Below are 115343 nucleotides of genomic sequence, written 5' to 3' on the forward strand. Positions count from 1 at the left end.
GTCGGCACGGAGATCTTCATTCTGCCGCTGAACTTCGTGATGGAGTCGCTGCAACCGCGCCGCGACGACATTCGCGCGGTGACCGGTGAAGGGCAGGTCGTGCTGGTGCGCGGCGAGTATCTGCCGCTCGTGGAGCTGTACCGCGCGTTCGACGTGCCGGAGGCGCGTGGGGATCCCACGCAGGGCATCATCGTGATCCTGCAAGCTGAAGGCCGCCGCTTTGCGTTGCTCGTCGACGAGCTGGTGGGCCAGCAGCAGGTCGTGGTGAAGAACCTCGAAACCAATTACCGCCGTATTCACGGTATTTCTGCCGCCACCATCATGGGTGACGGCAGTGTGGCCCTGATCGTGGACGTGGCGGCGCTTCAGCGCGGCCAGCGCTCGGCATCGGCCACCATCTTCAACTGAAGTCGGAGAGTCGTCAGATGGAAAAGCTTTCGCAAGAGCATGCCATGTCGCGCCAGGGCGGCGCCATGCAGACCGAGGGCGACGGCCAGGAATTTCTGGTCTTCACGCTCGGTGAAGAGGAATACGGCATCGACATCCTGAAGGTGCAGGAAATTCGCGGCTACGACGCCGTCACGCGCATCGCCAACGCCCCCGACTTCATCAAGGGCGTGATCAACCTGCGCGGCATCATCGTGCCGATCGTGGACATGCGTATCAAGTTCCGCCTCGGCCGTGTCGAGTACGACACCCAGACCGTCGTGATCATTCTGAACGTGGCCGGCCGTGTGGTCGGCATGGTCGTTGACGGTGTGTCCGACGTACTCACGCTCGCGCGCGGCGAAATCAAGCCGGCACCGGAGTTCGGCGCACAACTGGCGACCGAGTACATCACGGGGCTGGGCACGGTCGAAGGCCGCATGCTGATCCTGATGGACATCGAGAAGCTCATGACCAGCGACGACATGGCGCTGATCGAGCGTCTGGCGAGCTAAGGTCGGCTAAGGCGCAGCACCACGGCGCGGCGTCCGGAGATGCCGTGCCGACAGCAGCAAAGTGATCGAAACAGACGGAAGCAGACGGGCAGAGACACCCGCAGCGTTACCCACAGACATAACCCACTCACCCGAAGACTACGGAGACCGAGCACGTGCGCGATAACCAGCCCGTCACCCAGAACGAATTCGTCATCGGCGAGCATCAGTACCTGATCTCGCGAACGGATCTGAAGGGGCGGATCACGTATGCCAATCCCGCCTTCGTGGAGGTGAGTGGCTATTCGCGTGACGAACTGCTGGGCGCGCCGCACAACATCGTGCGCCATCCCGACATGCCGCCCGAAGCGTTCGGCGACCTGTGGGACACGATCAATCGCGGCGATACGTGGACCGGCCTCGTGAAGAACCGCCGTAAGAACGGCGACTTCTACTGGGTGTTGGCAACCGTCACCCCGACGCTCGAAAACGACGCCGTGGTGGGTTACACCTCGGTGCGCGTGCGCCCGGCGGCCGGTGCGACCGATCAGGCTGAAACCATTTACGCGCGCTTTCGCAATGGTCAGGCCGGCAATCTGCGCATTCGCGGTGGCCGGGTCGAACGGGGTGGCATCGCTGCACTCGTGCGCAAGATTCGCATCGACACGCTGCGCGCGCGCCTGACCGGCATCATCGTGCTCGGCGCGCTGCTGCTCGCCATCGTGGGCGGACTGGGCCTGTGGGGCATGTCGAGCAGCAACGCCAAGCTGCTTCAGGTGTACCAGAACGGCATGGTGCCGGTCGGCACACTGGGCGCCATCGGCCAGAAACTCGACCGCGACGTATTGCTCGTGGCGGAAGCCATCGGCAGCCCGAATCTCGACGCGATGAAGCGCGCGGGCGACGAGATTACCGCCAGCCTCGACGACATCAATCGCGAGTGGGCGAACTACATGAAGTCGGTCGACCCGGCCACGCAGGCACAGGCCGAACGCTTCAACGTGATTCGCCAGCGCTTCACCACCGATGGCCTGCAAAAGACCGTCGAAATGCTTAAGGTCGGCTCGGCGGAAGGCGCGCAACAGACGTACCTCGAGAAAGTGAAACCCGCGTACGGTCCGATGCGCGACGAGCTCAACGTGCTCACGCGACTGGAACTCACGCAGGCGACCGACCTGTATCAACAGGGCCAGCGCGAGCACACCATCGTGCGCGCGCTCACGGCGGTGGCGGTGATCGGCGGCATCATCGTGCTGTTCGTACTCGGCAGCATTCTGCGCCGTGCGATCAACCATCCGCTGCGCGTGGCGCTGTCGATGTCCAAGCAGATTGCAGCGGGTGACCTGACCGGCAAGGCCGAAGGCACCGGGCGCGACGAAGTCGGCCAACTGCTGTTCGGCCTGACGGTCATGAAGAACAGCCTGCTGTCGATCGTCTCCGACGTGCGCGAGGGTATCGAGTCGATCAACGTGGCGTCGCGTGAAATCGCGGCGGGCAACACGGATCTGTCGGCACGCACCGAACAGCAGGCCGCGTCGCTGGAACAGACGGCGTCGTCGATGGAGCAGCTCACGGCCACGGTCAAGCAGAACGCGGACAACGCCAAGCAGGCGAGCGCGTTGGCCGTCAACGCGTCGGAAATTGCAGCACGAGGTGGTCAGGTGGTCGGCAACGTGGTCGACACCATGCAGGGCATCTCGTCGAGTTCGCACAAGATCGTCGACATCATCAGCGTCATCGAAGGCATTGCCTTCCAGACCAACATCCTCGCGCTGAACGCCGCCGTGGAAGCCGCGCGTGCGGGCGAACAAGGCCGCGGTTTCGCCGTGGTCGCGGGCGAAGTCCGCACGCTGGCGCAGCGCAGCGCGTCGGCCGCGAAGGAAATCAAGGTGCTCATCGAAGACTCGGTGGGCCGCGTCGAAAACGGTTCGGCACTGGTGTCGCAGGCCGGCAAGACGATGGATGAAATCGTGCAGGCCGTGCAGCGCGTGACCGACATCATGGGCGAGATTTCGGCGGCCTCCGCCGAACAGTCGGGTGGTATCGAACAGGTCAACCGCGCCGTGTCCCAGATGGACGAGGTCACGCAACAGAACGCGGCATTGGTCGAAGAAGCGGCCGCTGCGGCGGGCTCGCTGGAAGAACAGGCGCACCGCCTGCGCGACGCCGTCTCGGTGTTCCGTGTCGGCGATGCGTTCAAGGCAGGCGATGCGCGCAGTGCGGCACTCGCGCGCGCTGCCAGCGCCCAGACCGTTCGTCACTCGACGGCAGCGAGCACAGCGCAACCCGTTGCTAGCGCAGCCAAGACAGCATCGGCCGCGAGTGCAACGAAAGCCTCGGCAACTGCCGCGGGTGCAGCCACCGCGCGCGCGAGCGCCGGTGCCGCTGCGGCGCGCACGGTAACGCGCCGTCCGCAAACCGCCGCTGCTGCCGCTGCCGCCGCTGCCGCCGGTTCGGCAGCGATGGCCACGAATGCACAGGAAGATGCGCAGGTCTTGCAACTGGCGGCGCGTCGCGGCAAAGCGGCACCCGGCAGCGCGCCTGCCGGTGGCGCGAGCGACTCGGGCGACTGGGAAGAGTTTTGAACGTTTCGGTGATTGGGATGGGTACGCCGGCGTGAGCCGGTATTCACGGGGTAGAGGTCGTTATGTTTAAAAATGTCACCATCCGGGCACGGCTGACGCTGGCGCTTGGACTCTTCATGGTGCTGCTGGTCGTCGGCGCCGCGGTGGGGCTCTTGTCGCTGCGACAGAGCAACGCGTCGTTGCAGGATATGTACACGAACGACATGGCGTCGTCGCGTGCCCTGGCACAGACCACGCTCTCCACGCTCTCCGCACGTGTGACCCTGGCGCGCATCGAGTTCATCGCCGATCCGAGTGAAATCAAGACGGCCATCGACGGGGTGCGCAACAACCTCAAGAAGGCCGACGATGCGTGGGCCACTTACGCCGCCCTGCCGATGAGCGATGGCGAGAAGCCGCTGGCCGACGCTGCCGTCGCCACCCGCAGCAAGGTCGTGAACGAAGGCATTCTGCCGGCGCTCAAGGCGATCGAATCGGGCGACATTCCCGACTTCCACGCCAAGACCGTGATGGATGTGCCGCGCCTGTTCGGCGATTACACCAAGGCGATGACGACGCTGGCCGACCTCCAGGTCAAGAACGCGCAAGATCGCTACGACGTGGCGCAGACCCGCTACACGCTGGTGATGTGGATGGTCGGCATCGGCCTGCTCGTGGGTCTGGTGGTCGGTCTGATCACGCAGATCACGCTCACGCGCGCCATCGTCGGCCCGATCGACGACGCCATCAAGCACTTCGAGAAAATCGCCGGCGGTGACCTCACGCAGCGCATCGACGTGTGGAACGACACCGAGACCGGCCGCCTGTTCAAGGGCGTGAAGCACATGCAGGACAGCCTCGTGCGTACCGTTGCCGAAGTGCGCTCGGGCACCGAGTCGATCACGTCCGCTGCGCAACAGATCGCCGCAGGCAACACCGATCTGTCGGCCCGTACGGAACAGCAGGCCGCCTCGCTGGAAGAAACCGCCTCGTCGATGGAGCAGCTCACCGCCACGGTCAAACAGAACGCCGACAACGCTCGTCAGGCGAGCCAGCTCGCAGTGAATGCGTCGGATATCGCGGCACGCGGCGGTGACGTCGTGGGCAAGGTGGTCGGCACGATGCAGGGCATCTCGACGAGCTCCAGCAAGATCGTCGACATTATCAGCGTGATCGACGGTATCGCCTTCCAGACCAATATTCTGGCCCTGAACGCCGCTGTGGAAGCTGCGCGCGCGGGCGAGCAGGGTCGTGGCTTTGCGGTGGTTGCAGGCGAAGTGCGCACGCTGGCACAGCGCAGCGCCGCAGCTGCGAAGGAAATCAAGGAACTGATCGAAGACTCGGCCCACAAGGTCGAGGACGGTTCGGCGCTCGTCGAGCAGGCCGGTCAGACGATGGAAGAGATCGTGCAGGCGGTCAAGCGCGTGACCGACATCATGGGCGAGATTTCGGCCGCGTCGGCCGAGCAGTCGGGCGGCATCGAGCAGGTCAATCGTGCCGTGACGCAGATGGACGAAGTCACGCAGCAGAATGCGGCACTCGTCGAAGAAGCCGCCGCCGCCGCCGGGTCGCTCGAAGAGCAGGCCAACCGCCTCAAGTCGGTCGTCTCGGTGTTCCGTCTGGACGCCAGTCAGGCCGCAGGTGCCCAAGCCGGTCACGCCGCGCATGCTGCACCGGCACTGGCGGCAGCGCCCGCACCGCGCGCCGTTGCTCGCCCGCCGGTCAGAAAGACCGCCGCGCCGGCCCCGGCAGCAGCCCCGAAGGCGGCAGCACCCAAGGCCGCTCCGGCAGCCGCACCGCTGCGCCGTCCAGCCCCCGCCGCTGCTGCCCCGGCAGCCCGCACCGGCACGGATGACGCCAACGGCGATTGGGAAACGTTCTGATCGTCTTGAAGCGCGCGCTATCACGCGATAGCGCGCCCTTCCGGCAACACAGTACAGGCAACACCCGCAGCACCAGCATTACGTGCAGTACAGGCAACACCAGCAGTAACTACAGGAACGGTGCACATGCCGGTCCGGAGTGGCAGCTTACAGCTCCGGGCGGTACGTGTCGGCAAGTGGCAACAATGGGTAAGACAAAAGCCGCCGTGCGTGCGGGACACGATGTCCGCGCGACGGTGAGCCGGTGGTGGAGGGTCACATCATGATGCAGTTGAGTCTCAAGGCAAAACTCTGGTCCGCGCTCGCGCTGATGTGGCTGGGTCTTTTATTGCTCGGCGGTTGGGCGTCGTGGCATGAACGCGGCACGATGCTGGCCGAGCGGCGAGACGCCGTGCAGGACATCGTGACCACCGCCGACGGCATCGTGCGCGATTACGCCGCACAGGCCGCTGCGGGCAAGATGCCTGAGGCCGAGGCCAAACAGCAGGCAATGGCACGTCTGAAGTCGATGCGCTACGGCGACGGCGGCAGCGGCTATGTGGTCATCTTCGACACCAAGCCGACCGTGCTCATGCACCCGACGCTCGCCGATCTGGTGAACAAGGACGTCTCCACCTACAAGGATTCGAACGGCAAGCTGCTTTATGTCGAAATGGCCCGCGTGGCCAAAGACAAGGGCGCAGGCTTCGTCGACTATTACGGGCGAGTGGCCGGTAGCGACAAGCGCATGGCCAAGCTCTCGTTCGTGAAGTACTTCGCGCCGTGGGACTGGGGCTTCATGAGCGGTGTGTACGTGCAGGACGTCGACGATGCGTTCCTCGCGACGCTGCTGCGCTACGGCATCGTGCTGTTGCTCATCGGCGGCATCGTCACGGCGGCCATGGTCGCGATCATCCGCAATGTGCAGCGCAGCCTTGGCGGCGAGCCCGAATATGCGGCAGAAATCGCGCAACGCATTGCAGCAGGCGATCTGCAAAGCCACGTGAATGTGGCCGCCGGCGACAACTCCAGCCTGCTGTTCGCGATGCAGCGCATGCAACACACGCTGGCCGACACCATCGGACAGATTCGACAAGGTACCGAGTCGATCACGACGGCCGCGCAGCAGATTGCGGCGGGCAATACCGATCTGTCGGCGCGTACAGAACAACAAGCCGCTTCGCTGGAAGAAACCGCGTCGTCGATGGAGCAGCTCACGGCAACCGTCCGGCAGAACGCCGACAACGCGCGTCAGGCCAGCCAGCTCGCGGTGACCGCGTCGGAGATCGCCTCGCGTGGCGGACAGGTGGCCGGGCAGGTCGGCACGACGATGGATGGCATTTCCGCCAGCTCCAGCAAGATTGTGGACATCATCAGCGTGATCGACGGCATTGCCTTCCAGACCAACATTCTCGCCCTGAACGCCGCCGTGGAAGCCGCACGTGCGGGCGAACAAGGCCGTGGCTTCGCGGTGGTGGCGGGCGAAGTGCGCACGCTGGCGCAGCGCAGCGCGTCGGCCGCGAAGGAAATCAAGGCACTGATCGAAGAGTCGTCGCGCCGGGTGCAGGACGGCACCTCGCAGGTTGCACAAGCGGGCCAGACGATGGAAGAGATCGTGCAGGCGGTCAAGCGTGTGACCGACATCATGGGCGAAATTTCGGCGGCGTCGGCCGAGCAGTCGAACGGCATCGAACAGGTCAATCGTGCCGTGACCCAGATGGACGAAGTCACGCAACAGAATGCGGCACTCGTGGAAGAGGCGGCTGCGGCCGCCGGGGCACTGGAATCGCAGGCGCACGAACTGCGTGCGGCGGTTTCGGTGTTCCAGACGAGCGGGGCGGGCAGCGCAAGTATTCATGCGATGAGCGCCACGCGTCGCGAGAGCCCGCCGCAACCGTTCGCTCGCGCGGCATAAGGCGAGCCACTGACGCCGGTGAAACTCAATGACTGACTCGCGCATTACCTCGCATACGACGCGTCGCGGCGCCCCCGGCAACGAGGGTGGCGACGGCAGCCGCAGCACGGAGTTTGCCCGTGCCAGCGGGGCTGCGCTCGCGGGCGAGCGCGACTTCGCGTTCTCGCTGGCCGACTTCGGCCGCATTCGCAATCTGATTTATCAGCGTGCGGGCATCGCACTGGCCGAACACAAGCGGGAGATGGTCTATAGCCGCATCGCACGGCGGCTGCGCGCGCTCGGCATGACGAGCTTCACCGAATACCTCGACATGCTCGAAGCCGACACCGGTGACAGCGAGTGGGAGTCGTTCACCAACGCGCTCACCACCAACCTGACGTCGTTCTTCCGCGAATCGCATCACTTCCCGCTGCTCGCCGATTTCATCCGTAACCGCGCCAAGCCGATCTCGATCTGGTGCTGTGCGGCCTCGACCGGCGAAGAACCGTATTCGATTGCGATGACGCTGGTCGATACGCTGGGCTCGCGGCCCAACGCCAGCGTGATTGCGACCGACGTCGACACGCAGGTGCTCGCACGCGCCTCGGCGGCGGTCTACAACGGCGAGCAAACCGGCAAGCTCTCGCAAGAGCAACTGCGCCGCCACTTTCTGCGTGGCACGGGTGCGAACGCCGGCAAGATCAAGGTGCGCCCCGAATTGCAGCAACTGGTCACGTTTGCGCCGCTCAACCTGCTCGCCCCGTCGTGGCAGCTTGGCGGGCCGTTCGACGTGATCTTCTGCCGCAACGTGATGATCTATTTCGACAAGGCGACGCAGGCGCGCATTCTCGAGCGCTTCGTGCCGTTGCTCAAACCGGACGGACTGCTCTTTGCCGGGCACTCCGAGAACTTCACGTATGTGAGCCGGGCGTTCCGTCTGCGCGGGCAGACGGTGTACGAACTGGCCGGCACCGGAGCAAGGGGAGCCTGACATGGCGCAGCCGCTGGCCGAAGCCCTCGCGACCAATCATTACTTCGACAGCGCGTTCAACACGCGCGCCGTCAAACTGCTGCCGTCCGAATACTTCGTCACGACCGAAGACATCATGCTCGTGACGGTGCTGGGCTCGTGTGTGGCCGCGTGTGTGCGCGACAACGTCACGGGCATCGGCGGCATGAATCACTTCATGCTGCCCGATGACGGCGAGAGCGACCGCGACCGGTTGCTCTCGGCATCGATGCGCTACGGCGCATATGCCATGGAAATGCTCATCAACGAGCTGATCAAGCTCGGGGCACGCCGTGAGCGGCTCGAAGCCAAGGTGTTTGGCGGCGGCGCCGTGCTGGCGGGCATGACCACATTGAACATCGGGGATCGCAACGCGAACTTTGTGTTGCGCTATCTCGAGACCGAGCAGATTCGCGTGACTGCGCAGGATCTGCTCGGACCGCATCCGCGCAAGGTGTGCTTTCTGCCGCGCACCGGCCGGGTGATGGTCAAGAAGTTGGGCGATCGCGGAGACCCGGCGATTGCACAGCGCGAACAGGCGTATGCGCAGCGACTGCGCACACGCGAAGTACGGGGCTCCGTAGAACTCTTTGCGCCACCGGCCAGAACCGCCAAGCCTCGGCCGGGGCCTGACAACCGAAAAATGGAGGAGGCTTGAGCGAACCTATCAAAGTCCTGTGCGTGGACGATTCCGCACTCGTGCGCAGCCTGATGACCGAGATCATCAATGCGCAACCGGACATGACGGTGGTGGCGACCGCACCCGACCCGCTGGTCGCGCGCGATCTCATCAAACAACACAACCCTGACGTGCTCACGCTCGACGTCGAAATGCCGCGCATGGATGGTCTGGACTTCCTCGAGAAGCTCATGCGTCTGCGGCCGATGCCGGTGTTGATGGTGTCGTCGCTGACCGAGCGCGGCTCGGAAGTCACGCTGCGCGCGCTGGAACTGGGCGCGGTCGACTTCGTGACCAAGCCGCGTCTGGGCATTCGCGACGGCATGCTCGAGTACGGCGAGATGATTGCCGACAAGATTCGCGCCGCCGCGCGCGCTCGTGTGCGCAGTGCACCGCCCAAGAGCGCAACGCCGGCACCGATCGAAGCGGCGCCGCTGTTGCGCAACCCGCTGGTGTCGACTGAAAAGTTGATCATCATCGGCGCGTCGACGGGCGGGACCGAAGCGATTCGCGAGGTGCTCGTGCCGATGCCGCCCGATGCGCCCGCGATTCTGATTACGCAACATATGCCGGCCGGCTTTACCAAGTCGTTCGCGCAGCGCCTGAACGGGCTTTGCCGTATCACGGTGAAGGAAGCCGAGCATGGTGAGCGCGTGCTGCCGGGCCATGCGTATATTGCGCCGGGTGGCGACACCCACTTGCAGCTCTCGCGCAGCGGTGCCAACTATGTGGCCTTGCTCGACCCGGCACCGCCGGTGAATCGACATCGGCCGTCGGTCGATGTATTGTTTCGCTCCGCAGCGGTCCACGCCGGGCGCAATGCGATCGGGGTGATCCTCACGGGGATGGGCCGCGACGGTGCGGCCGGACTGGTGGAGATGCGCCGGGCAGGCGCGCACACGTTTGCGCAGGACGAAGCGAGCTGCATCGTGTTCGGCATGCCGCGCGAAGCCATTGCGATGGGCGGGGCCGAAGAGGTCGTGCCCCTGTCGGAGATGGCGCGCAAAGTGCTGCATCAGGTCGCGAAATTTGGCGAACGCACGCAACGAGTATAGTAGGGCGCTTTTCGTTTTCGCAGTATGCTTCGCATGTTTTGCGAGTACCCAGGGCACTGGAGTGCTGCGGCGAAGGCCCCATGAAATGGCGCCGGGCCCCTCGGGGGCACCGGCCGAATTGGAGTGATGATGGTAGACAAGAACTTGAAGTTTCTGGTCGTCGACGATTTCCCGACGATGCGCCGGATTGTGCGAAACCTGCTCAAGGAGCTGGGTTTCTCGAACGTCGACGAAGCCGAAGACGGCGCGGCGGCGCTGGCCAAGCTGCGCGGCGGCAGTTTCGAATTCGTGGTCTCGGACTGGAACATGCCGAACATGGACGGCCTGACGATGCTCCAGCAGATTCGCGCCGACCCGAACCTCTCGAAGCTGCCGGTGCTGATGGTGACTGCCGAAGCCAAGAAGGAAAACATCATCGCTGCCGCGCAGGCGGGGGCGAGCGGGTATGTGGTCAAGCCGTTCACGGCCGCAACCCTGGATGAAAAGCTGGGCAAGATCTTCGAGAAAATGGAAAAGACGGGGGCCTGAGCGTGACCCACGACGCGAGCACTGAATGGCCGGTCGAGCCCAACGGGGCCGCGCCGGCAGGAGACCCGGCCGAGCGCATGCTCATGCGCATCGGGCAATTGACGCGCATGCTGCGCGACAACCTGCGCGAACTCGGCCTGGATAAACAACTCGAGCAAGCCGCCGAGGCCATTCCCGACGCGCGCGACCGGCTGAACTACGTCGCGACGATGACGGAACAGGCCGCCGTGCGCGCGCTCACCGCGATTGAGCTGGCCAAGCCCATTCAGGAGCGGCTGGAAGTCGACGCCAACGCGCTCGACGCGCGCTGGGAGAAGTGGTTCGACCAGCCGCTCGAACTCGAAGACGCGCGCAAGCTGGTCACCGAGACGCGCGGCTACCTGCGCCGGGTGCCCGAAGACACCCGCGCGACCAATGCCCATCTGATGGAAATCATGATGGCGCAGGACTTTCAGGATCTGACCGGTCAGGTCATCAAGAAGATCATGGAAGTCGTGCAGGAGATCGAGAAGCACCTGTTCCAGACGCTGCTCGAGAACATGCCGCCCGAGAAGCGCAAGGAAGCGGAAGACTCCCTGCTCAACGGTCCGCAGGTCAAAAAAGAAGGTCGCACGGACATCGTGTCCGATCAAGAGCAGGTCGATGACCTGCTTGCCAGCCTCGGGTTCTGAAATACCGCCCATTCCCGCCTCTATTCCCCCCTTTGTGTCTTGACGGTTACGGACATAATCGGTCGGGATAGGGTGGGTCTGTCCGCCCGACGTGGATAGGGCATGGCTGAGGAAAGCGATCTCGAAAAATCGGAACCCGCGTCTCCCCGGCGTCTTGAAAAGGCGCGCGAGGAGGGGCAGGTTGCGCGTTCGCGCGAGCTATCCACCTTTGCCCTGCTGGCTGCCGGTGTCGCGGGCATGTGGATGACCGCCGACCGGATCTCCCAAGGCTTCGCCCAGTTGATGCGTCACGGCATGCAATTCGAGCCGGGCACTGCGCTCGACACCCACCGCATGCTTGCCAACGCCGCCCACTCGGGGGCCGACGCCCTCATGGTCATTGCCCCGCTGCTCGGCCTGCTGGTGCTGGCGGCGATCACCGCGCCCATGGCGCTGGGCGGCTGGCTCTTCTCCACCAAATCGCTTGCACCCAACTTCGGCCGGCTGAACCCGGCGAAGGGTTTGGGGCGCATGTTCTCCACGCAGGGTCTGGTCGAGCTGATCAAGGCCATCGCCAAGACCGTGCTCGTGGGCTCCGTCGCTTACTGGGCGATCGCCCGCGACCGCGACGCCGTGATGGGCCTGATGACCCAGTCGCCGCGTGTGGCCCTGCCGCACGTGGGCGAGATGATCGTGGTGTGCTGTGCGTTCATCGTAATGTCGCTGCTGCTGGTGGCGGCCATCGATATTCCGTTCCAGCTCTGGCAGCACTACAAGAAGCTGCGCATGACCAAAGAGGAAGTGCGCCAGGAGAACAAGGAAAACGAAGGCGATCCGCACGTCAAGGCGCATATCCGCCAGTTGCAGCGCCAGGCGGCGCGCCGGCGCATGATGCAGGACGTGCCCAAGGCCGACGTGATCGTCACCAACCCGACGCACTTTGCCGTCGCGCTCGAATACAAGGACAACATGCGCGCCCCGCGTGTGCTGGCCAAGGGCACCGATCTGGTGGCCAAACGTATCCGCGAAATGGGCGAAGAGCACCGCATCCCGATTCTCGAAGCCCCGCCGCTGGCCCGTGCGCTGCACAAGCACGTGGAAATCGGTCATGAAATTCCGGCCACGCTCTACACGGCCGTGGCCGAAGTGCTTGCGTGGGTCTTCCAGCTTCGCCGCTGGCGTAACGAAGGGGGCGCCGAGCCGCGTACCCCGTCGGATCTGCCGGTCCCGGCTGAACTCGACGCGCTGCCGCGCGCCGGAGCGTAACGAATGAACCTCAACCCCCGCGCGAACCAGTTTCTGCGCTCGTCCCAAACGTTGCTCGGCGGCAACCTGAAGTCACTCGCCGCGCCGGTGCTGATCGTCATGATTCTGGGCATGATGATCCTCCCGTTGCCGCCGTTCATCCTGGATCTGCTCTTTACGTTCAACATCGCGCTCGCCGTGATGGTGCTGCTGGTTAGCATGTACACGCAAAAGCCGCTCGACTTCGCGGCGTTCCCGAGCGTGCTGCTGTTCTCCACGCTGCTGCGCCTGTCGCTGAACGTGGCGTCCACCCGGGTGGTGCTGCTCGAAGGTCACACCGGCCCGGATGCGGCCGGCAAGGTGATCGAGGCGTTCGGCCACTTCCTCGTCGGTGGCAACTACGCCGTCGGTATCGTGGTGTTCATCATCCTCGTGGTCATCAACTTCATGGTGATCACCAAGGGTGCCGGGCGTATCGCCGAAGTGGGCGCGCGTTTTACCCTGGACGCCATGCCGGGTAAGCAGATGGCCATCGACGCCGACCTGAACGCCGGCCTGATCGGGGAAGACGAAGCGCGCAAGCGCCGCACGGTGATCGCGCAGGAAGCCGACTTCTACGGCTCGATGGACGGTGCATCGAAGTTCGTGCGCGGCGATGCGGTGGCGGGCCTGATGATCATGGTCATCAACATCGTCGGCGGTTTGATCGTCGGCGTAGCCCAGCACGGTCTGGACATCGGCACGGCGGCCAAGAACTACACGTTGCTCACGATCGGTGACGGCCTGGTCGCGCAGATTCCGGCGCTGGTGATCTCGACGGCGGCCGGTGTGGTCGTCTCGCGCGTGGCGACCGACGAAGACATTGGTCAGCAGGTCGTCTCGCAGCTGTTCAACAACCCCCGCGTGCTGGGCATTACGGCCGCCATCCTCGGGTTGATGGGCCTGATTCCGGGCATGCCGCACTTTGCCTTCCTGGTGCTGGCCTTCGGGCTGGGTGCACTGGCTCGCTGGCAGCATCAGCGCACCGAGCGCGCCAAGCAGGAGTCGACGCGTCCCGCGCCGGTCGCGACGTCGGCACCCAGCGAAGTGGCCGAAGCCTCGTGGGACGACGTGGCGCTGGTCGACCCGCTGGGGCTGGAAGTCGGTTACCGCCTGATTCCGCTGGTGGACCGCAATCAGGATGGCGAGCTGCTCAAGCGCATCAAGGGCATTCGCAAGAAATTTGCGCAGGAAATCGGCTTCCTCGCGCCGGTGGTGCACATTCGCGACAATCTGGAACTGCGCCCGAACCAGTACCGCATCACGCTCAAGGGCGTGATCATCGGCGAAGGCGAGGCATATCCGGGCCAGTTGCTCGCGATCGATCCGGGTCAGGTGAGCGCACCGCTGCAAGGCACACCCACGCGCGATCCGGCGTTCGGCCTGCCGGCCATGTGGATCGACGTGGGCCAGCGCGATCAGGCGCAGGCGTACGGTTACACGGTGGTCGATGCCGGTACGGTCGTGGCCACTCACCTGAACCACCTGATCAACGGGCATGCGCACGAATTGCTCGGCCGTCAGGAAGTGCAGCAGCTCATCGAGCGCATCGGCAAGGACGCGCCGAAGCTCATCGAAGACCTCGTGCCCAAGACCGTCGCGCTCACCACGCTGCAAAAGGTGCTGCAAAACCTGCTCGAAGAGCAGGTGCCGATTCGCGATATGCGCACCATCATCGATGCGATTTCCGAACATGGCGCGCGCGTGCAAGACCCGCACGAACTCACGGCGCTGGTGCGCCTGTCGCTGGGCCGGGCGATCACGCAGAGCGTGTTCCCGGGCAACGGCGATCTCGAAGTGGTTGGCCTCGACGCCAATCTCGAACGCATTCTGACGCAGGCGTTGTCCGCTGGCGGGGGTACCGGTCTGGAGCCGGGCCTCGCCGACACGCTGTTGCGCGAAACACAGGCAGCCGTGGCGCGTCAGGAGCGTCAGGGGCTGCCGGCCGTCTTGCTGGTTCAACATCCGCTGCGTTCGCTGCTCTCGCGCTTCTTGCGCCGCAGCTTGCCGCAGCTCAAGGTTCTGTCGTATGCGGAAGTGCCTGATACGCGCAACGTGAAAATGACGGCACTCATCGGAGGTCAAGCGTGAAGATTCGTAAATTCTTTGCGGGCACGTGCCGCGACGCACTGCGCCAGATTCGCGAGGAAATCGGACCCGACGCGGTCGTGTTGTCCAACCGCTCGGTCGCCAACGGCGTGGAAATCGTCGCGCTGGCGGAAGAGGATCTGGACGCACTCGCCGGCGGCGATATGCCGACGCACCGACCGCGTCCGCGTCCGGCCCAACCCATACAACCCGCGGCGGCTGCGCCGGCCGCAGTTGCCGGACCAACCGCTTCGGCACACGATGCGGCGGCGGCCAGCGCGTTTGCGCAGAGCATGATGGGTGAGCTTCAGTCCATGCGCGGCCTGCTCGAAGAGCAGGTGGCGGGGCTGGTGTGGAACGACAAACAGCGCCGTTCGCCGGCACAGGGCGAGATTCTGCGCACGCTGCTGGCCGCCGGGTTCTCGGCGCAATTGGGCCGTGCGTTGCTGGAACACCTGCCCGAAGGCAGCGACCGCGATGCCGGGCTCGACTGGGTGAAGAACGCGCTCAAGCGCAACTTGCCCGTCATGCCCAATGAAGACGAACTGATGGAGCGCGGCGGCGTGTATGCGCTCATGGGGCCGACCGGTGTGGGCAAGACCACGACGACGGCCAAGCTGGCGGCACGTTGCGTGATGCGCCACGGTGCCGAGAAGCTCGCGCTGCTCACGACCGACAGCTATCGTATCGGCGGTCACGAGCAACTGCGCATCTACGGCAAGATTCTCGGTGTGACGGTGCACGCGGTGAAAGATGCGACGGATCTGCGTCTGGCGCTGACCGAATTGCGCAACAAGCATATGGTGCTGATCGACACGGTCGGCATGAGCCAGCGCGACCGCACCGTGCCCGAGCAAGTGGCGATGTTGTGCGGGGCCGAGACGCCGGTGCAGCGCCTGTTGCTGCTCAATGCGACGAGCCATGGCGACACCCTCAATGAAGTGGTGCATGCCTACCGGAGCGCGAGTGCGGAAGGTGGCAGCGACCTGGCCGGGTGTATTCTGACGAAGCTCGACGAAACCACCAATCTCGGGTCGGTACTCGACACGGTGATTCGTCATCGTTTGCCGGTGCATTACGTGTCGACGGGGCAGCGCGTGCCGGAGAACCTGCACGTGGCAGACCGTCAGTTCCTGATCGACACGGCGTTGTCGGCACCGGTGACCGGGTCGCCGTTCGTGCCGGCCGAGGAAGATCTGATGGCGGTTGTGCGCGGGGTCGATCCTAACTACAGCGGGCTGTTCGCGCCCGCCCAACCTTCAGGCGAGGCGTGCTTTGGTTAAACTCGTACTCGATCAAGCGGAAGGGCTGCGCCGGTTGGTGGCGCGCCATACCACGCGCGTTGTCGCGGTGGTGGGAAGTGCGCCTGAAGCCGGTCAGACGAGTGTTGCCCTCAATCTGGCCAGTGCGCTGGCCCATCATGGTCAGGATGTCGTGCTGGCGGACGAAAGCGGCCATGCCGCGCCCGCCATGGGGTTGCCGCTGCGCGGCGACATTCATGACGTGCTGGCGGGGCGGGTCTCGCCCGACGCCGTTCGGGTGAGTACGCGCGACAATTTTGTCCTGGTGCCGGTGGCGCACCGTCATCCCGAGCGCATCGACCCGGTGCGGGCCATGCCGTTGCTCACTGTGGGCGAGCCGGACGTGGTCGTCATCGACTGCACGCATGCAGGCGCGTTGCTGAGTCCGTTGGCGGCACATGCGCATGACGTGCTGGTGGTGCTGGGGTGTGAGCCGGCGTCGATCACGGGGGCGTACTCGTGGATCAAGCAGGCACATTTCGAATATGCGTTGGCGCAGTTCCGGGTGTTGGTGAACCGCGCCGAGGATGTGGAAGCGCGAGTGGTGTGCCGCAATCTGGCCACGACCGCGAGCCGGTATCTGGCGGTGTCGCTGGAGCTGGCGGGTCATGTGCCGTCGGACCGGCAGGTGCTGCGCGCGCGACAACTGACGCGCACGGTGGTCGATGCGTTCCCGATGGCACCGGCGGCGGTGGCGTATCGTCAGTTGGCGGCACAGGTGATGCATTGGCCGTTGGCGGCACGCGAGACAGTGGCCGCGGGCATGGCTGACATGGGCGAGATGGCGCATGGCGCGGGCGTATTGCCTGCGGCCACCGCCTGAGCGCCACGGCACGCGTCGAGAGGAAGCGGAGGGAAACATGTATACCGCGCGCGGGAAGGTCGACACGAACGACACGCTGACCCAATACGCGCCGTTGGTGCGCCGACTGGCGCTGCAATTGATGGCCAAGCTGCCGGCGAGTGTGGAGCTGGAAGACCTGATTCAGGCCGGCATGCTGGGGCTGCTCGATGCAGCGAACCGGTATCAGGAAACGCAGGGTGCGCAGTTCGAGACGTACGCGAGTCAGCGCATTCGCGGCGCGATGCTTGACGAGTTGCGCGAGCTGGACTGGGCGTCACGCGGCATTCGCAAGACGGCGCGTCAGATCGAGAAGGCGGTGCAGCGGCTGGAGCAACGGCTGGGTCGCGGCCCGTCGGAGAGCGAGATTGCGGGCGAGCTGTCGATCGGACTGACTGAGTATCAGCAGATGTTGCAGGACGTGCACGGCTGCCAGCTGATCTACTACGAAGACTTCGAATCGGCGGATGAAGAGCCGTTCATCGACCGGATTTGTGCAGACCCGGGCGCGGACCCGCTCAAGATGCTGCTTGATGAAGGGTTGCGTCACGGCGTGGTGGATGCGATCGACCGGCTGCCGGACCGCGAGAAGTTGCTGATGAGCCTGTACTACGAGCAGGGGCTGAACCTGCGCGAGATCGGTGCGGTACTCGAAGTCAGCGAATCGCGTGTGTGCCAGTTGCACAGCCAGGCGATTTCACGGTTGCGCGCGACGCTGCGCGACAAGGCGTGGACATCGGCGGGTTAAACGGTAACGTCATTAGCAGAACAGAAAAGCCCTCAGGCGCTCGCGCGTCTGAGGGCTTTTTGCAATCCGTAGAGACTGATCGCACCCCAGAAGATCTCGATCAGCAGGGACGCCGGATTCGGGTTGTAGACGAGGGACACCGTAATCAAAGCCGAGCCGCTGAGATTGATCGCTGGAAAGCGCCAATCGCCGGATGACAGCCGGTCTGTCTGATTCAGGAAGTAGGCAAGCACCACGAATGCGGCACCGAGGATGCCGATGAAATCGGGCAAAGACAAATGCATGGTCAGGCGGCGGGTTAGTGCGGTGGACCGCAAACAGGCGATACGGGGCAGGGAGGTGGCTTCGTGGACGGTATCGTGCGGAGAAACGTCCGCGCCACGGTCTTGAAGACGCCGAAAGCTTCGCCGAAGGATGGCCGATCGTTACCGTAGATCAATGGGACGAGTTTCGTCCCGTATTCGTCTATCGTCTGTTGATCGTCGCCAATCGCTTCCAATGCTTCGCCTAAGCATTCCGCCGGATTCGCGCAGAATTCGGCGTGCAGGGTAAATTCGTCTTGGTCAAAAGCAACGAGATCATTGAAGTGCCTGATCGCCAGATCGACCGCCGCTCCATCCGCTTTGACGATGCACCAAGTGTCGTAAATGTGCCGCACCAATGCGTCGTCCCAGTCCCCCCGCTTGCCAGCACGATGCTCGGCGAAACGACGGAGAAATGAAAGTACCTTTTCCGCCAGCGTTTCTTCGACAGCCACGCAGGTCATCGTGAACTCCGCCGTGTCTTTGCCAGCCGATTGGTGCGCTAGGTACCCCAGTGATCGTTCCGACGTGGCGAAGCAAGGTGTTCGCGTTGTGAATTCAAGCTTCAGGTGTGGGCGCAGGGTGGTGTTGGCGGCGTACTGTTGCCGATATAGCCAGCCACTTGCGAAGTACCTATTCGCGTTCCGTGCAATGGCTTCTTTCGGCACCTCTACGAACCCCAGTCCCTTCATGCAATCGACGACCTGTTGCTTTAGGGCCGAAAGTCGCTTTTTCAGTTGGTGTTGCGAAAGCCCGTGGTCCGGTGCAAGTGCGACCTTCAGGTCGATGTCTTCGGACATTCGACTAATTAAGCGATGGGCTTTCGAGAGGCTCGTGCCGCCGCAGAACACCAACCGTATGTTTTTGTGACTTAGTGATGCCAACGCCTGAAGCGTGTCGCTCACGTGAATGTCTTTTTCTAAGATTGCAGCAGAGAGGCCGCCGAGGTCGGCTTCCGCGACCAGCGCATCGATAAGTTCAAGTTGCTCTCTGGAAATTGTTCTCATACTGAATGAATTGCTGCCCGAACCCAAGTTTGCGGGCAATGCGGCGGTTTCCAGTATTAATGACAACCTTTGCGGGCAACTGTGTGGAGCGACCGGCGTTATAGGCTGCGACTAGTCTGCTGGGGTACGTTCTGACACCAAGTCTCTTGAGCACTTGCGGCGCCAGGACTTCGACTGGACGTACGGGGATCGGCCTGCCGGACAGGACGCTAGGTTTTGCTTTCGCATACACCCCAACCCCCAGCTTGACGATGATCCCGTCGTCGACAAGTTCTCGTAACGCGCGGCTGAGCTGTGCCTCACTCCCAAGGTCTGCGAAGTCGGCACGCAGAAAGACTTCCGCTCTACGCTTGCGGAGCGAGGATATCAGTCTGTCTTTCATGCTCATGGCGCTCTCCTTTCGTTACACACAAAGTCTCGTAAGTCATTGATAGATAAAATTAAATCAATCTGATCACGATCATTTTCGGAGTGTAGCACAGGGAGGTATTCGCAAATGAACGACGGCCCGGCACTGGCGATACGGCATGCGCTCACACGCTAGGACTGGGCGAGATCGTAAGCCGCTAAGGGGCGCACGTGTAGGAAGTCACGGATTTTTCGGACAATTCGCGCTTGAGGCACTGCGGCTGGACGCGACGCCTGACGGCGCGCTGAGGGGGATACGCGAGGTCGTGGCCGAAGTGTTGGCCGAGATGCTGACGAGTGGTGAGGCGATTACGCCGTCACACTCCCGCCGCTAGAGCGCGGCGTGGTGCGGCCATCGGGGCCGTAGAGGGGGGCGTTCTGTTCCGGGCCGTACAGCACGTTCAGCGCCTGCTGCGTGTACGTCAGGCGGGTGCGGATGAGTACGCCGTTGGTCTCGTTGGCGCGCTTGGCTTCGGCCGCTGCGCTCAACAATGCCTGCCACGCGGCGCCCAGACGCGGTTCGCTGGCGGCAGCCGCCGTCGCACCGGCTTCATCCGGCGAGTAACCCAGCACCTGAAGCTGCGCATCGCGCTCGCGACCAAGCGTCGCGAGGTCGGTGACCGCGCGCGTCTTGCGCTCGGTCAGCTCAGGCAGCGCGTCGAGCGTGCCACTGACCAAAGCCTGCTGTTCTTCGCCAAGCAACGCCGAAAACGCGTTGATCGCGTTCATCTCGGTCGTGAGGGCAGTCAGCAGGGCTTCGGTGTTCATGAGTTCGATTGCGTGGAGAGCAGATCGCGTGCGGTCGAAATGAGCCCGTCCGCAATCTTGCTGGGATCGATGGTAAGACGCCCTTCCGCAATCGCTTGCTTGATCTCGGACACCTTGGCGACGTCGATGTCGGCCGAACCCGTTTGGGCCAGGGCCGCCTGCAACGCACGCATCTCCGACGACAACGCGCTCGTGCTGACGCTCGCTTCATTACCGGCCGCAGGCGTAGCCGCGCCGTCAGCGCTCGCAGCGCCGGTGTTCGTCCGATCGGTCGTCGTCCCCTTCGTCGGGCCGACGCCGGGCAACGGATTGGCGGGTGGTTCGATTTTCATGTGCTTTCCCCAGAAACCTGCCTGTGTAACGGCATTATCCGCTGTAACTTTAGGCAAGTAACATACTGTTACCAGTTCAAGTGCCCGGGTGAAGTCAGCAAATTCTTGGTAAGAGTGAATACTTACTTATAGTGCAACTTCGACTTCAATGTTGCCCTGCTTGTTGCTTTTCACGGTGCCGCTGATGACCTGGCCGGCGCGCGTACGCACCTGCACCGGGTCACCTGCACTGGCCCGCGACAGCACCTGACCCTCGGTGCTCACCTCAAAACCAGAGCCTCGCGTGACCACGCGCACGGTCTGGCCTTGCTGCACGGCGATGGCGCTGCGCAACAGGTCTGAACGAATCGGCAGACCCGACGTAATACGGTTCACGGCCACGGTGCCCACGATCTGCCCGGCATCGGTCGCCACGGTACGCGGCAACAGCGTGAGGTCGCCCTGGCGCGGCGACAGATCGTTCGGGCCGATGGTCTCGCCCGGGTTGATCTGGCGCGCGGCCACAAAATAGGTCGCGTTGATGCTCACGCGGGCTTGCAGGTACAGCGTCCACGGACGCTCGCCCGCGCAACGCACGCCCACCGTCGTCGAGCCCCACAGGCGCGCGCCCGGCGGCAGGAACGGCTCAAGCGCGCCGCACGCCGGCATGCGGTCCGACACCGCATCACCCACCGTGATCGTCACGCGTCCGGGTAAGCCGGTCGTCTGTTCGCGCAGAAACCGCTCGGCAGTCTGCCGCACGGCTTCCGTGTTCTGGAATTGGGAATTGTTCTGGGGGGCTTGCGCGGCTTGCTGCGCCGGGGCACTTGCCACGCCGCCGTTCGCACCGCCATTGGCATAGCCGTTGTTGGCGTTCACCGCCGCCGCCGGGGCAACCGAGCGCGGATTGTTCGGCACGTTGGTCGCTACGCCACCCGCTGCGGCATTGTTGCCGGGGATGACAATGGCGCCGGGGCCGAGGGTATCGCCGAGATTCTGGGCGTTGGGATCGGTGGCGATGCCTTGCGCGGGATTGGCTGCATGCGCGACACCTGCAACGCCTGCGAGGCCAAATCCACCCGCCAGTGCCAGCACTGACGCCAGCAGGCCGGAGCGCAGTACGGCCGTGCGCCGGCCATGCCGCAGCGCTTGTCGCGCGCGGGAGGCCAAGGCGGAACTGCCGCCGAACTTGCCAGCCATGCTCTCTCTCCTTGCGGCGCGGCCCGCTGTTGCGTCAGCCGCACGCTCAACCATCCGGGACGTCGCGTCCCTCTTCAGAAGCCGACGACACCGGGCAGCGCTCCTGTGCCTGGGGGGCGAGCTCCGCCCGATGCCGTCAGGAAGCCATTCTAGAGACGTCCGGCATCGCGCTATGGGTCGAAATGGCGGTCAATACCCTTGCTATTCCTCCGATTGAACCGAGGGGGTGAGGCATACGATGCGAAGCATGCCAAAAGGTCCGTACTTTTTTCGGACCCGGCAGGGCATCCCGTCTGTACACGCCGATGAGCCAGTGCTCAGCGGCGATACCGCAGACGCCGGTGGACACCGATAGCGGCGTCCCGGCAGCGGGGGCCATCTTCTTCAGCAGTACCGGGCATCAAGGCAAGCATCGAGCGAGGCGAGATCATGGACAAACTGGACGCGGCAATGCGGTTCAACCAGCAGGCGTTAGCCATGCGCGCCTATCGTCAGGAAGTCATTTCCTCGAACATCGCCAATGCCGATACCCCGGGCTACAAAGCGCGTGACGTCGACTTCAACAACGCGTTGAGTCAGGCGGTCGAGCGCGGCGCCCAGCAGCAACTCGCCACCGAGTCGAGCGTGTCGCTCACGCGCACCTCCTCGCGCCATATCGCTGCGCGCGCCACGACGCCGGCCCCGGCCATGGGCGGCCCCGAATTGCTTTACCGCGTGCCGTATCAGCAAAGCATCGACGGCAACACCGTCGAACTCGACGCCGAGCGGGTGAACTTCGCCGATAACGCTGTGCATTACCAAACGGGCCTCACGGTCCTCTCCGGCCAGATCAAGACGATGCTGGCGGCCATCACGAGTCAAGGGTAAGCGCCATGCCACTCATGAGCATTTTCGATGTCGCCGGGTCGGCCATGACGGCCCAGTCGCAGCGCATGAACGTCACCGCCAGCAACCTGGCCAACGCCGAGAGCGTGACCGGGCCGGACGGGCAGCCGTACCGCGCCAAGCAGGTCGTGTTTCAGGTCAACCCGGTGACGGGCAGCGAAGTGGGCGGTGTGAAGGTGGCCGGCGTGGTCGAAGACTCGTCGCCGCTCAAGACCGTCTACGACCCGAAGAACCCGGCGGCCAACGCGCAGGGCTACGTGACGATGCCCAACGTCAACCCGGTGGAGGAGATGGTCAACATGATCTCCGCCTCCCGCTCCTATCAGGCCAACGTCGAGGCGCTCAACACCGCCAAGACGCTGATGCTCAAAACCCTCACGGTCGGCCAATAAGCAGCCGCGCGGAGACCAGAAGATGGCAAGTATCAATACGTCGAACGCAGCGAATTTCTCACAGACTTTCCTCGATTCGGTCAACGGCACCGCCAATAGCAGCAGCTCGAGCTCCAAGTCGTCGGCCGGCAGCGCGGACGATTTGCAGAACAGCTTCCTGAAGTTGCTCGTCGCACAGATGAACAATCAGGATCCGCTCAACCCGATGGACAACTCGCAGGTGACCTCGCAGCTCGCGCAGATCAGCACGGTCTCGGGCATCACCCAGTTGAACACGACGCTGTCGTCGGTGACCTCGCAGCTCAATTCGACGCAGAGCCTGCAAGCCGCCGCGCTGGTCGGCAAGGGCGTGCTGATCCCGGGCACCAACATCGGCGTGGGCAGCACCACGGCGACCGACGGCACGGTGACCAAGACGGCCACGCCGTTCGGCTTCGAGCTGCCGAGCGACTCCGACACCGTCACGATCCAGATCAAGGACAGCACCGGCAAGGTGGTGCGTACCGTCAACGCGGGGGCGCTCGACGCGGGCGTGCAGGCGCTCACGTGGGATGCCAAGGACGACGCGGGCAACGCCGTGGCGGATGGCAAGTACACGCTGGCGGTCACCGCAACCTCCAACGGCAAGGCCGTGACGCCGACGCTGCTGTCGTACGCGCAGGTGCAAAGCGTGGTGGCCAGCACCACCGGCGCGCCGCTGCTCAACGTCGGCACGGGCTCGAACATCAAGCTCTCGGACGTGCGCGAGATCTTGTAAGCCGCGTGTGACACCGAATACGTATCAAGCGACATAACAAGCGAAGTCAGTCTTTAACCGTTTTATCGCGACCGATAGCGTCGTCAACCGAATTTCAGGAGTATCACCATGGCCTTTTCGACCGGACTGAGCGGCCTGAACGCCGCCTCCAAGGATCTGGACGTCATCGGCAACAACGTTGCCAACGCGGCGACCGTCGGCTTCAAGCAAGGTCAGGCGCAATTCGCCGACATCTACGCCAGCTCGCTGTTCGGCGCCGGCAACAACACGGTCGGGATCGGCACGCGTGTGTCGAACATCTCGCAGCAGTTCACGCAGGGCGACATCACCGTGACGAACCGTCAGCTCGATCTGGCGATCTCCGGCAATGGTTTCTTCCGCGTGTCGAACGGCGGCACCATCGCCTACACGCGTAACGGTCAGTTCTCGCTCGACAAGAACGGCTACATCGTCGACGCCAACGGTGACCAGCTGACCGGCTATCTGGCCGGCCCGAACGGCATCATCAACAGCGTCTCGCCGGTCGCACTGCAAATCCCGACGGGCGATCTGGCCCCGACGGCCACGAGCACGATCACTGGTCAGTTCAACCTCGACTCGCGCAGCGCCGTGAACACCACGACGTTCTCGATCACCGATCCGAACTCGTACACCAACGGTACGTCGCTCAAGGTCTACGACTCGCTGGGCAATTCCCACGACGTGAACCTGTACTTCAAGAAGTCGGCCGTCGACCCGGTGACGAACAACGCCACGTGGCAGGTCTACGCGTCGGTCGATGGCACGACGCAAATCGGCACCGGCCCGGTCGCTACGCTCACGTTCAACTCGGCCGGCAGTCTTACGGGACAAACCGACTCGACGGGCACTGCCGTCACCGGCCCGATCACGCTGCCGACGATTGCGTACGGCAACGGCGCATCGGCGGGCAACATCAAGATGAGCCTGACGGGCACGACGCAGTACGGCAACACGTACACGCCGAACACGCTCACGCAGAACGGCTACACGTCGGGCCGCCTGACGGGCTTCACGTTCAACGCGGACGGCACGATCGTCGGTACGTACTCGAACACGCAGTCGATGGTGCTCGGCCAGGTGGCCCTCGCCAACTTCAACAACGTGCAGGGTCTGATCCCGATGGGCAACAACCTCTGGCAAGAGTCGGCCGCCTCGGGTATCCCCATCGTCGGCGTGCCGGGCGGTACGAACATGGGCAAGCTGCAAGCCGGTGCCGTCGAAGCCTCGAACGTCGATCTGACCGCCGAACTGGTCCACATGATCACCGCGCAGCGCAACTATCAGGCCAACGCGCAGACGATCAAGACGGAAGACCAGTTGATGCAAACGATGGTCAACCTGTAAGCGGAGCGGCGCGCATGCGTAACTTGCACGAGGGACGTCGATGGATCGTCTGATCTATGTCGCCATGACTGGCGCGAAGCAGGCGATGGAGCAGCAATCGACCACCGCCAACAATCTGGCCAACGTCTCGACGCCGGGCTTTCGGGCCCAGCTCGCGTCGTTCCGTCAGGTGCCGGTACGCGCCGAAAACGGCGCGGCCGGCACGCGTACCTTCGTCACGACCTCGACGCCGGGCACCGACTTCACGCCCGGCGCGATGCAGCAAACGGGGCGCGCGCTCGACGTCGCCATTCAGGGTCAAGGCTGGCTGGCCGTGCGCGATGCGCAGGGCCGCGAAGCCTACACCCGTGGCGGCAACCTCGAAATGACGGCCGACGGCCAGATCACGCTGCACGGTCTGCCGGTCATGACCGACGCCGGACCGGCCTCCGTGCCGCCGGGCGCGGCCGTGACCATCGGCACCGACGGCACGATTTCGGCGCTGGGGCAGGGCGATCCGCCCAACTCGATCGCCGTGATGGGGCAGTTGAAGCTGGTCAATCCGCCGGAAGGCAATCTGGTGCGCGGCGACGACGGCTTGTTCCGTACGGGCAACAACGCACCGGTACAAGTCGACCCGAATGTCGTCGTGGTCGCAGGCTCGATCGAGAACAGCAACGTCAACCCGGTCAGTAGTCTGGTCAACATGATTTCGCAGTCGCGTGCGTTTGAAATGCAGATGAAGATGCTGCAAACGGCCGATACCAACGAGCAGTCCGCCAACCAGTTGCTGAATTTCAGCTAACGGGCCGACGGCGCGCCACACCCGGCGCGCCACGACCGTACACGGGGAGAAACACCAAATGATCCGTTCGCTCTACATCGCTGCTACCGGCATGAACGCCCAGCAGACGAACATGGACGTGATTTCGAACAACCTCGCCAACACCAGCACGAACGGCTTCAAGAAAGGCCGTGCGGTGTTCGAGGACCTGCTGTACCAGACCATTCGCCAGCCCGGCGCCCAGTCGTCGCAGCAAACGCTGCTGCCGTCGGGCCTGCAACTGGGTACCGGTGTGCGTCCGGCCGCGACCGAGCGCATCTTCACGCAGGGCAACCTGACGTCCACCAGCAACGCGAAGGACGTGGCCATCAACGGCGACGGCTTCTTCCAGGTGCTGATGCCGGACGGCACGACCGCCTACTCGCGCGACGGCTCGTTTCAGGTCGACAACAACGGCCAGTTGGTGACGGCGTCGGGTTACCCGATTCAGCCGGCGATCACGATTCCCGCCAACGCCCTGTCGCTGACCATTGCGCGCGACGGTACGGTGTCGGTGACGCAGCCGGGCAGCACGGCCAACGTGCAAATCGGTACGTTCCAGCTCGCGACGTTCATCAACAACGCCGGTCTCCAAAGCCTGGGCGAGAACCTGTACGCCGAGACGGCCGCTTCGGGCGCACCGAACGTGGCACAGCCGGGCACCAACGGCGCGGGCGTGCTCAACCAGAACTACGTTGAAACGTCGAACGTGAACGTGGTGGAAGAACTGGTGAACATGATTCAGGCGCAGCGTGCCTACGAAATCAACTCGAAGGCCGTGACGGCCTCCGATCAGATGCTCCAGCGTCTGACGCAGATGTAAGTGGCGCTTGCCGCTATCGTTGCCGCCAGACTAGTGTTCAGGAAAGCCGAGATGTCAGTTCAGTCAGCCAAATCGACCGATTCAGTTACTCAATGTGCCGCAAGCCCGGTGCGGTATCTCGCGCTGATGGCAGCCGTCGCATTGAGCGGTCTGGCCGGCTGCGCCTACGTACCGCAGGAACCGGTGGTGCAGGGCCCGACCACCACGCGCCCGCCGCCCCCGCCGATGGGCGCCGATCCGGAAGGGTCGATCTATCGCCCGATCTACTCGAACCGGCCGCTGTTCGAAGACCGCCGTCCGCGTAACGTCGGCGACATTCTGACCATCACGATCAACGAGAACACGGCCGCCAGCAAGAATTCGGCTGCCAACACCAGCCGCGCCGGCAGCGGCTCGCTCGCGCTCAATCAGATGCCGGGCGTCGTGGGCGGGGTGTTCAACAACCAGAGTCTGGATGCCAATGGCGCGAACAAGTTCGACGCCAAGGGCGCGGCCAACGCCAACAACGTGTTCTCGGGGCAGATCACCGTGACCGTGATGGAAGTGCTCGGCAACGGCAACCTGACGGTGGCCGGCGAGAAGCAGATCGCGATCAATCAGGGCACGGAGTACATCAAGTTTTCGGGCGTCGTCAGCCCGCAGACGATTTCGGGCGCGAATACCGTGCCTTCGACGCAGGTGGCCGATGCGCGCATCGAATACCGTGGCAAGGGCTACATCAACGAAGCCGAAACCATGGGCTGGCTGCAACGCTTCTTCCTTAACGTTTCGCCGTTCTGATGTCGATCATGCCGTCCCTGCCGCGCCGCGCGCACGCTTCCCGCCAGTCTGGCCAACACGCTGGCCCGCGTGCTCACGCTCACCCGATGGCGAAGGCGCTCGCTAAGGTGCTCGTTAAGGCGCTCGTCGTCGCGGGTGCCGCCGGCTTCGCGATGCTCGCGCCCGGTGCCGCCCATGCGGAGCGCCTGAAGGAACTGGCCTCGATTCAGGGCGTGCGCGACAACCAGCTGATCGGCTACGGCCTCGTGGCCGGCCTCGACAACTCGGGCGATCAGACCACGCAGACACCGTTTACCGTGCAGAGCATGACGAACATGCTCTCGCAGCTCGGTATTACCGTAGCGCCCGGTACCAACATGCAGTTGAAGAACGTGGCGGCGGTGATGGTGACCGCCACGCTGCCGGCGTTCACGCGCCCGGGCCAGCCGATCGACGTCGTTGTCTCGTCGATGGGTAACGCCAAGAGCCTGCGCGGCGGCACGCTGCTCATGACCCCGCTCAAGGGGCCGGACGGGCAGGTCTACGCGCTCGCGCAGGGCAACCTGCTGGTGGGCGGCGCTGGCGCGTCGGCCAACGGGTCGAGTGTGACGGTCAACCAGCTCGCGTCGGGCCGGATTCCGAACGGCGCGATCGTCGAGCGCAGTGTCCCGACCGCCATGGGCGGTCAGCCGGGCACGATCCAGATGGAATTGAACGCCACCGACTTCTCCACCGCCCAGCGGGTGGTCGACGCGGTGAACCGCCGCTTTGGCTACAGCACGGCGCAGGCGCTCGATGGCCGGGTGATTCTGCTGCGCACGCCGACCGATCCGTCGGCGCGGGTGCAGTTCCTCGCCCAGTTGGAAAGCATTGAAGTGAAGCCGGACAACTCGGCAGCGCGCGTGATCATCAACGCCCGCACCGGTTCGGTCGTGATGAACCAGAACGTGACGATCCAGCAGTGCGCCGTGGCTCACGGCAACCTGTCGGTGGTGATCGACACGCAAAACAATGTCAGCCAGCCGGCGCCGTTCTCGGGCGGGCAGACGGTGGTGGCCCCGAATTCGCAAATCTCCGTGCAACAGGAGAACAACGCGCTCAAGCTGGTCAAGGCGGGCGCGAACCTCGCCGACGTGGTCAAGGCGCTGAACTCGCTCGGCGCAAGCCCGGCGGACCTGATGTCGATTTTGCAGGCCATGAAGGCCTCGGGCGCGCTGCGCGCCGACCTGGAGATCATCTGATATGGCGGACGGCAACCGAGTCGCTGGCAAGAACCTGCCCGACCTGACGCAGCGTGCGACCTACGACATGCAGGGCCTCACCGCCCTGCGCGCCGCCGCACATCAGCAGACGCCGCAGGCCACCCAGCAGGCGGCCAAGCAGTTCGAAGCCGTCTTCACGCAGATGATGATGAAGAGCATGCGCGACGCCACGATGTCCGGCGGCCTGCTCGGCAGCGATCAGGAAAAGATGTTCAACGGCATGCTCGACGACCAGCTTGCCCAGCAACTCGCCTCGCACAAGGGCATGGGTCTGGCCGACCTGATGCTCAAGCAGCTCGCCCAGACGGGTACCACGCTGCCGCCCGCCGCCATGGGCCGCCAGCAGTCGTTGCAGGGCCGTGCCTACAACTCGGCCGACGCCATCGGCGTGGCCGACGGGGCACCGGCGGTCGCGGGCGAATTTGTCGACCGTATGGCCTCGGCCGCACAGAGCGCCAGCGCGCAAAGCGGTATCCCGGCACGGTTCATGCTGAGTCAGGCGGCGCTGGAGTCCGGCTGGGGCAAGCGCGAGATCCGTCGCAGCGACGGCAGCACCAGCCACAACGTGTTCGGCATCAAGGCGGGTAAGAACTGGACCGGGCCGACGGTGGAAGTCGCCACCACGGAATACGTGGGCGGCCAGCCGCGCAAGGTCATGGCCAAGTTCCGCGCGTACGGCTCGTATGACGAGGCGTTTGCCGACTACGCCAAGCTGATCTCGAACAACCCGCGCTACGCGCAGGTCGTGGCCAGCGCCAACGACGCGGCAAGCTTCGCCAACAACCTGCAACGCGCCGGTTACGCGACCGACCCGCAGTACGCCAACAAGCTGATGAAGATCATGAAGCACTTCGCCTGAGGCGAAGTGGCTGCTCAATCTGCCTAAATTTTAGGCAAAACCGGCCGGGCCTCAATATTGCCGCCAGGCTGCCGTAAACACATCGGTAACGGTGCGCGAACGGGCTTTCCCGTGGGACGCGCCTCCAACTCAAGCCGCGAGATCATGAGCCTAATCAATATTGGCATGAGCGGGCTGAACGCCGCCCAGTTCGCCCTCAACACCACCGGCAACAACATCTCCAACTCGGGGACGGCCGGCTACAACCGACAAATCGTCAGCTACACCCAGGCGGACAGCCAGTTCGCGGGCGTGGGCTATATCGGTTCGGGCGTGCTGGTGAGCGACGTGTCGCGGGTGTATGACCAGTTTCTGGCAGGTCAGGCCAATCAGGCGCAGACCCAGTACAGCCAGCTCAACACTTACTACCAGCAGATCTCGCAGATCAACAACGCGCTGGGTAGCTCGACGACCGGCCTGTCGGCCTCGATGTCCTCGTTCTTCACGAACTTGCAGACCATCGTGACCGCGCCGAACAACTCGGCCACGCGCGCCACGGTCATCTCGTCGGCCCAGACGCTCACGAGCATGTTCCAGTCGCTCTCGGGGGCGCTCTCGTCGCTGCGTACGGCCGTGAACGGCAATCTCACCCAGTCGACCGAACAGATCAACACCTACGCCAAGCAGATCGCCACGTTGAACGACGCGATTCTGCAAGCGCAGGGCAATGGCGGTGGCGTCACCCCGAACGACCTGCTCGACCAGCGCGATCAGGCGGTAGCCAGCCTGAACGCCATCGTTCAGACGAACGTCGTGAAGAATTCCGACGGCTCGTATAACGTGTTCGTGGGCAACGGCCAGTCGCTCGTGATGGGCAACTCGGCGTACCAGATGACCACGGTGCCGTCGACGAGCGATCCGTCGCAGTTGACCGTCGCCTACGTGTCGCCCAACGGCACCAAGATCCCCATTCCGGAATCGTCGATCACCGGCGGCTCGCTGGCCGGTCTGCTGTCGTTCCGTAGCGGCGCACTCACGCAGGCGCAGAACTCGCTGGGCCAGATCGCGCTGTCGCTGGCCGGTACGTTCAACGCACAGAACCAACTCGGTCTGGACCTGTACGGCCAGATGGGCGGCAACTTCTTCACGGTGCCGAGCCCGACGATCATTGCGAACACCAGCAATTCCGGTTCGGCGACGCTCAACGCGTCGATCACCGATGCCTCGAAGATCACGGCCAGCGATTACTCCGTGACCTACGACGGCACCAACTACACCATGACGCGCCTGACCGATGGCGCCAAGTGGACGGCAGGTGCGCCGGCAACGCCGGGTGCGCCCTTGAATTTCCAAGACAGCAGCGGCGCCGCGTTTGGCGACGGCTTCAAGGTCACGGTGGGCAACATGGCCGCCGGCGATAGCTTCACGATCCAACCGACCCGCAACGCCGCGCAGAACATCGGCGTCGCGATCACCGACCCGGGCAAGATTGCACTGGCCGCACCGGTCATCGCTTCGGCGGGCAGCAGCAACGGCGGTTCGCTCAAGGTCGATCAGGGCACGGTTGACGCCAGTTACTTGTCGAACGTGCTGACGGGGCCGGTGAACTTCACGTTCAGCAAGAACGCGACGACTGGTGCGATCACGCTCGTCGCGCCGGCGCCGATGACGGTGACCGTCAATGGGGTGACGACGTCTTACGCCGCGGGCGACACCGTGCCGTACGACGCCACCAACGGCGCCAAGATCACGACGGGCGGTGTGACCGTGAACGTGAGCGGCACCCCGGCCGACGGCGACAAGTTCAGCATTGCGCCGAACACCTCGGGCGCGGTGACGGACAACCGTAACGGTCTGGCACTGTCGGCACTGCAAAACGACAAGACCAAGGTGGGCGGCTCGCAGAGCTACACGTCGGCGTATGCCAATCTCGTGTCGTATGTCGGTTCGACCACGAACACCTACAAGGCGACCAGCGCCGCGCAGCAAACGCTGCTGCAACAGGCCCAAGGGGCCCAGCAATCGAATTCCGGCGTGAACCTCGACGAAGAGGCAGCCAACCTGATCAAGTATCAACAGCTTTATCAGGCCAACTCCAAGGTCATTCAGACAGCGTCGTCGTTGTTCGACACGATCCTGCAAATGGTCAACTAAGGGCAGGAGACAGCGCCATGCGAATCAGCACCAACATGATTTACGATCAGGGCCTGCGCGCAATGAGCCAGAACACCTCTGATCTGCTCAATACGCAACAGCAGCTCTCGTCGGGCCTGCGCGTGACCACGCCCAGCGATGACCCGGTGGCATCCGCTCAAGCCGTGGCCGTGTCGCAGAACAACGACATGAACTCGCAGTACTCGGCGAACCGCGCATCGGCGACGACGCAGTTGCAACTCGAAGACTCGACCTTCGGCAGCATCATCAACACGCTGCAACACGTGATGTCGCAAGTGGTGACGGCCGGTAACCCGTCGCTCAACGACAGCGACCGCAACACGATCGCCACCGACCTGCAATCGAGCTTCCAGCAATTGCTCTCGCTCGCGAACACGACCGATGCCAACGGTCAGTACCTGTTCTCGGGCTATCAGGGCAACTCGGCGGCGTATGTCACGTCGGCCACGGGAGCGTCGTACGCAGGTGACGCCGGTGTGCGCTACGTGCAGGTCAGCCCGAATCGTCAAATCGCGATCAACGACATCGGTTCGAGCATTTTCCAGAGCATCCAGCCGGGCACGGCGGGTGCGCTGATCACGGGCAACAGCAGCAATCAGGGCTCGGCCACGTACAAGCCGGTTTCGACGACCGACGTGACCAACCCGGGTGCGACCCACCAGTATCAGATCAGCTTCGCCGTCGACAGCACGACCACGCCGCCGACGACGACGTACACCGTCAAGGATCAGACCGACACGACGGTGCCTGACGTGACGGGGGCGTACACCGCCGGCCAGCCGATCACGTTCGGCGGCAAGTCGGTGACCTTCAACGGCGCACCCGCCAATGGCGACAACTATCAGGTGCAACCGGCGAACAAGGGCAGCACCAACGTGTTCGACAACCTGCAAGCGCTGATCAACACGCTCAAGACGCCGCTCAGCAGCGCGGGTCAGGCGGGGCAGTCGAACCTGTCGAACGCGCTGACCACGTTCAGCGAAATGTTCAGCAACACGTACGACAACGTCACGACGGTGCGCACGACGGTGGGCTCGCGCATGAACGAGCTGTCGTCGCTGAACAATATCGGCGACAGCAATTCGCTGAACTATCAGTCGCAACTGGCCGACCTGCTGCAAGTCGACTGGAATTCGTCGGCAACCAAGTTTGCGCAGTTGCAGGCCGCATTGCAGGCGTCGCAGCAAAGCTTCCTCCAGACGCAGAAGCTCTCGCTGTTCAGCTTGCTGTAAGCGACACACGCCGCGTGGACGGCGCCACTGCGCCACCACGCTGCGGCAGGACAACACGGGCCGCCGGCATTGCCGCGCGGCCCGTTTGCTTTTCAGGGGAAGGGGGCAGGCCGTTCAGGCCTTGGGGACGAACGCTGCGGTGGCGCGGATCATCATGTCCACGCCGATCGAGGTGAAGTGGTCCATCACCGGCGCGATGCGCGGCATCATCAGTTCGAGCACGAAGAGGCCAACGGCCAGCGTGAGCGGAAAACCCACGGCGAAGATGTTGAGCTGCGGCGCTGCGCGGTTAAGAATGCCGAGCGCCAGATTGCAGATCAGCAGGGCCGCCACCAGCGGCAATGAGAGCATCAGTGCCAGCGTAAAGAGCTGCCCGCCCAACGAGGCGAGATACTGCCAGCCGCCTGCCGAGATCGGTGTGCCCGAGATCGGCAATACCGCAAAGCTCTGGACGAGCGTGGCGTACATCACCAGATGACCGTTGGTGGCGAGAAACACCAGCATGGCCACCACGTTGAGGAACATGCCGAGCACGGCAGTGCTGCCGTCGCTGTTCGGGGTGAGCAGCGTGGCGAACGACAGACCCATCTGCAAGCCCACGAAGTCGCCCGCCATGCTGATCGCCGAGAACACGATCTGCATGCACCAGCCGAGCGCGGCGCCGATCATGAGCTGCTGCGTCAGAATCCATAGCCCTTCCCACGAGAACGGCGACACGGCCGGCATGGGGCCGAGCATCGGTGCCAGCGCGAGGGCGACGATGCCCGCGAGACCGATCTTGACCGTCGACGGCACCGCCGAGTCGCCGAAGAGCGGCGCGCTCATCGTGAGCGCCAGCAAGCGGACGAACGGAAACAAGAACGCCGCAATGACGCCCGAGAGCTGGTCGTAGGTGAAGCTGATCAAGGGACGAGGGAGAGGGCGGCGTGCCGTGGCATGACTCGGCCTGCCTTAGCTGACGAGGCCGGGAATGCCGGTGAGCAACTGCTTCATGTAGTCGACCATGAGGTTGAGCATCCACGGTCCGGCCACGACCAGCGTGATGAACACGGCCAGCAGCTTCGGAATGAACGACAGCGTCATTTCATTGATCTGCGTGGCGGCCTGAAACAAGCTCACGAGCAAACCCGAGACCAGCGCCACCAGCAGCAGCGGCCCGGCCAGCAGCAACGTGACCTGCATGGCCTGATGGGCCAGCGCCATAACGGTTTCCGGCGTCATTCGGCGTGCCTCCCCGCTACATGTTGAAGCTCTGGGCCAACGAGCCCAGCAGCAGTTGCCAGCCATCGACCACCACGAACAGCATCAGCTTGAACGGCAGCGACACGGTGGAGGGCGAGACCATCATCATCCCCATGGCCATCAGCACGCTCGCGACCACCAGATCGATGATCAGGAACGGGATGAAGATGGTGAAGCCGATCTGGAAGGCCGTTTTCAACTCGCTCGTAGCAAAGGCCGGCACGAGAATGCGCATCGGCACGTCTTCCGGGCCGTTCATCGGCGGGGTCTTGGCCAGCTTGGCGAAGAGCGCGAGATCGGCTTCGCGGGTCTGCTTGAGCATGAACGCGTGGAACGGCTTGGCACCGGTGTCGATGGCCTGCTCGAAGCTGATCTTGTTGGCCGCGAACGGCTGATAGGCGTCGGTGTACGCCTTGTCGAAGACCGGCGACATCACGAAGAAGGTCAGGAACAGCGCCAGTCCGATGAGAATCTGGTTCGGCGGCGAAGTGGTCACGCCGATGGCGTGACGCAGCAGCGAGAGCACGATGATGATGCGCGTGAAGGCGGTCATCATCAGCAACATCGCGGGCAGGAAGCCCAGCGACGTGAGCAGCAACATCGTCTGCACGGACAGCGAGTACGTCTGTCCGCCGCCCGGGGCGGGCGTGGTAGTGAGCGCCGGCAGGGTGGCCTGTGCCATGGCCGTGCCCGGCAGGGCGACGGCGCAGAGCAATGCCAGTCCGAGCGCCAAGCCCAGTTTCCACTCGGCGGGCAGCCAGGCACGAGACATCAGGAATCCTTTTTCATCGATTCGCGCAGCTTTTGCGCAAAGGCTTGCGCGGCGCGGTTGGCCTGCGCACCCGGATGCGGGCCGCTCGGCGTGGCAGGCAGATCGGCGACGCGCTGGGCGTCGATGGTGTGCAAGGCGCGGACTTGTCCCGGCGCAACGCCCAGGACGACCCAGTCACCGGCCACTTCCACCACGACCACGCGTTCGCGCTGACCCACGGCGGCGCTGCCGACAATGCGCACGTTACCGCCGCCCAAGGGGCGTTGCAGACCGAATCGCTTCGCGAGCCACGCCAGCCCGAAGAGCAGCGCGAGCACGAACACGAGGCCCAGCCCGGTCTGCACGATGCCGGCACCGCCCAGACTCGGCACGGCCGCCGCTTGCGAAGCGGTGCCTTGCGCGCGCGCGGCGTTCGCCATGAGCAGCGTCGAGGCAGTGAAGGCAGTGAAGAGACTGAATGGGATACGGAACAGACCGGCGAGACGTGCCGGGAGGGTGGCGGCAATATCGGCGGCGATGCCGGTAGGGCGTGCGCCCGGCAGCCACGCTCGCGGCTTCGCGAGCGCTGCTGCTTGTGCCATGGCGCGCCTCACGGGCAGGCCGTGGACTTTCGTTGCAATCATCGGTTGAGCTTACGGATGCGTTCGGATGGCGTGATGATATCAGTCAGGCGAATGCCGAACTTGTCGTTCACGACCACCACTTCGCCTTGTGCGATGAGGCAGCCGTTGACCAGCACATCCATCGGCTCACCGGCCATGCCGTCGAGTTCCACCACCGAGCCTTGTGCGAGTTGCAGCAAGTTCTTGATGGCGATCTTCGTGCGGCCCAGCTCCACGGTCATCTGCACCGGGATGTCGAGAATCAGATCGATGTCGTTATGCGTGGCGCCTGCCGGGTTGCCGGCGGTCGCAGCGAGCGGCTGGAACACGGGCGCGGCTGCCGGCGCTGCGGCGGCGGGTGCCGGCTCGGCCGCGGTCTGCTCCGCCATGGCACTGGCCCACTCGTCCGCCATGGCCTGGGCGTCGTCACCGGGCGTTTGAGGGGTATCGCTCATCACTCGTTGTCCTTCGTGTAATCGCTATGCGAATGGTTGATCATCTGGTTCACGCGCAAAGCGTATTGACCGTTGAAGACGCCGTAATTGCAATGCATGACCGGCACGCCGTCGACCTTGGCTTCGAGCAGCTCGGGCACGTCGAGCGGAATCACGTCGCCCACGCGCATGTTGAGCAACTGCGAGAGCGTCATGTCGATCTGCGAGAGGTTGGTCACGATTTCCACATCGGCGGCCTGCACCTGCTGCGAGAGCAGCCGCACCCAGCGCTTGTCGACTTCGAGCGTCTCGCCTTGCAGCGGGCTCGAGAGCTGGTCGCGCAGGGGCTCGATCATCGAGTAGGGCATGCAGATGTGGAATTCGCCGCCGACCGAGCCGAACTCGATGTCGAACGTGGTGGTGACCACCACTTCGTTGGGCGTGGCGACGTTGGCGAACTGCGTGTGCATTTCGGCGCGCACGTATTCGAATTCGACCGGATGCACCGGCTTCCACGACGCGCCGTAGTTCTCGAACACCAGATCGAGCAGGCGCGCGATGATGCGCTGTTCGGTCTGCGTGAAGTCACGCCCTTCGACGCGGGTATGGAACCGGCCGTCGCCGCCGAACAGGTTATCCACCACGAGGAACACGAGGTTCGGGTCGAACACGAACAGTGCCGTGCCGCGCAGCGGTTTGATGTGGACCAGATTCAGGTTGGTCGGGACGGGCAGGTTACGAATGAACTCGCTGTACTTCTGCACGCGCACCGGGCTGACCGAGATTTCGGCGCTGCGGCGCATGAAGTTGAACAGCGCGATGCGGAACAGGCGCGAGAAGCGGTCGTTGATGATCTCGAGCGTGGGCATGCGCCCGCGCACGATGCGCTCTTGCGTCGCGATGTTGTATGGGCGGATGCCGGAATGATCTTCCGACTCCGACCGGTCATCCTGTTCGCCGGTGACACCCTTCAGAAGGGCATCGACTTCTTCCTGCGACAGGAACTCCTCATGCGCCATGAATCACTCACTGAATTACAAACGCGGTGAACAGCACTTCGCCCACAGCCTGTTGTGGCATGTTGGCCGCAAACGGTTGCGCGACCAGCGTGCGGATTTCGCTCGCCAGACGGCGCTTGCCGTCGATCGTGGCCAGGTCCTGCGGCTGCTTGGACGACAGCAGCAACAACACGCGGCTACGCACTTCGGGCATGTGCTGCGTGATGCGGGCCTGCGTCTCGGCGTCTGCCACCTTGAGCGAGAGACCGATATGCAGGTAACGCTCGCCGTCCTCGCCCGACAGGTTCACCGTGAACGGGTCCATACCTACGAACACGGGCGGCGGGGGCGGCGGCGGCGCTTTGGCCGTCTCGTTGTGTCCGGTTAGCAGATACACCGCAGTCGCCGCGCCGGCGGCGGCCATCAATGCCACCGCGACGATCAACAGGATCCATTTGCGCATACCTCCCCCCGAGGGAGCGGCCGCTTGCGTGGGTGCGGGATTTGCCATGTATTCGCCTGCTATTGGGTAATGATTGTCGGCCAACCCGCCACCGGGTGATCGGCCGAAAAGAAGGGACAATCGCGTCTAACTCGCGTCTTTGTCTTAACGGCAGAAAAACCCGTGTGCTTTAGGGCCTGTTCCCTCTAATTCCAGGTTCGTGAACGTGTTCTACCGGCTGGCTGGCAAGGCGCCCGCAGCGCCGCTTGGCGATCCCAAGCAAGTTGCGGGCAACGCCGCCAGACGGCCGGTAGGGCACGTTCCCTCCGGGTTGCCCACCCAAAGGGGCGATCGCTACGTCATGATCCTCGCGAATATTCCCGATATTCGCTTCGGCTCATTTCTTGCGCTCGCCCCTTTGGCCGGGCAACACGAGCCTGGAATTAGAGGGAACAGGCCCTACGTCGATGCGGCGTCGCGTCGCGCAATGACTGCACTGCGAACACACCGCAAACCCTTATGCTGCGCGGGCCGAAGCCCGAATTGGGGGGCTCGGCTAATGCGGCGAATATCAGGCGAATGTATCTACCAAACCATTGGAGACGCGCACCGGCACGCTCACAGTCGTAGCGGCGAGCGAAGCGTCATCTCCCTGACCGAAGCCGGGCAGGCCTCGTCCATTCCCGTTCCCGCTGCCATTGCCGCCACCGTTGCCGTTGGCACCCTGTTGGGCAAAGGCTTGCTGCTGGGAGCTGTCGGCGCTCACGGAGGCATTCCCCAACGCGATGCCGTTGTTCGCGAGACTTTCGCGCAGTTGCGGCAGGGCGGCTTGCACCGCGTCGCGCACAGCGGCGTGTTGCGAGACGAACATGGCCTGCGCCGAGTCGTTGGCCACGTTCAGCACGACGTGCAGCGGGCCGAGATCGGGCGGGTTCAGGCTCAGTTGCGCCGTTTGGGCGTGTGCCGACGACAGCCACACGACTTGCTGCGAGAGCTGGTTGTTCCAGTCTTGCGTGCCCACGCGTGCGTTCAGCGCCAGCGTGGCCGGCAGACCGGCTTGTGCCTGCAACTGCGGCTGGGCATCGACGGCTGATGTCGTCGCCTGCGCGGCTTGCGCTGCGGCTTGGTTGGCGACCGTGGCTGCCTGTGCGGCAGCGTCGCGCCCGCCTTGCGAGGCGGCCATCGCATCCACCAGACGCTGCGTCTGCGCGTCAGCGCTGACGACCGGCGTCGCAGGGGCCTTGGCTTCGGTCGCGGCGGGTTGTGCGTTGGTCTGCGTGGCCGTGGCGTTCTTGGCGAGGGCGTCGAGCGACAGGCCGCCGGTCTTGGCGGGGGTCGCTGCGGTGCTGGCGGCAGTGGTCGTGCCTGCCGGGACAGCCGGCGCTTTCGTATCGGCCGTGGTGCTTGCCGTGTCTGCGGTACCGACCGGCGGCTGGCCAGTCAGTTGCGCAGCGCCGGTGGCTTGCAGCGCGCCGTTCACGGCGGCGGCAATAGCGGCGCCGGTGCCCGGCTTGCCGTCCGTCGCGCCATCCGTTGCCAACGCGGCAGCGGCCGCGGCGGGCGGCGGCGGGGTCAGCGGCGTACCGTTCATGGCGGCCAGTGCGACAGCCAGCGCGGCGGCAGCGGCCGGATCGACCGGCGCGGCGGTGCTGGCCTGCGCTTCGTCGTCGCCGTCTTTGTCGTCGTCTGCCGATTTGGACGGTTGTGCAGGTTTTTTCGTTGCCGCTGTTTGGCCGGTCTGCCCAGCCTGCGCCGTCGCGTTGTTCGAGTTGTCGCTCGACTTGGTCGAATTGTTCGACGACTGCGTCTGCTGCGTTTGTGACTGCGACTGCGACGCGTTGTTGGTGTTGTTGTTGCTCACCGGCGTCGGCACGGTCTGACGCGTTTGTTGCTGCGAGAGCACAGCCGAGAACGGCAGCACGCCGCTATCGGTGCTGGAACCGGTGCTGGATGCGCCAGCGCGGCTCGCGGCATTCGCGGCCTGCGAGGCATCGGGCAGGAAGCTCAGAATCGACATGGTGACTCCTATGTCCTTCAGATCGGTGATTCGGCACGGCGGCGCAGGCTGCGCGCGGCGTACTCGTCGTTTTCTTTCTGCTCGCGGCGTGCCACCCGCAAGGTCGTGCGGGCCTGTTCGCGCGAGGCGAGCGTGCCGAAGGAATTCAGGCGGCGCTGCTGGGCCTGCCATTCACGGCGGGCCGCTGCGAGACGCTCTTCGGCTTGTTCGAGCAGCATGGCTTGCTGGCCGATAGCCGTGTCGAGCGTATCGATGAATTGCTGGAAGTTGCGCCAGTCGCAACCGGCCATGCCCTGAATCGTGGCCGTCTGCATGCGCGTGCGGTACTCGTGGCGGTACTGACGCAAGGCTTCAAGCTGGCGTTCGACGTCTGCGCGCTGGGTCTGACGCTCGCCCAGCAGGCGTGCGGCTTCGTCGACGTCCTTCTGAGCCAGTTCGATCAGGAGTTTCAGGGGCAGGGTGGAGTTCATGGCCACACCTCCGATTAACGGAACAGGCCGTGCATCATCTGCACGGCATCCGGATAGCCGGCCCGCTCGCGCATTCCTTGTTGCAGGAAGCCTTCGAGACGGGGATATAGCTCGATCGCCTGATCGAGCATCGGGTCGCTACCCGGTGCGTACGCGCCCACATTGATCAGGTCGCGGTTGCGCTGGTAGCGAGACAGCATCTGCTTGAAGCGGCGCACGGTATCGAACTGCGCGTCGTCGATGAGCGACGCCATCGCGCGGCTGATGGACTGTTCGATATCGATGGCCGGGTAGTGCCCTGACTCTGCCAACTGACGCGAGAGCACGATGTGCCCGTCGAGAATGGCGCGAGCCGAGTCGGCAATCGGGTCCTGCTGGTCGTCGCCTTCGGTCAGCACGGTGTAGAACGCCGTGATCGAGCCGCCGCCGTCCGGGCCATTGCCTGCACGCTCGACGAGCGCCGGCAGCTTGGCAAACACCGAGGGCGGATAGCCCTTCGTGGCAGGCGGTTCACCGATGGCGAGTGCGATTTCGCGCTGGGCCATGGCGTAGCGGGTCAGCGAATCCATGATCAGCAGCACGTCTTTGCCCTGATCGCGGAAGTGTTCGGCCAGCGTGGTCGCGTACGCGGCGCCTTGCAGGCGCAGCAGCGGCGACACGTCGGCCGGCGCGGCCACCACGACCGAGCGGGCCAGACCGTCCGGGCCGAGAATGTTCTCGATGAAGTCTTTCACTTCGCGGCCACGCTCGCCGATCAGGCCCACGACGATGACTTCGGCCTGCGTGAAGCGCGCCATCATGCCGAGCAACACACTCTTGCCCACACCCGACCCGGCGAAGAGGCCCATGCGCTGACCGCGTCCGACGGTCAGCAGCGCGTTGATCGCGCGCACGCCGACGTCGAGCACCGATTCGATCGGGGCGCGCCCGAGCGGGTTGATCGGCACCGAGGCGAGCGAAGCACTGTCGGTCAGGCCGAGCGGGCCGATGTCGTCGAGCGGGCGGCCGGCGGCGTCGACCACGCGGCCGAGCAGGGCATCGCCCACCGGCAGGCGTTTGCCGTTGTGACGCTGGCTGGGCAACGGGCCGTCGGCGGCCGGTTCCATCGGGAACACGCGCGCGCCGGGCAGCAACCCGGTGACTTCGGTTTGCGGCATCAAAAACAGACGGTCGCCGCCAAAGCCGACGACTTCCGCTTCGGCGGTCGCCGGTTCGCGCGATGCATCGTGAACGGGCAACTCGATCAGGCAGCCGGCACCGACCGGCAGGCGCAGGCCGACAGCTTCGAGCACCAGACCGGCAGCGCGGGTCAAACGGCCGCAGCGGCGCGTCGGTTCGATGGCATGCACGTGCGCGATGCGCTCGCGCAGCGTGTTCTGCCAGCGGCGAAGATGGGCGTCGCGCGCAATTTCACGGGCACCGAGGGCGTGCGACGTGCTGGCACCGGCGGCCGGAGCGCCGTGGGTGTCTGCGTGCGCGTCGGCGTCATCCGAATCGCTCGAATCGTGCGAGTCGGTGGTGTGGAGCGTGTCCGGGGCTTCGTCGTGATCGTCGGGCTGCAACGCACCGGCTTGCACGTGCGTGTCGATCTCATCCCACAGCCGCACGCTGGGCGACGTGCCGTCGTTGGCCGGCGTGGTTGCCGGGCCAGCGGTGGCAGACGTGGCGGGCGCGTCGCCATGCGCGTTTTCGGTGCTGGGCAGCACCGGCGCATGGGCGGCGAGTGGGGTGAGTTCGGCGTTCACCATGGCAAATCCTTGCCCAGTGCAGCCATGACGCGCTCCCAGCGGGTAGCGACGGTGGCATCGACTTCGCCGCTCGCCGCTTCGGCCTTGCAGCCGCCACGCTCGATGGCCGGGTCGGCGCGCACGGTCCAGCCGGCCGCTTGCAACTCGGCGCCGACATGGGCTTCGACGAGTGCAACGTCTTCCGGATTGAGCAGCAGGCGCGGCGAGCCCGTCAGCGGATCGTTGGCGAGCAGGTCGCGCACGATCGGCAGCAGGGTCTCGGGGCGAATGGTGAGCGTCTGACGCAGTGCCTGACGTGCGATGTCGAGCGCGAGGCCGAGCAGCGGTTCGGCCAGTTCGCGGTCAATCGCATTCACGGCATCCCCCAGCGCGTGGGCAATATCGCCGAGTTGTGCGGCGCGGGCCTGCACTTCGGCCTGACCGGCGGCTTGTCCGGCGGCATAACCTTCGGCGTGTCCGGCGGCGTGACCTTGTGCGTGCCCTTCGGCGCGCGCTTCTTCACGCCACGCGGCGATTTGTTCGACCAGTGCGGGGTCGTCGAGCGGGCTCGGCGGCTTGGGTTGCGGCGGGGCCGGGGGCGGCGGCGGGTCGAACGACGCCATCTCCCAGCGTTGCCAGGCGGAGAGGCGTTCTTTCGGGATGATGGTCGACATGCGCGCGGGCCCCGTCCGGTTACACGTAAGCGTCGTCGCCGCGGCCGCCAATCATGATGGCGCCCTGATCGGCCAGGCGCCGCACCACTTGCAGCACCTTCTTTTGTTCGGATTCGACTTCCGAGACGCGGACCGGGCCACGCGACTCCAGGTCTTCGCGCAACAGTTCGGCCGCGCGGGCCGACATGTTCTTGAAGAACTTCTCGCGCAGCTCGACCGGCGCACCCTTGAGCGCGATGATGAGCGACTCCGACTCGATTTCCTTGAGCAACACCTGAATGCTGCGGTCTTCCACGTCGAGCAGGTTCTCGAACACGAACATCTCTTCGACGATCTTCGCCGCGAGGTCCGAGTCGTAGTTGCGCACGGCTTCGATGACCGACTCTTCGTGCACGCCGCCCAGATAGTTGAGAATTTCTGCGGCCGTGCGAATACCGCCCATCGGGCTGCGCTTGATGTTCTCGCTGCCCGAAAGCAATTTGGTGAGCACGTCGTTGAGTTCGCGCAGCGCCGCAGGCTGAATGCCGTCGAGCGTGGCAATACGCAGCACCACGTCGTTACGCAGGCGTTCGGTGAAGAGCGCGAGCACTTCCGAGGCCTGATCGCGGTCGAGGTGGACCAGAATCGTGGCGATGATCTGCGGGTGCTCGTGGCGGATCAGTTCGGCGACTGCCGTCGAGTCCATCCACTTCAGGCCTTCGATGCCGCTGGTGTCGCCACCTTGCAGAATGCGCTCGATCAGGCCGGCGGCCTTGTCGTTGCCGAGTGCCTTGTTGAGCACCGAGCGGATGTATTCGGACGAGTCGAGCGAGAGGGCCGAATGTTGTTCGGCTTCGAGCACGAAGTCTTGCAGCACGTCGGCGATCTGGTCGCGCGTGACTTGTCGCAGCGAGGCCATGGCCGCGCCGAGCTTCTGCACTTCCCGGGGCGCGAGGTACTTGAAAACCTCCGCGGCCTCGTCTTCACCCAGCGACATCAACAGGATGGCGCTGCGTTGGAGTCCCTCAGCTGCGCTCATCGCCGCCCACCCATGATTTCACTACCGTTGCCACGATCTTCGGATCCTGTCGCGCGACCTGACGCGCGTACTGCAAGTTGCGCTCGTAGGCGCTGAGTTCGCCCTTGGCGCCGGACGCACCGTCTTCGCCGTCTTCACCCGCGCCACCGCTGCCGCCACCGGCGGCGCCGCCAGCGACGCCTGCCATCGTCGGCTCGGCCGGCGGGGGCGGTGCCAGATGCTTGCGGATGGCCGGGCGCACCACACCAAACCACAAATACAGACCGACCAGCGTGATCAGTGCCCACTTGCCGGCTTGCTTGGCCAGTTCGATGTTCTGACGCTGACGCCACCACGGCAGGTTGGCTTCCGGATCTTCTTCCACCGTGAACGGGCTGTTGACGATGTTCAGCGTGTCGCCGCGCTGGCCCGAGAAGCCGATGGCTTCCTTCGACAGATTCTGAATCTGGTCGAGCTGGGCCTGCGTGAGCGCGACCATGGCCGGCTTGCCCTTGGCGTCTGCGCCCGGACGGTAATTCACGACGATGGCGGCCGACAGGCGCTTCAGGCTGCCCGTGGCTTGCTGGACGTGGCGAATCGTGCGGTCGATTTCGTAATTGACCGTGGCGTCCTTGCGGTCGCTGCGCGGGCCTTGCGGACCCTGCGCGCCGCTGGCGCCGCCCGGCGCGTTGGCACCTTGCTGCACGAACTGGTTCTGCTGCTGCGTGATCGGGGCAGTGGCCTGACCCGGCGGCTGGTTCGACAGGGCGCCCGGGACGCCGCCTGCCGGGTTGGCGCCGACCTGCGTGGCTTCGCTGCTTTGCTGGCTGCGCACGGCCTGTTCGCCCGAATTCGGCTTGTAGTTCTCGGAGGTTTGTTCGACCTGATTGAAGTCGATATCCGCCGTGACCTGCGCGTGCACGTTACCGGCACCGACGATCGGGTTCAGGATCGACTCGATGCGGCGGGCGTACGACTGTTCCAGTTCGCGCACGTACTTGAGCTGGCTCGCGTCCAGACCGAGGGCGTTGCCGCTCTGGGCCGACAGCAGGTTGCCGTTCTGGTCGAGGATGGTGACGTTCTTGACCGGTAGTTCCGGCACGCTGGAGGACACCATGTGGACGATGGCGCTGACCTGACCGTCGTCGAGCACGCGGCCCGGGTAGAGCGTGACGAGCACCGAGGCGCTCGGCTTTTGCTGTTCGCGCACGAACACCGAGGGCTTGGGAATGGCCAGATGCACGCGCGCGGCCTGCACGGCGGAGAGCGATTCGACCGAACGGGCGAGTTCGCCTTCGAGGGCGCGCTGGTAATTGACCTGTTCGGCGAACTGGCTGATACCGAACTTCTGGTTGTCCATCAGTTCAAAACCGACCAGACCGCCCTTGGGCAGGCCTTGCGAGGCGAGACGCAGGCGCACGTCATGTACCTGCTCGGACGGCACGAGAATGGCACCGCCGCCTTCGGCGAACTTGTACGGCACGTTCATCTGTTGCAGCGACGTGATGATGGCACCGCCATCGCGATCGCTCAGATTGCTGTAGAGGACCTTGTAGTCCGGCGCACGGCTCCACAGGAAGACGGCGATCAGCAGCGCGATGAGGGCAGCACCGCCGACGAGCAGCGGCAGGCGCTCGCGCGAGCGCAACTGCGTGAGCAGAGGCGGTTTGGCGGCGACGTCGGCCGTCTGGGTGGCGGCGTTCATGCGCGGCCCCACGCCAGTAGCGTCAACAATACGTTCATCGCGGTGGAAGTGCTCACTAACATGCGACAGAATTCTCCGGGTACGCGTGGCACCGTGAGTGCGATAAGGAATGGAAAGGTCCGCTTCCGAGTACGCACGACGCCGATGGTCCTGATTATTCGACGGCGAATATGGAATCGTTTTGAGGATTAGGCGGGTGTTTTGCCGCTAATTAGGGTATTGGGGGCTTGCCACAGGGTGGTAAGCTCCGACGTGACTGATAAAAGGCTGACCGGTGGGGACTGCGCGATGGCGCGGGCGGCTGGCGCCTGTTAAGGACAAAAAATCATGGCCATTCCGGGGATCGAATCGGTATTGCAGAAGCTGGGCAGCGTAGCGTCGCAAGCGGCGGGCTCGGTGCTGGGCACGTCCAATGCTGGCGCGGGTGCCGCGTCGGCGACGGGTGGTTTTGCCTCGGAGCTGGAAGCGTCGCTCAAGCGCGTGTCGGCATCGCAGACCGGCGCGGAGACGCAGGCCAAGGCATTTGAGATGGGCGAGCCGGGCGTGGGGCTGAACGACGTGATGGTCGACCTGCAAAAAGCCAACATCGGTTTCCAGATGAGCCTGCAAGTGCGCAACAAACTCGTTTCGGCCTACACAACCGTGATGAACATGCAGGTGTGAGGTAGCGTGCGTAAGTTTGCGTGCCGGGTGGTTATCCGGCCGGTCGCGCTAGCGCGGACCTTATGAAAAGCCCCGTCGATGACGGGGCTTTTTTGTTGGGCGACGAGGGTCAACGTCCGTGGCGGGCGTTGTGCAATAGGCGGGCGATCTCAACGCGCGGGAGGTCAGACCGATATTGATAGACGGTGTGAAACGGCGTACGGCGAATGACCAGCTCGCGTGTTCCCGGGGCTTCACCGGGGCGGCCGATGGCCGGAAATCGGTGAAGCACGGAAACCTGTTTGGAAATCTCCTTTGATTGACTCTGGGCCGCCCGGGCGTTGCGCAAAAGCAGATAGTGCAATGCGTCGAGCCTTTCTCTGATGGCGCGACGCGTCCAGAAGATGGGAATCATTGCTCGTCATCCCTCGCCGCTATTTTCGCCATCAGTTCCGAAATCAGACGATCAGCAGCATCGTTTGACGCTTCATGAGATACCCATGCCGTTGTCGGGTCGTTCGCTTCGCGTAGTGCCTGAATGGCTGCCGCGCGGAGCCAGTCCGCGTAGTCGTGCGGCTCGCGGGCGCCTTCGTCGATAACCACGGAATATTCGGCAACGCCAAGCGCCAGAAGGTGGTCGGCCGCATCGTTCAGACAGTTGAAGGTTGCCGCGAGACCGGTGTCCGGTCGCGCCAGCAATTTCAACGCCATCCCGTCGATCACTTCGATCCGCCAGACGTTGCCGTTCCATGCGGCAAAGATGCCGCCATCGGTTCGCGCGATGTGCTCGAGAAACGCAGCGTGTGAGATCGTCGTTATGGGCGCTGACGGCATGTGAGGTGGGCGTGCCCGCACGGCGGCACGGCAGATAAATGGTGAATGAGTCTGGAGCATCGGGTTCGGGGCGTTGATAAGTAACGAATCGGGGCAGGTATATGCCGTGGCTATTCGGCGGCTGCACATAGCCGCAAATCCGGCATGACCCGTTTCAGGAATTCATGGAAACGGGGCACCGTGAAGGCCGCGTCGCCTTGGGGGGCGCTGTAGAGCATGCCTTTGCTGATGAGATCGTTACGCACGGGTTCGAGGGTCTCGACAGGCTTGCCCATCTCGGCGGCGACCACGTCTGAATAGTGTGGGCCTGCGCCAAGCTCGGCCATCGCGCGCAGATAGCGCCTTTCCGGCAAGGTCAGACGGTCAAAGCGGAAAAGGAAGAAGTTGTTATCCAACGCGTCAATGGTGGCCGGCGCCGCATTGCGAACATCGTCCACCGTAATCGGACTTGCTGACGCAGCGCTCCAGGCATGCCTTCCCCACTGTTGCAGGAAATATGGATAAGCGCCGGCATGCTCGACAATGGCGTCGAGCGCATCGGGCGTGAGGGTGACACCCTCCTGCGCCGCCGGTGTGGTGATCGCTTTACGAGCATCCACGTCGGAGAGTGGTCCGATAGTCGTGCATTCGAACATGCGCTCTGCATAGGATTTGGCATCACCGATTTGCCTGCGCAATTGCGGCAAGCCTGCCCCAATCAAAATCACCGGCAATTGCAACTGCGCACATCGATGCAATGCGTAAAGCATCGCCGCCATTTCCCGCTTCGGCATGCATTGCAGTTCATCGATAAAGATGGCGAGCACCGTCTTCGCCGAACGGGCGGCGTGGCCTGCCTCGACAAGCAAAGCGCGTAAGTCCGTTTCCAGATCGCCGCTATCCGCCAAACCGGGTTCGGGGGAGTAGTCCAACCCCACTTCGATGTCGTGATAGATCAACTTGAGTCCGGAAACGAAACCGGCCAGCGCACGCAGCCCGCGAATCACGGCATCTTTTGCCGACTGGATACGGTTCATCCGCAACAACGCCAGTCGAAGGGCTTTCGCCAGCGATGCGGGCAGCGATCGGAATTCGGGGGCTTCAAGGTGCACCGTGATGGCGCCTTGTTGTTCGGCGTCATGCACCAGACGCTCAAGTAGCACGGTCTTGCCGACGCCGCGCAGGCCGATCAGCAACTGACCGTTGGCATGACGTCCCAGCAGCAGGCGTGCAATGCAGTTGTGCAGGTTTTCGCGTACGTCGTCGCGCCCGGAAAGCGTCGGCGGCGGGGTGCCTGCACCGGGATTGAAAGGGTTGTGTGTGATTTGCATGGGGCGTGCCTTGTCAGCGAGTCATGTCGGTCATGTCGAAAAGGGCGAGCATCTTGGCCGCTAAGACAAAACACTCGAAGGACATGCTAGTGACGCGAGGCAGGCCGTGCCCGTGGGGCGGCGCTCTCAATCAGTGACGGCACGGCGCAAAGCCGCATGAACGCTCACTTGACGAGTGATCGTCTTGAACACGCGAAGGGAAAAATTCGGAAGGTTCACGGTGCACGCCGACAGGCAACGCGCACCGTGCCATGCGACTCAGGCGTCGTTGCCCGTCGCCGTCTGCGATGCAGGGGGTGTGGACGCCGCTGCATCGGCTTGCGGCCCCAAGATGCCCGGCGGCAACTGCGGCGGCTTGCCGCCCCGGCCCGCTTCCAGTTTGTAGAGCCACGCGAGCAATTCCGCCACGGCCTGATACAACTGCGCGGGGATGCGCTGATCGAGATCGACCTGCATGAGCAGACTGACCAGCTCCGGCGATTCATGCACGTACAGACCATGCTCGCGCGCCGTGCGCACGATGGTCTCCGCAAGCAGACCGTAGCCCTTGGCCACCACACGTGGTGCGGTGTCCTTCGCGCCATAAGCGAGGGCGACGGCGGTGCGGCGTTCCGGTGGCAACGTCATGCTGTGCCTCCGCTCGTGGTGGCGTCCCCGGCCGATGCGATCGGCACCGGCAGTTCGGCAGCGCTCTGATCCGCATTACCGCTGACATCGGCGGCATTCCCCGCCGTGCTCACACCCGCTGCCTGTGTCGCGGCTTGCGCTTCCAGCGCGCCGAACGACAACTGACTGGCGATGAGTCCGACGGCGGCCAGCCGCTGCCGCAGATCTTCGCCTTCACCTGCCAACGTCGTGGCCGAGTCTGACGAATCGGCGAGTACCCGCGCCTGCAATTGCTGCCCCGACAGTCCAAGCGTGACATCGACCGTACCCAGCGACGGCAGCGTCAGACGTAGATGCGTGTGCCACGTCGACGGCGCGGGGGCGTCTCCCGGGGCTTGTTGAGCGGCACGCTCTTCGACCTGCCATTCCATCGGCGCGCCCGGCCATGCCATGCCGTTCCACTGAAATTGCGGATTGACCAGCATGTCGAGCTGCTGGCGCACGAGCGTCACGCTTTCGGCCGGTGTATTCGCTACCGCCGCAATCGCGCCCGCGGCGCCGTGCGGCTGGGCATTCGCCGTTGACGGATCGGTGCCTCCCACGAGGAGTGCGTCCGCTTCCCGGCCGGTCGGCAACACGCTGCTCGTCGTGTGCGCCACGCTGGCCGCATGGGCCAGCGCGGTCGCCGTGTTCGGCAAATTGGCACTGGTATGCAAACCACCGTCACCGCCATCCGCCTGATTGGCCACGCCCGGTTGCGCAGGCGCCGCCGCTGCCGTCGATGCCGAGGGTAAGGACGGCAATGAACCGACGCCCAACGCCGGCCATCCGGTGGCGAGGGCTGCCTCACCGCCCGCCGGACCGAGCAAACGCGTGAGGGGACCGGGGCCCGGCAGCGTCGCGTCGGCGCCCGCAGCGCGCAATTGCGCCGCGAGGTTGGCCGACGCGGGCCAGCGCAACTGCGGCTCGGCCTGCAACTGTTCGAACGAGCGGCTGCCCGAGGCCCACTGCGAAAGATGCGATTCGTAAAAGAGGCCGCTTGCCGACAGCGCTTCCTTGAGCGCTGCGGCGACCAACGGTGCCAGCGCCGGTGCGCCCGTACCGGGGGCCGCCGGCCAGACAGGGGTGCCGGCCTGTACCGGGCCGGGTGACTCAGGGGCGAGTCGCAGAATGGTGTCGATCGTGCGTGCCGCCGCCGAGAGCGTGGCTTGCTGCACGGGCGTGGGCACGCGCCCTGCGGTTTGCGCAGGCGCATTGCCGATGCCGGTGGCACCTTGAGAGGTTTGGGTGGTGAGGTTCGCCGGTGCGGATGTCGCGTCGCCGGCCGGCGGGGCACCGGCGACGGCGCCGGGCGCTGCCGACGACGAGACGCCCTGCCCGAAGCCGAGCAGCGAATCGAGCCGCCGCGCGAGGGTGGCGGCGACTACCGAGTCGAGACCGGCCATGCCGTACTCCGTATTTCGTGTTGCGTGTTACGAGATGACAGGCGAAAGACACCGCGCTGCTGCGCGGGCCTCAGGCGCCCAGATTCAAGCCGTAGACTTCGTGCAGGGCACGTTGACGGCGCGTGCTGTTGATCATGGCGTCGAGATGCGCAAGACGCGGCACCGCAAGGTCGCGAATGGCGGCATCGTCCGCGAGAATCCGGCGAATGATCGCATGCTTGCGCGCACGCTCATCTTCGCTGAGCGGCAGCGCGGCGTCGAGCTGCTTGATCGCGTCGACCTGGGCGCGATACTGCGTCTCGAGATCGATCAGGGCATCCCAGTCGCCTTCACGGGCAACGCCGAGCATGCGCTCGGTGAGGCCGGCAATGCTTTCGTAGCAGTTCAACAAGGTTGTGGCTTCATTCATAGCGCACTCCGGTGCCCGCCTGTGCGGCGGGGGCACCCGTGCCGGCGGCCGGCGCGATTTCTCGCCAGGCCGATGCAATCGTGTCGAGCAGGGTGTCGACTTCTCGTACCTTGGCGACGTCGTTCTCGAGATTTGCCTCCAGCAGACGCCGCCCCATGTAGTCGTACAGATCGCCAAGGTTACGCGACAGTTCCCCGCCGACTTCCATATCCAGACCGTCGCGAAGACCGCCGATGATACCGATGGCCTTCGAGAGCGCCTGTCCCCGCTCGGGGATGCGGCCGTCTTCAAAATGCACGCGTGCTTTGGTGAGGGCCGCTTTGGCACCATCGAACAGCATCATGATGAGCTGGTGCGGACTCGCGGCAATGACGCCCGTCTCGAGTCCGACCTTGCGATACGCGTTGGCGGCGTTTTGACCGTACATGACTTTCTCCGGAGCGCGGACGTGATTGCGCGTACCGTGCGCTTACTTCGAGGACGACGAAGAGGACGAACCACCGAGCACCTGCTTGAGGTAGTCGCTGGTGTTTTGCAGCTTGGCCATCGTCGCATCCAGTGCCGTGAACTGGGCGAGATAGCGGTTCTGCATCTGCGTCATCTGGTCCTGCCAGTCGCTTTCCTGTTGCTGCACCTGCTTGATGCTGGCGTTCAGGTTCGACTGGGCCGTGCTGATCGCACCCTTCGCGCTCAGGAAGTTGCTGACCTGATTCGACAGCAGCGACGCATAGCCTTGCGAGAAGTTGATCGTGCCGCGATTGCCGAGATTGGTGCCGGTGACCTGAATCTTGAGGCCATCGGTCTGCGACCCGGCCGCGCCGGTCAAAAACTGACCGCTGCCCGTGGCGATCACGCCGCCGATCGAGCCGCCGACGTCCACGCCGTCGACGCTGGGCGACACGCCCGTGCCGAACAGCGCGGTCATGGCATTGCCCGACGTGACGCGCACGTTCGAGGCGGAGCCATAACGGTTCGACGTAATCGAGAGAACGCCGTTGGTTTGCTTGACGGTCACCGACGAGCCATTGGTGACGAACTGCGAGTTCCCGTTGATGGCCGCTTGCAACGCCGATGCCATCTTATCCGGCGTGTAGATGCCGTTCGGGATGGTGATCGACGTGCTCTTACCGTCGACCTGCACCGTCAACGTGTTGTTGGTGCCGTCGATGATGGTGTTCGCGCCCAGCGTGGCGTTCGACGTGAGCGTGCCCTGGGTCGCCAGGCGCGTAATCACCACGTCGTACTGACCCGGCTGCGTATTGCTGGTCGAGCCTTGGTAGCTGATCAGGCTGTCGGTGGTCGTGCCGTTGGTCGCCAGCAGCGAGGCAAGCTGAGCGAACCCGCCCGAAGCGATGGCCTTTTGCAGCTTGGTCGAGTCGACCGCGAGCTGACCCGAGGTATCGGTGGCGCTGCCGGTGCCGTCGCCAGCCTGGAACGTCACGCCGATATCGGCCAGCGATGTCAGCACCGACCCCGAGACCCCCGGCAGCTTGCCGTTCAGGATCTGCTGGATCTGCGTGGTGATCATCTGCGTGGTCGTATCGCCGATCAGCGGACCGTTGTTGTTCGAGGTGCTGCCCGGCGTGGCGCTCGACTTGTCGAAATACGTCAGCTTGCCGATGGCCGATTGCAGCGTGTTGTACGCCGTGACGAAATCGTTGACCGACTTGCTGACGCCATCGCTGTTGTTGCTCACGCTGACCGTGGTCGAGCCGGTCTTGAGCAGCGTCATCGACAGACCCTGTACGGCGCTCTTCACGGTATTGGTCGGGCTCGACACCGCCAGACCATTGATGGTCAGGTTGGCGTTCTGGCCTGCTGCGGTCTGCGTCAGGTTCTGCGTGCCGGTCGGGTCGTACGCCAGCATGTTCGTGAGCGTGCTGTCGCCGCCTGCTGCGACGTCGACTTTCATGCTCATCGTCTGACCGGTCTGCGTCGAAGTCAGCACCAACCGGTTCGGCGTGGCGCTGCCGTCGTTCACGATCGTGGCCGTCACACCGCCGTTGGCGGCGTTGATGGCGTCGCGAATGCCTTGCAGCGAGTTGTTCGTGTTGGTGATCGTGACGCTAAACGGCGCTTGCTGCGCGTTCGGCGAGAAGCTGGCGCCGGCGTACGTGCCGTTGGTGAGCGTGCCGCCCGAAATCGTGCCGAAGCTGAAGGTCAGCTTGGTGGACGTGCCGCTGCCGATCGAGGCGGCGGGGTCCGACACGCCCGACGTCGTCAAGCTCTGCGCTTGCGCCAATTGGGTCGTGTTGATCGTGTAGCTGCCCGCTTTCGCCGTGGTATCTGCCGACGCAGTCAGGAACGTCGCGTCGCCCGGCGTAGCCGTCATTTGCAAGAACGACGATGCCGAGGACAGCGCCGACAGCGACGTTTGGAACGAACTAAGTGCCGATTGCAGGCTGCCGAGTGCCGATACCTTGGTCTGGTAGCTGGCCTCTTGCGACTTGAGCAAGTTGAGCTTTTGCGTGGCCGGCTGCATCAGACTGGTGACGAGCGCGTTGACGTCCAGCCCGGAGCCAATGCCCGGTGACGAAATAGAGCCCGTTGTAGAACTGCCGGTAGTCGCCATAAATTGCTCACTCTTTAAATTAGTTGCTCAACGCGCAAAACGCCGGCGCAAAAAATTACAGCCTTTGTAATGCTTGCGGCGACGCCCCCCGTGAAGGTGGCGCCGCCGGCGGCCCGGCCGAGTTGCCGCCGGGCGTTACACCATGCCAAACAGGCGCTTACTGGAGAAGCTTCAGCACTTGTTGCGGCAGTTGGTTTGCCTGAGCCAGCATCGAGATGCCTGCTTGTTGCAGAATCTGCGACTTGGTCAGGTTAGCCGTTTCAGCAGCGTAGTCGGTGTCTTGCACGCCCGAACGCGCCGAGGTCAGGTTTTGCGTCGTGGTCGACAGGCTCGAAATCGTCGACTGGAAGCGGTTTTGAATTGCGCCCAGGGTCGATTGCAGCGTGTCAACGGTGCCGATGGCCGAGTCGATTTGCGACAGCATCAGCGTGGCGCTGTTGACCGTCTTCACGTCGGCTTGTGCCAGGCTACCGCTCGTAGCGTACGTCGTGGCAGTCGTCGGCAGGCCCAGCTTGGTCAGCGTTGCCGCCGTACCGCCGCTGATCTGGAACGACGAACCCGAGCTCAGGTGCATCTTGCCGGCGGTGTCGACATACGCGTTCACGCCGCTGTTCGACGAGTTGATCGCGTTGGCCAGGTCGGTGGCGCTGTTCATCTTGCCGGTGATGTTGGTTGCCTTACCGTTCACGGTCAGGACCAGATCGCCGGTAGCCAGCGTTTGCGAGAACGTCGAAGCGACGGCGGTCGACGTGCTCGTCGTACCGGCGGCGCCAGCGGCCACAGCCAGACCCAGCGTGGTGGCGTCAGCGCCAGCAATCGTCAGCGTTTGCGTCGGATCGGTGTTGGTGACCGCGATTTCGCCAGCCGAGTTGACCGAAGCGACGTTGCCCGTGAAACCGGCGCTTTGTGCAGCCGTGTTGATGGCCGTTGCCAGGTCTGCCGAGCTGTTGTACGTACCGGCCTTGACGTTCACTGCCGTGCCTGCGCCCAGTTGGACGGTCATGGCAGCAACGGTGAAGCTCAGCGGGTTCGTGGCCGAGGTCGTTTGTGCGACCGAGCCGATGCTGGAGATGGTCATGCTTTGTTGCAGGTTGACCGAGATGGTCTGGCCTGCGTTGGCACCGACTTGGAAGTTCGCCGTGCCCATCGAGCCGTCGAGCACGTTCAGGCCGTTGAACGACGTTTGCGTTGCCAGGCGGTTCACTTCAGCCAGACGCTGTTGAACTTCTTGGTCCAGTGCAGCGCGGTCCGAAGCCGAGTTCGTCGAGTTCGTCGACTGAACGGCCAGCGTACGGATGCGTTGCAGGTTGTCCGTGATCGACGACAGGGCGCCCGCAGCGGTTTGCACCAGCGAGATACCGTCGTTGGCGTTGCGCTGAGCTTGCTGCGTGCCGTTGATCTGGGCCGACATACGGTCCGTGATCGCGAGGCCGGCGGCATCGTCAGCAGCGCTGTTGATGCGCATGCCCGACGACAGACGGGTGATCGAGGTCTGCAGGCCCGATTGCGACGTATTCAGGTTACGTTGAGCAACCAGCGAGAAGATATTGGTATTGATGACAGATGACATTTAGCCACTCCTTTCCCAAAATTTTTGGCTCCGGCGTAAGTGCCGTAACTTTGGCCTTACAGCCATTCGCCGAAAGCCGCCGTTGTAGGGGATATCGGACGGCCTTTGGGAAAATTTAGGGTGGTTTTGCAAAATGCTCTGCCGCCCCCCATCGACTGGCATCGTCGATGTCGGAAAAACGCTAGTAAGCCAGTCTACGAAATTCCTCCACGATTGATCCGGCAAGGAAAGGGGCAAAGTGCCGCCAATTCAAGTCCGGTAAGGCTCGGAGAGGTAACGGCCTGCGCTGCACACTGTGGCGCTCAGGTCGACATTGCCGGGCGCCGCGAGACCGGGCACCGCGCGCAAAATATTTTTTGCAGGGATGAAAAAATATTGCCGCCCGAGGGGCGGCAATAGGGGTGTTACGGTTTGCGCTTACTAACTTAGACGCAAGTTAGACGCAAGGTCAGGCGCACATCGGCCCCATCTCGGCACTGACCAGCCCGTGTTGCATCACGTAATACGTGAGCTCGGCGTTGTTGTTCAGCCGCATCTTCTCGAGCAGGCGCGTGCGGTACACGCTCACGGTCTTCACCGAGAGCGAGAGTGCGTTGGCGATGTCGGTCAGGCGCTTGCCCGAGCCGATCATGCACAGCGTCTGGTATTCACGATCGGACAGACGTTCGTGCGGCGGCTGGTCGGCGTCCGGTCCGAGATAGTCGGCCAGCGTCTCGGCCACCATCGGGCTCACGTACTTGCGTCCCGCCGCGACCTGACGCACGGCCGACACCAACTGCTGGGCGTTCGATCGTTTGCTCAAATAACCGGCAGCACCGGCTTTGAGTGCGCGCAAGGCAAACTGGCCTTCGCCGTACATGCTGAAGATCATCACCGGCAGGCGCGGGTGTTTGCGTCGCAGGGTCTTGAGAATCTCTAGACCGTTCGTGTCGGGTAGCGAAATATCGAGCAGGACGATGTCCCACTGCGCGGCTTCTGTCATCTCCAGCGCTTCCGCGCCGCAATCGGCTTCGCCGATAACGGCGATGCTCCCGCTATCGGAGAGCAACTGCCGGACGCCCTGGCGCACGATGGCGTGGTCGTCGACGATGAGCACTCTAAGCGTCATGATGCGTATCCGTGAAGGGCAAGCGATTCCGGGGCTTTGAGACCGGCAGCGAGCGCCGCTGTCGGGACCGACAGGATCTGGTGCCAGGGAAGACGTGCGCTCACGAGCGTCCCCGATCCTTGAACACTGCCAATACGTAGCGTGCCGCCGAGCGCCGTACAGCGCTCGCGCATACCAACCAGTCCGAAATGTCCGTGCTTGCGACGCGCGCCGCGGGCTACGCCGCAACCGTCGTCGGAAATCGTAAGTTTGAGTGAACGGTGGCTGCTGTCGAGCGCCACGACCACACGCGTAGCGCGTGCGTGCCGGGCGACGTTAGTCAGCGCTTCCTGCGCAATGCGGTACAGCGCGAGCATTGCATCGGGGGTGAGGTTTGTCACACGCTCGCGCGTGATGTCGTCGCAACGCCAGATGCACGTGAGGCCGCTTTGCTCGCCAAAGCCGCGCAGCCAGACGCGCAGTGCCGGCACGAGGCCCGCATCGAGCGCCGGTGGACGGTGGCGGCCGACGAGTTCGTCGGCGGCATCTTGTGCCGCGTTGGCGGCGTTCTGAATCTGGGTGCAGAGGGATTGCCATTCGGCGGCATCGGCCGGCGCTCGCGCCGACAGGCGCGCCACAACCAGTTGCAATGCCGTGAGCTGGGCGCCCAGCCCGTCGTGCATCTCTTGTGCGATACGCGTGCGCTCGGCTTCGCGTGCGGCGTCGATCTTTCGGGCTACCGACTGTGCGAGCGGACGTGCCACGGCGGCGCGCGCAGGGCGCAAGGCCGGCTCGGGCGCCTCGTGCGGCAACACCACGCCACTTGCGGCGGGCAGGTCCGATACCGGCGTCACGGCACGCGAGTGCAACGCATCGTCAAGCGACACGCGACGTCTCGCAGCCTGTGCGGCAGGATCGACGAGATACGGCATGGAGATAAATCCCTGAGAGAAAAAGTCTCGTGCCACAACCCACGCGGCGAGACCCACATTCAATTTAACAAACTTTACATTTCGTCACAATTACACGCGGCGGGCACCCGCATGGTTGACAGCGAAGTGTAACTAATTGATTTGGATCAAGAAGTTTCCACTTGCTTGAGGAGGATTCTACGATGGCCCCAAATATATCAGGGTTTGTCCTAGCGCATCCAGTCGAGCGTATGTTTCAAACGACATTTCCGATCTAAACAATTGTAACGCCTTAATTTTTATCGCGACTTCATACGGATGTTATTTTCTTTCAGTCGTCCGCCCGGGTTTACGTGTGCACTTTCGGTGCCGGTCTCTTTGCCGTGTTCCCTATCGGGCGTTGCTTTCGGCCTCCGAACTGAGCGGTAGCGACACGGTCACGATCAGGCCGCGCCCGTCCTCGCCCGGCGAGAGCGTGACGGTGCCGTGACTGGCGGCAACGATTTCCTTGACGATGGCGAGCCCCAGGCCGGTGCCCGGCTGGCCCGGCGGCGCGTTGCGGTAGAAGCGCTCGAACACGCGCTGACGCGCTTCGGCGTGAATGCCGGGGCCGTCGTCGATCACTCGCAGGTGCGCGACGTGGTCCGCGCTGTCGATGGCCACGGTGACGCGTCCGCCCTCGTGGATGTAGCGGATCGCATTGTCGACAAGATTCATGACCATCGCATGAAAGAGGCCGCCGTTGCCGGCCACCCACACGTGGGTATGGGCCGATTCGAATCCCAGATCAATGTTGCGCCGCTGCGCCAGCGCGACCAGCTCTTCAAGCACGCCCGCCGCCACCGCCACGAGATCGACCCGCGAGCGCGAGAACGCCGGGGTGTCGGCGGCTTCCGCCTGCGACAGCAACAACAGCTTGTTGGTCAGGTCGGCCAGCCCCCGGCTGCTGGTCTGCATGGCGGTGAGCACGTCCGCCAGCGCGGCCCGGTCGTCGAGCTGGGCGGCGAACTGCAACTGGGTGTCGAGCAGGGTGAGCGGCGTGCGCAACTGATGTGCGGCGTCGGCCACGAAGCGCCGTTGCTGCTGCGCCTGCGCGGAGAGCCGCTGGATGCACAAATTAATGGCATCGACGATCGGGCGCAGCTCGGTCTGCAATTGACCGGCGCGAATCGGCACCAGCTCTTGCGGCGAGCGTCCGGCCACTTCGTCTTTCAGCCGGATGAGCGGATGCAGCTCGACCGTCAGCCCGATCAGCACCAGCAGGGCGGCGAGCGCGGCCATGGCGATCTGCCGGTGCAGCGAGGGCTCCCACAACTCGGCGAGCATCCGGTCGTGCGCGTACATCGTCTCGGCGACCACCACCGCGACGCGGTGCGGCGTGCCCGAGTCGTACATCGTGCGCACGAAACTGATCACGCGCAGCGGCTCGCCGTTGTAAGTCACGTTGGCATAGGCCGGCACCGTGGCCGGGAACAGCGCCGGGTGCGGAAAGTCGGGCGGTCCGGCAAGCAACTGGCCGCGCTCGGTGATGACCTGATAGAACACGCGATCGTGCGCCGGCGATGCGAACAACTCCAGCGCCGACGGCGGCACGCTCGCCCGCAGCGCACCGTCCACCCAAGCGATTTGCCCGGCGATGACCTGCGCCGAGGTGAGCAGCGCGCGGTCCTGCACGAGTTCGGCCGTGTCGTGGGCGCTGCGATAGGCCAGCCACGCGCTCGCGCCGATGTAGAGCGAGAGCGGCAGCATCAGCCACATCAGCAGTCTGACGCGCAGGCTAAGCATCTTTTTCGCGCAACAGGTAGCCGAGTCCGCGCAGGGTCATGATGGCCGCGCGGCTCGCTTCGAGCTTCTTGCGCAGACGATGGATATAGATCTCGATAGCATCGGCGCTCGGCTCGTCGTCCAGACCGAAGACGCCATCGACGAGCGCGCTCTTGGCGACGGTCTTGCCTTGCTTGCGCATCAGAATCTCGAGCACGGCGTGTTCGCGCGACGGCAGTGCGAGCGGCGTGCCCGCAATGGTGAACTGCCGTGTGCCCGTGTGATAGCCCAGATCGGCACACACGAAGTCGGCGCTTTGCTCGGGGGCGTGGCGTCGGGCCAGCGCCTTCACCCGGGCAATCAGCTCGCGCACTTCGAAGGGCTTGACGAGATAGTCGTCGGCGCCCGCGCCAAGACAATCGACCTTTTCGTCGACCGAGCCGCTCGCGGTCAGGATGATGACCGGCACGTTGTTGCGCCGCTCGCGCAGCCGGCGCAGCACGTGTTTGCCGCCGAGCTTCGGGAGCATGAGGTCGAGCAGCACCACGTCGTAGGTTTCGGTTTGCAACAGGCGGTCGGCCGCATCGCCGTCGCGTGCAGCGTCGACGGTGAAGTTGTCGTCGCGCAGCATGCGGGCGAGCCAGTGGGCGAGGGTGTCGTTGTCTTCGATCAGCAAGAGTTTCATGACGGCTAAGGCGAAATGCCTGCGGGAGCGCCCCGGAGTGTGCCCGCTGTGCACGGGCAAGCCAACAGCGGGTAAACACCCACCCGTTGCCGGCGAAAACCTGCATGGGACGAAAGCTCGATGAAAGCTTCGTTTTTCTACAATCCGCCAGAAGGCAGATGAAAGGATCGCTGCCTTGACCTCGATGCACCGTCACACCGTTGCCCGAGGCCAGCCGAAACCGCACCGCGCGGGTCCGGCCCATTATCCCTAAAACAATGGAGACACCACAATGCGAGCAAGCCTTGGCCTGCGCCTGCCGAAAGCCCTTGTGAAACCTGTTCTCGCCAGCGTGTTCGGCGTGGCATTGGCAGCTGCCAGTGCGCCGGGCTTTGCCGCCGATAGCGGCAAGGTCACGATCATGGTGGGCGGCATCACGAAGATGGTTTATCTGCCGGCCAAGCTTGCCGAGCAACTCGGCTACTTCAAGGACGAAGGCCTGAACGTCGAACTGCTCTCGCAGCCGGCCGGCGTGGACGCCGAGAACGAATTGCTCGCCGGTGCCGTGCAGGCCGTGGTGGGTTTCTACGATCACTCGATCGACTTGCAGAGCAAGGGCAAGGAAATTCAGGCGATCGTGATCTTCGGTCAGGTGCCGGGCGAGGTCGAGCTCGTCAACACGAAGAGCAAAGACACCATCAAGAGCATGGCCGACGTGAAGGGCAAGACCCTCGGCGTCACCGGTCTCGGCTCGTCGACCAACTTCCTCACGCAGTACCTCGCGGCCAAGCACGGCATCCCGTCGTCGCAGTACTCGGTGCTGCCGGTGGGCGCTGACAACACGTTTATCGCCGCCATCAAGCAGAACCGCATCGACGCGGGCATGACGACCGAGCCGACCGCCTCGCAGTTGCTCAAGACGGGCGACGCCGCCGTGCTGGTCGACATGCGCACGATGGAAGGCACCGTCGCGGCACTGGGCGGCGCTTACCCGGCATCGAGCCTCTACGTGCAACGTGCGTGGCTCGACAAGCACAAGCCGGAAGCCGCCAAGCTCGCGCGTGCGTTCGTGAAGACGCTCAAGTTCATCAACACGCACTCGGCCGCCGAGATCGCCGACAAGATGCCGAAGGACTACTACGGCAACAACAAGGCGCTGTACGTGCAGGCTCTGCAAAACTCGCTGCCGATGTATTCGCCGGACGGCCGCATGCCGAACGGTGGTCCCGAGACCGTTCTGAAGGTGCTCGCCGCGTTCAATCCGAACGTCAAGGGCAAGCACATCGATCTGTCGAAGACGTACACCAATGAGTTCGTCGATCAGGCCAAGTAACTGATCCGCCCGACTCGCCTCTCTTGACCCGGTAGTACCGGCGCGCGGTCGCTACGACGCCGCGTCAACTGAACCAGCATCCGAGCCGCCCGCACCTGACCCCCGTCCGGTGTGCGGGCGCGCTCACCCCTTGAATTGGCGCAACGCCGCCGATAGCCCGTCGACGTACCAGAGGAGCTGAGCATGACTCAGACGATTAGCCAGACTCACACCCCCGCCGCTCCGGCACCGGCCCGTGCGGCCAGCGCGGTCTCGCGCGACACGCCGGCCATCGAGTTCGACAACGTGTCGTGCCGTTTCATCTCGCCCGACGGCAAAGCGACTATCGCGCTGCGCAACTTCAGCATGTCGGTGGCGCGTGGCGAGTTCGTCGCCATCGTTGGCCCGACCGGCTGCGGCAAGTCGACCACGCTGTCGATGATTACCGGGCTGCTGCGCCCGACCGCCGGCTCGGTGCGCGTGATGGGCCAGACCGTGAACGGCATCGATCCGCGCATCGGCTTCGTGTTCCAGAACGACGCGGTGTTTCCGTGGCGCAGCGTGCGCGAGAACGTGGCCGCCGGCCCGCTGTTTCGCGGCCAGTCGAAGGACGCTGCGTACGCGCTGGCCGATCAGTGGATCAAGCGCGTGGGGCTCGACAAGTTTGGCGGTCACTATCCGCACCAGCTCTCGGGCGGCATGCGCAAGCGCGTGGCGCTCGCACAGACGTTCATCAACGGCCCCGAAATTCTGCTGATGGACGAGCCGTTCTCGGCGCTCGACATGCAAACGCGCACGCTCATGCAGGACGAGCTGCTGCAACTGTGGTCGTCGACGTCGGGCTCGGTGGTGTTCGTCACGCACGATCTGGAAGAAGCGATCGCGCTGGCCGACCGGGTGTTCGTGCTGACGGCGCGTCCGGCCACGCTCAAGAACGTGTACACGATCGACCTGCCGCGTCCGCGCGTGATGTCGGAGATTCGTTACGAACAACGCTTCATCGATATCTCGCGCGAGATCTGGGCTGACCTGCGCGAAGAAGTGAAGATCGGTTGATGTCGTGACCGGGCCAACATCTTCAGTGGATCGCCCGGTGATGAACAGTGTCATGGAAAGTGAATTGACGGGCCGCGCAGCCGCGCGTGCCCATGCCGTCAGGAGGAGGGCATGAACATGAGTGAACAGGCCGTGCTGGCAGGTTTCGGCGACGCCGATCTCGCGCGCGAGGAAGCCGCCGCGCAACGTCGTATCAAGCAACGCCGCGCGCTGGTGATCTTTCTGCGCGTCGCGATTCTGGTGGTTGGTCTCGGTGGCTGGGAAGTGGCCGCGCGTATCGGCTGGATCGATCCGTTCTTCTTCTCGCAGCCGACGTTGATCGTCGAGCAGATTTACGACTGGTGCGTAAATGGCACGTCGCAAGGACCGCTGTGGGCGCAGGTGCTCGTCACGCTCGAAGAGACGGTGCTCGGCTTTCTCATCGGCGGTGTGGCCGGTGTGATCTGCGGCATCGTGCTCGGACGTAACAAGCTGCTCTCCGATGTGTTGAGCCTCTACATCCAGATTGCCAACTCGATTCCGCGTGTGGTGCTGGGCTCGATCTTCGTGATCGCGTTCGGTCTGGGCATGGCTTCGAAGGTAGCGCTCGCGGTGGTGATGGTGTTCTTCGTGGTGTTCGCCAATGCGTTTCAGGGCGTGCGTGAAGCCGATCGCTACATGATTGCCAATGCGCAGATTCTCGGCGCATCGCGTCGTCAGGTCACGATGGCGGTGGTGATTCCGTCGGCGTTGTCGTGGATTCTCGCCAGCCTGCACGTGAGCTTCGGTTTCGCGCTCGTCGGTGCGGTCGTCGGTGAGTTCCTCGGGTCGAAGCAAGGCATCGGCCTGTTGATCTCGACGGCGCAGGGCGCGTTCAACGCGAGCGGTGTGTTCGCGGCGATGATCGTGCTCGCAGCGGTCGCGCTCGGTGCGGATTATTTGCTGACCTCGCTTGAAAAGCGTTTGCTGAAGTGGCGTCCGGCAGCTTTCAGTAACGAGTAAGCGGCATCGTCGCGCAGCAGCGACGTGCAATAGCGGCATGCAGAAACAACGGCGCCACCCCGCGAAGGGTGGCGCCGTTTTCCTTTGGAGCACTGCGAGCCCGAAGGCTCAGCGTCAGATCTTCAGCTTGGTGACCTTCGTGCCTTCGACGTTCAGGTTGGCCATCAGGCCGGCGTTGGTCATCACGATCACTTCCACGGGCGACGTGGCCGTGTTCAGGTCGACCGCGCCGTTGGCACCGATCTTGACCACCGCGACAGAAGCGTCGGCACCGGCCGTCCAGCCGTCGGTGCGCTGGAATTTGTCGAGGGCGTCCTGCGTCATGAACAGGAAGATCACGGCCTTCGACTGTGCGCCGATTTGCAGGCCGAACGATGCCGTCACCGTGTTGTAGTAACCCTGCGTGTTGCCGCCTACGCGCAGCGCGCCTTCACCATATTCGCCACCCACGACGAAGCCGGCTTGCAGCACGGACGGGAAGACCAGCACGCCACGGGCCTTGCTGACCAGTTCGCGTGAGCCCTTCACCGAGGCGTACATCTTGTCGAGTGCGCCGTTCACCGAGGCATCGATTTCGCGGCGCTTGTTGGCATTGGCGCCCGGCGAGCTATCGCTCTTGTCGGCTTGCGACGGCGTGGTCGTCGTGCAACCGGCAAGCGCAAAGGCGGCCGCGGCAACGGCGACAGAAGTTTTCATCAGGAAATCACGTTTTTGCATTTTCTCCCTCCAGAAGCGTGGGCCGCTTGGACAGTGTCGCGGCATGGATTCGGATAAAACGTCATGTCGTGGCGAGCGCCCGGGACATTCGGGGCGGGCGGCCCGCTACGGCGGTGAAGCGGATGATGAGGTCGATGCTTCGGTATCCGATGGAGACCGGGACAGGCGTCGGGCGAGCGCGTTTGCGAAGTCGCAACGGTGGCCTGAAGGGCGTCGACATGACGTCGATTATGCGGCGTCTACCGGCTTTGTCAAGAAATTCGCGCAATAAGTTCTGCTAACTTGCGCCGATCTCGCGCTAACTTGTAGGAGTCTGCCTACGTGCACTTGCGCATGTATTCTTCCTTGAGCGCTTTGCGTGGGTTTGTGCGTGTAGGAATGTCGATGCGATTGCCGTTGGGCTGTACCACCGGGCGATCGCGGGTGTAGACCGCCTTGTCGGGCGTGTTGGCTATTTTGTCGGCAAGGGCTTTGCATTCTTCGCGTTGCGTCGGCGAGACCGGAGCGGCGGAGGCCGACTGTTCGGCGGCCTGATTGCGGGCGGCCTGTGAACACTGTTCGGCCGGCAAGGCGCGGCCCACGCTATCGAAGCACACGGGGGTCTGGGCGAGTGCGAGGCCGCTGGTGCCAAGCATGGCGAGTGCGACGCCCGCACGCAAGAGCGGCCCGGGCCTCAGCGTGTGAGATGACGCGTGCCGGAGACGGAAGCGCGAGACGAAAGAGACAAACGGAACAAGAGAGACGGCGGCGGTGCGGGGCGCCGTGATCGGCGTGAGGCTCGCGGATGGCGCAATGCGAAGCGGCGGGACAGACATCGGGGACAGCGTGGCGGTGCGGCGGGGCATCGTCAATCTCCTCAATGACAGCACACCCGTGGATGCGCGGGTGCGCCTATTCTGGCACTGCGCCGGGCGGGTTGTCGATAGCCGCGACATCGTGCCGCGCCGCGAGCCGCCCCGGCCGGTCGGTGCGCAACTCCAGCCGGTAGCCCACGCCGTAGATCGAACGGACGATCTCTTCGTCCGGGCGAATCGCCTGCAACTTGCGCCGCAGATTCTTGATGTGACTGTCGACGGTGCGGTCGGCGACCACACGATGATCGTCGTACATACGATCGAGCAGATGCGCGCGCGGAAACGTTTTGTCGGGGTGACTGGCCAGTGTGGCGAGCAACCGGAGTTCGACGGGCGTGAGCGGTAATTCATGACCATCGAGCCGCGCGTGATGGCGTACGGCGTCGATGATCAGTGCCGGTTGTTGCGGTACGACCTCGTGCGCAATGGCTGCCGCGGCGCTCGCCGGGCCGCGCACACGGCGCAGGATGGCTTTGACGCGGGCGACGACTTCGCGCGGGCTGAACGGCTTGCAGATGTAGTCGTCGGCGCCGAGCTCGAGGCCGAGCAACCGGTCGGTTTCGGCGGCGCGCGCTGTGAGCATGACGACTGGGACTTCGGAGATTTCGCGAACGGCGCGGCACACTTCCAGACCGTCCATGCCCGGCAACATCAGGTCGAGCAGGATCAGGCGCGGCTCCGTCGCGCGCACGGCCGGCAGCACGTCGCGCCCGTCGGAGAGAATTCGGCAAGGCATGCCTGCGACGCGCAGATATTCCGCGAGTAACGCCGCCAGCTTCGGCTCGTCTTCGACGATCAGAATCGGCGCGGTGTCGGGCAGCGTCATGGCGTCGGTCGGTGAGCGCAACGGGGCGCCTTTGTCGGCAAATGTCTGCAAAGCGATGTTCATTGCGGCCTGTGTCAACAAAGGGTTGTCAGTGTGCTGGTAGAGAACGCGGCACCGGGTGCCGGTTCATCGCCGGTGCCGGACAGAGGCGTGCCGAACGTGCCGCCCAAGGCGCCACCCAACGCACCGCCGAGTGCGCCATTGAACGCGGAGAGACACGAGTTGTTGCGGTGGCACGGCAGGGTAATCGAAAGCGCGAGTCCGCCCAATGGGGAATGGCGCGCGACGATCTGACCGCCGTGCGCTTCGACAATGTGTTTGCACAGCGCCAGCCCCAGTCCTGCGCCTCCGCTGCGCCGGCTGCGCGAGGCTTCCACACGGAAGAGGCGCTCGAACAGACGCGGCAGTGCGTCGTCGGGAACACCGGGCGCGGAATCTTCGATTTCGAGCCGCAATTGCGCGCCGCTCGACGACAGATACACCCGCGCTGCGCCGCCGCCATCGGTGTAACGCAGCGAATTCTCGAACAGATTGCCGAGCAACTGCGTCAGGCGGTGCAGGTCGCCATCGACGGTGAGCACGTCGTCGGGCATGTGCACGGTGAGCGCGATGCCCTTTGCTTCGAACCAGTCGCGAAAGGCAGTGACGGTCGTTGCAACGCGTTCGGTCATATCGACCGGTGCAAATTGGTAAGTGAGCGCGCCGATGTCGGAGAGCGAGAGCTCGTAGAGGTCGTCGATCAGCTTGGCCAGCAGCGAGACTTCGACGCGCAGCGACGCCAGTGCGTCTTGCGTGAGCGGGCGCACGCCGTCTTCCATGGCCTCGATTTCGCCGCGCAGCACCGAAAGGGGCGTGCGCAACTCGTGCGAAATGTCGGCGAGCAGATCGCGGCGCAACTGATCATTGTGCGCAAGCGTGTCGGCCAGCCGGTTCAGGTCGGCCGCGAGCCGGGCGAGTTCGTCGGCGCCCACGGTGGGCGCACGCACGCTGTAGTCGCCCATGGCCATGCGGTGCGTGGCTTCGAGCAGCGGCGTGACGGGCACGAGCAGCCGTTGCGCGACCCGAATCGCGACGGCACCCAGTGCGGCAATGCCGAGCAACGCCAGATAGAACAGGTTGTCGCCGGCCAGCCAGCTATGCCCGTTCAGCGCGGCGCGCACGACGAACGCCGTGGCCGCCATGGTGACCAGGCCGGTCGCGAAGATCGCGAGGAACAGCTTGCGCGTGATGCCGGAGTTCATGCGTGGGTTGACCGGGTGGCTTCGTTGATCGAGGTGGCGACGAAATAGCGACGACATGGCGACGAAATCGCGACAAGGTGGCGAAAGCGTCGATGGCGCGCCATTTTCTCAGCTTCACGGTGACACGCGCCGTGCCTCCACAAATTTTCCACTATTTGTGCGCACTGGCTGCACTCCCTGTTTTTACTATTCCTTACGAAGCTGGCCAAAGTGCCATTGCCTCATCTCACATCAGCTCATTCTTCTCGATGACAACCGGGTCCACGCCCGGTACCGGCGCGGGGGCGCCACACCATGTCGACACTATCGATGCTTCAGCGCGCTGCGGCGCGGGGTCTGGTTATGACGGTGGCGTCCCTCGCCACGGCAGGTGTGGCGCTGCTGAGCGGGTGCTCGAGCGCCAACGTCACTTCCACGCCGATGGCGGTGATGCCGATGCCGCGGGTGACCAACGTGCAGACGGCGGGGTCGATCTATCAATCGACCACGGCCACGAACTGGTTCGAAACGCCAGTAGCGCACCGGGTGGGCGACTTGCTCACGATTCAGGTGGCGGAAAACACGACCGGCAGCAACAAGGCGCAGAGCAATGTCACGCGCAACGCGAGCGTCACGGCCAAGAGCGCCAAAGACAACGGCGCCGATTCGCTGCTTGAGCGCTGGTTCAACATCGGCTCGTCGGCAAGCTCGTTCCAGGGCAACGGCACCACGAGCTCGACGTCGGCGATGACCGGCACCATTGCCGTGGCGATTGTCGAAGTCCTGCCGAACGGCGCCTATGTGGTGGGGGGCGAGAAGCAGGTGATGCAGGGCCGCAATATGGACACCTTCCGGTTCACGGGGGTGGTCAACAAGTTCGACATCCAGCCGGGTAACGTCGTGGCGTCGAGCAAGGTCGGTCAGGCGAAGGTGGCGCGGGTGGAGGACGGTCAGGTCGCCGACGGCGCAAATGGCGGCTGGCTCCAGCACGTGCTGCTTGGCGTGGCACCCTTCTGATGAAACGGCTCGCCGGGGTACTGGCGCTGGCGGCGGCGGCCTGCGCGTCGTTGGGGGGGTGTCTGTTCGCGACGCCGGTGCCGGTGATGGCGGCGCAGGTGGCGGCCAGCGTGGTGACGACAGGCGTCGTGCTGGCCGATCAGCTGCCGTCGGTCGTGCCGCCGACGCAGCCGGCCGCGCCGGAGCTGATGTCGCGCAATCTGTGTATCGAACTGGGGGCGGATGGGGTGTCGGACTTGCTGCCGGCCATTCAGGGCCGACTGCGCGCCTACGGCATCGTGAGCACGATTTACAGCCCGGGGACTTGGCCGACCGGCTGCGTCGTGCTGAACTACGCCGTCCGGCGCGCGTGGCGCAATTCGCTATGGGGCAGCACGCCTAGCGAATATCTGGCGTACGCGACGCTCACGCTGAGTCAGAACGGCTCGGTGATGAATACCGTGTACTTCGACGGCAGAACATCGACCGTGGAGTCGTGGTCCGGCGCGAACGCCAAGATCGCACAACTGGTGGATCGGCTGGTGGTGTTTTGATTTGGTGCGCCCGACTGGAATCGAACCAGTGACCCTCGGCTTCGGAGGCCGATACTCTATCCCCTGAGCTACGGGCGCTGTGCAGACCACCGGTGAGAAATGCGCGAACGCGCGGGCCGGCGGGCAAAGACGTAGAAGCATAGCGGTTTTGTCGCGTGCCGTCCATGCCTGGCGCATTCTCTCGCCTCACAATGCGGCAATTCACTACGGGATACGCGTCAGGCGCGGTTTTGCTGTGCATGCAACGCTATCCCACTTCACGCACAAACCACGCGGAACACCGCTTTGGGTTTCGCGTAAGTTAGGGAAAACACGGGACTTTTGCGGCGTCTGCGCACGGCCATCACGTGTCATCGCGTGAGTGTTTGTTGCTACAATGGCTCGTTATTTTGACTGGATGGCGCCTGCCACCCAGTGCGACGCACTCGGTTTCCACAAAAACTATTGAGAGATCCCGCATGAGTGAAGCACATAACGAGCATGAGTCCCTGATCAAAACACCCAAGCAGCTCATCGCGGCAGTCATTGCAGGTTTTCTAGTTCCGATCGTCATCATCGTCTTGCTGGTCAATTACGTGGGCAACAATGCCCTGACCGGCGCCGGCAGTTCCGCCATGACCGAAAAAGCCATCGCCGAGCGCATCGCGCCCGTGGCCAAGGTCGAAATCAAGGATGCCAACGCACCGCGCGTCTATCAGACGGGCGAGCAACTCTATAAGGCCGTTTGCGCCGCGTGCCACGCCGCAGGCACCGCCGGCGCGCCGAAGGTCGGCTCGGCAGACTGGGCCCCGCGAATTGCGCAGGGCTACGATGAAATGCTCAAGATCGCGCTGGCCGGCAAAGGCGCCATGCCCGCGCGTGGCGGTACCAGCCCCGACGACGTGACCGATTACGAAATCGGCCGTGCCATCGTCTATATGGCCAACGCCTCGGGCGGCAAGCTGCAAGAACCCGCGGAACCGGCACAACCGGCCTCCGGTGCCGTGGCCGCCGCTCCGGCGTCTGGCGCAGCACCCGCAGCAGATGCCGGCTCGGCCGCGGCGGCTGCCGCCGCCATGGCATCGCTCAAGACCGCCGCACCGGCCGCCGCCAGCGCCGGCAGTAACCTCGACGCGGGCAAGAAGCTGTACGACACCGTGTGTATGGCGTGCCACGCCGCAGGCGTCATGAATGCCCCGAAGTTCGGCGACAAGGCCGCCTGGGCGCCGCGCATCGCGACCGGCATCGACACGCTGCACAACGCCGCGCTCAAGGGGCTGAACGCCATGCCGCCGAAGGGTGGCGCGGCCAACGCTTCGGATGACGACGTGAAGGCAGCCGTCGACTACATGGTGAGCGCGGCGAAGTAAGCCCGCGCAGACGCCTTCGAGCCGACCGGCCGCACGGTTGCGCCGGCCGCAAAAGAAAATCCCCGCTTCGGCGGGGATTTTTGTTTTCTGCGTCGTGTTGCGCTGCGTTACGTCATCGCTGCGTCGCGATGTTGCGGCGCGTCAAACAGTGACGCACAACGCGGGGTCGAACGCGGCGTTTTCGACGCGCCCTTCGAAGCAATAACCACGCGGATTACACAGCACACGCGTGTGCCCGACGCGGTAATCAAACGAATCGTGCGTATGGCCGTGCACCCACAAGGCGGCGTCGGACTGGTCGACAAATGACGTCAAATCCGAAATGAATGCCGGATTGACGAGTGACCCGGCAAAGCGCGGATGAATACTCTGCGGCGTCGGTGCGTGATGGGAGATGACGACGGTCGGGCCGTCATGCGGGTCGGCCAGCGCGCGCGACAGCCACGCCACGTTCTCGCGGCACAACGCGGCACAGTCTTCCGGCGTGAAGAACGGCAGGTCGGACCATGGCGCGGCCGGATCGCCCACGCGAATGCGCGTGAAGTCGCGCACGAATTTCCGGGACTCCTCGATCACTTCGTCATGCTTGCCTTCGGCGTCGTACAACGCGAAGTCGGTCCACAACGTCGTGCCGATGAAGCGAACGCCGTCGATCGTCAGGCTGCCGCGCTCCAGCACATGAACGTTCGTACCTGCTGCGAGTTTGCGCAATTCGGCGAGCGTGCCCGCAAGCGTCGCGCCATAGAACTCGTGGTTACCGGCAACGTAGATGACGGGGCGTGGAAGTTGCTTCGCCCACTCGATGGCTTGCGCCGGCCGGCTGATGTCGCCGGCGAGAATGGTGACGTCGGCGGCGACGTCGGGCGTCGCCAGCGGGGCCACAGACAAATGCAGGTCAGACAGGATATGCAATCTCACGCACCACGCTCCACAAGGCTTGAGGATCGGTGCCGCACACTCGCCACGGCAGGGTGCTGATGACGCATCGCGAGAACGTTGGAGGGTGTGGGCATTGGGCCGAAATCGACGCAATTCGCGTATCGTTTCGCCCGTTTTTTACCGACTATCACCCGCGCCGCGCCGATGGTCAAGATGTCTTTGTCATCGAAAGAATGGCCTCCTATAGTGAAACCTCACCTGACGAGTGGAGGAGAGCCTATGCGCAAGTTGTTGGTTGTCGTTGTGCTTGGTTTCGCCGGTCTGGCAGGCGCGATGGTGGCGTCGAGTCCGGCAATCGCGTGTGGCCAGACGTCTACGGGCGGTGGCAAATAGCAGCAAGCCTTGCTTTACTGCGCGATCCGCCGCCGCCGACAGCCCCGGCCGGACGCTGCTGAATCCTCAGGCCAGCCCCCCGTACGCGGGGGGCGATTCGTTTACGGCGGGGTGATTGCGAGGGTGCCTGTTCAGGCGGGGGTGTTTTATTGCGGCGTCTTGTTCGTGCCGCTTGCCAGCATCGCCTTGAGGCTGGCGAGCCGATCCTTCGGCGACATCGGGGCGTCTTCCGGTGGCGGTGGCGGCGCTTCGTCGAGTTGCATTTCGGGTACGAACCGCGAGACTTCGCACGTGTACGTTTCCCGCGCCCGTTTGCGCTTCTTGCACCACGACAATTGCAGCGTGCGTTGCGCGCGGGTAATGCCCACGTACATCAACCGGCGCTCTTCCTCGATCTTCTCCGCAGTGACTTCTTCATCTTCGCGAATGTGCGGAAGAATGCCTTCCTCCATGCCGACGAGGAACACGTGCGGATATTCGAGACCCTTCGACGCATGCAGCGTCGACAGCCGCACCGCATCGGGATCGTCGCCGTCGCGGCCTTCGAGCATCGACATCAGTGCGATGGTTTGCGTGAGCTCCATCAGGCTCTTGGCGTCGTCGTCGATGTCCTCGGCATTATCCAGTCCGGTCGCCGCATCGGCCGTGCCGCGCGTGCCCTTGCGCTTCATCCATTCGAGAAATTCGAGCACCGTGGTCCAGCGCGCCTGCGCCTGACGCTCGTCGAACGTGTCGTAAAGATAGGCCTCGTAGTGAATGCCTGCCATCAGGTCATCAATGACCTCATTGGCAGGATCGCGGGCTGCGCGTGCGGCAATGCGCTGAATGAAATCGCAGAACGCCCGCAGCGGTTCGAGCTGGCGCGGTTGCAAGCGCGCTTCGACGGCGCCCATGTAGACCGCCTCGAACAGCGACACCTTCGCCTGCCCGGCAAACCCGCCGAGCGATTCGAGCGTGGTGCTGCCCACGCCCCGGCGCGGTGTGGTCACCGCGCGGATGAACGCGGGATCGTCGTCCGGGTTGGCCAGCAACCGGAGGTAGGCGCAAAGATCCTTGATTTCGGCCTTGTCGAAGAACGACTGGCCGCCCGACAGCACATAGGGAATGCGCTCGCGGCGCAGCACTTGCTCGAAGATGCGCGCCTGGTGATTGCCGCGATACAGAATCGCGTAGTCGCGAAACTCTGCGCGCCGCTCGAACTTGTGGGCCGACAACCGGAATACGACCGATTCGGCCTCGTGTTCTTCGTCATTGGCCGGCGTGACGGTAATCGGATCGCCGAGGCCGTGCTCACTCCACAACTTCTTCTCGAAGATTTTCGGATTCTTGGCGATGACGTTGTTCGCCGCCGTCAGGATGCGTGAAGTCGAGCGGTAGTTCTGCTCCAGCTTGATGACTTTCAGCGTGGGAAAGTCGACCTGCAATTGCTTGAGGTTATCGAGCGTGGCGCCGCGCCAGCCGTAGATCGCCTGATCGTCGTCGCCCACGGCCATGAATGCCGCGCGCGGGCCGGCGAGCAGTTTGAGCAGCAGGTACTGACAGGTGTTGGTGTCTTGATACTCGTCGATCAGCAGATAGCGCAGCTTGTTCTGCCAGCGCTCACGCACCTCTTCGTCGCGCGCGAACAACTCGGCGGGCAGACGGATCAGATCGTCGAAGTCGACCGCCTGATACGCCTGCAACGTGGCCATGTAGTTGCGATAGACCACCGCGGCCTGATGCTCGTCGGCGGTCTCGGCGGCGGCCAGCGCCGTCTCGGGCGTGACCAGCGCATTCTTCCAGAGCGAGATGGCGGTCTGCACGCCGCGAATCATCCCCTTGTCCGTCGTGCCCAACTGTTCTTGAATGAGACCGAAACAATCGTCCGAGTCGAGAATCGAGAACTGGGGCTTGAGGCCGACGTTCTCCGCCTCGCGGCGCAGAATCTGCACGCCAAGCGAGTGGAACGTACAGATCGTCAACTGATTGACGGGAACCTTGCGGCCTTCCTTGCCGGGCGTGGTGAGCGTCTTGCCTTCGAGCTGCTTGGCCACGCGCTCGCGCATTTCAGCGGCGGCCTTGTTCGTGAAGGTGACGGCGGCGATGTGCTTCGGCTCGAACCCCTTGGTCTCGATCAGCCACGCGATTTTCTGCGTAATGACGCGCGTCTTGCCGCTGCCGGCACCGGCCAGCACGAGGCAGGGGCCGTCGAAATAACGCACGGCTTCGTTCTGGGCAGGATTGAGCGGAAAGGACGACATGGTGTGAAACGAAGGGGATGAAGGCGGCGGCTGGCCGGGTGCTCGCGAGGGCACCTCGTCGGGCTCGCGCAGGAGGTGGGCAAGTCTAACATGGGGCGTGCGCGCGTCTGTGACGCGGCGATGGCGGCAACGGTGACAGGCCCGGTGACGGGCCGCAGCGCCTGAACTGTGGGGCTAGCGCGACGCTGTGTGACGCAACGGCCGCCATGACTGGCGTCCACGCACGGGGGGTGCCTATAATAAAAAACGTTGCCATCGTGGTGAGGTCGCCGTGCAATGTCCAACCTGTGGGACGAACAATGCGACGAGTGCGCTGCGCTGCAAACAGTGCGGTGCGCCCCTTGCAGATGCCGAACCGGGCTTTCGGGAGGCCAGTCTGGCGTCCACGGGGAGCGGTGTGCTCAGTGCATCCGGTGCCGCCGATGTGCCGGTCACGGCGGCGACCGTGAGTGAGACTTCCGCATCTGCCTCAGCTAACGCGTCTGTCCCGCCTTCGGAGAACCGCCGTCTGACACGGCGCGAGCGCCGGGAACAGCGCCGGCGTGACGGCGAACCCGGCTGGATCAATGGCGCGCTGGTGCTGGGCACCGCCGTCTTCGCCGCCATCGCGCTCGTCGGTATCTGGTGGAATCTGCGCGCGCCTTATGTCGACCCGACGCCCAAGCCGGACGCCATCGTCGTCGCCCCATTCAATAACGGTAGTAACGCTCCCCCGATCAATGCGTCGGGCGATGTGAGCGCGACGGCCCCCAGTGCCGCCAGCAGTGCGGAATCGGCGTTACTGGCCCGCGCGCAGGTACTGGCCGCGGTCGATGCCGCCGCGTCAGGCGCCGAAGCGGACGTGGCGTCGGCCCCGCCAATGACGGCATCTGCGGCCACCGCTGCACTGACCGCCGCCGCGACCGCAGCACTGACACCGCCCGCGCCTGCCCCGGACGACATGATGACGTTGCTCAGCCGTCGCGATGCGGCGAATGCTACGAATACCGCGCGGCCGGTGGCCAACCCGGACCTGCCCGCGCATCTCGACAACAACGACATCGGTCCGATTGCCGCAGCCGGGGCTGCGCGTCCACCCGTCACGGCGTCCAGCCCGACGGCCGCGTCGGCCGCTGGTGCGGCCACGACCATCGCCGCCGCGCTCGCGCAGTGCGACAAGTACCGGTGGTTCGAAGTCGTGCCGAAGCAGCGCTGCATCTGGGCGGTCTGTAACGGACGATGGGGTCGAGACGGTTGTCCGGCCGGGGTGAATCCCGGGGAGTCGCACTAGCGGTTTTTCGTCAAATTGACAGCCCCCGGCTTTCCCCGTAAAGTGCGCGAACGCGGTCGGGAGAGCGCGCCGGGAAGCACATGCTGGCGCCGCCGAAGGGGTAATACCCACAAACTCTCAGGCATCAAGGACCGTCCGCGCCGAAGGCTTCGCCTTCGATCTCTGGAGAGCGGCTGTGGCGTGACTTTCGTCATGCAGACAGCCCACCGAAGGGGCCGGCTGTCTCGGTCAACACCGAGCACCGGGCAATCTCTCAGGTACCAAGGACAGAGGGGTCATCTCGCCAACTGGCATCGCGCCGGGCAAGTGCATTCGCACACGCTCGCAGCGCAGGTGCCGGTCGTCGAGATGACCCCTTTTTGCATTTTCGGACACTGTATTTCCGAAACCCTTGGATCCTGAGGCCTCGATGAACGATCTCAAACGCACTCCGCTCAACGAAACGCACCGCGCCGCCGGCGCCCGCATGGTCGATTTCGGCGGCTGGGACATGCCCGTGAACTACGGCTCCCAGATCGAAGAGCACAACGCCGTTCGCACCGACGCCGGCATGTTCGACGTCTCGCACATGTGCGTGGTCGATCTGCACGGCCCGAGCTGCCGCGAATTCCTGCGTTTCGCCGTCGCCAACAACGTCGACAAGCTGCAAACCCCGGGCAAGGCGCTCTACACCTGCATGCTCAATCCGAGCGGCGGCGTGATCGACGACCTCATCATCTATTTCATCGCTGAAGACTGGTTCCGCATCGTCGTGAACGCGGGCACCGCGGACAAGGATCTGGCCTGGATCGGCCAGCTCAACGCCCACGGCGATTACAGCCTGACGATCACGCCGCGCCGCGACCTGTCGATCGTGGCCGTGCAGGGCCCGAACGCCCGCGCCAAGACCTGGCAGGCAGTGCCGGGCAGCCAGCCGGCGAGCGAAGTGCTCAAGCCCTTCAACGCCGCCTTCGTCAAGGACACGCCGTTCGGCGAATTGATGATTGCGCGCACGGGTTACACCGGCGAAGACGGTTTCGAAATCGTCGTCAATGCCGACCACGTGGCGGCGCTCTGGCAGGCGCTGGTCGCCGCCGGCGTGCGTCCGGCCGGCCTCGGCGCGCGCGACACGCTGCGTCTGGAAGCCGGCATGAACCTGTACGGTCAGGACATGGACGACGACACCTCGCCGCTCGACGCCGGCCTTGGCTGGACGGTCGAAAAGGAAAGCGAGCGCACGTTCGTCGGCAAGGATTCGCTGCTCACGCGCGGCCAGACGTGGCGCTTCGCCGGTCTGGTGCTCGACGGCAAGGGCGGCGTGTTGCGTGCGCATCAGGTCGTGGTGACCGATGCCGGCGACGGTGAAATCACCAGCGGCACGTTCAGCCCGAGCCTTCAGCAATCGATCGCTTTTGCGCGCCTGCCCAAGGGCGTGGCCGACGGTGCGCTCGTGCACGTACAAATTCGTGACAAGCAATTGCCCGCACGTGTGGTCAAATTACCGTTCGTGCGTCACGGCAAGGCCGTGGTGGCGTGAGCGATAAGGGCACACCCACGCGGTTGGCGACACGACAGACTCTCAATAAGACACCCCATACTGAAACCGGAGCGTCACACATGGCGAATACCCCCGACAACCTGAAGTACGCCGAGTCCCACGAATGGGCTCGCCTCGAAGCCGACGGCACCGTGACCATCGGCATTACCGACCACGCGCAGGAAGCGCTGGGCGATGTGGTCTTCATCGAGCTGCCGGACACCGGCCGCACGGTCAAGGCGCAGGAACAAGTCGCCGTGGTCGAGTCGGTCAAGGCCGCCTCGGACATCTATGCCCCGATCGGCGGCGAGATCATCGAGACCAACAGCGAAGTGGCTGGCTCGCCGGAGCAGGTCAACACCGATCCGTACGGCAACTGGCTGTTCCGCATCAAGCCGTCGGACGTGAAGGAACTCGACGGCCTGCTGAGCGCCGAGCAATACAGCGCCGGCCCGGGCGCCTAAGCCCGCGAGCCGAAAGCCCGGTGCGATGGTGGCGATCGTCGCCATCGCACCGGGCTTAGTCACGCTAGCAACGCTTAGCAACACCTTGCCGTAGTCACTTGCCGTGACCGAACGAGAGATCTGACCCATGAATGCCATGACCGACCTGCATCAGCCGCGCCGCTCGCTCACCGAGCTGGAACAGCGCGACAACTTTTCTGCGCGCCACATCGGCCCCGACAGTCCCGAACAGCAAGCCATGCTCACCGAGCTCGGCTACGCCTCGCGCGCCGCACTGATCGACGCGGTCGTGCCGGCGTCGATTCGCCGCGACGGCCCGCAATTCGCCGCCGCACTGGGCCAGTTCGCCGCGCCGAAAACCGAGTCGCAAGCCGTCGCGCAACTGCGTGCGCTGGCCGACCAGAATCAGGTCTTCAAGTCGTTCATCGGTCAGGGCTACTACAACACGTTCACACCGGGCGTGATCCTGCGCAACGTGCTCGAAAACCCCGCTTGGTACACGGCCTACACGCCGTATCAGCCGGAAATTTCGCAAGGCCGTCTCGAAGCGCTGCTCAACTATCAGCAGATGGTGATCGACCTGACGGGTCTCGCCATCGCCAACGCCTCGATGCTCGACGAAGCCACCGCCGCCGCCGAAGCGATGACGCTGGTCAAGCGCACGGGCAAGTCGAAGTCGAACACGTTCTTCGTGGCCGACGACGTGCTGCCGCAAACCATCGAAGTGGTGCAAACGCGTGCCAAGCCGCTGGGCATCGAAGTGCAGGTTGGGCCGGTTGCCGCCGCTGCCGACGTCGATGCGTTCGGCGTGCTGGTGCAGTACCCGGGCGTGGGCGGCGACGTGCGCGAATACCGCGCGCTGGCCGACGCGATCCACGCGAACGGCGGCATGCTGATTGCCGCCGCCGATCTGCTCTCGCTCACGCTGCTGTCGCCGCCGGGCGAGTGGGGCGCCGATGTGGCCGTGGGTAACAGCCAGCGCTTTGGCGTGCCGATGGGCTTCGGTGGCCCGCACGCAGCCTATCTGGCCACGCGTGACGAACTCAAGCGTTCGATGCCGGGCCGTCTGGTCGGCGTGTCGGTCGACACGCAGGGCAAGCCCGCGCTGCGTCTCGCACTGCAAACGCGCGAGCAGCACATCCGCCGTGAGAAGGCGACTTCGAACATCTGTACCGCACAGGCACTGCTCGCCATCATGGCCAGCATGTATGCGGCGTATCACGGCCCGCAAGGCCTGCGCATCATCGCGTCGCGCGTGCATCGTCTGACGGCGGTCCTTGCTGCCGGTCTCGCGAAGCTGGGTGCCGCACCGCGCAATGCCACGTTCTTCGACACGCTGACCGTGCCGGTCGCCGGCCGTGCTGACGCTGTGCACACGGCTGCCGTCGCGCGCCGCTTCAACCTGCGTCGCGAAGATGCGGACATCGTCGGCATCTCGCTCGACGAGACCAGCACGCGCGATGACGTGATCGCGTTGTGGGAAGTGTTCGCCGAAGGCTTGGGCAAGAGCGCCGGTTCGATCGACTTCGACGCCATCGAAGCCACGATTGCCGACGGCTTCCCGGCGGCGCTGGCGCGTCAGAGCGCGTATCTCACGCACCCGGTGTTCAACCGTTATCACTCGGAACACGAGATGCTTCGCTACCTGCGCAGCCTCTCCGACAAGGATCTCGCGCTCGATCGCACGATGATCCCGCTGGGCTCGTGCACGATGAAGCTCAACGCCACCTCGGAAATGCTGCCGGTGACGTGGCCCGAGTTCGGTCAGATCCACCCGTTCGCGCCGACGGCGCAGACGGCGGGCTATCGCACGATGATCGACCAGCTCGAGCAAATGCTCGTGGCGGCCACCGGCTATGCGGCCGTGTCGCTCCAGCCGAACGCCGGCTCGCAGGGCGAGTACGCGGGTCTGCTGATTATTCAGGCGTATCACGCCTCGCGTGGCGAAGCGCATCGCGACATCTGCCTGATTCCGGCATCGGCTCACGGCACCAACCCGGCGTCGGCGCAAATGGCCGGCATGCAGGTCGTGGTGGTGGCATGCGACGCCAACGGTAACGTCGATCTGGCCGACCTTCAGGCGAAGGCCGAGCAGCACCGCACCCGTCTGGCCGCGATCATGATGACGTACCCGTCGACGCACGGTGTGTTCGAAGCCGGCGCGCGTCAGATTTGCGAGATCGTGCATGCGAACGGCGGTCAGGTGTATGTCGACGGCGCGAACATGAACGCGATGGTCGGCCTGTGCGCACCGGGCGAGTTCGGCGGCGACGTGTCGCACCTGAACCTGCACAAGACGTTCTGCATTCCGCACGGCGGTGGCGGCCCGGGCGTCGGCCCGGTCGCAGTCGGCGCGCATCTGGCGCAGTTCCTGCCGAACCAGCGCTCGACCGGTTACTCGCGCGACGCCGACGGTATCGGTGCCGTGTCGGCCGCGCCGTACGGCTCGGCCTCGATTCTGCCGATCTCGTGGATGTATGTCGCGATGATGGGTGCCACCGGCCTGACGTCGGCCACCGAGACCGCGATTCTCAACGCCAACTACCTCGCGAAGAAGCTCGCGCCGCACTATCCGGTGCTCTACTCGGGCCCGGGCGGTCTGATCGCGCATGAGTGCATTCTCGATCTGCGTCCGCTCAAGGAAACGAGCGGCATCTCGGTCGACGACGTGGCCAAGCGCCTGATGGACTTCGGCTTCCACGCTCCGACCATGAGCTTCCCGGTGCCGGGCACGCTGATGGTCGAGCCGACCGAATCGGAATCGAAGCACGAACTCGACCGTTTCATCGAAGCCATGGTCACCATTCGTGAAGAAATTCGCGCGGTGGAAGAAGGCCGTGCCGATCGCGAAGACAACCCGCTCAAGCACGCCCCGCACACGGCAGAAGTCGTGACCGCCGACGAATGGACGCACGCGTATGCGCGCAGCCAGGCGGCGTACCCGGTGAAGGCACTGCGCGAGCGTAAGTACTGGCCGCCGGTGGGCCGTGCCGACAACGTGTACGGCGACCGGAACCTGTTCTGCGCCTGCGTCCCGATGAGCGACTACGAGTAAAAACGTCGCAAAACTCGATAAAAAGGGGCCGGCAGAAACATTGCTGGCCCCTTTTTGTCTCTATAGATGTCACGCGAATGCGCCAGCATGTTGGTGCTCGCCGAGTCTCAAGTCAGTACTAAAAAATCAGGAAAGCCCCATGGCCGTTTCAGTTTTCGATTTGTTCAAGATCGGTATCGGACCTTCGAGTTCGCATACCGTGGGGCCAATGCGCGCGGCGCTGATGTTCGTGCAGGGGTTGGGGCGCGACGGCTTGCTGCCGCAGGTGGCGTCGCTGCGCGCCGAGTTGTACGGCTCGCTCGGGGCCACGGGCAAGGGCCACGGCACCGACAAGGGCGTGCTGCTCGGTTTCATGGGCGATGCCCCCGACACGGTGGACCCCGCCACGATTGCGGACCGTCTGGCCAAGCTGCGCCGTGAAAAGGTGCTGTCGATTCTGGGCAAGCACGACGTGCCGTTCATCGAGAAAGAGAACGTGGTGTTCTACCGCCGCGAAGCGATGGCCGAGCACCCGAACGGCATGAAATTCCATGCCTTCGACGGTGCGGGCAACAAGTTGCGCGAAGGCCGTTATCTGTCGGTGGGTGGCGGCTTCGTGGTGACGGCGGGGGCTTCGAATGCGCAGGTGCTCGCGGCGCACGATCAACTGCCGTATCCGTTCCGCACGGGCAAGGAATTGTTGGAAATGTGCCGCGAGAGCGGCAAGACCATCGCCCAGCTGATGTGGGAGAACGAGAAGGTCTGGCACAAGGAAGAAGACATCCGCACGGGCCTGATCAACATCTGGCACGTGATGCAGTCGTGTGTGACGCGCGGTTGCGGCATCGGCAACCCGGAAGCCGAAGGCGAATTGCCGGGCCCGCTGCACGTGCGCCGTCGCGCGCCCGAGCTGTACCGTCAACTGACGCAGCGCGCCGAGCGTACGCTCTCCGACCCGCTGTCGGTGATGGACTGGGTGAACCTGTACGCGATGGCCGTCAACGAAGAGAACGCCGCCGGCGGCCGTGTGGTGACGGCGCCCACGAACGGCGCGGCCGGCATTATCCCGTCGGTGCTCCATTACTACGACCGCTTCGTGCATGGCGCGAACGATCAGGGCGTGATCGACTTTCTGCTGACCGCAGGTGCCATCGGCATTCTGTACAAGCTCAACGCCTCGATTTCGGGCGCGGAAGTGGGTTGTCAGGGCGAAGTCGGCGTGGCCTGTTCGATGGCCGCCGGTGCGCTGGCAGCGGTGTTGGGCGGCACAGTCGCGCAGGTCGAGAATGCCGCTGAAATCGGCATGGAACACAACCTTGGGCTGACGTGCGACCCGGTGGGCGGTCTGGTGCAGATTCCGTGCATCGAGCGCAATGCCATGGCGTCGGTGAAGGCCGTGAACGCCGCGCGCATGGCGCTGCGTGGCGATGGTGCGCACTACGTTTCGCTCGATTCCGTCATCAAGACGATGCGCGAAACCGGCGCCGACATGAAAACGAAGTACAAGGAGACGGCACGCGGCGGTCTGGCGGTGAATATCGTCGAGTGCTGAGTGCAATGTACGACTGAGCCTCGGCGACACCGGGCGTGCACTTCGCCGCCGTCCTGCCGGCGCATGTGATGGCCGTCGCTTCGTGACCGTCACATGACCGACATATTGCGGCGGTAACCTTGTCGTCGATGTCTCCTTGCCTTGTCTTTTGAGCCGCCCGGTATTTGCCGCGCGGCTTTTTTATTGCGCTTGGGAATCAACCTAAAGTGCGTCGCCGATTGCTCCTTTCGAGCCAAATCCTTGCCACTCTCCGTCTTTTCGCCCATTTTTTGTGGGCCAGTTCGTTAATACGCAGGTAACGAAAGGAGACGCAGCAATGGAGCAATGGCTCAAATCGATGGTCGATGCCATCGGCGGTGTGTTGTCGGGATACCCGCTGGTGGTCGCGTTGCTTGGCGCGGGGTTGTACTTCACGATTCGCTTCGGCGGGGTTCAGGCGCGTGCGCTCTGGCACAGCATCAGTTTGTTGCGCAGTTCGGGCAGCCCCACCGGCATCTCGCCGTTTCAGGCGTTTGCGACCGGGCTGGCGAGCCGTGTCGGCACCGGCAATATCGCGGGCGTGGCCGTCGCGCTCACCATTGGTGGCCCCGGTGCCATCTTCTGGATGTGGATGACGGCGCTGCTCGGCATGGCGTCCGCCTTCGTCGAATCGACGCTCGCCCAAATCTTCAAGGTGCCGCATCGCGACAAGACTTTCCGGGGCGGCCCGGCGTATTACATCCAGATCGGACTCGGTTCGCGCACCTTCGGCATCGTTTTCGCCGTGGCGCTGCTGTTCACGTTCGGTTTCGCCTTCAACTCCGTGCAGTCGCACTCGATTGCCGAAACGCTCGAAGCGTCGTTCGGCTGGTCGCGCATCTGGATCGGCATCACGCTGGTGCTGATGACGGCACCGATCATTTACGGCGGCGTGCGGCGCGTTGCTCGCGTGGCGCAGTGGATCGTGCCGGTCATGGCGCTGATCTATCTCGGACTGGCGGCCTATGTCTGCATCGTCAACTACGACAAGATTCCGGCCATGATTTCGCTGATCGTCGATCACGCGTTCGGGCTGGGACAGGCGGCCGGCGGTGTGGCCGGTTACGCGGTGAGTCAGGCGGTGCTGATGGGTGTGAAACGCGGCCTCTTTTCGAACGAGGCCGGGATGGGCAGCGCACCGAATGCGGCGGCGGTGGCCACCACGAAGCACCCGGTGCAACAGGGCCTGATGCAGATGCTCGGCGTGTTCTTCGACACCATCGTGGTGTGCTCGGCCACAGCCTTCATGATTCTGCTCTCGGGGCAATACGAAGTCGGTGGCGTGGCAGAGGGGGCCGTGCTCACGCAGCGTGCGCTGGCGGCGCACTTCGGCGAGTGGGCGATCATGTTCACGGGCGTGACGGTATTCTTCCTCGCCTATTCGAGCGTGTTGGGCAACTACGCGTATGCCGAAGTGAATCTCGACTTCATGACGCGGCGTCCGTGGTGTTTCCACATCTTCCGCGCGCTGGTGTTGCTCGCGGTGATGTTGGGCTCGGTGGCGAGCTTGCCGCTGGTCTGGAGTTTTGCCGACGTGGGCGCGGCGTTGATGGCCTTCATCAATCTGGTTGCCATCGCGATGCTCGCCAAGTACGCCCACGCCGCATGGCGTGACTACGCGGCACAACGCAAGGCGGGGATTGCCGAGCCGGTCTTCACGCACGAGTCGCTGCCGCCGGAACTGCGGGCGCGTCTGCCGAAGGATGTCTGGCCGGCGCAGGCCAGCGTCGGCGCTGCGAAACCCGTGCCGCCGCAAGGATCGTTGCCGACGGCGGTGACGGACGCCTCGTAGGGCATCAGACGTAATACGTTACGTCGCAGCAGATAGAAAAAGGGCTGACGAGTGATCGTCAGCCCTTTTTGCGTTGCTACCGGACGGTGGAGGACTTACTTGCCGCCGACGGTCTCGAGCACGGTCCACTTGCCGTCGACAACCTTGTAGACGGTGATGGAGCCGTTCTTCAGATCGCCCACGCTGTCGTAGGCGAGCTCACGCGTAGTGACGCCGGGCATGCCGGTCTTGGCAAGCGCCGGCAGGTACTTCGCCGGGTCGGTCGAGTTGGCCTTCTTCATGGCCGACATCATGGCCATCGCGCCGTCATAGGCATACGGCGAGTACGTTTCCGGCGCTGCGCCGAACTTGGCCTTGTAGCGCGACTCGTAAGCGGCACCGCCCGGCATCTTGTCGAGCGGCAGGCCGGCGAGCGACACCACCGAACCGTTTGCTGCATCGCCGGCGAGCTTCAGGAAGGCGTCCGACTTGACCATTTCGCCGGCCATCAGCGTGGACTTGATGCCCAACTGGCGCATCTGCTTGGCGAGCGGGCCGGCTTGTGCGTCGGCACCGCCGTAGAAGACGACGTCGGGGTTGGAGCGCTTGATGTTGGTCAGGATGGCGGTGAAGTCCACGGCCTTGTCCGTGGTCGACTCTTCGCGCACGATCTTGCCGCCGGCGGCCTGCGCGGCCTTCTTGAATTCGGCGGCGAGGCCCTGACCGTAGGCCGTACGGTCATCGACGATGGCGATGTTCTTGAAGCCCAGCTTCTTGACGGCAAAGTTGCCGACGACCGAACCCTGCTGAATATCGGACGTCATCATGCGGAAGGTCGTTTTGAACCCTTGCTTGGTGTACTCCGGTGCCGTGGCCATGGCGATTTCGGGAATGCCGGCCTGTGCGTAGATGCGCGAGGCGGGAATCGTCGTGCCGGAGTTGAAGTGGCCGAGCATGCCCTTGATGCTCGAATCGACCAGCTTCTGGGCCACCAGCGAGCCCTGACGCGGGTCGGCCTGGTCGTCTTCGGCTTGCAGAACGAACTTCACCGGCTTGCCTTCGATGGTCGGCTTGGTGGCGTTGTACTCGTCAATGGCGAGCTGGATGCCGTTTTGCATGTCCTTGCCGTAGTGCGCCTGAGCGCCCGTGAGCGGTGCAGCAAAACCCAGCTTCACTTCCTGCGCCTGTTGCGCGTTTGCGGCGCTGCCGAACGCGATCAGTCCTGCGACCGCGAATGCGCTGAGCGTAAGCTTCGATTGCATCAACCCTCTCCTTGCATGTGTATGTCGTTGAGTGGCAGGCCTGCGGGATCGCCGCGGCCCGCCTGTCGTGGGATGCCATCTGCCACGCGCCGGTTGGCCGTGAGACGGCATTCAATCTGTATCAAACGCACAATGCGCCCGACGCGGCAGTATTGGATGGCTACGCACGCCGGTCAAGAGGGACATATTCCGATGGAAGGTGCTACCGGGTTATGGCGAAGGTTGCGCCGCCGGGGTGTCGGGCACCGCGTCTTCCTCCCGGCCGGCCTGAATGTCGCGAAGACGCTGCTCGGCGGCCTCGTAGCGGGCCACCACCTCGTGGGATGGCGCCCGGTCGAGACGGCTCACGACGATCAATGCCAGACCGCCCAGCGCAAAGCCGGGCAGGATTTCGTACAGATCGAACCAGCCGAACTGTTTCCAGATCAGCACCGTTGCCGCGCCGACCACAATGCCTGCCAGCGCGCCGTTACGGGTGACGCGCGGCCACAGCAACGTGGCTAGCACCAGCGGGCCGAAAGCGGCGCCGAAGCCGGCCCACGCATAGCTCACCATGCCCAGCACACGGCTGTTCGGGTCGAGCGCCAGCAGCACTGCCACGGTGGCAACGGCAAGCACCATCGCCCGGCCAATCCACACGAGGCGGCGCTGGCTGACGTGTCCGGGGGCGAACGTCTTGTAGAGGTCTTCGGTGAGCGCACTGGCGCACACGAGCAACTGGCATGAGAGCGTGCTCATCACGGCGGCCAGAATCGCTGCCAGCAGAATGCCGGCGAGCCACGGCGCAAAGAGTTGTGTGGTGAGGGCGATGAAAATCGTCTCCGGGTTGGCGGCCACGCCTGCGCTGGCCGCGAGATCCGGTCGCGCGCTGAAGAACGCCAGTCCGAAGAAGCCGACCGCGACGGCGCCGACCAGACACAACACCATCCACGTCATGCAGATGCGCCGCGCCTTGGGGATGGCCGCAGCGGATCGCGTTGCCATGAAGCGCACGAGAATGTGCGGCTGGCCGAAGTAGCCCAAGCCCCACGCGAGCATCGAGATCACGCCGAGCGGCGCGAGATCGCCAAACCAGTCGGTATGCGTCGGATGCACGGCGGTCACGGCCGCAACCGCCGCTGCCGGGCTGCCGTCGAGTGCGATGACGGCAATCGGGGTGACCACCAGCGCCGCGAACATCAGCGAGGCCTGCACGGTGTCGGTCCAGCTCACCGCGAGAAAGCCGCCGATGAAGACATAGGCAATCGTGGCGAGCGCCCCGATCCACAGCGCAGTGCGGTAATCGAGTCCGAACATCGTCTCGAACAGGCGCGCGCCTGCGACCACGCCCGACGCGCAATAGATTGTGAAAAAGATCAGGATCACGAGCGCGGTCACGATGCGCAGCACGTGGCTGCCGTCGCCAAACCGGTGCGTGAGGTATTCGGGCAATGTGAGCGCGTTGCCGCACTGCTCCGTGTGCACGCGCAGACGTGCGGCGACGAGATGCCAGTTGGCCCACGCACCGATCGCGAGGCCCACGGCAATCCACACGCCCGACAGGCCGCCGGCATAAATGGCGCCGGGCAGGCCGAGCAGCAACCAGCCGCTCATGTCGGAGGCCTCGGCAGAGAGGGCGGTGACGAAGCTGCCGAGACGGCGCCCGCCGAGGATGTAGTCGGAGAGATTGTGCGTTGCCCGATAGCCGAGCCAGCCGATGCCGAGCATCAGCAGTAAATAGACGGTGAAGGTCACCGCCGTGGGATTCCAAAGGGACATGAAGCCTCCTTGACCGGCGCCGTGGCACGTGCGGAGGCATCTCCCGGCATGACAAAAGACGCGTTGGCGCGTGCCGGCGACGGCAGCGGCCGGCGATACGTGTCGCCGGCACAGGTTGACCGCACAAAGGCGGTTACGGATTCCGATTTCGGATGTCGGGGGAGGGCGCGACGATACCGCGAATGCGTGCGACCCGCTTGACTACGGGGAACACGTACGGACGCAGTAAACGTAGGAAAAAGACGTGACGAACGCGCTGACAAGCGCGGCCAATCGCGCGCAAACGAAAACGCCCGCGAGCGCGGGCGCAGAAACGAATCGCGCCTCGCGCGCCCCGCGGATGCGAGACGGGCGAGGCGCGTGACCTGCCGGCGTGACTAACGGATCAGCCGATGGTCATGAGGTTGGCGTTACCGCCGGCCGCAGCGGTGTTTACCGACACCGAGCGCTCGCAGAGCAGGCGCTCCAGCGAGTAGTCGTCGCCTGCGGCGAGGGCTTCGGGGGCGAGGCCTTGCATCGACAGGATCGGCCCGTTACGCGTGGCAATGCGGCGGTTCAGGGCGCGCAGCTCGTCGCTGTCACCTTCGAACAGCACGGCGGCGAGCGACGGTTCTGCGGCGGCATCGACACCGGCGGCCAGCACCGCAGCGCGGCCCTTGATCGACGCAGGCAACGCGCCCACCAGATCGCGAGCGACAGCGCTGTCGGCGAACACTGCCGTGTTGCCCGTAGCGAGTACGGCGGCCAATTGCGTGCGAGCACCAAACGGCGTGGCGGCCACACACAGCACCGGACCGCGCGGCTCCAGACCGTAGGTGTTGCGCTCGCCGGTCGGGCCCGGCAGGACGGCCGTGGCGTCGAGGGCCGATGTGGCCAGATAGCGGTCGACGCGATGGATCGCTGCCGCGCTGTCGGCTTGCGATTGACCGGCTTGATGCAGCCAGTCGCGATAGCTAACCAGCGGCGACAGGGCCGACTCGTTGCGGTTGAGTTCCGGTGCGAGGGCAGCCGGACGCGTCGCCAACAGGCGCGGCAGGTACATCGGACCACCGGCTTTCGGACCCGTCCCAGACAAACCTTCACCGCCGAACGGCTGCACACCGACCACGGCGCCGATCACATTACGGTTCACGTAGACGTTGCCGACATGGGCACGTTCGGTCACGTAGGCGATGGTTTCGTCGATCCGCGTATGCACACCGAACGTCAGGCCATAACCGGTGCCGTTGATCTGATCGAGCAGCTTGTCGAGTTGCGCGCGCTTGAAACGGATGACGTGCAGCACCGGGCCGAAGACTTCGCGTTGCAGCGCCTTCAGGTCGGTCAGTTCGATCAGCGTCGGTGGCACGAACGTGCCGTGACGAGCGGCGTCCGGCAGCGGCAGTTGTTCCACCGGGAAGCCCTTGGCGCGCATCTGCTCGACGTGACGGGTGATACCGGCTTGCGCTTCGGCATCGATCACCGGGCCGACGTCGATCGACAGGCGGTCCGGGTTGCCGATCGCCAGTTCCTGCATCGCGCCCTTGAGCATGTGCAGCGTCTTGTCGGCGATGTCGTCCTGCAAGCAAAGCACGCGCAGTGCCGAGCAACGTTGACCGGCCGAGTCGAAGGCCGAGGCCAGCACGTCGTACACGACCTGTTCCGGCAGGGCCGACGAGTCGACGATCATCGCGTTCTGACCGCCGGTCTCAGCGATCAGCGGAATCGGACGGCCATTGGCGTCGAGTCGTTCAGCCAGCGTGCGCGCGATGATGCGGGCCACTTCGGTCGAACCGGTGAACATCACGGCCTTGGTGCGGGCGTCGGCGACGAGGGCAGCCCCCACGGTCTCGCCCGTGCCCGGCAACAGTTGCAGCGCACCTGCCGGAATGCCGGCGGCGTGCATCAGGCGCACGGCTTCAGCGGCGATCAGCGGCGTTTGTTCGGCCGGCTTGGCGATCACCGGGTTACCGGCGGCCAGTGCTGCCGAGACCTGCCCCACGAAAATCGCCAGCGGGAAATTCCACGGGCTGATGCACAGCACCGGGCCCAGCGGGCGGTGCGTGTCGTTCGAGAAGCCCTGACGGATCTGCGCGGCGTAGTAGCGCAGGAAGTCGACCGCTTCGCGCACTTCGGCGACGGCGTTCGGCAGCGACTTGCCGGCTTCACGCACACACAGGCCCATGAGCGTGGGCATATGCGCTTCAAGCAGATCGGCGGCACGCATCAGACAGTCGGCGCGCTCTTCCACCGGCGTGGCTTGCCAGATCGGGGCGGCAGCGACGGCGTGGGCGAGGGCGGCATCGACGTCTTGCGTCGTGGCTTCGATCACCTGACCCACGGTGTCGCGCAGGTCGGCCGGGTTGCGCACGAAGCGCGGCGTGCCTTCCACGCGCTCGCCGTCGGCAAGCATCGGGGCGGCGCGCCACGGCGTACCGGCGCTGGCCAGCAGGGCGGACGACAGCGAGGCGAGGCGGTGTTCGTTTGAGAGGTCGAAGCCCGACGAGTTGGCGCGCGACGTGCCGTACAACTCACGCGGCAGCGGAATCTTGGCGTGCGGGGCGCCCAGCGGTTGCACCTTCTCGGCTTCGGTGATCGGGTCGGCAATCAGTTCGTCGACGCTGACGGTTTCGTCGGCGATACGGTTCACGAACGAGGTGTTTGCACCGTTCTCCAGCAGGCGGCGCACCAGATACGCGAGCAGCGTTTCGTGCGTGCCGACCGGCGCGTAGACGCGGCACGGACGGGCCAGCTTGCCCGCCGAGATCGGGCCGGTGACTTCTTCGTACAGCGGCTCGCCCATGCCGTGCAGGCACTGGAACTCGTACTGGCCGGGGTAGTAATTGTTACCGGCCAGATGGTAGATCGCCGAGAGCGTGTGGGCGTTGTGCGTGGCGAACTGCGGGTAGATCGCGTCGGGCACGGCGAGCAGTTTCTTCGCGCAGGCCATGTACGACACGTCGGTGTAGATCTTGCGGGTGTAGACCGGATAGCCTTCGAGGCCGTCGACCTGTGCGCGCTTGATTTCGGTATCCCAGTAAGCGCCCTTGACCAGACGCACCATGATGCGGTGACGGCTGCGGCGGGCCAGATCGATGATGAAGTCGATCACGAACGGGCAGCGCTTCTGATACGCCTGCACCACGAAGCCGATACCGTTCCAGCCGGCCAGATCCGGGTCGAAGCACAGGGCTTCGAGCAGGTCGAGCGAGATTTCGAGGCGGTCGGCTTCTTCGGCGTCGATATTCAGGCCGATGTCGTAGTGACGTGCCAGCAGGGCCAGCGACTTCACGCGCGGCAGCAGCTCGGTGAGCGTGCGCTCGTGCTGGCTGCGCGAGTAGCGCGGGTGCAGGGCCGAGAGCTTGATCGAGATGCCCGGGCCTTCGTAGATGCCACGGCCGGCCGAGGCCTTGCCGATGGCATGAATGGCCTGCTCGTAGCTGGCGTAGTAGCGCTGCGCGTCTTCTTCGGTCGTCGCGGCTTCACCGAGCATGTCATACGAGTAGCGGAAGCCTTGGGCTTCGTATTTGCGGCTGTTGGCGAGCGCTTCGGAGATGGTTTCACCGGTGACGAACTGTTCACCCATCAGGCGCATGGCCATGTCCACACCCTTGCGGATGAGGGGTTCGCCGCCACGGCCGATCAGGCGCGTGAGGGCCTTGGTGAGACCCGCTTCGCTGGTGGTGGTGACGAGCTTGCCGGTGATCATCAGGCCCCACGTGGCGGCGTTGACGAACATCGACGGCGAGTTGCCCATGTGGGCGTGCCAGTCGCCCTTGCTGATCTTGTCGCGGATGAGGGCGTCGCGGGTGGCCTTGTCGGGAATGCGCAGCAGGGCTTCGGCCAGACACATCAGGGCGACGCCTTCCTGGCTGGACAGCGAGAATTCGTGAATCAGGCCTTCCACGCCGCCGCCGGTGCTCTTGCCGCGCAGGGCGACCACGAGCTTGCGGGCGAGGGCCGAGGCCGACGAGGCGGTGGCCGGGGCCAGCTTGGCTTGGCCGATCAGCACGGGCACGCATTCCGGCTCGGGGCGGCGGTAGGCGGCGGTGATGGCGGCGCGCAGCACCGACTGGGGCTGCACGTTCTGGGCGAATTCGAGGAAGGGGTGCGCCGCAGTGTCGTCGCCGTTCAGGCCATCGATGACTTCGGTGCCCGCGTGGGTTGCACCGTTCAGCTCCGGCGGCAGTGTGCCGCTCTCGATACGCTCCAGATAGGCAAAGATCGCCTGTTTGATGAGCCAGTGGGGGGTGCGCTCGATTTGCTGGGCGGCCGTCTTGAGCCGGGTGCGCAGAACGTCGTCGACCTTGACGCCGAGAGTGGTGTTAGCCATGGAGGGTTACCTGATGACGCGAAAACATGACACCCATAGCGGGGTGAATGGCGGCATCGTAACCGGGTTTTCAGGTGGGTGCAACCGGTGTCAATATTCGGGTTGCACCTTGGGATTTGGGAATTGTCAGTCGAAATCGAGGCAGACCGCCTCTGATGTTTCGACTTCGGCGACATAGCTGACCCATTCGCGTTTGTCGGTATAGGATCGCTTGTCGAAGGGGGATGCATCCTTAGGCATGACCTGCACTTTCGGGTTGTAACTGCCACCGCAGGTTGCAATGATCGCTGAGACGGCACACAGGTGATGCATGCCGAGCGAACGGGCGATTGACGATGCAGCACTACCTACACACCCGTTGTCGCTCTTGTAATACGTGACTCGAGGCGGCTTTGTCGTGGCTTGTCTCCCCGCCGGCCCCATCGGGCCCGTGTCGCCTTGGCGACCCGAGTCCCCCTTGTTGCCTTGATAGCCGCGCTCGCCCTTGAGCGAGGCCCATGCATGGTTCTGGCACGTATAGAACATGCCTTGCGAGTCTCTGCCGATTTGCCCGACCGGACTGCATCGGCTGTCGCGCAGGTCAATCGGGGCGCCCAGTGTAAGGGTGCTGTGATCCAGTTTTGATTTGCCAACGATGATGCTGCGCGAGGCGATAACGTTGCCGCCGAGGCTCTCAATATCGCCGGTTGCCTGAACCTTGCCCGCCGCGACGACGTCCTTCCCAGAGGCAATCCCTTTGCCGGCGATCGCCCATCCCTGCGTGGCGAGATGACCGGAGGCGCCTGCATCGGCTTCCGCAGCCAGACGATTGGTCAGCAACTGCTGCGCCGTCGGGCCCACCAGTACGTTGCCGCCGGATGCCTCCATGCCTTGTTGGGCAACGATCTGCTCTTCGGATGTCAGTTGCCCTTTGACGGTCAGCCGTCGCCCCTCGCCGGTAATCGCTTTGATGCCGACAATTTCCTTTCCCCCCATCTGTAGATCCCCCTGCATCGCCTGCGAACCATCCCGACGCAGAAAGCTGTTCAGCGGACTCAGCAAATAGCCCGCACGTATGGCGAGCAGGCCGGCGCCGGGCGTCGGATTCGGCAAGTCGTTCGGGGTGTTGGTGTCGGAGGATGGGGTGAGGGGAAAGGTGAACCTGTCCGGACTCTCCGGTTTGGAAAAACCGCCATGAACGCCGATCTGGCGAACCGCCGTGCTCATCATGTTCCAGTCGGTATCGGTGCCGTAGGTGCGCCGCAGGGGCCGGTTGATGAAGATGATCGCGTGGATGTCGCGCTCGCCCGTTCGCCTGAAAATCCGGATGACGTAATCGGCGTTCGCCAGCATCGGTGGCTTATCGCCGACGCCCGGCAGTTTCATGATGCGAATGATGTCTGCTGCGGTGGGCTCGGCAGGATTGGCGGCGCCGATTCGCAACCGCAATATCCGGCCGGAACCGGCGTCGGGTTCGCTTTGGACGTCGACGCTCAGACCCTTGATGTCCTCAAGTGGTACCGGCGCAGTGCCATCGAACGCTTTGCCGATCTCTCCGTGGTGTTTGACGATAAACGACTGCACGCCTTCGCCAATCACTTGCAGCGAGGCACCGATATTCTCGGCGCGCTTAATGCGCATCTCCTGCATCGTCTGATTCATCCAGAGTGTCAGCAGCATGCCGACGATGGCGACGGCAATCGTCGCACCGATCAGGAAGACACCACGTTGTTTGCTTTGCATATCCAAGCCCGGTATCGAGAATGGCCCGCGCGCCGCAAAGTACGACGCTTGACTAAGAGCCAAAGCGCAATTCTGGTGGGCCTGCGTCGCTTCGAGTGACGGACATTTCTGAATTGATCAAAGCGTTGGCGCAAATGCAAAACCTCCACGCCAATTAACGAAGGCGCCGTACGAGCGACTCCCACAATGGCGAGTTTCAATGGGACTGCGATGAGGGTGACGCGGCTTCGACCGCGCTTGCATCGATTCGCGAGGGGTAAAACAATGCGGAGCAAACAACGGGGCGTGTTTCTGATCGGCGCCACGATAGCCGTCGCTGTCGTGGGATTGTTGATCGCATTTTGGGGCAGGCATCAGATGCAGCAGATGCGCATCGAGAAGGGGGAGCGGGTGGGTGAGGCGCTCAAGGTGCTGGGTAATCATGTGCAGGATTTCATGGTGCTGCACCACGGGGAGATCAAGAAGTTGTTCCGTGGTAACGAGTCGGGCATCTCGCTGACGGCTGCGGATGGCACAAATGTCGCGCTTACGGCAGGGAGCAACGGTCCGCTGCAAGCGAAGACCATCCGCGACCTGACGCCGGAAAAACTCATTCGGATTACAGGTGCGAAGGGTATCGGCGAATCGCCGCCGCTGCCGGACGCGCAGTATCAAATCGTCGTGTACTCGACCAACTGCGTGCGCGCGAGCGACGCATGCGACATCAACTCGGTGACGTATCTCACCAATCCAATCAAAAGCGCTTACTCGACTGATATTGACTGGACAGCGTCCGGTGCAGCGTTGACCAAACTCGGCGTACTGGGTGGCATATCGCATACGCAAGCACCCGACACGCTCCGCTTTCTAGATGGGAACGGCACCGTGCTCAATACGATTGCCAACCCAGCGCAGCCCGCCATCGCCGGACTGCTCGCCGTGCGAGGTGGCTATCAGACGAGTGCGCAGGATGCGTTCTTGCGACGCGACGGTACGCGAAAGATGACGGGCGATCTGGACATGGACACGAAGCGCATCGTGGGGGCGGGGCACATCGCTGGCGACGAAATAGTCGCGACTTCGGTGTCGGCTTCAAAGCGTCTTGTCGCTGGTTTTTCGGGAAGAAAGGCCGGTGATGCCGACGACATTCTCGTTAAAAGCATGCCCGGTGGAGTCATCGCGCAAGGCGACGTCTATGCAGGTCAAAACGTGACCGCCAAGGGCAACGTGATCAGTGAGAGCGGCAGTGTGATCGCAAAAAGCGGCGAGGTCAGGGCGGGTGGCGCCGTCGTCGCAGGTGGTGAGGTGACTGCAAACGGGGCGCGCATCGCGGGAACGCTGAGCGTCACCGGTTCACATGCCAACGTAACATTACCCGAAGGCGTGACGATCGACAGCAGGGGGGGCGCCATGGGTCTCTCTGCGGATCTGTGGGCATACGGTGATGTTTGGGCTCGGGAGAAACTTTGGTCTGAGGCAGGTGTTATCCGGCTTGATGGAACCGTCGGTGGACCATGCAAGGAACTGCCGAATGGACGAGGCATCGGCCTTAGCAAAGACGGCCGTGTTATGTCCTGTCAGGGGGGGGTATGGCAGTTGGGCAGCCTGCCGAAGGATTCGAGCGAGGTGCCCGGAGACATCAAGGACAAGATAGAAGAGGGTGCACGCGTCGGGTACGCGAAATGGGATGTCGTATCCGGGGTATTCAATTCGGGGAAGCACGGTAAAAATTTCAACGCGAACTGCAATTCACGAGGGACCATAGAAATCAAAAGCGGATTTGCGTGCCAGCTTGAAGTCGAGAAAAGCTACTGCAACTATCCTCCGCGCCTGCTCCGGAAAGACGCTTGGACGTACGGCAATTCCGTGTCCGAGTACACGTACGAAATCGCAAAAGCCGGCGCTGGATCCGGTGGTCCGGAATCGGGCCGTTACAGGATCACATGCCTGACACCCAAGGGCGCCGGCGTGGGGTATCGCATGAATGGGGGAGGAACTCACGCCAACGGCAATACCGGCTCCAACGCCGGTTCGCTCGCGACCTTGGGCGATGGTTGGGTCCGCGCTGCCAATGAGCAAGAGCTTGATCGGCTGATCCCTCATTCTCGCCACCCCGAACTGCTGGCGAACGTCACTATTGAGAAATTCCGGTGCTGGATCGGAGACGGCGGCGATACGTACAATCTCGATCTCGAACCGGATGGGCCTTGGGACTATTGCGAAATGGCGCCGGATGAAAGGAAGTACCACTGCGATCAGCCGAACCAAAGACGTGACCTGTATCGCGACGCAAATACTGGTGCCTGGATGATGCGCCTCAAACAACGAAGTGCCGGAGCCCGGTGCGTAAAGTTTGCCCGTTGACCCCGGAAAAAGTGTAAGTGGACTTCAATGTTCGTAACGCTTCACTTCCCTCCATCCGTCCCGTAAGTCTTGCCCAAATACTCCGAAATCAGCTTCACCTGATCTTCCGGAATCGGCGCGCCGTAGACCTTCACCATCTTCGTGACTTCTGCGCTCCAGAACGCGGCAGGCATCGGCGGCTGGCTGTTGATGTAGTCGACCGAGTGGCACATCACGCACCATGCGCTGGTTGCCTGATAGCCAGTAAGCGTCGAGGCTTTCAGTTGCGCCGTCTCCTGCGGCAACTTGATCTCAAGCGCGTGCGCCGCCGGGGTGGCCAGCGCGCCCAGCAAGCCGAACGCACACATCACGGGAGCGGCCAGACGGCGCGATATCTTCAAAGCATTCATGGTCATCTCCCGTCTCAAGCCGCAACTACGCGCACGGTCTCTACGCCGTTGCGCAGATACCCGGCCGGATTCCACAGCGATTGCAGCGGCTGCGCGACGCCCGCGCGATTCGTCGCGCGTACCTTCAGCACTTGCTCGCCGGCCGCCGACGGCGTGAACGTCGCCGTCCACTCGCGGAACGAATACTTCGACAACTCGTTGCCCAGCTTCGCCGCCTGCCAAGTCTGGCCGCCGTCGCTGGAGAACTGCACATCGCGGATGCCTTCGCCGCCATCGAACGCGATCCCGCGCACACGTACCGGCTTGCCGACTGCCACGTGTTGCCCATCGGTCAAATTCGTCACGAACGAGCGCACCGTGAAGCGCTCGATCGGCTTCGTCTTCTGTGGTGCCGTCCCCGGGGCGACGCAGTTGCAGTCGTTGTCGGGGATGCGATACGCCGTGGCCATCCAGAAGCCGTCGAACACCGTGTCGATCACCTTGATGTCGGCCAGATGCTTGACCCAATACGTGCCGTAGTACCCCGGCACCACCAGCCGCACCGGATAGCCGTTGAGCATCGGCAGGTCTTGCCCGTTCATCGCGAATGCGATCATCACCTCGCCATCCATCGCGTGATCGAGGTCGAGCGCCTTCACGAACTCGGGCGTCGCCGGAATGATCGGACGGTCGAGCCCCTCAAAGGTGACTTGCTTCGCACTGGCCGCGACACCGGCCTTTTCCAGAATTCGCTTGAGCGGAATGCCCTTCCAGCGCGCATTGCCCATCGCGCCATTGGCGATCTGCCCGCCGCCGACGCGCGGCTCGAAAAAGCCCCGGCTGTTGCCCGAACACTGATGCACGGCCACCACTTCGACCGGCGCGCCGAAATCCTTCTTCAGCGATGCGAGCGAAATTTCGAGCGGCTTGGTGACGCTGCCGCTCACGCGGATGCGGTGCTTCGCAGCATCGACGTCGGTCGGGATGCCCGCGAGGTGATACCGCACGAAGAACGCGTCGTTCGGTGTGATCAGCCCGTCGTTGAAGACTTCGAACGGCGTTTCCAACTGCGGTGGCCGAGCGGTCAGGCGGATCAGCGGGCGCTTTTGCGGATACGCCACCAGTTCGCGCTCGCCATTGGCAAACGGCAGCGTCACCGTCTGCGGCGCACTGACGGCGGCGAGGGTATCAAGCGCACGGCCGGCGAGGCTTGCGCCCACACCCAGCGCACCGGCGCGTCGCAAGAAGCGGCGGCGAGAGGTGGCGGCGATCGTTGATTCGGAAAGTTCTGCCCACGTAGATGGCGTGGACGCGGAGGATTCGGGCAAAGCAGAAGCGAGGGCCGTGGGGGCGGCGCTGGGGTCGTGCGACTTCATCGGAAGGTCTCCTGTAGACGTTCTTATCGTGCTTCAGGGTGACGCGGCAGCGCGGTGAAGCTTGTGATGTGTTCGTGCGCGCTGCGGTGATGCGATGCGTGCTCTGGCGCCGCGTGTGGGGACGTGACGCAGGGCGAAGCATGCCCGCATCGTCGGAGATTCTTCCGATGATGTCAAATTTTCGGAACGTTATATACCGATTTATATTTCGAGCGGATCGACTTCGAGGTGCCAGCGAACCGGCGCCTTGAGCGCGCGCAGCCCGGCCATCCAGCCCGCAAGGAATCGTTGCAGAGCGCCGCGATGCGGGCTTTCCACCACGAGCTGGGCGCGGTCGGTGCCGGCGATGCGCACCATCGTCATGGGCACGGGGTCCCAGAGGGAGATGCGGGGATCGTTGAGATCGGGACCGGCGGCAATCTCGCGCGCCTGCTTGAGAAACGCCATGGCGTCGTCGAGCTTGCGGGCTTCGGCGCGCAGCAGCGCCTGATGCGTATACGGCGGCAACAGCGCGACGCGCCGTTCCTCCAGTTGCTGCGCGGCGAACCCCGCGTAGTCGTGACGCATCAGCGACCCGAAGAGCGGATGCGATGCGTAGCGGGTCTGGATCAATACGTCGCCGGGGCCGTCGGCCCGTGCCGCCCGGCCAGCGCGCCCCGCCACCTGCATCAACTGGGCGAACAGACGCTCGGCGGCGCGGAAGTCGTGCGAGAACAGCGCGCTGTCGGCGTTCACCACGCCCACGAGCGTCACGTTGCGGAAGTCGTGACCCTTGGCGACCATCTGTGTGCCGATCAGGATGTCGACTTCTCCCGCGTGCACCTGTGCGAAGAGCGCTTGCGCGCTGCCTTTGCGGCGCGTGCTGTCGGCGTCGATACGGGCAAGCCGCGCGTCAGGGAAGTGCTCGGCAAGCGCTTCTTCGATGCGTTGCGTGCCTCGTCCGAGCGGTGCGAGATCCTGATTGCCGCAATCGGGGCAGGCGTGCGGAATGCGTGACTCTGCGCCGCAGTGGTGGCAACGCAGGCGGCGCTCGGGCTTGTGCAGCACCATGTGGGCGCTGCATCGGCGGCAGTCGCTGACCCAGCCGCACGCATCGCAGTTGAGCACTGGGGCGTAGCCGCGGCGGTTCAGGAACAACAGGCTCTGTTCACCGGCTTCGAAGCGGGCCTTGATCGCCGCGAGCAGCGTCTGCGACAGGCCCTCGTGCACGGTGCGCTGACGCTTGCGCTCGATGTCCATGTCGATCAGCGATACACGTGGCAGCACCGCGTCGGGGGTGGCGCGCTCCGGCATCGACAGTCGCACGTAGCGGCCTTGCTCGGCACGCCGCCAGCTATCGAGCGACGGCGTCGCGGAGCCGAGGACGACCGGAATGCGCAGCCGGTTGGCGCGCCAGATGGCGAGATCGCGGGCGGAGTAGCGCAGACCTTCCTGTTGCTTGTACGACGGGTCGTGCTCTTCGTCGACGACGATCAGGCGCAGATGCGGCAGCGACGCCATGACCGCGAGGCGTGTGCCCAGCACGATGCGGGCTTCACCGCGATGCGCGGCGAGCCAGTGCCGTGCGCGCTCGCCTTCGGCCAGCCCGCTGTGCAGGGTGACGAGCGTCTCGTGCGGAAAGCGCGAGCGGAACACCCCTTCGAGCTGCGGCGTGAGGTTGATTTCCGGCACGAGAACAAGCACCTGCGCGTCGCCTTCGCGCAGCGCTTCGGCGACGGCGCGCAGGTAGACCTCGGTCTTGCCGCTGCCGGTCACGCCGTAGAGCAGGAATGGGGCGCAGGCGGGCGTATCTGGGGTATCGGGCTTGTCGGTCTTGTCGGCGGTGCCGGGGGCGTTGCCGGTGTCATCGCCGGACGAATCTGTTGTGTTGGCCGTGTCGAGTGGCCGTGCGCCGGACGACAGCAACGCGTCGTGGATGGCGGCGACGGCATCGGCCTGCCCGGCGGTGAGCGTCTTGTTGCCCGGCAATGCGGGGGCGATTCCGTCAGGTGAATCGACGGCGTCGGCCGAAAAGCGGTCGCCGGCGTCGGTCGCTATGTCATCCGAAACGTCTTCGTCGTCTTCCCTTACTGCCTCATGGAACGGCACAGTCTCCACCACAACCCAGCCCGCGGCCGCCCACTGCTTGAGCACGTCGGCGGCTTTGGCGCAGAGGGCGCGGGCTTCATCGGCGTCGAGCGTCCCGGCTTGCGCCAGTCCTTCGGCGAGCCGTCGCTGCGCGCGCAGCCGGGCAGGGACGTTCTCCATCAACGTGTCGAGTGCGCCGTCGGCAATGCGATAACGCTGCACGCCGCGTTGGGCCAGCAATCGCGACCAGCGCATCGGCGTGCGCAAATGACCGGGAATGGCCGGCAACGCCACTTCACCGATGCCGCGCTGGTAATACCGCGCGGCAAAACGCATCAGGTCGCGCCACTCGTCACCCAACGGGGGCAATTCGTGCCAGACAGACGTCACTTCCCGGAGCTTGGCCGGGTCGACTTCGCTGCGCTGCGTCATTTCCCAGACGATGCCCACGACTTGCCGTCGTCCGAACGGTACCTGCACCAACTGCCCCGGGCTGGCGGCCTGGTCGAGGCGATAGTCGAACAACGTGAGCAACGGGGTATCGAGCGCGACGCGGGCGATGGCAAACGCACCGGCGCCGCCGCGTGACGCGGCCGCAGCGGCCCCTTCGTCGGAGGACTCCGGCGGAAGGAGGGACGGTTCGGGGAGATCGTCGGCGCGGGTCAAACTTAAAGTGAATCCTGAGAAGTTCCGATAAACCCCGGATTTGAGTCGGCTTTCCGGTAGCCCGAAACGCTTGTGGATAACTATGTTGAGAACTGTGGGGATTATCTCCCGGCAGCCTCGCCGCGCGGGCCTGACATCGCGCGGCACCGTTTCTCTGCGTGAATCAAAAAGGCTTTTTGATCAATAGCTTATGAGCGGCGTCGTAGGGTGCTTCAAAGTGCGAGACAGTTGCGGCGGCGCAGCGAGAATTTGTGCATAAGTCTTTGGGACAACTCCGCAAATTGGAGGGGTTATTCGACCCGTTTCCCCTTGACTTTGCCAACGTGTAACGGCGGTCGGGTTTGCAGGGCAAAATGCCCCGCGAACCCGCGCCGCCACGTGGCGGCACCTGTCATTACACCGGCTGGCGCAGCTTCCGGCTGTGGCTATGCACTTCGTCGACGAGTGCCGCGACGTGATCGGGCGACGTGAACTGCGAGATGCCGTGTCCGAGATTGAAGACGTGACCCGGGGCGTTGCCGTACGCTTTGAGCAGACGGCGGGCTTCGGCGCGAATGGCGTCGGGCGAGGCGAACAGCGCGGTCGGGTCGAAATTGCCTTGCAGTGCACAACGATCGCCCACGCGCTTGCGCGCCGCAGCGAGATCGACGGTCCAGTCGAGGCCGATGGCGTCGGGGCCGGTATCGGCAATGGCTTCGAGCCATTGGCCGCCGCCCTTGGTGAACACGATGTGCGGAATGCGGGCGCCGGCCCACTCACGATGCACGCCCGCGAGCGCTTTCTGCATATACGCGAGCGAGAAGCGTTGATAGAGTCCATCGGCAAGCGCTCCCCCCCAGGTGTCGAACACCATGATGGCCTGTGCGCCCGCTTCGATCTGCGCGTTCAGGTAGGCGCTGACGGCTTTGGCGTTGGTCTCGAGGATGTGCGTCATCAGGTCGGGACGCTCGTACATCATCGTCTTGACCGTGCGGTAGTCGGCCGAGCCCGAGCCTTCGACCATGTAGCACGCCAGCGTCCACGGGCTGCCGGAGAAACCGATCAGCGGCACACGGCCTTGCAGCGCGCGGCGAATCTCGGCGACGGCGTCGAACACGTAGCGCAGGCTGTCGAGATCGGGAGCATGCAGGCGGCGCACATCGTCTTCGGTGCGCAGCGGGCGCGCAAAGCGCGGGCCTTCGCCGGCTTCGAACGACAGACCGAGGCCCATGGCGTCGGGAATGGTCAGGATGTCCGAGAAGAGGATGGCCGCGTCGAGCGGGAAGCGCTCAAGCGGCTGAAGCGTGACCTCGGTGGCGTAGGCGGGGTTCTTGGCGAGCGCCAGGAAGCTGCCGGCCTTGGCACGGGTCGCGTTGTATTCGGGCAGGTACCGGCCCGCCTGGCGCATGAGCCAGATCGGCGTGTACTCGGTCGGCTGGCGCAGCAGGGCGCGCAGGAAAGTATCGTTTTGCAGAGCTTGGGACACGTCGAGGCGGTGGTATCTGAAATTTGGGCAAGCGGCTATTTTACTCGGGTATCCGGGGCCCGGACGCTTGGGGCGCTGTTATGCCGCGCATAAGTGCCCGCGGGCGGCACATCTGTTGCGTAGGGATCGATGTCGCGGGCATGCCCCGATTGGCGGCGGCGCCCACTCTCTTTACTATGGCGGCACACTTTGTGGCGCCGCTTCGGGAGTGACTTCGGGGCGATCCCAGAAGCATCCTCAGAAGCATGCTCAGAAGCGACCTCAGAAGTGACGCCAGGCACACGATCCGCAACAGACGGATCGCCCGGAAAGATAACGATCAGGAGACAAGCATGAAAGGCATGATCGCGGCCGCCTCGGTGGCCCTCATGGCAATGACGGCGCTCGCCGCCAATACGGCACAAGCCCAGTCGGCAGGTGCCGGCGCCCCCTCACGGCTCGACGAGATCGTGAAGTCGGGCACGCTGCGGGCCTGCGCCACCGGCGACTACAAGCCCTATTCCTATAAGCGCCCGGACGGTCAGTTCGAAGGCATCGACGTGGATCTGGTCGCCTCGCTCGCGAAGTCGCTCGGCGTGAAGCCGGAAATCGTGCCGACCAGCTGGCCGAAGCTGATGGACGATTTCACGGCAGGCAAGTGCGACATCGTCGTGGGTGGGGTCTCGGTCACGCTCGACCGTGCCCGCAAGGCTTACTACAGCCGAGTGGTGATGGTGGACGGCAAGTCGCCGATCGTGCGCTGTGCCGACGTGGCGAAGTATCAGACGCTCGCCGATCTGAACAAGCCGGGCACGCGCGCCATCGCCAACCCGGGCGGCACGAACGAACGCTTTGCCCGTCAGTTTCTGCCGAATGCCACGCTTACGATCTATCCGGACAACGTGACGATCTTCCAACAGATCGCTGACGGGAAGGCCGACGTGATGGTGACCGACTCGTCGGAAACGCTGCTCCAGCACAAGCTGAATCCGGCGCTCTGCCCGGTGAACCCCGACAAGCCGCTGCAATTCGGCGAGAAAGCCTACCTGCTGCCGCGCGGTGACGACGTGTTCAAGAACTACGTCGATCAGTGGCTGAATCTCGCCCAGAAGACCGGCGAATATCAGGCGGTGGTGGATAAGTGGCTGAAGTGAGCTGATTCGGCGGGCTTTTTCAGCCCGCCTTTTCCATCCGCTTAACCCAGCCAGTCGCGCAGACGCTGTGCGGCGTCGTGCATCACGAGTCTCGCCTGCGGCACATACGGTTGCAGGCGAGCGAAACTGTGGGTCAATCCTGCGGCTTCGATCACCTCCGCCCGGCCACCCGATTGCGCCACGAAGTGCGCGTACTCGACCGCTTCGTCATGCAGCGGGTCGTACTCGGCGGCAATGACCAACGTGTTCGGCAGCGGATGCTTGGGGGCCTCGGCCGTCAGGTTGACGCGCACGTCGCTTTCCTTCGGCTCGGTGCCGTTCAGGAACTGCTTCCAGTACCAGCGCATTTCGTCCCGGGTCAAACCGACGCCGTCCGCCAGACGCTCGTAACTCGGGGTGTCGAATCGATACTGCACCACCGGATAGATCAATAACTGCGCACCCACGACGCCCGGGTGCTGGTCGTTGAACCACGCTGCCGCCTGCGCCGCCAGATGCCCGCCGGCACTGTCGCCTGCGACCGCCAGACGATCCGGTGACACGCCGAGCCGCACGCGCTGCTCCGCCGCCCACGCCAGCGCCTCGCGGGCATCGTCGACCGGGGCTGGGAACGAATGCTCCGGCGCCAGCCGGTAATCGACGCTCAACACGGCGACATCGCCATCCTGCGCAAGAAACGCGGCCATCGTGCCGTGCGTATCCACGTCACCAACGACCCAGCCGCCGCCATGGAAGAACACGACGAGCGGCACTTCACGCCCGACCGGACGGTAGAGCCGTGCACGCAAACTGCGACCGGGCAACGGAATCTCGAAGGTCTCGCTGCGCAAGGCGGCGGGCAACGGGCGCAGCGCCTCGTTGGCCACGGTAGCGAAGCGGGCACGGATTTCCTGCGGACTGGCGGACCCCGGCAGCGCAGGGTACTTGCGCGCCATCAGGTCGTAGTAGGCAAGCAGATCGGCATCGATGGTCATGGCAGCGGACAGTGTGTGGAGTGAACGGGCGGGCGCTCGTGTGGCGTCTGGGTGACTCTTTCGTCGTCTTGCTGGGGGCTATGACTAACCCGCGCCAAGCATCTGCCAGCGCTGGTGTTCGATCTTGACGCAGCGATCCATCACGACATCGAGTCCGGCCGCCAATGCCGCGGCGGCCGCGTCGTCGTTCTCGATACCCAACTGCATCCACAAACTGTTGGCGCCGATGGCGACGGCTTCCTCTGCAATGGGCGGGATGTCGGCGCTACGCCGGAAACAGTCGACCATCTGAATCTGCACCCCTTCGGTGCGTAACGCATCGGCCGCCTCGATGAGGCTGGCGTACACGGTCTCGCCCAGAATGGGCTCGCCGCTGTCGGCTGCCTGTGGGTTGACCGGCACGATGCGGTACCCGTGCTGCTGCATATAGCGCGAAGTGGTGAAGCTCGGGCGGTCAGGCCGCGGCGATAAGCCCACCACCGCGATGACGCGGTCGCGCGCAAGGATCTGTGCCAGTCGTTCGATGGTTTCCATGCGGGGTCGGCCGGTCCGGCCGGTGAGTCAACGGTTGGACTGCGAATTGGGATGGCGTTCTATGCTGCCACGCACAAAGACCGAACTTAGCACATTGACGCGCAGGACGTGAAACCGGGGCTGGCGACTGCCGAGAGGGGCGGCGTCACTCGGAGACGTTGCCGACTGGTGATCGGGGATGACGCACTATTAGATGAGTTACTCAGGACGACGAATCAAGTGACGAATTCGGTGTTACGCGTCAAACGCTTGCCGGACAAGGAGAGTGATGCCCGTTTTCGAGGCGTTTTCGGGCCGAGGTGTTACAACCTGAAACACTTTGTTACCCCTCGCCTCAGACGTTTCAACCACAATGCATCTCAACGCTGAAGTGCTTATCCCCCGGTAACACGGCAGCGCGACTGTATCGGCAACGAGCGTCCCCCGGCGCGATTTGCAAGCTGGTTCGATACAGTGCTCCGAATCTGGTCTCCTCGCGCTAACCCCGTAGCGTGTGGTTTTGGCGGGCCCAAGTGTCCCGCCATTTTTTTGTCCGAAACGTCCTACATCTTTTCTCACCCGTTCTCCGACACACACGTAAAACACGTGGGTACGCGCTCGTCTCGATGCGCTGAATTGCGTCATGCAAACGGTGTCTTTTGCCCTCGCTGTCATCGCGCGTCACAGAAATGCTTCGCCATCCGAGTGAAATTCGGAAATCGATTTATCCCTGCGTAATTTGTCGAACAAATCGTTGGCTGCGTCGCCGGTGGCTTCGTCAGCGTGCGGCACTGCGCAACCACGGTTTGAGCCAGCCAAGGCCCGCACGCGTTTCGCCCTGCGGACGATATTCGCAACCGATCCAGCCCGCGTAACCCAGTTCATCCAGCAACCGGAAGAGGAAGGGATAGTTGACTTCGCCGGTGTCGGGTTCATGCCGCGCAGGCACGCCCGCGACCTGCACATGCCCGATATTCGCGATGTGCTGGCGCAACTTCATCGCGAGGTCGCCTTCGACGATCTGACAGTGATACGCGTCGAACTGCACTTTGAGGTTGCTGGCGCCGACTTCCTGACGAATGGCTTGCGCCTGATCCTGTCGGTTGAGGAAGTAGCGCGGGAAGTCGCGCGGATTGATCGGCTCGATGAGAATGGTCACGCCGTGAGCGGCCGCTTGTTCGGCGGCATAGGCGAGGTTGTCCAGATAGACGGCCCGGCATTGCTCGGGCGACTGCGAAGCGTCGGGGCAGCCCGCCATCACGTGCAGCTGGCGGCAACCGAGCGTGTCGGCGTAGTCGAGCGCGAGTTCGAGTCCGTCACGAAACTGCGCTTCGCGTCCGGGCAGCGCGGCGAGACCGCGCTCGCCGCTGGCCCAGTCGCCACCCGGGGTATTGAAGAGCACCTGCGTGAGGCCGGCGTCGTCGAGTCGCGCGCGCACCTCGTTGGCGGGGTGCTCATAAGGAAACAGGCATTCCACCCCACGGAAGCCATCGGCGGCGGCCTCGCGGAAACGTTCCAGAAACGGGACTTCCTGATAAAGCAGGGTCAGGTTCGCGGCAAATCGCGGCATGGTCAGACTCTCCGTCGCGTGAAGCGGATGGGCATATGCCCGTCACGATATCACTGGCCGTCGACCTGAGGCGCGGCCACGCTACGAACCTGAAACCGTCCGTCATTATTGAAAAGCCATGTCTCGACGGCGCGCACCCGGCCGCTGCTGTCGACCAGTGCGCGGCTCGGCGCCGGCAACGGACTCGCCCGGCGCAAGCTCGCCACCGCAATGCGCTCGGCCTCGTGATCGCCGTTGCTGCGATACAGCAGCACTTGCGTGATGTTGCCGTTGCGATCGACCCAGTATTCCAGCGACACGACGGAGCGCAGCATCGGCTGCGGATTGCCCGGGGTGATCTGCTTCGCGTTGACTTCGGTCACGCGCTGCGCGGCGGCGATCTTGTATTGATCGAGCGCGGTGAGCGGCACGTTGCCGGGCGTGAAGTCGAGGACGAGTGGCGACTTGGGGGCGAAATCCGGATTGGCGCAACTGGCCAGCATTGCGATGCTTCCGATCAGGCTGGCCATCAGTCCGCTTCCGGAGGCCAGCCGGGAGGCTGCGCGAAAGCGACGCGCATTAGGAGAGGATTCGGTTTTCATGGGCGTCTCCTGCCAGATCAGCGACGCTTCTTTGTCTTGCCACGTCCTGCTATCCGGTGGCCGCCGCAAACGCGATATTCAAACCTCGAAGCCCGCGACGGCCACCGTGAATCACCTGCGGTCTTGCCTAGTGCGGCCGGGTACCGAACGACCAGTTCGGCATCAGCGTGTTGGACGGCAGATTCTCATCCTGCAATTTGCGCGCCGTCTCGATGCCGGCGACCGGCAACCCGGTCGGATCGAGCAACCCGATCTGTACGAGCACGCTCGCCTGATCCCAATAGATATGTTCGTGTTCGAGCTTGCCGCCCCGGAATCGCACGATGGCCACCAGCGGAATCTCGACACGGCGTCCGGTCGGTGCCACGCCCGGCAGCATCCAGTCGACCGGCGTCGTGTGCGTGAAGCAGAACAGCAGCTCATCGACCAGTTGGGTCGCACCGATGGTGCGCGAGATCGGCACCAGCTTGGTATCCGGCGGGTTGCTGTTGACGAAGTGATTGCGATAGAAGTGCGCGAGTTGCTGATGGCCGACTCCGCCCGTCATCGTCGGAATGTGATTGACGTAGGGCTCGTCGACCATGGTCTTCATCAGCGGATCGATCTCGCGAATGGCGAATTCGTACGCGCAGTGCGTTTCCCACAGGGAGGCGAAATCGAAATGCGGACCGATGACCCGGCGCAATGCGCCGATGGTTCGCTGGTGCGCAAGCTGGTTCGCCGACCGGTTGAAGTGCTCGCCGGGCCGGGCAAATGCGTGATCGGCGTCGGGGTACGCATATAGGGTGACGTTGGGGTGTTCGCCCAACTGAGCATTGAGCGTCTCGCGAACCTCGGCCGGGGCATATTTGTCGAGTTCGGCAATATGCAGCACGAGCGGCGGATGGTCGCCGGCGAGTTCTTCCACATGCTGCTCCAGCCCGACGCCGTAGTAACCCACGGCGACATCGGCGCTGGTGCGCGTGACGGACAGTGCGGCGAGTTTGCCGCCCAGACAATAGCCGACCACACCGACACCGCCCACGCATTCGGGCAGCGCGCGCACGGCATCGACGGTCGCACCCACGTCTTCCATGCCGAGATCGACGTCGAAACTCTGGAACAGCGCAAACGCCCGCTGCCAGCCACCCGGTGAGTAGTCGAGTTCGATGCCCGGCTCGATGCGCCAGAACAGGTCGGGGGCCAGTACGACGTAGCCCTCTTCGGCGTAGCGGTCGGCAAGTTCGCGAATGTGCGCGTTCACGCCGAAAATCTCCTGACATAGCACCAGGCCCGGGCCCTTGTTGTTGCCGCCCTTGCTCGCGTCGGGTAAGGCGAGATACGCCTGAAAGGTCTTGCCGTCGCGCGACTCGATGCTGATGAAGCGTCCTGCCATGTCACTGTCTCCTGAGGGGCCGGATCGTGCCGCAGACAGCGCTCATCGCCTAGCTTAGGCGGTGCACGCGCGCTGCGCCGCGCGGTAAACCCGCAGCGGTGCGGCCGGGCGCGCAACCGTGCCTGTCAGAGGCAAGGGCCGGGCGCTGCCGTCGGTTCGATACGCGGACATTACGGTGAAGTTGCGAGGTAATGATCGGGTGAAGCGGATCAGGTGATTCCGATTAGGTATTGCGGGTCAGTTACTGGGTCTGTGCTGTGACCTCAGTAGCGGCATTCGACGATACCATGCATACTCGGAGCGCACGTTCGAAGGGTGAACGTTTGCCTGTTTTTGACGCATTGGAGTGTCCATGATTACCGTGTATCACAACCCGCGCTGCTCGAAGTCGCGCGAAGCGCTGGCGCTGGTGGAAGGCTCGCCGGCCGTGGGCGGCAGCGATCTGCAAATCATCGAATATCTGAAGACACCGCCGAAGGCGGCAGAACTCAAGCGCCTGCAAAAACTGCTGGGCGTGCCCGTGCGCGAAATGATTCGCAGCAACGAGACGGAGTACACGGAGTTGGGGCTGTCGGACAAAGAGTTGACCGACGATGAGTTGCTGGCGGCGATCGCGAAGCATCCGAAGCTGCTGCAACGGCCCATCGTCGTCAACGGCGACAAGGCCGTGATCGCTCGTCCGCCGGAACTGGCGAACGAGGTGCTGTAAGTGCGATTTAAGGACGAGGTGTCTTAGGTCAGCTAAGTCAGCTAAGTCAGCTAAGTCGGCAGGAGGGGGGGGGCGAGGTCCCCCGCAGTGCGACGGCGCAATGGCTCAACGTTGCGCCGTACTGTCCTTCTCCGGGCCCGCCTCGGCGGCCGGGGCTTCGGTCGATTCAGCCGCCGCCGCCGCCACTGTCGCTGTTGCCGCTTGTGCCGCCGCCGAACCGAACACCGGCTTGTCGGCATTGGCCGTCAACCCGGCGCCCTGCCATTCGGGCAAAGCGGCCAGCGTCTTCTGCTGTTCGCGCAACTCCGCCAGCATGTTGCAGAAGAGGGCGCCCTGTTCGAGCGCGTCGTCGAGCGCCACGTGCGTGTGCGGCAGCGGGTCGAGCCACACCTGCGGCAAACGCGGTTTGATGCACTTGCGATACGGCATGCCCGTCATCGCGAACGCCAGCGTCTTGATGTCGAGCGCCGACCACGAGAACGGGCAACGGCCGACAAAACGCATCATGTACCAGAACATGAACGTGAAATCGAACCCCGCCGGGTAGGCGACGAACACGGGCTTGCCCGGCAGCTTCTCGACCCACTTCACGTACGCCTTCAGCGCCTTGGCCGGATCTTCCGGATCGATGCGGCAGGCCGCCCACGCTTCGGGTTCGGTCTTCCACCACTTCATCGTGAGCGGATGTCCCTTGGCATCGGGCAAAAATTCCAGATTCGCGCTGAAGGTGCCGATGAGCTCCTTGTCGGCCGTGTAGGCCGCCGAGGCAAAGCTCAGCATCGAGTGCGGGCCGGGAATCGGGCCGTCGGCCTCGACGTCGGTGCTGACAAAAATTTCTTCGTCGACGGGGATGATGCGCGACGGCACGCGGGAGACGGCGGTGCTCATGCGCCGCTCCGGGCGAGCACGGCGTCGGCCACGTACGGATTGGTCTCGCGCTCCTGACCGAACGTCGACACGGGGCCGTGCCCCGGGATGAAGGTAACGTCGTCGCCCAGCGGCCAGAGCTTGTCGCGAATCGATGCGATCAGGTCGGCATGGTTGCCGCGCGGGAAGTCGGTGCGGCCGATGGACCCGGCAAACAGCACGTCGCCGACGCTCGCCAGCCGCTCATCGGCCGAGAAGAACACCACGTGGCCCGGCGTGTGCCCCGGGCAATGAAAGACATCCAGCGTGACGTCGCCGAACTTGACGGTATCGCCGTCGCCCAGCCAGCGGTCGGGCGTAAAGCTCTGCGGCTCGGGAAAACCGAAGCGCGCGCTCTGGGCTTCCAGTTGATCGATCCAGAAGGCGTCGTCGGGATGCGGACCTTCGATGGGCACGTCGTATTTGGCCGCCAGTTCGCCGGCACCGCCGCAATGGTCCAGATGGCCGTGCGTGAGGAAGATCTTCTCGAGCGTCACCCCTTGGCGCTCGATCTCGCCGACGATGCGGTCGATATCGCCGCCCGGGTCGACCACGGCGGCCCGTTGGGTCGCGTCGCAGACGAGCAGCGTGCAGTTCTGTTGGAAAGGCGTGACAGGAATCAGGGTGACGTTCATGAGGTATCGGGGACGCGGTTTTCGCTTATTGTAAGTCGGGCAGGGGGCTCGCCGCCTGCACAGCGACGTACTCAGAGCGCGCGAATTAGGCGATGCCTAGCCGAAATCGCCCGCCGGGCGGGGGCTTCGGGCGTTACATCGCTTTTGCGTAACGCTTTGTAAACAAGCCACGCCATGTAAGTGAACGCTCGCTGATGGGTTGACTTTGACGGCGTGTTAAACTTGCGGGCTATGCGAACACGCGACATGCTCACACGGTTCGCGGTCGGCTGCGCCCTCGCCCTGACGTTGACAGCCTGCACAACGCCGCTCGAACCACCCAGCCAGACGGCTGCCGCCCCCTCGGCGACAGACGTCCGTACGCGCTCGCGTGAAGCCAACGCACCCGTTGGCTCAAGCTTCGATCTTCACTGGCCCGGCCGGGCCTACCGTAACGAAGGCCTGAACCCCGGCGATCCGAACGCCCCGGACCGCGATGGCGAAGCTCGCCTGCGCGCCGATGCGGGCACGTTCTACCAAACCGGCACGGCCTCGTGGTACGGCAAGAAGTTTCACGGCCGACGCACTGCCACCGGCGAGGCGTTCGACATGAACGAACTGACGGCCGCGCATCCCACACTGCCGCTGGCAAGCTTCGTCCTGGTGCGTAACGTGGCCAACGACAAGACGGTGGTGGTGAAGATCAACGATCGCGGCCCGTACACGCGTAATCGCATCATCGATCTCTCCTACGGCGCCGCCAAACAACTCGACTTCATTCGCTCGGGCCACGCGAAGGTTGAAATTCGCCGCTTGTCGCGTAGCGAAGTCGCCGCGCTCGGCCTCGACCAAAGTAATAACGCGCCCTGAGCGCCGGGTTTCGCCCGCGTAATCTCCTCGCTGTATTCCCCTCGCGTCATCCGTTCTTCGCGGCCCATGCCGGTGCCTGCGGACAGCATGCCGTCTCGAATTCGAATCGGACGCGTCTTAAAAAGTGGGACGCCATCGGTCACCTTCTGACGCGAATCGCGTAACGCGTCCCGGTTTTTTCATCGCGAACTGGCCGTTTCGGCGTATCTCATTGGCTGAACGCTTCGCATGAATGTGCGCGGGTATGAATACACGCGCCCGAATCGACTAATTTTTTTCCGATTGCCGCACAGTTCTGCCAGTGTTTGGGCGCAATCCGATATGTGGCGGGCCTCGCCATCGGTTGCGTTGGCAACCGTTGTTCGCTGCTGGGGATGTGGGTAGACTGTGCCCCACGCGCAGGTGCACGCTTTAAGTGCATCCGAATGAGGCCCGCAGAGACCCGGGCACGGCGCACCTTTCAAAAAGCAATCCTGGAGGAGTTTTGATGTCGACCATGGGCAAATACGCCAAGCGCACCCTGTTGTGCGCGGTGGCCGCAACGATGTTGGGGACAACCGGCGCCGCATTCGCGCAGGATACGAAGTCGGTGGCCGTGCTGGCCATCGTGGAGCACCCGGCACTCGACGCCATCCGTGACGGCGCGCGCGACGAACTCAAGGCTGAAGGTTTCGAAGCCGGCAAGAATCTCAAGTGGGAATATCAAAGCGCACAAGGCAACGTGTCGACCGCGGCGCAGATCGCCCGCAAGTTCGTCGGCGACAAGCCGGACGCGATCATCGGCATCGCCACGCCGACGGCTCAGGCTGTCGCTGCCGCGACGAAGAGCGTGCCGCTGGTGTACTCGGGCGTGACCGATCCGGTCGCTGCACAACTGGTCAAGAGCTGGGACGCCTCGGGCACCAACGTGACCGGCGTGTCGGACAAGCTGCCGCTCGACAAGCAGGTGGCGCTCATCAAGCGCGTCGTGCCGAACGCCAAGCGCGTGGGCATGGTGTACAACCCGGGCGAAGCCAATTCGGTCGTGGTCGTCAACGAACTCAAGAAGCTGCTGCCCGCCGCGGGCCTGACGCTGGTTGAAGCCGCTGCACCGCGTACCGTCGACATCAGCTCGGCGGCCAACAGCCTGGTCGGCAAGGTCGACGTGATCTACACGAACACGGACAACAACGTCGTGTCGGCTTACGAGTCGCTGGTGAAGGTTGCCAACGATCGCAAGATCCCGCTGGTGGCGTCGGATACCGACAGCGTGAAGCGTGGCGCCATTGCGGCACTGGGCATCAACTACTACGATCTGGGCCGTCAGACGGGCAAGGTGGTGGTGCGCATTCTGAAGGGTGAAAAGCCGGGTGCGATCGCTTCGCAGACCAGCTCGAACCTGGAACTGTTCGTCAACACGGCGGCCGCGGCCAAGCAAGGCGTGACGCTGTCGGACGATCTGGTGAAAGAAGCCAAGACGGTCATCAAGCAATAACGCGAGCGTGATGCCGGTGTGGCGGGCGAACGGCCTGCTTTGCCGGTGAGCGACAGGGCGGCGCCCGGACATGACCTGTCCCCGCCGCTCTTTTCCGCTTGAGTCCCCCCAACGGCGCGCCTCACCGAGACCCGGTGCGGATCGTCTTGTGTAGTGGAATTACGAAAAATGTCCCTTTTTTCTATGATGGGCGCCCTGGAGATCGGCTTGATCTTCAGTCTGGTGGCGCTCGGGGTGCTGATCTCCTTTCGCATCCTCAATTTTCCCGACCTGACCGTTGACGGCAGCTTTGCGCTCGGCGGTGCCGTTGCCGCAACGTTGATCGCTGCCGGCACCAATCCGTTTCTGGCCACAGCCGGCGCGATGGCGGCGGGTGCCACGGCCGGTTTCATCACGGGCTGGCTCAATGTGCGCCTGAAGATCATGGATCTGCTCGCCAGTATCCTGATGATGATCGCGCTCTACTCGGTGAACCTGCGTGTGATGGGCGCACCGAACGTGCCGCTGATCACCTCGCCGACGGTCTTCACGATGTTGTTGCCCGAGAATGCCCCGCAATGGCTGCCTGACTTCGTGCTGCGCCCGCTCATGCTGCTGGTCGTGGTGGCGGTGGTGAAGCTCGGCCTCGACTACTTCTTCTCGTCGCAACAGGGTCTGGCCATGCGCTCGACCGGTGTGAATTCGCGCATGGCGCGCGCACAAGGCGTGAACACGGGGCACGAGATTCTGGCGGGGATGGCGTTGTCGAATGCGCTGGTGGCCCTTGCCGGGGCACTGTTTGCGCAGTCACAGGGCGGGGCGGATATTTCGATGGGGATCGGTACCATCGTGATCGGTCTGGCGGCGGTGATCATCGGCGAGACGATCTTGCCGGCGCGACGGCTCATTCTCACGACGTTGGCGGTGGTGGTCGGAGCGGTGTTGTATCGCTTCTTCATCGCGCTGGCGCTCAATAGCGATTTCATCGGTCTGAAGGCGCAGGACCTGAACTTGGTGACGGCCTTGCTCGTCGCGGTGGCACTGGTGTTGCCGGCCACGCGTCGCAAGCTGTTTCCGCGCAAGAACGGGGGTGCCTGATCATGTTGAGCGCAAAAGACCTGAAGATCACTTTTAACCCGGGTACGCCGATTGAAAACCGTGCGCTGCGCGGCATGTCGCTGGACATTCCGACGGGGCAATTCGTGACGGTGATCGGTTCGAACGGGGCGGGCAAGTCGACGTTCCTGAACGCGATCAGTGGCGACTTGATTGTCGACACGGGCACGATTTCGATCGACGGCAACGACGTCACGAAGAAGACGGCGTGGCAGCGGGCGAGTCAGGTGGCACGCGTGTTTCAGGACCCGATGGCGGGCACCTGCGAGGCGCTGACCATTGAAGAGAACATGGCGCTGGCGGTGAAGCGCGGCGAGAGCCGCAGTTTCCGGCTGGCGTTGAACAAGCCGTTGCGCGAGCGGTTCCGCGAGAAATTGAGTCTGCTGAATCTGGGGCTTGAGAATCGACTGTCGGACCGTATCGGCCTGCTCTCAGGCGGTCAGCGTCAGGCGGTGAGCCTGCTGATGGCGTCGTTGCAACCGTCGCGCATTCTGCTGCTCGACGAACACACGGCGGCGCTCGATCCGAAGACGGCGGCGTTCGTGCTGGAACTGACCGCGCGTATCGTGCAGGAGAGCAAGCTGACGGCGATGATGGTCACGCACAGCATGCGTCAGGCGCTGGACTACGGCGACCGTACGGTGATGCTCCACCAGGGCAAAGTCGTGCTGGACGTGGCGGGCGAAGAGCGCAAGGGGCTGGACGTCCCCGACCTGCTCCAGATGTTCGAGCGCACCCGCGGCGAACAACTCGACGACGACGCGCTGCTGCTGAGCTGACCGGCCGATTAGCAAATCCGCAGAACGAAAAAGCCCGCTTCGGCGGGCTTTTTCTTGGGTGGGCCGATGGGGAGTCGCCAGAGGCCTCCTCGGAGTATTCCGAATTGGAAGCGGGCCTGCCGCTCCCGTAATTCCCGCAAACGCTCAGCGGATCAGCCGTTCTTCAATGCCAGCGCACGTTCGTACAACGCGTTCTTCGGCGCGCCCGTAATCGCAGCAGCCAGCTTGGCGGCGCTTTTCGTCGGCAGTTCTGCGACCAGCAACGCGAGCACGCGCTGCGCTTCGGCATCCACGCCATCATCGGTCGTACTGGCCGCCGCACCCGACACCACCAGCACGAACTCGCCACGCTGACGGTTGGCGTCCGCTTTCAGCCACGCTTCGCCGTCGCCCAGCGCGCACTCGTGAATCTCTTCGAAACGCTTGGTCAACTCGCGGCCGATCAGCAGCTTTCGCTCCGCCCCGAGCCCCTCGGCCAGTGCGGCAACGGTCTCGACGATGCGATGCGGGGCCTCGTAGAACACCTGCGCTGCGGTGGCGCCCGCCAACGCCGTGATCGCTTGCGCGCGCTGCTGCGACTTCGATGGCAAGAAGCCGACGAACGTGAACGTTTCCACCCATGCGCCCGCTACCGAGAGCAGCGTGATGATCGCGCTCGCGCCCGGCACCGGCACCACGCCCAGCCCGGCAGCACGCACTGCATCGACGAGCCGCGCCCCCGGATCGGAAATCCCCGGGGTGCCGGCGTCCGAAATATAAGCAATGCGCTCGCCTGCCCGCAAACGCTCCACAAGCCGCGTCGCCACGGTGTTCTCGTTGTGTTCGTGCGCCGCAATCAGCGGCTTGTCGATGCCATAACGCTGCAACAACTGCGCGCTGTTGCGCGTATCTTCACAGGCAATGGCGTCGGCCATGCCGAGGACATGCAGGGCGCGCACCGAAATGTCCGCCATGTTGCCCAACGGCGTGGCCACGACATAGAGCGTGCCGACAGGGTAGTGCTGACCTTCGGCCAGCGACATCAAGCGCTCGTCCATCTCAGCAGCCTCCCGCCGTCGGTGCGATCACGTCGCAAGTTGCATGAAGCGGGCCAACGTCGCAAACAGCGGCGCGCGGCACGGCGAAGACGGAGCACATCGGGGTACAGATCGGAACAACCATGTCGAATCAGCTTGGAGAATCGTTTGAAGCCCGCGCTCAGGCGATGCTGGAGCGCCGCGGCTGGCGGCTCGTCGCGCGCAATTATCGGTGCCGCGGCGGCGAAATCGACCTCATTATGCGCGATCGCGCCGGGGTGCTGGTGTTCGTCGAGGTGCGCGCCCGCCGCCGGGCGGACTTCGGCGGGGCCGCCGCGAGCATCACACATACCAAACGCCGGCGGCTGACGCTTGCGGCGCGCCACTATCTGCTTAGGCGCCCGGCCGGGCGCTGCCGCTTCGACGTCGTCGCTTTCGACGGCCATCCCGCCGTGGTCAGTTGGCTGCCCGACGCCTTCCGCGCCGACGAGGTGTGACGCGGGTATGACGAAACCCGGCCGGGCGCGCCCTGTTACACTTGCGAAAGTGCCGTCTCCGAGCGTCCTCGGGCTTTTCCGGGATTTTCAGGGTGACGGCTTTGATCGTCGGCCATGCAGGGACACTGCGCCCAGACCGGGCCGACAGCTTTTGCGACACCCTGGCTCAACGACCATGTCGATCGAACGAATTCAACAACACTTCACGGATAGCGTCGAAACCAAGCTGGCCGCGCGCGACGTGCTCGCCGACCCCATCGCCGCCGCCGCCGAGGTCATGTTCAACGCGCTGTCCAACGGCAACAAGATCCTCGCCTGCGGTAACGGCGGATCGGCAGCCGATTGCCAGCACTTCGCCGCCGAACTCGTCGGCCGCTTCGAGCGCGAACGCCCCGAACTTCCCGCGATCGCACTCACCACCGACTCGTCGATCCTGACCGCCGTCGGCAACGACTACAACTTCGACGCCATCTTCTCCAAGCAGGTGCGTGCGCTCGGGCAACCCGGCGACATCCTGCTGGCCATCACCACGTCGGGCAATTCGGGCAATGTGCTCGCCGCCATCGAGGCTGCACACGAGCGCGAGATGCACGTGATTGCTCTGACCGGCAAAGGCGGTGGCAAGGTCAACGCCGTGCTCGGCGAACTGGACGTCCATATCTGCGTGCCGGCCGATCGTACGGCCCGTATTCAGGAAGTTCACCTGCTCACCATTCACTGCCTGTGCGACCTGGTCGACGCGATGCTGTTCGGCGACGCGTGAACCTAATGTCATCGTAAGGCGTCAAGATCATCACGCACACCAGTCCGCGGGGGCGGGCGGTGTCGGCAGGGGACGGCGGGGGCCGGCCCGTTCGACCCATCCAACAAGGAGAATGCCCGATGAGTTTCCAACGCGCAGTCAGGCCGCTGGTAGCGGCTGCGTTGATCACAGCAACCCTGGCCGGTTGCGCCCCCATCATCCTCGGCGGCGCTGCCACCGGGGCACTCGTCGCCACGGACCGCCGCTCGGTCGGTGCGCAGACGGAAGACCGTGAAATTCAGGTCAAGGCGGAAGCCAATACCGCCAACACGCTGACCGCCGACGCCGTGCATGTGAACGTGACCGTCTTCAACCGTCGCGTACTGCTGACCGGAGAAGTGCCGGACGACGCTACCAAGCAACGTGCCGTGGACATCGTCAAGCAGATCAGCAACGTGCGCGGCATCGTCGACGAACTCGCCATCGCACCGAAGAGCTCGTTCGGCTCGCGCTCGAACGACGCGTGGATCACCAGCAAGGTCAAGGCGAACCTGATCAACACGAAGGAAATCTCGGCCAACGTGTTCAAGGTGGTCACCGAGCGCGGTGATGTTTATCTGATGGGCCTGGTTTCGGAAGAAGAAGGCCGCATCGCCGCCAACGTCGCAAGCCGTATCGATGGCGTGCAGAAAGTCATCAAGCTGTATGAGTACGTGAAGCCGGAAGAGGCGCAACGTCTGTCGACCGAAGCGCAGAAGAATCCGGCCCCGGCGCAGGGTGACGACAGCAATGCCGCCACCGTGACCACGACCCCGATCGGCACCGATACCGTGACGGCCAAGCCGTTGGCGACGCCTGCACCGATCAGCGACGCGCCGATCAAGCCCGGTCCGTCCACGCGCACGGGCAACTGACGTCGCGAATGGCGCGGATTAGCGCACAGCACCCGGAGGGTTCGAACCGCCGGCATCGTCTTTGGGCGATGCCGGCGCTATTCATTCTGGGCACGCTGGCGATCGGGCCGATGGCGACGGCGGCACCGTCAACGCAGCCCCAACCCGACTGGCAAGCCCGTGACTGGGCGATGGCCTGCATGAGTTGCCATAACGCGGCCGCCCCGGTGAGCGCAGGCAAAAACGCGTTGTCGAAGCTCGAAGGGCGTCCGGTGGCTGAGCTTGTCGCCGCGCTGCAAGCGCTGCGCAACGCGAAGGGGGATGGGGCCCGTCCTGCCACACTCATGCCGCAGCTCCTCAAGGGCTATCGCGACGACGAGTTGCAACGCATCGCGGCTTACTTCGCTGCACAGCCCATTGCGCAGCCGCTTCCGCCATCTCAATCTCAGCCGCCTGCCCGGTCTCGCGCGGCGCCCGTCAGTCCGGCGCCCGAAGCGGCGCGCACTCCCCAATAGGCCGCGCCATGCATCGTCGCGACTTTCTCCTTGGCATGAGCTCGGTGGCAGCGCTGACCGGCATGTCCGGCGCGTTTGCCGCGCTGCCCGGATCTGCCGCCAATCCATGGGTCACGCCGATCAAAGGGCGCGCCCGTGTGGTG

General features: G+C 64.1%; 105 protein-coding genes, 1 tRNA gene and 2 riboswitches (2 of these 108 cut by a window edge). Of the genes, 51 read left to right on the forward strand and 55 right to left on the reverse strand.

What is annotated here, in order from left to right; genetic code table 11:
• The 15 genes from cheA to CDV44_RS23035 form a co-directional block, all read left to right on the forward strand.
• Positions 1-408 carry the end of a chemotaxis protein CheA gene (gene cheA, locus CDV44_RS22965; protein ID WP_087690896.1) on the forward strand. The gene continues 1797 nt to the left of window position 1, outside the view, so 408 of the gene's 2205 nt are visible here — the last part of the coding sequence; its start codon lies off the left edge, out of view; it ends in the stop codon at positions 406-408.
• A 17-nt stretch (positions 409-425) separates the two neighbouring features.
• The gene (locus CDV44_RS22970; RefSeq protein WP_058376573.1) at positions 426-941 is read left to right on the forward strand and encodes a chemotaxis protein CheW; all 516 of its coding nucleotides are present in this window, start codon (positions 426-428) and stop codon (positions 939-941) included.
• Between the two features lie 155 nt (positions 942-1096).
• Positions 1097-3505, forward strand: coding sequence for a methyl-accepting chemotaxis protein (locus CDV44_RS28665; RefSeq protein WP_087690898.1), 2409 nt, complete (start codon positions 1097-1099; stop codon positions 3503-3505).
• A gap of 62 nt (positions 3506-3567) precedes the next feature.
• Positions 3568-5367, forward strand: coding sequence for a methyl-accepting chemotaxis protein (locus tag CDV44_RS28670; protein WP_087690899.1), 1800 nt, complete (start codon positions 3568-3570; stop codon positions 5365-5367).
• Between the two features lie 262 nt (positions 5368-5629).
• On the forward strand, positions 5630-7261 hold the full coding sequence (locus CDV44_RS22985; RefSeq protein WP_087690901.1) for a methyl-accepting chemotaxis protein: 1632 nt from the start codon (positions 5630-5632) through the stop codon (positions 7259-7261).
• 28 nt (positions 7262-7289) lie between these two features.
• Positions 7290-8231 carry a CheR family methyltransferase gene (locus CDV44_RS22990; protein WP_087690903.1) on the forward strand — a complete coding sequence of 314 codons (942 nt, stop codon included), beginning with the start codon at positions 7290-7292 and terminating at the stop codon, positions 8229-8231.
• Between the two features lies 1 nt (position 8232).
• Positions 8233-8907, forward strand: coding sequence for a chemoreceptor glutamine deamidase CheD (gene cheD, locus CDV44_RS22995; protein ID WP_058376569.1), 675 nt, complete (start codon positions 8233-8235; stop codon positions 8905-8907).
• Positions 8904-9983, forward strand: a complete 1080-nt coding sequence (locus CDV44_RS23000; RefSeq protein ID WP_084656491.1) for a chemotaxis response regulator protein-glutamate methylesterase — start codon at positions 8904-8906, stop codon at positions 9981-9983. Before cheD ends, CDV44_RS23000 begins: the two co-directional genes overlap by 4 nt.
• A 129-nt stretch (positions 9984-10112) precedes the next feature.
• A complete protein-coding gene (gene cheY / locus CDV44_RS23005; RefSeq protein WP_058376568.1) occupies positions 10113-10511 on the forward strand; it encodes a chemotaxis response regulator CheY in 399 nt (132 codons plus the stop codon).
• Positions 10508-11182 (forward strand): protein phosphatase CheZ, encoded by a 675-nt coding sequence (cheZ, locus tag CDV44_RS23010; RefSeq protein ID WP_371328806.1) that lies wholly within the window; start codon positions 10508-10510, stop codon positions 11180-11182. The genes cheY and cheZ overlap by 4 nt, the downstream gene beginning before the upstream one ends.
• A gap of 102 nt (positions 11183-11284) precedes the next feature.
• Positions 11285-12427, forward strand: coding sequence for a flagellar biosynthesis protein FlhB (gene flhB / locus CDV44_RS23015; protein WP_058376567.1), 1143 nt, complete (start codon positions 11285-11287; stop codon positions 12425-12427).
• Between the two features lie 3 nt (positions 12428-12430).
• The gene (flhA, locus tag CDV44_RS23020; RefSeq protein WP_058376566.1) at positions 12431-14536 is read left to right on the forward strand and encodes a flagellar biosynthesis protein FlhA; all 2106 of its coding nucleotides are present in this window, start codon (positions 12431-12433) and stop codon (positions 14534-14536) included.
• Positions 14533-15816: a flagellar biosynthesis protein FlhF gene (flhF, locus tag CDV44_RS23025; protein WP_087690905.1), complete on the forward strand. Its 1284-nt coding sequence runs from the start codon at positions 14533-14535 to the stop codon at positions 15814-15816. Before flhA ends, flhF begins: the two co-directional genes overlap by 4 nt.
• The gene (locus CDV44_RS23030; RefSeq protein ID WP_058376564.1) at positions 15809-16657 is read left to right on the forward strand and encodes a hypothetical protein; all 849 of its coding nucleotides are present in this window, start codon (positions 15809-15811) and stop codon (positions 16655-16657) included. The genes flhF and CDV44_RS23030 overlap by 8 nt, the downstream gene beginning before the upstream one ends.
• A gap of 37 nt (positions 16658-16694) precedes the next feature.
• Positions 16695-17423 carry an RNA polymerase sigma factor FliA gene (locus tag CDV44_RS23035; protein WP_058376563.1) on the forward strand — a complete coding sequence of 243 codons (729 nt, stop codon included), beginning with the start codon at positions 16695-16697 and terminating at the stop codon, positions 17421-17423.
• 32 nt (positions 17424-17455) lie between these two features.
• On the opposite strand, the gene CDV44_RS23040 is transcribed toward CDV44_RS23035, so the two are convergent.
• The 6 genes from CDV44_RS23040 to flgA form a co-directional block, all read right to left on the reverse strand.
• Positions 17456-17695 (reverse strand): hypothetical protein, encoded by a 240-nt coding sequence (locus CDV44_RS23040; protein ID WP_212677144.1) that lies wholly within the window; start codon positions 17693-17695, stop codon positions 17456-17458.
• Positions 17696-17721: 26 nt separating this feature from the next.
• On the reverse strand, positions 17722-18732 hold the full coding sequence (locus CDV44_RS23045; protein ID WP_087690909.1) for a nucleotidyl transferase AbiEii/AbiGii toxin family protein: 1011 nt from the start codon (positions 18730-18732) through the stop codon (positions 17722-17724).
• Complete coding sequence (locus tag CDV44_RS23050; RefSeq protein WP_087690911.1) at positions 18704-19120, reverse strand: DUF6088 family protein; 417 nt, start codon at positions 19118-19120, stop codon at positions 18704-18706. The genes CDV44_RS23045 and CDV44_RS23050 overlap by 29 nt, the downstream gene beginning before the upstream one ends.
• 329 nt (positions 19121-19449) lie before the next feature.
• Positions 19450-19908, reverse strand: coding sequence for a flagella synthesis protein FlgN (locus CDV44_RS23055; protein ID WP_087690913.1), 459 nt, complete (start codon positions 19906-19908; stop codon positions 19450-19452).
• On the reverse strand, positions 19905-20240 hold the full coding sequence (gene flgM / locus CDV44_RS23060) for a flagellar biosynthesis anti-sigma factor FlgM (protein WP_087690915.1): 336 nt from the start codon (positions 20238-20240) through the stop codon (positions 19905-19907). The genes CDV44_RS23055 and flgM overlap by 4 nt, the downstream gene beginning before the upstream one ends.
• A 126-nt stretch (positions 20241-20366) precedes the next feature.
• Entirely contained in the window at positions 20367-21419 is a 1053-nt protein-coding gene (gene flgA, locus CDV44_RS23065; RefSeq protein ID WP_170936082.1) for a flagellar basal body P-ring formation chaperone FlgA, read from the reverse strand.
• Between the two features lie 429 nt (positions 21420-21848).
• On the opposite strand from flgA, the gene flgB reads away from it, so the two are divergent.
• The 11 genes from flgB to flgL all read left to right on the forward strand — a co-directional run bounded on the left by flgB (position 21849) and on the right by flgL (position 32709).
• Positions 21849-22286 (forward strand): flagellar basal body rod protein FlgB, encoded by a 438-nt coding sequence (gene flgB / locus CDV44_RS23070; RefSeq protein WP_212677145.1) that lies wholly within the window; start codon positions 21849-21851, stop codon positions 22284-22286.
• A gap of 5 nt (positions 22287-22291) precedes the next feature.
• Positions 22292-22696 (forward strand): flagellar basal body rod protein FlgC, encoded by a 405-nt coding sequence (gene flgC / locus CDV44_RS23075; RefSeq protein WP_058376557.1) that lies wholly within the window; start codon positions 22292-22294, stop codon positions 22694-22696.
• A gap of 22 nt (positions 22697-22718) precedes the next feature.
• Positions 22719-23453, forward strand: coding sequence for a flagellar hook assembly protein FlgD (flgD, locus tag CDV44_RS23080; RefSeq protein WP_087690920.1), 735 nt, complete (start codon positions 22719-22721; stop codon positions 23451-23453).
• A 108-nt stretch (positions 23454-23561) separates the two neighbouring features.
• A complete protein-coding gene (gene flgE / locus CDV44_RS23085; RefSeq protein ID WP_058376555.1) occupies positions 23562-24818 on the forward strand; it encodes a flagellar hook protein FlgE in 1257 nt (418 codons plus the stop codon).
• Positions 24819-24858: 40 nt separating this feature from the next.
• The gene (locus CDV44_RS23090) at positions 24859-25602 is read left to right on the forward strand and encodes a flagellar basal body rod protein FlgF (RefSeq protein WP_087690922.1); all 744 of its coding nucleotides are present in this window, start codon (positions 24859-24861) and stop codon (positions 25600-25602) included.
• Positions 25603-25660: 58 nt separating this feature from the next.
• On the forward strand, positions 25661-26443 hold the full coding sequence (flgG, locus tag CDV44_RS23095; RefSeq protein ID WP_058376553.1) for a flagellar basal-body rod protein FlgG: 783 nt from the start codon (positions 25661-25663) through the stop codon (positions 26441-26443).
• 126 nt (positions 26444-26569) lie between these two features.
• Positions 26570-27223, forward strand: coding sequence for a flagellar basal body L-ring protein FlgH (locus CDV44_RS23100; RefSeq protein ID WP_371328807.1), 654 nt, complete (start codon positions 26570-26572; stop codon positions 27221-27223).
• Positions 27224-27309: 86 nt separating this feature from the next.
• On the forward strand, positions 27310-28443 hold the full coding sequence (locus CDV44_RS23105) for a flagellar basal body P-ring protein FlgI (protein WP_087690926.1): 1134 nt from the start codon (positions 27310-27312) through the stop codon (positions 28441-28443).
• A gap of 1 nt (position 28444) precedes the next feature.
• Positions 28445-29323 (forward strand): flagellar assembly peptidoglycan hydrolase FlgJ, encoded by an 879-nt coding sequence (flgJ, locus tag CDV44_RS23110; protein WP_087690928.1) that lies wholly within the window; start codon positions 28445-28447, stop codon positions 29321-29323.
• 144 nt (positions 29324-29467) lie between these two features.
• The gene (gene flgK, locus CDV44_RS23115; RefSeq protein WP_087690930.1) at positions 29468-31456 is read left to right on the forward strand and encodes a flagellar hook-associated protein FlgK; all 1989 of its coding nucleotides are present in this window, start codon (positions 29468-29470) and stop codon (positions 31454-31456) included.
• Between the two features lie 17 nt (positions 31457-31473).
• Positions 31474-32709 carry a flagellar hook-associated protein FlgL gene (gene flgL, locus CDV44_RS23120; RefSeq protein WP_087690932.1) on the forward strand — a complete coding sequence of 412 codons (1236 nt, stop codon included), beginning with the start codon at positions 31474-31476 and terminating at the stop codon, positions 32707-32709.
• Between the two features lie 114 nt (positions 32710-32823).
• Here the strand turns inward: flgL and fliR are convergent, their stop codons facing one another.
• The 13 genes from fliR to fliF form a co-directional block, all read right to left on the reverse strand.
• Positions 32824-33615 (reverse strand): flagellar biosynthetic protein FliR, encoded by a 792-nt coding sequence (gene fliR / locus CDV44_RS23125; RefSeq protein ID WP_087690934.1) that lies wholly within the window; start codon positions 33613-33615, stop codon positions 32824-32826.
• 45 nt (positions 33616-33660) lie between these two features.
• Positions 33661-33930 (reverse strand): flagellar biosynthesis protein FliQ, encoded by a 270-nt coding sequence (fliQ, locus tag CDV44_RS23130; RefSeq protein ID WP_058376547.1) that lies wholly within the window; start codon positions 33928-33930, stop codon positions 33661-33663.
• Positions 33931-33946: 16 nt separating this feature from the next.
• Entirely contained in the window at positions 33947-34633 is a 687-nt protein-coding gene (fliP, locus tag CDV44_RS23135) for a flagellar type III secretion system pore protein FliP (protein ID WP_140413304.1), read from the reverse strand.
• 89 nt (positions 34634-34722) lie between these two features.
• On the reverse strand, positions 34723-35304 hold the full coding sequence (fliO, locus tag CDV44_RS23140; protein ID WP_249277676.1) for a flagellar biosynthetic protein FliO: 582 nt from the start codon (positions 35302-35304) through the stop codon (positions 34723-34725).
• Between the two features lie 38 nt (positions 35305-35342).
• Positions 35343-35780 (reverse strand): flagellar motor switch protein FliN, encoded by a 438-nt coding sequence (gene fliN, locus CDV44_RS23145; protein ID WP_058376545.1) that lies wholly within the window; start codon positions 35778-35780, stop codon positions 35343-35345.
• Positions 35780-36778, reverse strand: coding sequence for a flagellar motor switch protein FliM (gene fliM, locus CDV44_RS23150; RefSeq protein ID WP_058376544.1), 999 nt, complete (start codon positions 36776-36778; stop codon positions 35780-35782). The genes fliN and fliM overlap by 1 nt, the downstream gene beginning before the upstream one ends.
• Positions 36779-36785: 7 nt before the next feature.
• Positions 36786-37268, reverse strand: a complete 483-nt coding sequence (gene fliL / locus CDV44_RS23155; protein WP_058376543.1) for a flagellar basal body-associated protein FliL — start codon at positions 37266-37268, stop codon at positions 36786-36788.
• A 502-nt stretch (positions 37269-37770) separates the two neighbouring features.
• Positions 37771-39216 carry a flagellar hook-length control protein FliK gene (locus CDV44_RS23160; RefSeq protein WP_087690937.1) on the reverse strand — a complete coding sequence of 482 codons (1446 nt, stop codon included), beginning with the start codon at positions 39214-39216 and terminating at the stop codon, positions 37771-37773.
• 17 nt (positions 39217-39233) lie between these two features.
• On the reverse strand, positions 39234-39686 hold the full coding sequence (gene fliJ, locus CDV44_RS23165; RefSeq protein ID WP_058376541.1) for a flagellar export protein FliJ: 453 nt from the start codon (positions 39684-39686) through the stop codon (positions 39234-39236).
• A 14-nt stretch (positions 39687-39700) separates the two neighbouring features.
• Positions 39701-41275, reverse strand: a complete 1575-nt coding sequence (gene fliI / locus CDV44_RS23170) for a flagellar protein export ATPase FliI (protein WP_371328808.1) — start codon at positions 41273-41275, stop codon at positions 39701-39703.
• Between the two features lie 152 nt (positions 41276-41427).
• Positions 41428-42087, reverse strand: coding sequence for a flagellar assembly protein FliH (gene fliH / locus CDV44_RS23175; protein ID WP_087690939.1), 660 nt, complete (start codon positions 42085-42087; stop codon positions 41428-41430).
• A 19-nt stretch (positions 42088-42106) separates the two neighbouring features.
• Complete coding sequence (fliG, locus tag CDV44_RS23180; protein WP_084656486.1) at positions 42107-43105, reverse strand: flagellar motor switch protein FliG; 999 nt, start codon at positions 43103-43105, stop codon at positions 42107-42109.
• Entirely contained in the window at positions 43092-44789 is a 1698-nt protein-coding gene (gene fliF / locus CDV44_RS23185; protein ID WP_087690941.1) for a flagellar basal-body MS-ring/collar protein FliF, read from the reverse strand. The genes fliG and fliF overlap by 14 nt, the downstream gene beginning before the upstream one ends.
• A 327-nt stretch (positions 44790-45116) precedes the next feature.
• Between fliF and fliE the strand changes: the two genes are divergently transcribed.
• Positions 45117-45452: a flagellar hook-basal body complex protein FliE gene (gene fliE, locus CDV44_RS23190; RefSeq protein ID WP_058376538.1), complete on the forward strand. Its 336-nt coding sequence runs from the start codon at positions 45117-45119 to the stop codon at positions 45450-45452.
• 109 nt (positions 45453-45561) lie between these two features.
• Here the strand turns inward: fliE and CDV44_RS23195 are convergent, their stop codons facing one another.
• The 13 genes from CDV44_RS23195 to CDV44_RS23255 all read right to left on the reverse strand — a co-directional run bounded on the left by CDV44_RS23195 (position 45562) and on the right by CDV44_RS23255 (position 58624).
• Positions 45562-45846, reverse strand: a complete 285-nt coding sequence (locus CDV44_RS23195; protein ID WP_087690943.1) for a type II toxin-antitoxin system RelE/ParE family toxin — start codon at positions 45844-45846, stop codon at positions 45562-45564.
• Positions 45843-46394 carry a hypothetical protein gene (locus CDV44_RS23200; RefSeq protein ID WP_141118793.1) on the reverse strand — a complete coding sequence of 184 codons (552 nt, stop codon included), beginning with the start codon at positions 46392-46394 and terminating at the stop codon, positions 45843-45845. The genes CDV44_RS23195 and CDV44_RS23200 overlap by 4 nt, the downstream gene beginning before the upstream one ends.
• On the reverse strand, positions 46376-47575 hold the full coding sequence (locus CDV44_RS23205; RefSeq protein WP_087690954.1) for an ATP-binding protein: 1200 nt from the start codon (positions 47573-47575) through the stop codon (positions 46376-46378). The genes CDV44_RS23200 and CDV44_RS23205 overlap by 19 nt, the downstream gene beginning before the upstream one ends.
• A 258-nt stretch (positions 47576-47833) precedes the next feature.
• Positions 47834-48202: an EscU/YscU/HrcU family type III secretion system export apparatus switch protein gene (locus CDV44_RS23210; RefSeq protein WP_087690956.1), complete on the reverse strand. Its 369-nt coding sequence runs from the start codon at positions 48200-48202 to the stop codon at positions 47834-47836.
• Entirely contained in the window at positions 48199-49626 is a 1428-nt protein-coding gene (locus tag CDV44_RS23215; RefSeq protein WP_087690959.1) for a flagellar hook-length control protein FliK, read from the reverse strand. Before CDV44_RS23215 ends, CDV44_RS23210 begins: the two co-directional genes overlap by 4 nt.
• A 70-nt stretch (positions 49627-49696) precedes the next feature.
• A complete protein-coding gene (locus CDV44_RS23220; RefSeq protein ID WP_058376534.1) occupies positions 49697-50035 on the reverse strand; it encodes a flagellar protein FliT in 339 nt (112 codons plus the stop codon).
• Entirely contained in the window at positions 50028-50462 is a 435-nt protein-coding gene (gene fliS, locus CDV44_RS23225; RefSeq protein ID WP_058376533.1) for a flagellar export chaperone FliS, read from the reverse strand. Before fliS ends, CDV44_RS23220 begins: the two co-directional genes overlap by 8 nt.
• Positions 50463-50504: 42 nt before the next feature.
• Positions 50505-52607 (reverse strand): flagellar filament capping protein FliD, encoded by a 2103-nt coding sequence (gene fliD, locus CDV44_RS23230; RefSeq protein ID WP_087690961.1) that lies wholly within the window; start codon positions 52605-52607, stop codon positions 50505-50507.
• Between the two features lie 157 nt (positions 52608-52764).
• Positions 52765-54177 (reverse strand): flagellin, encoded by a 1413-nt coding sequence (locus tag CDV44_RS23235; protein ID WP_087690963.1) that lies wholly within the window; start codon positions 54175-54177, stop codon positions 52765-52767.
• Between the two features lie 448 nt (positions 54178-54625).
• Complete coding sequence (locus CDV44_RS23240; protein WP_058376530.1) at positions 54626-55285, reverse strand: response regulator transcription factor; 660 nt, start codon at positions 55283-55285, stop codon at positions 54626-54628.
• On the reverse strand, positions 55282-56196 hold the full coding sequence (locus CDV44_RS23245; protein WP_087690965.1) for a sensor histidine kinase: 915 nt from the start codon (positions 56194-56196) through the stop codon (positions 55282-55284). Before CDV44_RS23245 ends, CDV44_RS23240 begins: the two co-directional genes overlap by 4 nt.
• Before the next feature lie 369 nt (positions 56197-56565).
• On the reverse strand, positions 56566-57960 hold the full coding sequence (locus CDV44_RS23250; protein ID WP_249277678.1) for a sensor histidine kinase: 1395 nt from the start codon (positions 57958-57960) through the stop codon (positions 56566-56568).
• The gene (locus CDV44_RS23255) at positions 57953-58624 is read right to left on the reverse strand and encodes a response regulator transcription factor (RefSeq protein ID WP_058376527.1); all 672 of its coding nucleotides are present in this window, start codon (positions 58622-58624) and stop codon (positions 57953-57955) included. The genes CDV44_RS23250 and CDV44_RS23255 overlap by 8 nt, the downstream gene beginning before the upstream one ends.
• Positions 58625-58895: 271 nt before the next feature.
• Here CDV44_RS23255 and CDV44_RS23260 point away from each other — a divergent pair, with 271 nt between their 5' ends.
• The 3 genes from CDV44_RS23260 (at position 58896) to CDV44_RS23270 (ending at position 61952) form a co-directional block, all read left to right on the forward strand.
• Positions 58896-59936 carry an ABC transporter substrate-binding protein gene (locus CDV44_RS23260; RefSeq protein WP_087690967.1) on the forward strand — a complete coding sequence of 347 codons (1041 nt, stop codon included), beginning with the start codon at positions 58896-58898 and terminating at the stop codon, positions 59934-59936.
• Between the two features lie 183 nt (positions 59937-60119).
• On the forward strand, positions 60120-60971 hold the full coding sequence (locus tag CDV44_RS23265; protein ID WP_249277679.1) for an ABC transporter ATP-binding protein: 852 nt from the start codon (positions 60120-60122) through the stop codon (positions 60969-60971).
• Between the two features lie 111 nt (positions 60972-61082).
• Positions 61083-61952 carry an ABC transporter permease gene (locus tag CDV44_RS23270; RefSeq protein WP_170936083.1) on the forward strand — a complete coding sequence of 290 codons (870 nt, stop codon included), beginning with the start codon at positions 61083-61085 and terminating at the stop codon, positions 61950-61952.
• 114 nt (positions 61953-62066) lie between these two features.
• On the opposite strand, the gene CDV44_RS23275 is transcribed toward CDV44_RS23270, so the two are convergent.
• The 4 genes from CDV44_RS23275 to CDV44_RS23290 form a co-directional block, all read right to left on the reverse strand.
• On the reverse strand, positions 62067-62669 hold the full coding sequence (locus CDV44_RS23275) for a YSC84-related protein (protein ID WP_087690969.1): 603 nt from the start codon (positions 62667-62669) through the stop codon (positions 62067-62069).
• Between the two features lie 317 nt (positions 62670-62986).
• Positions 62987-63514 carry a hypothetical protein gene (locus tag CDV44_RS23280; protein ID WP_087690971.1) on the reverse strand — a complete coding sequence of 176 codons (528 nt, stop codon included), beginning with the start codon at positions 63512-63514 and terminating at the stop codon, positions 62987-62989.
• A gap of 46 nt (positions 63515-63560) precedes the next feature.
• Positions 63561-64349, reverse strand: coding sequence for a response regulator (locus CDV44_RS23285; RefSeq protein WP_087691195.1), 789 nt, complete (start codon positions 64347-64349; stop codon positions 63561-63563).
• Between the two features lie 74 nt (positions 64350-64423).
• Positions 64424-65590 (reverse strand): ATP-binding protein, encoded by a 1167-nt coding sequence (locus tag CDV44_RS23290; protein WP_249277680.1) that lies wholly within the window; start codon positions 65588-65590, stop codon positions 64424-64426.
• 294 nt (positions 65591-65884) lie between these two features.
• Here CDV44_RS23290 and CDV44_RS23295 point away from each other — a divergent pair, with 294 nt between their 5' ends.
• Positions 65885-66586 carry a flagellar basal body L-ring protein FlgH gene (locus CDV44_RS23295; RefSeq protein WP_087690975.1) on the forward strand — a complete coding sequence of 234 codons (702 nt, stop codon included), beginning with the start codon at positions 65885-65887 and terminating at the stop codon, positions 66584-66586.
• Positions 66586-67119 (forward strand): hypothetical protein, encoded by a 534-nt coding sequence (locus CDV44_RS23300; RefSeq protein WP_087690977.1) that lies wholly within the window; start codon positions 66586-66588, stop codon positions 67117-67119. Before CDV44_RS23295 ends, CDV44_RS23300 begins: the two co-directional genes overlap by 1 nt.
• 2 nt (positions 67120-67121) lie before the next feature.
• Here the strand turns inward: CDV44_RS23300 and CDV44_RS23305 are convergent.
• Positions 67122-67197, reverse strand: a tRNA-Arg gene (locus CDV44_RS23305).
• A gap of 380 nt (positions 67198-67577) precedes the next feature.
• Between CDV44_RS23305 and CDV44_RS23310 the strand changes: the two genes are divergently transcribed.
• Positions 67578-68468 (forward strand): cytochrome c5 family protein, encoded by an 891-nt coding sequence (locus CDV44_RS23310; protein ID WP_087690979.1) that lies wholly within the window; start codon positions 67578-67580, stop codon positions 68466-68468.
• Positions 68469-68609: 141 nt separating this feature from the next.
• On the opposite strand, the gene CDV44_RS23315 is transcribed toward CDV44_RS23310, so the two are convergent.
• Together CDV44_RS23315 and CDV44_RS23320 are read right to left on the reverse strand one after the other, a co-directional pair.
• Positions 68610-69386 carry a metallophosphoesterase gene (locus CDV44_RS23315; protein WP_087690980.1) on the reverse strand — a complete coding sequence of 259 codons (777 nt, stop codon included), beginning with the start codon at positions 69384-69386 and terminating at the stop codon, positions 68610-68612.
• A gap of 500 nt (positions 69387-69886) precedes the next feature.
• A complete protein-coding gene (locus tag CDV44_RS23320; RefSeq protein ID WP_087690982.1) occupies positions 69887-71980 on the reverse strand; it encodes a UvrD-helicase domain-containing protein in 2094 nt (697 codons plus the stop codon).
• Positions 71981-72377: 397 nt separating this feature from the next.
• Here CDV44_RS23320 and CDV44_RS23325 point away from each other — a divergent pair, with 397 nt between their 5' ends.
• The 6 genes from CDV44_RS23325 (at position 72378) to CDV44_RS23350 (ending at position 81626) form a co-directional block, all read left to right on the forward strand.
• A complete protein-coding gene (locus CDV44_RS23325; protein WP_087690984.1) occupies positions 72378-73250 on the forward strand; it encodes a hypothetical protein in 873 nt (290 codons plus the stop codon).
• Positions 73251-73297: 47 nt separating this feature from the next.
• Positions 73298-73394: riboswitch (glycine riboswitch) on the forward strand.
• 8 nt (positions 73395-73402) lie between these two features.
• A riboswitch (glycine riboswitch) is annotated at positions 73403-73530 on the forward strand.
• A gap of 129 nt (positions 73531-73659) precedes the next feature.
• Complete coding sequence (gcvT, locus tag CDV44_RS23330) at positions 73660-74766, forward strand: glycine cleavage system aminomethyltransferase GcvT (RefSeq protein WP_087690986.1); 1107 nt, start codon at positions 73660-73662, stop codon at positions 74764-74766.
• A gap of 80 nt (positions 74767-74846) precedes the next feature.
• Positions 74847-75230, forward strand: a complete 384-nt coding sequence (gene gcvH, locus CDV44_RS23335) for a glycine cleavage system protein GcvH (protein WP_087690988.1) — start codon at positions 74847-74849, stop codon at positions 75228-75230.
• Positions 75231-75357: 127 nt separating this feature from the next.
• Positions 75358-78285: an aminomethyl-transferring glycine dehydrogenase gene (gcvP, locus tag CDV44_RS23340; protein ID WP_087690989.1), complete on the forward strand. Its 2928-nt coding sequence runs from the start codon at positions 75358-75360 to the stop codon at positions 78283-78285.
• Between the two features lie 139 nt (positions 78286-78424).
• On the forward strand, positions 78425-79816 hold the full coding sequence (locus tag CDV44_RS23345; protein WP_087690991.1) for an L-serine ammonia-lyase: 1392 nt from the start codon (positions 78425-78427) through the stop codon (positions 79814-79816).
• Between the two features lie 316 nt (positions 79817-80132).
• Complete coding sequence (locus tag CDV44_RS23350) at positions 80133-81626, forward strand: sodium:alanine symporter family protein (RefSeq protein WP_087690992.1); 1494 nt, start codon at positions 80133-80135, stop codon at positions 81624-81626.
• A gap of 95 nt (positions 81627-81721) precedes the next feature.
• Here the strand turns inward: CDV44_RS23350 and CDV44_RS23355 are convergent, their stop codons facing one another.
• The 4 genes from CDV44_RS23355 to CDV44_RS23370 all read right to left on the reverse strand — a co-directional run bounded on the left by CDV44_RS23355 (position 81722) and on the right by CDV44_RS23370 (position 90665).
• Positions 81722-82867, reverse strand: a complete 1146-nt coding sequence (locus CDV44_RS23355; protein ID WP_058376511.1) for a branched-chain amino acid ABC transporter substrate-binding protein — start codon at positions 82865-82867, stop codon at positions 81722-81724.
• 210 nt (positions 82868-83077) lie between these two features.
• Positions 83078-84625, reverse strand: a complete 1548-nt coding sequence (putP, locus tag CDV44_RS23360; protein WP_087690994.1) for a sodium/proline symporter PutP — start codon at positions 84623-84625, stop codon at positions 83078-83080.
• A gap of 385 nt (positions 84626-85010) precedes the next feature.
• Entirely contained in the window at positions 85011-88937 is a 3927-nt protein-coding gene (putA, locus tag CDV44_RS23365) for a trifunctional transcriptional regulator/proline dehydrogenase/L-glutamate gamma-semialdehyde dehydrogenase (protein ID WP_087690996.1), read from the reverse strand.
• Positions 88938-89063: 126 nt separating this feature from the next.
• A complete protein-coding gene (locus CDV44_RS23370; protein ID WP_141118794.1) occupies positions 89064-90665 on the reverse strand; it encodes a hypothetical protein in 1602 nt (533 codons plus the stop codon).
• A 258-nt stretch (positions 90666-90923) separates the two neighbouring features.
• Here CDV44_RS23370 and CDV44_RS23375 point away from each other — a divergent pair, with 258 nt between their 5' ends.
• Positions 90924-93002: a hypothetical protein gene (locus CDV44_RS23375; RefSeq protein WP_087691000.1), complete on the forward strand. Its 2079-nt coding sequence runs from the start codon at positions 90924-90926 to the stop codon at positions 93000-93002.
• Positions 93003-93043: 41 nt separating this feature from the next.
• On the opposite strand, the gene CDV44_RS23380 is transcribed toward CDV44_RS23375, so the two are convergent.
• The 4 genes from CDV44_RS23380 to hemE form a co-directional block, all read right to left on the reverse strand.
• Positions 93044-93391 carry a sulfite:cytochrome C oxidoreductase subunit B gene (locus tag CDV44_RS23380; protein WP_249277681.1) on the reverse strand — a complete coding sequence of 116 codons (348 nt, stop codon included), beginning with the start codon at positions 93389-93391 and terminating at the stop codon, positions 93044-93046.
• Positions 93392-93405: 14 nt separating this feature from the next.
• Positions 93406-94746: a molybdopterin-dependent oxidoreductase gene (locus CDV44_RS23385; protein WP_087691002.1), complete on the reverse strand. Its 1341-nt coding sequence runs from the start codon at positions 94744-94746 to the stop codon at positions 93406-93408.
• 201 nt (positions 94747-94947) lie between these two features.
• Positions 94948-97479: a primosomal protein N' gene (locus CDV44_RS23390; RefSeq protein ID WP_087691004.1), complete on the reverse strand. Its 2532-nt coding sequence runs from the start codon at positions 97477-97479 to the stop codon at positions 94948-94950.
• Positions 97480-97873: 394 nt separating this feature from the next.
• Positions 97874-98944 carry a uroporphyrinogen decarboxylase gene (gene hemE, locus CDV44_RS23395; RefSeq protein ID WP_305790819.1) on the reverse strand — a complete coding sequence of 357 codons (1071 nt, stop codon included), beginning with the start codon at positions 98942-98944 and terminating at the stop codon, positions 97874-97876.
• Positions 98945-99285: 341 nt separating this feature from the next.
• On the opposite strand from hemE, the gene CDV44_RS23400 reads away from it, so the two are divergent.
• Positions 99286-100077, forward strand: coding sequence for a transporter substrate-binding domain-containing protein (locus CDV44_RS23400; protein WP_371328809.1), 792 nt, complete (start codon positions 99286-99288; stop codon positions 100075-100077).
• Between the two features lie 41 nt (positions 100078-100118).
• Here CDV44_RS23400 and CDV44_RS23405 read toward each other — a convergent pair whose 3' ends face one another.
• The 5 genes from CDV44_RS23405 to CDV44_RS23425 form a co-directional block, all read right to left on the reverse strand.
• Positions 100119-101051 (reverse strand): alpha/beta hydrolase, encoded by a 933-nt coding sequence (locus tag CDV44_RS23405; protein ID WP_087691008.1) that lies wholly within the window; start codon positions 101049-101051, stop codon positions 100119-100121.
• 84 nt (positions 101052-101135) lie between these two features.
• The gene (locus CDV44_RS23410) at positions 101136-101585 is read right to left on the reverse strand and encodes a CoA-binding protein (protein WP_087691010.1); all 450 of its coding nucleotides are present in this window, start codon (positions 101583-101585) and stop codon (positions 101136-101138) included.
• Between the two features lie 757 nt (positions 101586-102342).
• Positions 102343-103134, reverse strand: coding sequence for a 2-oxo-tetronate isomerase (otnI, locus tag CDV44_RS23415; protein WP_087691012.1), 792 nt, complete (start codon positions 103132-103134; stop codon positions 102343-102345).
• 50 nt (positions 103135-103184) lie between these two features.
• Positions 103185-103715, reverse strand: coding sequence for an energy transducer TonB (locus CDV44_RS23420; RefSeq protein WP_141118795.1), 531 nt, complete (start codon positions 103713-103715; stop codon positions 103185-103187).
• A 127-nt stretch (positions 103716-103842) separates the two neighbouring features.
• The gene (locus tag CDV44_RS23425; RefSeq protein WP_087691016.1) at positions 103843-105090 is read right to left on the reverse strand and encodes a dienelactone hydrolase family protein; all 1248 of its coding nucleotides are present in this window, start codon (positions 105088-105090) and stop codon (positions 103843-103845) included.
• Positions 105091-105442: 352 nt separating this feature from the next.
• Between CDV44_RS23425 and arsC the strand changes: the two genes are divergently transcribed.
• A complete protein-coding gene (gene arsC, locus CDV44_RS23430; protein ID WP_087691018.1) occupies positions 105443-105799 on the forward strand; it encodes an arsenate reductase (glutaredoxin) in 357 nt (118 codons plus the stop codon).
• 105 nt (positions 105800-105904) lie between these two features.
• Here arsC and CDV44_RS23435 read toward each other — a convergent pair whose 3' ends face one another.
• Both CDV44_RS23435 and CDV44_RS23440 read right to left on the reverse strand, forming a co-directional pair.
• On the reverse strand, positions 105905-106687 hold the full coding sequence (locus CDV44_RS23435; RefSeq protein WP_087691020.1) for an exonuclease: 783 nt from the start codon (positions 106685-106687) through the stop codon (positions 105905-105907).
• Entirely contained in the window at positions 106684-107340 is a 657-nt protein-coding gene (locus CDV44_RS23440; protein ID WP_087691022.1) for an MBL fold metallo-hydrolase, read from the reverse strand. The genes CDV44_RS23435 and CDV44_RS23440 overlap by 4 nt, the downstream gene beginning before the upstream one ends.
• 246 nt (positions 107341-107586) lie before the next feature.
• Between CDV44_RS23440 and CDV44_RS23445 the strand changes: the two genes are divergently transcribed.
• The 4 genes from CDV44_RS23445 to CDV44_RS23460 all read left to right on the forward strand — a co-directional run bounded on the left by CDV44_RS23445 (position 107587) and on the right by CDV44_RS23460 (position 111537).
• Entirely contained in the window at positions 107587-108189 is a 603-nt protein-coding gene (locus CDV44_RS23445) for a septal ring lytic transglycosylase RlpA family protein (protein WP_087691023.1), read from the forward strand.
• 544 nt (positions 108190-108733) lie between these two features.
• Positions 108734-109663: an ABC transporter substrate-binding protein gene (locus CDV44_RS23450; protein WP_249277692.1), complete on the forward strand. Its 930-nt coding sequence runs from the start codon at positions 108734-108736 to the stop codon at positions 109661-109663.
• Positions 109664-109831: 168 nt separating this feature from the next.
• Positions 109832-110740, forward strand: a complete 909-nt coding sequence (locus tag CDV44_RS23455; RefSeq protein ID WP_087691028.1) for an ABC transporter permease — start codon at positions 109832-109834, stop codon at positions 110738-110740.
• A 2-nt stretch (positions 110741-110742) separates the two neighbouring features.
• On the forward strand, positions 110743-111537 hold the full coding sequence (locus CDV44_RS23460) for an ABC transporter ATP-binding protein (RefSeq protein WP_087691030.1): 795 nt from the start codon (positions 110743-110745) through the stop codon (positions 111535-111537).
• 152 nt (positions 111538-111689) lie between these two features.
• Here the strand turns inward: CDV44_RS23460 and rsmI are convergent, their stop codons facing one another.
• The gene (gene rsmI / locus CDV44_RS23465; protein ID WP_087691031.1) at positions 111690-112574 is read right to left on the reverse strand and encodes a 16S rRNA (cytidine(1402)-2'-O)-methyltransferase; all 885 of its coding nucleotides are present in this window, start codon (positions 112572-112574) and stop codon (positions 111690-111692) included.
• Between the two features lie 122 nt (positions 112575-112696).
• On the opposite strand from rsmI, the gene CDV44_RS23470 reads away from it, so the two are divergent.
• From CDV44_RS23470 to CDV44_RS23490, 5 genes are all read left to right on the forward strand, one after another.
• Positions 112697-113050 carry a YraN family protein gene (locus tag CDV44_RS23470; RefSeq protein WP_087691033.1) on the forward strand — a complete coding sequence of 118 codons (354 nt, stop codon included), beginning with the start codon at positions 112697-112699 and terminating at the stop codon, positions 113048-113050.
• Between the two features lie 175 nt (positions 113051-113225).
• On the forward strand, positions 113226-113813 hold the full coding sequence (locus tag CDV44_RS23475) for a phosphoheptose isomerase (RefSeq protein ID WP_058376488.1): 588 nt from the start codon (positions 113226-113228) through the stop codon (positions 113811-113813).
• Between the two features lie 119 nt (positions 113814-113932).
• On the forward strand, positions 113933-114706 hold the full coding sequence (locus CDV44_RS23480; RefSeq protein ID WP_058376487.1) for a BON domain-containing protein: 774 nt from the start codon (positions 113933-113935) through the stop codon (positions 114704-114706).
• Positions 114707-114714: 8 nt separating this feature from the next.
• Positions 114715-115200: a hypothetical protein gene (locus tag CDV44_RS23485; RefSeq protein WP_141118796.1), complete on the forward strand. Its 486-nt coding sequence runs from the start codon at positions 114715-114717 to the stop codon at positions 115198-115200.
• A gap of 8 nt (positions 115201-115208) precedes the next feature.
• Positions 115209-115343 carry the 5' portion of an NAD(P)/FAD-dependent oxidoreductase gene (locus tag CDV44_RS23490; protein ID WP_087691037.1) on the forward strand. Its footprint extends 1179 nt past the window's final position, so the window shows 135 of its 1314 coding nt (coding positions 1-135); the start codon lies at positions 115209-115211; its stop codon lies beyond the right edge, outside the window.

Source organism: Pandoraea sp. PE-S2R-1 (assembly GCF_002179865.1).
In the GTDB taxonomy this organism is placed as follows: Bacteria; Pseudomonadota; Gammaproteobacteria; order Burkholderiales; family Burkholderiaceae; genus Pandoraea.

Excerpts from the sequence above, each read along its gene's own strand:
- CDV44_RS22970 (WP_058376573.1), top strand. The coding sequence starts at position 426 with ATGGAAAAGCTTTCGCAAGAGCATGCCATGTCGCGCCAGGGCGGCGCC.
- CDV44_RS28670 (WP_087690899.1), top strand. The coding sequence starts at position 3,568 with ATGTTTAAAAATGTCACCATCCGGGCACGGCTGACGCTGGCGCTTGGA.
- CDV44_RS22985 (WP_087690901.1), top strand. The coding sequence starts at position 5,630 with ATGATGCAGTTGAGTCTCAAGGCAAAACTCTGGTCCGCGCTCGCGCTG.
- CDV44_RS22990 (WP_087690903.1), top strand. The coding sequence starts at position 7,290 with ATGACTGACTCGCGCATTACCTCGCATACGACGCGTCGCGGCGCCCCC.
- cheD (WP_058376569.1), top strand. The coding sequence starts at position 8,233 with ATGGCGCAGCCGCTGGCCGAAGCCCTCGCGACCAATCATTACTTCGAC.
- cheY (WP_058376568.1), top strand. The coding sequence starts at position 10,113 with ATGGTAGACAAGAACTTGAAGTTTCTGGTCGTCGACGATTTCCCGACG.
- flhB (WP_058376567.1), top strand. The coding sequence starts at position 11,285 with ATGGCTGAGGAAAGCGATCTCGAAAAATCGGAACCCGCGTCTCCCCGG.
- flhA (WP_058376566.1), top strand. The coding sequence starts at position 12,431 with ATGAACCTCAACCCCCGCGCGAACCAGTTTCTGCGCTCGTCCCAAACG.
- CDV44_RS23035 (WP_058376563.1), top strand. The coding sequence starts at position 16,695 with ATGTATACCGCGCGCGGGAAGGTCGACACGAACGACACGCTGACCCAA.
- CDV44_RS23045 (WP_087690909.1), bottom strand. The coding sequence starts at position 18,732 with ATGAGAACAATTTCCAGAGAGCAACTTGAACTTATCGATGCGCTGGTC.
- CDV44_RS23050 (WP_087690911.1), bottom strand. The coding sequence starts at position 19,120 with ATGAGCATGAAAGACAGACTGATATCCTCGCTCCGCAAGCGTAGAGCG.
- CDV44_RS23055 (WP_087690913.1), bottom strand. The coding sequence starts at position 19,908 with ATGAACACCGAAGCCCTGCTGACTGCCCTCACGACCGAGATGAACGCG.
- flgM (WP_087690915.1), bottom strand. The coding sequence starts at position 20,240 with ATGAAAATCGAACCACCCGCCAATCCGTTGCCCGGCGTCGGCCCGACG.
- flgA (WP_170936082.1), bottom strand. The coding sequence starts at position 21,419 with ATGGCTGGCAAGTTCGGCGGCAGTTCCGCCTTGGCCTCCCGCGCGCGA.
- flgB (WP_212677145.1), top strand. The coding sequence starts at position 21,849 with ATGGACAAACTGGACGCGGCAATGCGGTTCAACCAGCAGGCGTTAGCC.
- flgC (WP_058376557.1), top strand. The coding sequence starts at position 22,292 with ATGCCACTCATGAGCATTTTCGATGTCGCCGGGTCGGCCATGACGGCC.
- flgD (WP_087690920.1), top strand. The coding sequence starts at position 22,719 with ATGGCAAGTATCAATACGTCGAACGCAGCGAATTTCTCACAGACTTTC.
- flgE (WP_058376555.1), top strand. The coding sequence starts at position 23,562 with ATGGCCTTTTCGACCGGACTGAGCGGCCTGAACGCCGCCTCCAAGGAT.
- CDV44_RS23090 (WP_087690922.1), top strand. The coding sequence starts at position 24,859 with ATGGATCGTCTGATCTATGTCGCCATGACTGGCGCGAAGCAGGCGATG.
- flgG (WP_058376553.1), top strand. The coding sequence starts at position 25,661 with ATGATCCGTTCGCTCTACATCGCTGCTACCGGCATGAACGCCCAGCAG.
- CDV44_RS23100 (WP_371328807.1), top strand. The coding sequence starts at position 26,570 with ATGGCAGCCGTCGCATTGAGCGGTCTGGCCGGCTGCGCCTACGTACCG.
- CDV44_RS23105 (WP_087690926.1), top strand. The coding sequence starts at position 27,310 with ATGGCGAAGGCGCTCGCTAAGGTGCTCGTTAAGGCGCTCGTCGTCGCG.
- flgJ (WP_087690928.1), top strand. The coding sequence starts at position 28,445 with ATGGCGGACGGCAACCGAGTCGCTGGCAAGAACCTGCCCGACCTGACG.
- flgK (WP_087690930.1), top strand. The coding sequence starts at position 29,468 with ATGAGCCTAATCAATATTGGCATGAGCGGGCTGAACGCCGCCCAGTTC.
- flgL (WP_087690932.1), top strand. The coding sequence starts at position 31,474 with ATGCGAATCAGCACCAACATGATTTACGATCAGGGCCTGCGCGCAATG.
- fliQ (WP_058376547.1), bottom strand. The coding sequence starts at position 33,930 with ATGACGCCGGAAACCGTTATGGCGCTGGCCCATCAGGCCATGCAGGTC.
- fliP (WP_140413304.1), bottom strand. The coding sequence starts at position 34,633 with ATGGCACAGGCCACCCTGCCGGCGCTCACTACCACGCCCGCCCCGGGC.
- fliO (WP_249277676.1), bottom strand. The coding sequence starts at position 35,304 with ATGGCACAAGCAGCAGCGCTCGCGAAGCCGCGAGCGTGGCTGCCGGGC.
- fliN (WP_058376545.1), bottom strand. The coding sequence starts at position 35,780 with ATGAGCGATACCCCTCAAACGCCCGGTGACGACGCCCAGGCCATGGCG.
- fliM (WP_058376544.1), bottom strand. The coding sequence starts at position 36,778 with ATGGCGCATGAGGAGTTCCTGTCGCAGGAAGAAGTCGATGCCCTTCTG.
- fliL (WP_058376543.1), bottom strand. The coding sequence starts at position 37,268 with ATGGCAAATCCCGCACCCACGCAAGCGGCCGCTCCCTCGGGGGGAGGT.
- CDV44_RS23160 (WP_087690937.1), bottom strand. The coding sequence starts at position 39,216 with ATGTCGATTCTGAGCTTCCTGCCCGATGCCTCGCAGGCCGCGAATGCC.
- fliJ (WP_058376541.1), bottom strand. The coding sequence starts at position 39,686 with ATGAACTCCACCCTGCCCCTGAAACTCCTGATCGAACTGGCTCAGAAG.
- fliH (WP_087690939.1), bottom strand. The coding sequence starts at position 42,087 with ATGTCGACCATCATCCCGAAAGAACGCCTCTCCGCCTGGCAACGCTGG.
- fliG (WP_084656486.1), bottom strand. The coding sequence starts at position 43,105 with ATGAGCGCAGCTGAGGGACTCCAACGCAGCGCCATCCTGTTGATGTCG.
- fliF (WP_087690941.1), bottom strand. The coding sequence starts at position 44,789 with ATGAACGCCGCCACCCAGACGGCCGACGTCGCCGCCAAACCGCCTCTG.
- fliE (WP_058376538.1), top strand. The coding sequence starts at position 45,117 with ATGGCCATTCCGGGGATCGAATCGGTATTGCAGAAGCTGGGCAGCGTA.
- CDV44_RS23195 (WP_087690943.1), bottom strand. The coding sequence starts at position 45,846 with ATGATTCCCATCTTCTGGACGCGTCGCGCCATCAGAGAAAGGCTCGAC.
- CDV44_RS23200 (WP_141118793.1), bottom strand. The coding sequence starts at position 46,394 with ATGTGCAGCCGCCGAATAGCCACGGCATATACCTGCCCCGATTCGTTA.
- CDV44_RS23205 (WP_087690954.1), bottom strand. The coding sequence starts at position 47,575 with ATGCAAATCACACACAACCCTTTCAATCCCGGTGCAGGCACCCCGCCG.
- CDV44_RS23210 (WP_087690956.1), bottom strand. The coding sequence starts at position 48,202 with ATGACGTTGCCACCGGAACGCCGCACCGCCGTCGCCCTCGCTTATGGC.
- CDV44_RS23215 (WP_087690959.1), bottom strand. The coding sequence starts at position 49,626 with ATGGCCGGTCTCGACTCGGTAGTCGCCGCCACCCTCGCGCGGCGGCTC.
- CDV44_RS23220 (WP_058376534.1), bottom strand. The coding sequence starts at position 50,035 with ATGAATGAAGCCACAACCTTGTTGAACTGCTACGAAAGCATTGCCGGC.
- fliS (WP_058376533.1), bottom strand. The coding sequence starts at position 50,462 with ATGTACGGTCAAAACGCCGCCAACGCGTATCGCAAGGTCGGACTCGAG.
- fliD (WP_087690961.1), bottom strand. The coding sequence starts at position 52,607 with ATGGCGACTACCGGCAGTTCTACAACGGGCTCTATTTCGTCACCGGGC.
- CDV44_RS23235 (WP_087690963.1), bottom strand. The coding sequence starts at position 54,177 with ATGTCATCTGTCATCAATACCAATATCTTCTCGCTGGTTGCTCAACGT.
- CDV44_RS23240 (WP_058376530.1), bottom strand. The coding sequence starts at position 55,285 with ATGACGCTTAGAGTGCTCATCGTCGACGACCACGCCATCGTGCGCCAG.
- CDV44_RS23245 (WP_087690965.1), bottom strand. The coding sequence starts at position 56,196 with ATGCCGTATCTCGTCGATCCTGCCGCACAGGCTGCGAGACGTCGCGTG.
- CDV44_RS23250 (WP_249277678.1), bottom strand. The coding sequence starts at position 57,960 with ATGCTTAGCCTGCGCGTCAGACTGCTGATGTGGCTGATGCTGCCGCTC.
- CDV44_RS23255 (WP_058376527.1), bottom strand. The coding sequence starts at position 58,624 with ATGAAACTCTTGCTGATCGAAGACAACGACACCCTCGCCCACTGGCTC.
- CDV44_RS23260 (WP_087690967.1), top strand. The coding sequence starts at position 58,896 with ATGCGAGCAAGCCTTGGCCTGCGCCTGCCGAAAGCCCTTGTGAAACCT.
- CDV44_RS23265 (WP_249277679.1), top strand. The coding sequence starts at position 60,120 with ATGACTCAGACGATTAGCCAGACTCACACCCCCGCCGCTCCGGCACCG.
- CDV44_RS23270 (WP_170936083.1), top strand. The coding sequence starts at position 61,083 with ATGAACATGAGTGAACAGGCCGTGCTGGCAGGTTTCGGCGACGCCGAT.
- CDV44_RS23275 (WP_087690969.1), bottom strand. The coding sequence starts at position 62,669 with ATGCAAAAACGTGATTTCCTGATGAAAACTTCTGTCGCCGTTGCCGCG.
- CDV44_RS23280 (WP_087690971.1), bottom strand. The coding sequence starts at position 63,514 with ATGCCCCGCCGCACCGCCACGCTGTCCCCGATGTCTGTCCCGCCGCTT.
- CDV44_RS23285 (WP_087691195.1), bottom strand. The coding sequence starts at position 64,349 with ATGACGCTGCCCGACACCGCGCCGATTCTGATCGTCGAAGACGAGCCG.
- CDV44_RS23290 (WP_249277680.1), bottom strand. The coding sequence starts at position 65,590 with ATGAACTCCGGCATCACGCGCAAGCTGTTCCTCGCGATCTTCGCGACC.
- CDV44_RS23295 (WP_087690975.1), top strand. The coding sequence starts at position 65,885 with ATGTCGACACTATCGATGCTTCAGCGCGCTGCGGCGCGGGGTCTGGTT.
- CDV44_RS23300 (WP_087690977.1), top strand. The coding sequence starts at position 66,586 with ATGAAACGGCTCGCCGGGGTACTGGCGCTGGCGGCGGCGGCCTGCGCG.
- CDV44_RS23310 (WP_087690979.1), top strand. The coding sequence starts at position 67,578 with ATGAGTGAAGCACATAACGAGCATGAGTCCCTGATCAAAACACCCAAG.
- CDV44_RS23320 (WP_087690982.1), bottom strand. The coding sequence starts at position 71,980 with ATGTCGTCCTTTCCGCTCAATCCTGCCCAGAACGAAGCCGTGCGTTAT.
- gcvT (WP_087690986.1), top strand. The coding sequence starts at position 73,660 with ATGAACGATCTCAAACGCACTCCGCTCAACGAAACGCACCGCGCCGCC.
- gcvH (WP_087690988.1), top strand. The coding sequence starts at position 74,847 with ATGGCGAATACCCCCGACAACCTGAAGTACGCCGAGTCCCACGAATGG.
- gcvP (WP_087690989.1), top strand. The coding sequence starts at position 75,358 with ATGAATGCCATGACCGACCTGCATCAGCCGCGCCGCTCGCTCACCGAG.
- CDV44_RS23345 (WP_087690991.1), top strand. The coding sequence starts at position 78,425 with ATGGCCGTTTCAGTTTTCGATTTGTTCAAGATCGGTATCGGACCTTCG.
- CDV44_RS23350 (WP_087690992.1), top strand. The coding sequence starts at position 80,133 with ATGGAGCAATGGCTCAAATCGATGGTCGATGCCATCGGCGGTGTGTTG.
- CDV44_RS23355 (WP_058376511.1), bottom strand. The coding sequence starts at position 82,867 with ATGCAATCGAAGCTTACGCTCAGCGCATTCGCGGTCGCAGGACTGATC.
- putP (WP_087690994.1), bottom strand. The coding sequence starts at position 84,625 with ATGTCCCTTTGGAATCCCACGGCGGTGACCTTCACCGTCTATTTACTG.
- putA (WP_087690996.1), bottom strand. The coding sequence starts at position 88,937 with ATGGCTAACACCACTCTCGGCGTCAAGGTCGACGACGTTCTGCGCACC.
- CDV44_RS23375 (WP_087691000.1), top strand. The coding sequence starts at position 90,924 with ATGCGGAGCAAACAACGGGGCGTGTTTCTGATCGGCGCCACGATAGCC.
- CDV44_RS23380 (WP_249277681.1), bottom strand. The coding sequence starts at position 93,391 with ATGAATGCTTTGAAGATATCGCGCCGTCTGGCCGCTCCCGTGATGTGT.
- CDV44_RS23385 (WP_087691002.1), bottom strand. The coding sequence starts at position 94,746 with ATGAAGTCGCACGACCCCAGCGCCGCCCCCACGGCCCTCGCTTCTGCT.
- CDV44_RS23400 (WP_371328809.1), top strand. The coding sequence starts at position 99,286 with ATGATCGCGGCCGCCTCGGTGGCCCTCATGGCAATGACGGCGCTCGCC.
- CDV44_RS23405 (WP_087691008.1), bottom strand. The coding sequence starts at position 101,051 with ATGACCATCGATGCCGATCTGCTTGCCTACTACGACCTGATGGCGCGC.
- CDV44_RS23410 (WP_087691010.1), bottom strand. The coding sequence starts at position 101,585 with ATGGAAACCATCGAACGACTGGCACAGATCCTTGCGCGCGACCGCGTC.
- otnI (WP_087691012.1), bottom strand. The coding sequence starts at position 103,134 with ATGCCGCGATTTGCCGCGAACCTGACCCTGCTTTATCAGGAAGTCCCG.
- CDV44_RS23420 (WP_141118795.1), bottom strand. The coding sequence starts at position 103,715 with ATGAAAACCGAATCCTCTCCTAATGCGCGTCGCTTTCGCGCAGCCTCC.
- CDV44_RS23425 (WP_087691016.1), bottom strand. The coding sequence starts at position 105,090 with ATGGCAGGACGCTTCATCAGCATCGAGTCGCGCGACGGCAAGACCTTT.
- arsC (WP_087691018.1), top strand. The coding sequence starts at position 105,443 with ATGATTACCGTGTATCACAACCCGCGCTGCTCGAAGTCGCGCGAAGCG.
- CDV44_RS23435 (WP_087691020.1), bottom strand. The coding sequence starts at position 106,687 with ATGAGCACCGCCGTCTCCCGCGTGCCGTCGCGCATCATCCCCGTCGAC.
- CDV44_RS23440 (WP_087691022.1), bottom strand. The coding sequence starts at position 107,340 with ATGAACGTCACCCTGATTCCTGTCACGCCTTTCCAACAGAACTGCACG.
- CDV44_RS23445 (WP_087691023.1), top strand. The coding sequence starts at position 107,587 with ATGCTCACACGGTTCGCGGTCGGCTGCGCCCTCGCCCTGACGTTGACA.
- CDV44_RS23450 (WP_249277692.1), top strand. The coding sequence starts at position 108,734 with ATGTTGGGGACAACCGGCGCCGCATTCGCGCAGGATACGAAGTCGGTG.
- CDV44_RS23455 (WP_087691028.1), top strand. The coding sequence starts at position 109,832 with ATGTCCCTTTTTTCTATGATGGGCGCCCTGGAGATCGGCTTGATCTTC.
- CDV44_RS23460 (WP_087691030.1), top strand. The coding sequence starts at position 110,743 with ATGTTGAGCGCAAAAGACCTGAAGATCACTTTTAACCCGGGTACGCCG.
- rsmI (WP_087691031.1), bottom strand. The coding sequence starts at position 112,574 with ATGGACGAGCGCTTGATGTCGCTGGCCGAAGGTCAGCACTACCCTGTC.
- CDV44_RS23470 (WP_087691033.1), top strand. The coding sequence starts at position 112,697 with ATGTCGAATCAGCTTGGAGAATCGTTTGAAGCCCGCGCTCAGGCGATG.
- CDV44_RS23475 (WP_058376488.1), top strand. The coding sequence starts at position 113,226 with ATGTCGATCGAACGAATTCAACAACACTTCACGGATAGCGTCGAAACC.
- CDV44_RS23480 (WP_058376487.1), top strand. The coding sequence starts at position 113,933 with ATGAGTTTCCAACGCGCAGTCAGGCCGCTGGTAGCGGCTGCGTTGATC.
- CDV44_RS23485 (WP_141118796.1), top strand. The coding sequence starts at position 114,715 with ATGGCGCGGATTAGCGCACAGCACCCGGAGGGTTCGAACCGCCGGCAT.